At 70.1% G+C, this 112,667-nt stretch carries 109 protein-coding genes, 2 tRNA genes and 2 pseudogenes; 42 read left to right on the forward strand and 71 right to left on the reverse strand.

The window, feature by feature from the left end:
• Positions 1-1,053: 1,053 nt before the first annotated feature.
• Entirely contained in the window at positions 1,054-3,048 is a 1,995-nt protein-coding gene (locus H293_RS0127910) for a glycosyltransferase family 2 protein (protein ID WP_020121122.1), read from the forward strand.
• Positions 3,045-4,982, forward strand: a complete 1,938-nt coding sequence (glxA, locus tag H293_RS0127915) for a radical copper oxidase GlxA (protein WP_020121123.1) — start codon at positions 3,045-3,047, stop codon at positions 4,980-4,982. The genes H293_RS0127910 and glxA overlap by 4 nt, the downstream gene beginning before the upstream one ends.
• A gap of 100 nt (positions 4,983-5,082) precedes the next feature.
• Here the strand turns inward: glxA and H293_RS0127920 are convergent, their stop codons facing one another.
• Positions 5,083-6,123 (reverse strand): glycoside hydrolase family 6 protein, encoded by a 1,041-nt coding sequence (locus H293_RS0127920; protein ID WP_028808257.1) that lies wholly within the window; start codon positions 6,121-6,123, stop codon positions 5,083-5,085.
• Between the two features lie 163 nt (positions 6,124-6,286).
• Between H293_RS0127920 and H293_RS0127925 the strand changes: the two genes are divergently transcribed.
• Positions 6,287-7,066, forward strand: coding sequence for a GAF and ANTAR domain-containing protein (locus H293_RS0127925; RefSeq protein ID WP_020121125.1), 780 nt, complete (start codon positions 6,287-6,289; stop codon positions 7,064-7,066).
• A 280-nt stretch (positions 7,067-7,346) separates the two neighbouring features.
• Here the strand turns inward: H293_RS0127925 and H293_RS0127930 are convergent, their stop codons facing one another.
• The 5 genes from H293_RS0127930 to H293_RS0127950 form a co-directional block, all read right to left on the reverse strand.
• Positions 7,347-8,048, reverse strand: coding sequence for a class F sortase (locus H293_RS0127930; RefSeq protein ID WP_020121126.1), 702 nt, complete (start codon positions 8,046-8,048; stop codon positions 7,347-7,349).
• A gap of 6 nt (positions 8,049-8,054) precedes the next feature.
• A complete protein-coding gene (locus H293_RS0127935) occupies positions 8,055-8,600 on the reverse strand; it encodes a hypothetical protein (protein WP_020121127.1) in 546 nt (181 codons plus the stop codon).
• Positions 8,601-8,717: 117 nt separating this feature from the next.
• Positions 8,718-9,497, reverse strand: coding sequence for an HAD-IIA family hydrolase (locus H293_RS0127940; RefSeq protein WP_020121128.1), 780 nt, complete (start codon positions 9,495-9,497; stop codon positions 8,718-8,720).
• 113 nt (positions 9,498-9,610) lie between these two features.
• Positions 9,611-10,369: a hypothetical protein gene (locus tag H293_RS0127945; protein WP_020121129.1), complete on the reverse strand. Its 759-nt coding sequence runs from the start codon at positions 10,367-10,369 to the stop codon at positions 9,611-9,613.
• A gap of 338 nt (positions 10,370-10,707) precedes the next feature.
• Entirely contained in the window at positions 10,708-11,892 is a 1,185-nt protein-coding gene (locus H293_RS0127950) for an ROK family transcriptional regulator (RefSeq protein ID WP_033415733.1), read from the reverse strand.
• A gap of 48 nt (positions 11,893-11,940) precedes the next feature.
• On the opposite strand from H293_RS0127950, the gene H293_RS0127955 reads away from it, so the two are divergent.
• From H293_RS0127955 to H293_RS0127965, 3 genes are all read left to right on the forward strand, one after another.
• Positions 11,941-13,014 carry a Gfo/Idh/MocA family protein gene (locus H293_RS0127955; protein ID WP_033415735.1) on the forward strand — a complete coding sequence of 358 codons (1,074 nt, stop codon included), beginning with the start codon at positions 11,941-11,943 and terminating at the stop codon, positions 13,012-13,014.
• Positions 13,011-13,520, forward strand: a complete 510-nt coding sequence (locus tag H293_RS0127960; RefSeq protein WP_020121132.1) for a heme-degrading domain-containing protein — start codon at positions 13,011-13,013, stop codon at positions 13,518-13,520. Before H293_RS0127955 ends, H293_RS0127960 begins: the two co-directional genes overlap by 4 nt.
• Before the next feature lie 86 nt (positions 13,521-13,606).
• A complete protein-coding gene (locus tag H293_RS0127965) occupies positions 13,607-14,464 on the forward strand; it encodes an LLM class F420-dependent oxidoreductase (RefSeq protein ID WP_020121133.1) in 858 nt (285 codons plus the stop codon).
• An 84-nt stretch (positions 14,465-14,548) separates the two neighbouring features.
• Here the strand turns inward: H293_RS0127965 and H293_RS0127970 are convergent, their stop codons facing one another.
• From H293_RS0127970 to H293_RS0127985, 4 genes are all read right to left on the reverse strand, one after another.
• The gene (locus H293_RS0127970; protein ID WP_020121134.1) at positions 14,549-15,406 is read right to left on the reverse strand and encodes a fumarylacetoacetate hydrolase family protein; all 858 of its coding nucleotides are present in this window, start codon (positions 15,404-15,406) and stop codon (positions 14,549-14,551) included.
• Positions 15,407-15,532: 126 nt separating this feature from the next.
• Positions 15,533-16,246, reverse strand: coding sequence for a YidC/Oxa1 family membrane protein insertase (locus H293_RS0127975; RefSeq protein ID WP_020121135.1), 714 nt, complete (start codon positions 16,244-16,246; stop codon positions 15,533-15,535).
• An 87-nt stretch (positions 16,247-16,333) separates the two neighbouring features.
• Positions 16,334-16,645 carry a DUF6412 domain-containing protein gene (locus H293_RS0127980; protein WP_020121136.1) on the reverse strand — a complete coding sequence of 104 codons (312 nt, stop codon included), beginning with the start codon at positions 16,643-16,645 and terminating at the stop codon, positions 16,334-16,336.
• Between the two features lie 35 nt (positions 16,646-16,680).
• Positions 16,681-17,208 carry a winged helix-turn-helix transcriptional regulator gene (locus H293_RS0127985; protein ID WP_033415745.1) on the reverse strand — a complete coding sequence of 176 codons (528 nt, stop codon included), beginning with the start codon at positions 17,206-17,208 and terminating at the stop codon, positions 16,681-16,683.
• A gap of 68 nt (positions 17,209-17,276) precedes the next feature.
• On the opposite strand from H293_RS0127985, the gene H293_RS0127990 reads away from it, so the two are divergent.
• Positions 17,277-18,677, forward strand: coding sequence for an MFS transporter (locus H293_RS0127990; protein ID WP_028808260.1), 1,401 nt, complete (start codon positions 17,277-17,279; stop codon positions 18,675-18,677).
• 5 nt (positions 18,678-18,682) lie between these two features.
• Here H293_RS0127990 and H293_RS0127995 read toward each other — a convergent pair whose 3' ends face one another.
• Positions 18,683-19,495, reverse strand: a complete 813-nt coding sequence (locus H293_RS0127995) for a class E sortase (protein WP_020121139.1) — start codon at positions 19,493-19,495, stop codon at positions 18,683-18,685.
• Between the two features lie 286 nt (positions 19,496-19,781).
• On the opposite strand from H293_RS0127995, the gene H293_RS0128000 reads away from it, so the two are divergent.
• The 3 genes from H293_RS0128000 (at position 19,782) to H293_RS0128010 (ending at position 23,411) form a co-directional block, all read left to right on the forward strand.
• Positions 19,782-21,254, forward strand: a complete 1,473-nt coding sequence (locus H293_RS0128000; protein ID WP_028808261.1) for a glycoside hydrolase — start codon at positions 19,782-19,784, stop codon at positions 21,252-21,254.
• 100 nt (positions 21,255-21,354) lie between these two features.
• Positions 21,355-22,365 (forward strand): SEC-C domain-containing protein, encoded by a 1,011-nt coding sequence (locus H293_RS0128005; protein WP_020121141.1) that lies wholly within the window; start codon positions 21,355-21,357, stop codon positions 22,363-22,365.
• Between the two features lie 197 nt (positions 22,366-22,562).
• The gene (locus H293_RS0128010; RefSeq protein ID WP_028808262.1) at positions 22,563-23,411 is read left to right on the forward strand and encodes a hypothetical protein; all 849 of its coding nucleotides are present in this window, start codon (positions 22,563-22,565) and stop codon (positions 23,409-23,411) included.
• 538 nt (positions 23,412-23,949) lie between these two features.
• On the opposite strand, the gene H293_RS0128015 is transcribed toward H293_RS0128010, so the two are convergent.
• Positions 23,950-24,429 carry a hypothetical protein gene (locus tag H293_RS0128015; RefSeq protein WP_078612683.1) on the reverse strand — a complete coding sequence of 160 codons (480 nt, stop codon included), beginning with the start codon at positions 24,427-24,429 and terminating at the stop codon, positions 23,950-23,952.
• Positions 24,430-24,647: 218 nt separating this feature from the next.
• The gene (locus H293_RS0128020) at positions 24,648-25,412 is read right to left on the reverse strand and encodes an SDR family NAD(P)-dependent oxidoreductase (protein ID WP_028808263.1); all 765 of its coding nucleotides are present in this window, start codon (positions 25,410-25,412) and stop codon (positions 24,648-24,650) included.
• 290 nt (positions 25,413-25,702) lie between these two features.
• Between H293_RS0128020 and H293_RS0128025 the strand changes: the two genes are divergently transcribed.
• Positions 25,703-28,849: a DEAD/DEAH box helicase gene (locus H293_RS0128025; protein WP_051138167.1), complete on the forward strand. Its 3,147-nt coding sequence runs from the start codon at positions 25,703-25,705 to the stop codon at positions 28,847-28,849.
• Between the two features lie 79 nt (positions 28,850-28,928).
• On the opposite strand, the gene H293_RS0128030 is transcribed toward H293_RS0128025, so the two are convergent.
• A complete protein-coding gene (locus tag H293_RS0128030) occupies positions 28,929-29,591 on the reverse strand; it encodes an ATP-binding protein (protein ID WP_020121146.1) in 663 nt (220 codons plus the stop codon).
• Between the two features lie 203 nt (positions 29,592-29,794).
• On the opposite strand from H293_RS0128030, the gene H293_RS0128035 reads away from it, so the two are divergent.
• The 5 genes from H293_RS0128035 to H293_RS0128060 all read left to right on the forward strand — a co-directional run bounded on the left by H293_RS0128035 (position 29,795) and on the right by H293_RS0128060 (position 32,589).
• Positions 29,795-30,640: a helix-turn-helix domain-containing protein gene (locus tag H293_RS0128035; RefSeq protein ID WP_020121147.1), complete on the forward strand. Its 846-nt coding sequence runs from the start codon at positions 29,795-29,797 to the stop codon at positions 30,638-30,640.
• Entirely contained in the window at positions 30,640-30,843 is a 204-nt protein-coding gene (locus tag H293_RS0128040) for a DUF397 domain-containing protein (RefSeq protein ID WP_020121148.1), read from the forward strand. Before H293_RS0128035 ends, H293_RS0128040 begins: the two co-directional genes overlap by 1 nt.
• Positions 30,844-30,855: 12 nt before the next feature.
• Entirely contained in the window at positions 30,856-31,074 is a 219-nt protein-coding gene (locus H293_RS50095; protein ID WP_063746939.1) for a hypothetical protein, read from the forward strand.
• A complete protein-coding gene (locus H293_RS0128050) occupies positions 31,071-32,060 on the forward strand; it encodes a BtrH N-terminal domain-containing protein (protein WP_020121150.1) in 990 nt (329 codons plus the stop codon). The genes H293_RS50095 and H293_RS0128050 overlap by 4 nt, the downstream gene beginning before the upstream one ends.
• 226 nt (positions 32,061-32,286) lie before the next feature.
• A complete protein-coding gene (locus H293_RS0128060; RefSeq protein ID WP_020121152.1) occupies positions 32,287-32,589 on the forward strand; it encodes a zinc-ribbon domain-containing protein in 303 nt (100 codons plus the stop codon).
• 40 nt (positions 32,590-32,629) lie between these two features.
• Here the strand turns inward: H293_RS0128060 and H293_RS0128065 are convergent, their stop codons facing one another.
• Positions 32,630-34,165, reverse strand: coding sequence for a sigma-70 family RNA polymerase sigma factor (locus H293_RS0128065; RefSeq protein WP_106968423.1), 1,536 nt, complete (start codon positions 34,163-34,165; stop codon positions 32,630-32,632).
• A gap of 204 nt (positions 34,166-34,369) precedes the next feature.
• On the opposite strand from H293_RS0128065, the gene H293_RS0128070 reads away from it, so the two are divergent.
• Positions 34,370-34,786, forward strand: a complete 417-nt coding sequence (locus tag H293_RS0128070) for an SsgA family sporulation/cell division regulator (RefSeq protein WP_020121154.1) — start codon at positions 34,370-34,372, stop codon at positions 34,784-34,786.
• 7 nt (positions 34,787-34,793) lie between these two features.
• Here H293_RS0128070 and H293_RS0128075 read toward each other — a convergent pair whose 3' ends face one another.
• Complete coding sequence (locus tag H293_RS0128075) at positions 34,794-35,366, reverse strand: HAD domain-containing protein (protein ID WP_020121155.1); 573 nt, start codon at positions 35,364-35,366, stop codon at positions 34,794-34,796.
• A 240-nt stretch (positions 35,367-35,606) separates the two neighbouring features.
• Here H293_RS0128075 and H293_RS0128080 point away from each other — a divergent pair, with 240 nt between their 5' ends.
• The gene (locus H293_RS0128080) at positions 35,607-35,987 is read left to right on the forward strand and encodes a hypothetical protein (RefSeq protein ID WP_020121156.1); all 381 of its coding nucleotides are present in this window, start codon (positions 35,607-35,609) and stop codon (positions 35,985-35,987) included.
• 13 nt (positions 35,988-36,000) lie between these two features.
• On the opposite strand, the gene H293_RS0128085 is transcribed toward H293_RS0128080, so the two are convergent.
• Both H293_RS0128085 and H293_RS0128090 read right to left on the reverse strand, forming a co-directional pair.
• Positions 36,001-36,435, reverse strand: coding sequence for a DUF2267 domain-containing protein (locus H293_RS0128085; RefSeq protein ID WP_020121157.1), 435 nt, complete (start codon positions 36,433-36,435; stop codon positions 36,001-36,003).
• A 90-nt stretch (positions 36,436-36,525) separates the two neighbouring features.
• The gene (locus tag H293_RS0128090; RefSeq protein ID WP_020121158.1) at positions 36,526-36,951 is read right to left on the reverse strand and encodes an Hsp20/alpha crystallin family protein; all 426 of its coding nucleotides are present in this window, start codon (positions 36,949-36,951) and stop codon (positions 36,526-36,528) included.
• 153 nt (positions 36,952-37,104) lie between these two features.
• On the opposite strand from H293_RS0128090, the gene H293_RS0128095 reads away from it, so the two are divergent.
• Complete coding sequence (locus H293_RS0128095) at positions 37,105-37,404, forward strand: hypothetical protein (protein WP_020121159.1); 300 nt, start codon at positions 37,105-37,107, stop codon at positions 37,402-37,404.
• 447 nt (positions 37,405-37,851) lie between these two features.
• Here H293_RS0128095 and H293_RS0128100 read toward each other — a convergent pair whose 3' ends face one another.
• Together H293_RS0128100 and H293_RS0128105 are read right to left on the reverse strand one after the other, a co-directional pair.
• A complete protein-coding gene (locus tag H293_RS0128100) occupies positions 37,852-39,303 on the reverse strand; it encodes an MFS transporter (RefSeq protein WP_020121160.1) in 1,452 nt (483 codons plus the stop codon).
• Positions 39,304-39,378: 75 nt separating this feature from the next.
• The gene (locus tag H293_RS0128105; protein ID WP_020121161.1) at positions 39,379-40,641 is read right to left on the reverse strand and encodes a DUF445 domain-containing protein; all 1,263 of its coding nucleotides are present in this window, start codon (positions 40,639-40,641) and stop codon (positions 39,379-39,381) included.
• A 308-nt stretch (positions 40,642-40,949) separates the two neighbouring features.
• On the opposite strand from H293_RS0128105, the gene H293_RS0128110 reads away from it, so the two are divergent.
• Positions 40,950-42,284: an SGNH/GDSL hydrolase family protein gene (locus H293_RS0128110; RefSeq protein ID WP_020121162.1), complete on the forward strand. Its 1,335-nt coding sequence runs from the start codon at positions 40,950-40,952 to the stop codon at positions 42,282-42,284.
• 127 nt (positions 42,285-42,411) lie between these two features.
• Here the strand turns inward: H293_RS0128110 and H293_RS0128115 are convergent.
• From H293_RS0128115 to H293_RS0128130, 4 genes and pseudogenes are all read right to left on the reverse strand, one after another.
• Positions 42,412-43,110 (reverse strand): annotated as a pseudogene (locus tag H293_RS0128115) (DUF1707 SHOCT-like domain-containing protein); the annotation flags it as partial.
• Positions 43,111-43,143: 33 nt separating this feature from the next.
• A complete protein-coding gene (locus tag H293_RS0128120; RefSeq protein WP_033415752.1) occupies positions 43,144-44,115 on the reverse strand; it encodes an ABC transporter ATP-binding protein in 972 nt (323 codons plus the stop codon).
• 14 nt (positions 44,116-44,129) lie between these two features.
• Complete coding sequence (locus tag H293_RS0128125) at positions 44,130-44,951, reverse strand: ABC transporter permease (RefSeq protein ID WP_020121165.1); 822 nt, start codon at positions 44,949-44,951, stop codon at positions 44,130-44,132.
• Positions 44,944-45,744, reverse strand: a complete 801-nt coding sequence (locus H293_RS0128130) for an ABC transporter permease (protein ID WP_020121166.1) — start codon at positions 45,742-45,744, stop codon at positions 44,944-44,946. The genes H293_RS0128125 and H293_RS0128130 overlap by 8 nt, the downstream gene beginning before the upstream one ends.
• A 203-nt stretch (positions 45,745-45,947) precedes the next feature.
• Between H293_RS0128130 and H293_RS0128135 the strand changes: the two genes are divergently transcribed.
• A complete protein-coding gene (locus H293_RS0128135; protein ID WP_020121167.1) occupies positions 45,948-48,365 on the forward strand; it encodes a transglycosylase domain-containing protein in 2,418 nt (805 codons plus the stop codon).
• A gap of 74 nt (positions 48,366-48,439) precedes the next feature.
• Here the strand turns inward: H293_RS0128135 and H293_RS0128140 are convergent, their stop codons facing one another.
• Both H293_RS0128140 and H293_RS0128145 read right to left on the reverse strand, forming a co-directional pair.
• Positions 48,440-48,790 (reverse strand): GroES family chaperonin, encoded by a 351-nt coding sequence (locus tag H293_RS0128140; protein ID WP_020121168.1) that lies wholly within the window; start codon positions 48,788-48,790, stop codon positions 48,440-48,442.
• A gap of 44 nt (positions 48,791-48,834) precedes the next feature.
• Positions 48,835-49,164 (reverse strand): DUF3618 domain-containing protein, encoded by a 330-nt coding sequence (locus H293_RS0128145; protein WP_020121169.1) that lies wholly within the window; start codon positions 49,162-49,164, stop codon positions 48,835-48,837.
• A 93-nt stretch (positions 49,165-49,257) separates the two neighbouring features.
• On the opposite strand from H293_RS0128145, the gene bcp reads away from it, so the two are divergent.
• From bcp to H293_RS0128160, 3 genes are all read left to right on the forward strand, one after another.
• The gene (gene bcp / locus H293_RS0128150; RefSeq protein WP_020121170.1) at positions 49,258-49,725 is read left to right on the forward strand and encodes a thioredoxin-dependent thiol peroxidase; all 468 of its coding nucleotides are present in this window, start codon (positions 49,258-49,260) and stop codon (positions 49,723-49,725) included.
• Between the two features lie 142 nt (positions 49,726-49,867).
• Entirely contained in the window at positions 49,868-50,866 is a 999-nt protein-coding gene (locus H293_RS54305; RefSeq protein WP_063746937.1) for an HNH endonuclease family protein, read from the forward strand.
• Between the two features lie 53 nt (positions 50,867-50,919).
• A tRNA-Leu gene (locus H293_RS0128160) sits at positions 50,920-51,004 on the forward strand.
• A gap of 43 nt (positions 51,005-51,047) precedes the next feature.
• On the opposite strand, the gene rdgB is transcribed toward H293_RS0128160, so the two are convergent.
• From rdgB to H293_RS0128180, 4 genes are all read right to left on the reverse strand, one after another.
• Positions 51,048-51,650, reverse strand: coding sequence for an RdgB/HAM1 family non-canonical purine NTP pyrophosphatase (gene rdgB, locus H293_RS0128165; RefSeq protein WP_020121172.1), 603 nt, complete (start codon positions 51,648-51,650; stop codon positions 51,048-51,050).
• A gap of 11 nt (positions 51,651-51,661) precedes the next feature.
• Positions 51,662-52,066 (reverse strand): hypothetical protein, encoded by a 405-nt coding sequence (locus H293_RS0128170; protein ID WP_020121173.1) that lies wholly within the window; start codon positions 52,064-52,066, stop codon positions 51,662-51,664.
• 145 nt (positions 52,067-52,211) lie between these two features.
• Positions 52,212-52,949 (reverse strand): ribonuclease PH, encoded by a 738-nt coding sequence (rph, locus tag H293_RS0128175; protein WP_020121174.1) that lies wholly within the window; start codon positions 52,947-52,949, stop codon positions 52,212-52,214.
• Positions 52,950-52,996: 47 nt separating this feature from the next.
• Complete coding sequence (locus tag H293_RS0128180; protein WP_007382349.1) at positions 52,997-53,230, reverse strand: PTS sugar transporter subunit IIB; 234 nt, start codon at positions 53,228-53,230, stop codon at positions 52,997-52,999.
• Positions 53,231-53,356: 126 nt separating this feature from the next.
• Between H293_RS0128180 and H293_RS0128185 the strand changes: the two genes are divergently transcribed.
• Positions 53,357-54,649 carry a PTS transporter subunit EIIC gene (locus H293_RS0128185; RefSeq protein ID WP_020121175.1) on the forward strand — a complete coding sequence of 431 codons (1,293 nt, stop codon included), beginning with the start codon at positions 53,357-53,359 and terminating at the stop codon, positions 54,647-54,649.
• A gap of 103 nt (positions 54,650-54,752) precedes the next feature.
• Complete coding sequence (locus H293_RS0128190; RefSeq protein WP_020121176.1) at positions 54,753-56,006, forward strand: PTS transporter subunit EIIC; 1,254 nt, start codon at positions 54,753-54,755, stop codon at positions 56,004-56,006.
• Positions 56,007-56,077: 71 nt separating this feature from the next.
• Here the strand turns inward: H293_RS0128190 and H293_RS0128195 are convergent, their stop codons facing one another.
• The gene (locus H293_RS0128195; protein ID WP_020121177.1) at positions 56,078-56,830 is read right to left on the reverse strand and encodes an MBL fold metallo-hydrolase; all 753 of its coding nucleotides are present in this window, start codon (positions 56,828-56,830) and stop codon (positions 56,078-56,080) included.
• Between the two features lie 235 nt (positions 56,831-57,065).
• Here H293_RS0128195 and H293_RS0128200 point away from each other — a divergent pair, with 235 nt between their 5' ends.
• On the forward strand, positions 57,066-57,518 hold the full coding sequence (locus H293_RS0128200) for a type II toxin-antitoxin system PemK/MazF family toxin (protein ID WP_020121178.1): 453 nt from the start codon (positions 57,066-57,068) through the stop codon (positions 57,516-57,518).
• Positions 57,519-57,546: 28 nt separating this feature from the next.
• On the opposite strand, the gene H293_RS0128205 is transcribed toward H293_RS0128200, so the two are convergent.
• The 8 genes from H293_RS0128205 to clpS form a co-directional block, all read right to left on the reverse strand.
• Positions 57,547-58,497 (reverse strand): PLP-dependent cysteine synthase family protein, encoded by a 951-nt coding sequence (locus H293_RS0128205; RefSeq protein ID WP_020121179.1) that lies wholly within the window; start codon positions 58,495-58,497, stop codon positions 57,547-57,549.
• A 5-nt stretch (positions 58,498-58,502) separates the two neighbouring features.
• Positions 58,503-58,781 carry a MoaD/ThiS family protein gene (locus tag H293_RS0128210; RefSeq protein WP_007382355.1) on the reverse strand — a complete coding sequence of 93 codons (279 nt, stop codon included), beginning with the start codon at positions 58,779-58,781 and terminating at the stop codon, positions 58,503-58,505.
• 151 nt (positions 58,782-58,932) lie between these two features.
• Positions 58,933-59,028 carry a putative leader peptide gene (locus tag H293_RS61455; RefSeq protein WP_020121180.1) on the reverse strand — a complete coding sequence of 32 codons (96 nt, stop codon included), beginning with the start codon at positions 59,026-59,028 and terminating at the stop codon, positions 58,933-58,935.
• An 88-nt stretch (positions 59,029-59,116) separates the two neighbouring features.
• Positions 59,117-60,139 (reverse strand): LacI family DNA-binding transcriptional regulator, encoded by a 1,023-nt coding sequence (locus H293_RS0128220; RefSeq protein WP_028808265.1) that lies wholly within the window; start codon positions 60,137-60,139, stop codon positions 59,117-59,119.
• Between the two features lie 40 nt (positions 60,140-60,179).
• The gene (locus H293_RS0128225; RefSeq protein ID WP_007382357.1) at positions 60,180-60,602 is read right to left on the reverse strand and encodes a M67 family metallopeptidase; all 423 of its coding nucleotides are present in this window, start codon (positions 60,600-60,602) and stop codon (positions 60,180-60,182) included.
• Between the two features lie 75 nt (positions 60,603-60,677).
• Complete coding sequence (locus H293_RS0128230) at positions 60,678-62,123, reverse strand: amino acid permease (RefSeq protein WP_020121182.1); 1,446 nt, start codon at positions 62,121-62,123, stop codon at positions 60,678-60,680.
• Positions 62,124-62,444: 321 nt separating this feature from the next.
• Positions 62,445-63,047, reverse strand: a complete 603-nt coding sequence (locus H293_RS0128235; protein WP_020121183.1) for a DUF2017 domain-containing protein — start codon at positions 63,045-63,047, stop codon at positions 62,445-62,447.
• Positions 63,048-63,088: 41 nt separating this feature from the next.
• Positions 63,089-63,406: an ATP-dependent Clp protease adapter ClpS gene (gene clpS / locus H293_RS0128240; RefSeq protein WP_007382360.1), complete on the reverse strand. Its 318-nt coding sequence runs from the start codon at positions 63,404-63,406 to the stop codon at positions 63,089-63,091.
• A 58-nt stretch (positions 63,407-63,464) separates the two neighbouring features.
• Between clpS and H293_RS0128245 the strand changes: the two genes are divergently transcribed.
• Entirely contained in the window at positions 63,465-64,811 is a 1,347-nt protein-coding gene (locus H293_RS0128245; protein ID WP_020121184.1) for a nicotinate phosphoribosyltransferase, read from the forward strand.
• A gap of 97 nt (positions 64,812-64,908) precedes the next feature.
• Positions 64,909-65,496 (forward strand): isochorismatase family protein, encoded by a 588-nt coding sequence (locus H293_RS0128250; protein WP_020121185.1) that lies wholly within the window; start codon positions 64,909-64,911, stop codon positions 65,494-65,496.
• Between the two features lie 15 nt (positions 65,497-65,511).
• On the opposite strand, the gene H293_RS0128255 is transcribed toward H293_RS0128250, so the two are convergent.
• Positions 65,512-65,856 (reverse strand): hypothetical protein, encoded by a 345-nt coding sequence (locus tag H293_RS0128255; RefSeq protein WP_028808266.1) that lies wholly within the window; start codon positions 65,854-65,856, stop codon positions 65,512-65,514.
• A gap of 112 nt (positions 65,857-65,968) precedes the next feature.
• Positions 65,969-68,323, reverse strand: a complete 2,355-nt coding sequence (locus tag H293_RS0128260; protein WP_020121187.1) for an immune inhibitor A domain-containing protein — start codon at positions 68,321-68,323, stop codon at positions 65,969-65,971.
• A 337-nt stretch (positions 68,324-68,660) separates the two neighbouring features.
• Between H293_RS0128260 and H293_RS0128265 the strand changes: the two genes are divergently transcribed.
• Positions 68,661-68,921 (forward strand): hypothetical protein, encoded by a 261-nt coding sequence (locus H293_RS0128265; protein ID WP_020121188.1) that lies wholly within the window; start codon positions 68,661-68,663, stop codon positions 68,919-68,921.
• A 703-nt stretch (positions 68,922-69,624) separates the two neighbouring features.
• Here H293_RS0128265 and H293_RS0128270 read toward each other — a convergent pair.
• Complete coding sequence (locus H293_RS0128270; protein ID WP_020121189.1) at positions 69,625-70,254, reverse strand: RDD family protein; 630 nt, start codon at positions 70,252-70,254, stop codon at positions 69,625-69,627.
• A gap of 89 nt (positions 70,255-70,343) precedes the next feature.
• A complete protein-coding gene (locus tag H293_RS0128275; RefSeq protein WP_078612685.1) occupies positions 70,344-71,984 on the reverse strand; it encodes an RDD family protein in 1,641 nt (546 codons plus the stop codon).
• A gap of 286 nt (positions 71,985-72,270) precedes the next feature.
• Between H293_RS0128275 and H293_RS0128280 the strand changes: the two genes are divergently transcribed.
• Positions 72,271-72,747 (forward strand): SsgA family sporulation/cell division regulator, encoded by a 477-nt coding sequence (locus tag H293_RS0128280; RefSeq protein WP_020121191.1) that lies wholly within the window; start codon positions 72,271-72,273, stop codon positions 72,745-72,747.
• A gap of 16 nt (positions 72,748-72,763) precedes the next feature.
• On the opposite strand, the gene H293_RS0128285 is transcribed toward H293_RS0128280, so the two are convergent.
• The gene (locus H293_RS0128285) at positions 72,764-74,179 is read right to left on the reverse strand and encodes an FAD-binding oxidoreductase (protein WP_020121192.1); all 1,416 of its coding nucleotides are present in this window, start codon (positions 74,177-74,179) and stop codon (positions 72,764-72,766) included.
• 92 nt (positions 74,180-74,271) lie between these two features.
• Between H293_RS0128285 and H293_RS50105 the strand changes: the two genes are divergently transcribed.
• Entirely contained in the window at positions 74,272-75,759 is a 1,488-nt protein-coding gene (locus H293_RS50105) for a tetratricopeptide repeat protein (protein ID WP_020121193.1), read from the forward strand.
• Here H293_RS50105 and nthA read toward each other — a convergent pair.
• The 4 genes from nthA to hppD all read right to left on the reverse strand — a co-directional run bounded on the left by nthA (position 75,737) and on the right by hppD (position 78,280).
• On the reverse strand, positions 75,737-76,324 hold the full coding sequence (gene nthA, locus H293_RS0128295) for a nitrile hydratase subunit alpha (protein WP_020121194.1): 588 nt from the start codon (positions 76,322-76,324) through the stop codon (positions 75,737-75,739). The genes H293_RS50105 and nthA overlap by 23 nt on opposite strands.
• A complete protein-coding gene (locus H293_RS0128300) occupies positions 76,311-76,610 on the reverse strand; it encodes an SH3-like domain-containing protein (RefSeq protein ID WP_020121195.1) in 300 nt (99 codons plus the stop codon). The genes nthA and H293_RS0128300 overlap by 14 nt, the downstream gene beginning before the upstream one ends.
• Positions 76,603-76,884 carry an SH3-like domain-containing protein gene (locus tag H293_RS0128305; protein ID WP_028808267.1) on the reverse strand — a complete coding sequence of 94 codons (282 nt, stop codon included), beginning with the start codon at positions 76,882-76,884 and terminating at the stop codon, positions 76,603-76,605. Before H293_RS0128305 ends, H293_RS0128300 begins: the two co-directional genes overlap by 8 nt.
• Positions 76,885-77,134: 250 nt before the next feature.
• Positions 77,135-78,280, reverse strand: a complete 1,146-nt coding sequence (gene hppD / locus H293_RS0128310; RefSeq protein WP_020121197.1) for a 4-hydroxyphenylpyruvate dioxygenase — start codon at positions 78,278-78,280, stop codon at positions 77,135-77,137.
• 126 nt (positions 78,281-78,406) lie between these two features.
• Between hppD and H293_RS0128315 the strand changes: the two genes are divergently transcribed.
• The 7 genes from H293_RS0128315 to H293_RS0128345 all read left to right on the forward strand — a co-directional run bounded on the left by H293_RS0128315 (position 78,407) and on the right by H293_RS0128345 (position 84,135).
• A complete protein-coding gene (locus H293_RS0128315; RefSeq protein ID WP_020121198.1) occupies positions 78,407-78,889 on the forward strand; it encodes an Lrp/AsnC family transcriptional regulator in 483 nt (160 codons plus the stop codon).
• A gap of 23 nt (positions 78,890-78,912) precedes the next feature.
• Entirely contained in the window at positions 78,913-79,560 is a 648-nt protein-coding gene (locus H293_RS0128320) for an ABC transporter permease (protein ID WP_020121199.1), read from the forward strand.
• On the forward strand, positions 79,553-80,797 hold the full coding sequence (locus H293_RS0128325) for a betaine/proline/choline family ABC transporter ATP-binding protein (protein WP_020121200.1): 1,245 nt from the start codon (positions 79,553-79,555) through the stop codon (positions 80,795-80,797). The genes H293_RS0128320 and H293_RS0128325 overlap by 8 nt, the downstream gene beginning before the upstream one ends.
• Positions 80,794-81,597 carry an ABC transporter permease gene (locus H293_RS0128330; RefSeq protein ID WP_020121201.1) on the forward strand — a complete coding sequence of 268 codons (804 nt, stop codon included), beginning with the start codon at positions 80,794-80,796 and terminating at the stop codon, positions 81,595-81,597. The genes H293_RS0128325 and H293_RS0128330 overlap by 4 nt, the downstream gene beginning before the upstream one ends.
• A 740-nt stretch (positions 81,598-82,337) precedes the next feature.
• Positions 82,338-83,294 carry a glycine betaine ABC transporter substrate-binding protein gene (locus H293_RS0128335; RefSeq protein WP_020121202.1) on the forward strand — a complete coding sequence of 319 codons (957 nt, stop codon included), beginning with the start codon at positions 82,338-82,340 and terminating at the stop codon, positions 83,292-83,294.
• A 73-nt stretch (positions 83,295-83,367) separates the two neighbouring features.
• Entirely contained in the window at positions 83,368-83,940 is a 573-nt protein-coding gene (locus H293_RS0128340) for an ArsR/SmtB family transcription factor (protein WP_020121203.1), read from the forward strand.
• Between the two features lie 12 nt (positions 83,941-83,952).
• Positions 83,953-84,135, forward strand: a complete 183-nt coding sequence (locus H293_RS0128345) for a hypothetical protein (RefSeq protein WP_020121204.1) — start codon at positions 83,953-83,955, stop codon at positions 84,133-84,135.
• A gap of 14 nt (positions 84,136-84,149) precedes the next feature.
• On the opposite strand, the gene H293_RS0128350 is transcribed toward H293_RS0128345, so the two are convergent.
• The 5 genes and pseudogenes from H293_RS0128350 to H293_RS0128370 all read right to left on the reverse strand — a co-directional run bounded on the left by H293_RS0128350 (position 84,150) and on the right by H293_RS0128370 (position 89,756).
• The gene (locus H293_RS0128350) at positions 84,150-84,941 is read right to left on the reverse strand and encodes a S16 family serine protease (protein ID WP_020121205.1); all 792 of its coding nucleotides are present in this window, start codon (positions 84,939-84,941) and stop codon (positions 84,150-84,152) included.
• A 42-nt stretch (positions 84,942-84,983) separates the two neighbouring features.
• A pseudogene (locus H293_RS0128355) lies at positions 84,984-85,259 on the reverse strand (enolase C-terminal domain-like protein); the annotation flags it as partial.
• Between the two features lie 46 nt (positions 85,260-85,305).
• Positions 85,306-85,947: an IclR family transcriptional regulator gene (locus H293_RS0128360; RefSeq protein ID WP_020121207.1), complete on the reverse strand. Its 642-nt coding sequence runs from the start codon at positions 85,945-85,947 to the stop codon at positions 85,306-85,308.
• Positions 85,948-86,254: 307 nt separating this feature from the next.
• Complete coding sequence (locus tag H293_RS0128365; protein WP_020121208.1) at positions 86,255-88,045, reverse strand: DEAD/DEAH box helicase; 1,791 nt, start codon at positions 88,043-88,045, stop codon at positions 86,255-86,257.
• Between the two features lie 241 nt (positions 88,046-88,286).
• Positions 88,287-89,756, reverse strand: a complete 1,470-nt coding sequence (locus tag H293_RS0128370) for an MFS transporter (RefSeq protein WP_020121209.1) — start codon at positions 89,754-89,756, stop codon at positions 88,287-88,289.
• Positions 89,757-89,967: 211 nt separating this feature from the next.
• Here H293_RS0128370 and H293_RS0128375 point away from each other — a divergent pair.
• A tRNA-Cys gene (locus H293_RS0128375) sits at positions 89,968-90,039 on the forward strand.
• A 108-nt stretch (positions 90,040-90,147) separates the two neighbouring features.
• On the forward strand, positions 90,148-90,759 hold the full coding sequence (locus H293_RS0128380) for a heme-binding beta-barrel domain-containing protein (protein ID WP_051138170.1): 612 nt from the start codon (positions 90,148-90,150) through the stop codon (positions 90,757-90,759).
• Here the strand turns inward: H293_RS0128380 and H293_RS0128385 are convergent.
• The 12 genes from H293_RS0128385 to H293_RS0128440 form a co-directional block, all read right to left on the reverse strand.
• On the reverse strand, positions 90,714-91,871 hold the full coding sequence (locus H293_RS0128385; RefSeq protein ID WP_020121211.1) for an SUKH-4 family immunity protein: 1,158 nt from the start codon (positions 91,869-91,871) through the stop codon (positions 90,714-90,716). The genes H293_RS0128380 and H293_RS0128385 overlap by 46 nt on opposite strands.
• A 132-nt stretch (positions 91,872-92,003) precedes the next feature.
• Positions 92,004-92,534: an AAA family ATPase gene (locus tag H293_RS0128390; RefSeq protein ID WP_020121212.1), complete on the reverse strand. Its 531-nt coding sequence runs from the start codon at positions 92,532-92,534 to the stop codon at positions 92,004-92,006.
• Between the two features lie 34 nt (positions 92,535-92,568).
• On the reverse strand, positions 92,569-92,697 hold the full coding sequence (locus tag H293_RS60295; RefSeq protein ID WP_020121213.1) for a hypothetical protein: 129 nt from the start codon (positions 92,695-92,697) through the stop codon (positions 92,569-92,571).
• On the reverse strand, positions 92,694-95,006 hold the full coding sequence (locus H293_RS0128400) for a xanthine dehydrogenase family protein molybdopterin-binding subunit (protein WP_020121214.1): 2,313 nt from the start codon (positions 95,004-95,006) through the stop codon (positions 92,694-92,696). Before H293_RS0128400 ends, H293_RS60295 begins: the two co-directional genes overlap by 4 nt.
• On the reverse strand, positions 95,003-96,832 hold the full coding sequence (locus tag H293_RS0128405; protein WP_020121215.1) for a 2Fe-2S iron-sulfur cluster-binding protein: 1,830 nt from the start codon (positions 96,830-96,832) through the stop codon (positions 95,003-95,005). Before H293_RS0128405 ends, H293_RS0128400 begins: the two co-directional genes overlap by 4 nt.
• Positions 96,829-97,722: an FAD binding domain-containing protein gene (locus tag H293_RS0128410; protein WP_020121216.1), complete on the reverse strand. Its 894-nt coding sequence runs from the start codon at positions 97,720-97,722 to the stop codon at positions 96,829-96,831. Before H293_RS0128410 ends, H293_RS0128405 begins: the two co-directional genes overlap by 4 nt.
• A gap of 235 nt (positions 97,723-97,957) precedes the next feature.
• Positions 97,958-99,589 (reverse strand): beta-N-acetylhexosaminidase, encoded by a 1,632-nt coding sequence (locus tag H293_RS0128415; protein WP_020121217.1) that lies wholly within the window; start codon positions 99,587-99,589, stop codon positions 97,958-97,960.
• 1 nt (position 99,590) lies between these two features.
• Positions 99,591-100,454, reverse strand: coding sequence for a carbohydrate ABC transporter permease (locus tag H293_RS0128420; protein ID WP_020121218.1), 864 nt, complete (start codon positions 100,452-100,454; stop codon positions 99,591-99,593).
• The gene (locus H293_RS0128425; RefSeq protein ID WP_020121219.1) at positions 100,451-101,341 is read right to left on the reverse strand and encodes a carbohydrate ABC transporter permease; all 891 of its coding nucleotides are present in this window, start codon (positions 101,339-101,341) and stop codon (positions 100,451-100,453) included. Before H293_RS0128425 ends, H293_RS0128420 begins: the two co-directional genes overlap by 4 nt.
• On the reverse strand, positions 101,338-102,633 hold the full coding sequence (locus tag H293_RS0128430) for an extracellular solute-binding protein (RefSeq protein ID WP_020121220.1): 1,296 nt from the start codon (positions 102,631-102,633) through the stop codon (positions 101,338-101,340). The genes H293_RS0128425 and H293_RS0128430 overlap by 4 nt, the downstream gene beginning before the upstream one ends.
• A 184-nt stretch (positions 102,634-102,817) precedes the next feature.
• Positions 102,818-103,096, reverse strand: a complete 279-nt coding sequence (locus H293_RS0128435; RefSeq protein WP_020121221.1) for a DUF3039 domain-containing protein — start codon at positions 103,094-103,096, stop codon at positions 102,818-102,820.
• A 29-nt stretch (positions 103,097-103,125) separates the two neighbouring features.
• Positions 103,126-103,698, reverse strand: a complete 573-nt coding sequence (locus tag H293_RS0128440) for a YqgE/AlgH family protein (RefSeq protein WP_020121222.1) — start codon at positions 103,696-103,698, stop codon at positions 103,126-103,128.
• Positions 103,699-103,952: 254 nt separating this feature from the next.
• On the opposite strand from H293_RS0128440, the gene murA reads away from it, so the two are divergent.
• Positions 103,953-105,299 carry a UDP-N-acetylglucosamine 1-carboxyvinyltransferase gene (murA, locus tag H293_RS0128445; RefSeq protein WP_020121223.1) on the forward strand — a complete coding sequence of 449 codons (1,347 nt, stop codon included), beginning with the start codon at positions 103,953-103,955 and terminating at the stop codon, positions 105,297-105,299.
• A 100-nt stretch (positions 105,300-105,399) separates the two neighbouring features.
• On the opposite strand, the gene H293_RS0128450 is transcribed toward murA, so the two are convergent.
• From H293_RS0128450 to H293_RS0128475, 6 genes are all read right to left on the reverse strand, one after another.
• On the reverse strand, positions 105,400-105,681 hold the full coding sequence (locus tag H293_RS0128450) for an HU family DNA-binding protein (RefSeq protein ID WP_007382399.1): 282 nt from the start codon (positions 105,679-105,681) through the stop codon (positions 105,400-105,402).
• 327 nt (positions 105,682-106,008) lie between these two features.
• On the reverse strand, positions 106,009-107,424 hold the full coding sequence (locus H293_RS0128455) for an NAD-dependent malic enzyme (RefSeq protein ID WP_020121224.1): 1,416 nt from the start codon (positions 107,422-107,424) through the stop codon (positions 106,009-106,011).
• 300 nt (positions 107,425-107,724) lie between these two features.
• The gene (locus tag H293_RS0128460; protein WP_020121225.1) at positions 107,725-110,190 is read right to left on the reverse strand and encodes a HelD family protein; all 2,466 of its coding nucleotides are present in this window, start codon (positions 110,188-110,190) and stop codon (positions 107,725-107,727) included.
• A 63-nt stretch (positions 110,191-110,253) separates the two neighbouring features.
• On the reverse strand, positions 110,254-111,021 hold the full coding sequence (locus H293_RS0128465) for an anti-sigma factor family protein (RefSeq protein WP_158694446.1): 768 nt from the start codon (positions 111,019-111,021) through the stop codon (positions 110,254-110,256).
• 59 nt (positions 111,022-111,080) lie between these two features.
• Complete coding sequence (locus H293_RS0128470; protein WP_010039908.1) at positions 111,081-111,602, reverse strand: sigma-70 family RNA polymerase sigma factor; 522 nt, start codon at positions 111,600-111,602, stop codon at positions 111,081-111,083.
• A gap of 319 nt (positions 111,603-111,921) precedes the next feature.
• A complete protein-coding gene (locus tag H293_RS0128475) occupies positions 111,922-112,500 on the reverse strand; it encodes a CGNR zinc finger domain-containing protein (RefSeq protein WP_020121228.1) in 579 nt (192 codons plus the stop codon).
• Positions 112,501-112,667: the final 167 nt, after the last annotated feature.

Genomic DNA, 112,667 nt, shown 5'->3' on the forward strand with positions numbered 1-112,667 from the left:
CACAGACAAGGACAGGCCTCCCGTGAAACCGGGGGGCCTGTCGCGATTCGGACACGTCGCCTCGGCGCACCGGAGCGACCCGGGAGCAGGACAGAGCCGGCTGGGGGTCGGGGGGTTCATCCCCCCGGAAGACACCGCATCAGCCGGTCCAGGGTTCGAGTTCCCGGCGGCGCACGACACGACAGACCTCTCGTGAAAGCGGGGGCCCGGCATGTTTACCGCGCCACTCCGGCACATTGGGGCGGCGAGGGTTCGGCGGAGGCGGCTGGGGGTCTGGGGGTTATCCCCCAGCGGATGCAGCATCAGCGGGTCCGGGGTTCGAGTCCCCGGCGGCGCACAGACAATGACAGGCCCCCCGGTGAAAAGCGGGGGGCCCGCCATGATTTTGGACGCGTTGCCGGAGCGACCCGGGGCAGGGCAGAAGCGGCTGGGGGGCCGGGGTTCGAGTCCCTGGCGGGGCACGACAATGGCAGGCCTCCCGTGAAAGCGGGGCCCGACGCGTTTACCGCATCGCTCCAGGACATCGGGACGACGAGGGTTCGGTGGAGGCGGCTGACGGCCTGGAGGTATCCACAGCGGATGGAGCATCTGTTCGAGTCCCTGGCGGCGCACGGACACGGAAGGCCCCTCGCCCAGGCGGGGGCCTTTCGGCATGAAGGGGGCGTGAACCGGATCGAGGCGGCGGGCGTACGGATGTCCGCAACGACTCCACAAGGCCCCCACAGGAGCCACAATGAACGCGTATGACCGGTAAACACCGCGTTTCGCATCTTGCGATCATGATGAGCACCGTAGAACCCTGTTTTTCAAGATGCTGCGTATACGCAGCAGTTGGGGGGCATGGAGCCGGTTGCCGGTGTTGCGGGGAAAGGGGCCCCGCTTCGGAGGATGCCGAGGGGGGCGTCTGCAACCGGAAGGTCGCTGTTACGTGTCTATTGTGACGATTGTGGTGACTGCGACCCACCACTGATGCGTCTGTGATGGTCGAGGGGGACCGGAGCAGCCGTAAGGAAACGACAACACGCGGTTCGTTCGCGTGTGGGGGGATGACTCATGACGTCGACGCCGACGGGCGCCCGGCAGAACTTCGACCCGTCCGACACCACTCAGCTCAGGCCGGCTTCGCTTGGGACCGGCACACTGCGCCGGATAAAGAAGACCCTTCCGAAGTACGACTACGAGCACTACAGCAGACTGGCCGGTCCCCTCACCCAGCCCGACCCGGGCCGGCCCTACAAGGTGCAGTACCGCTCGCTGATCTCGCAGGAACCGCACCGCATCCGGGTCGCCCTGATGCTCGCCGCGGCCCCGCTGCTCTCGCTGGTCCTGCTGGCCTGGCTGCTCCAGCCGGAGCACTGGACCGAGCGCGACTACCCGGCCTTCTCGTGGCTGCCGGCCCTGGACATCGTCATGCTCGTCTCGATCGGTCTGATCGAGTTCTTCCGCTGCATGAACGTCCTGTCCAACGCGCACGCCACCCTGGTCGCCCGGGACCCCATCCCGGTCGTGCCCGAGACCGGCACCAGAGTCGCCTTCCTCACCTCCTTCGTGCCCGGCAAGGAGCCACTGGAGATGGTGACGAAGACCCTGGAAGCCGCGGTGCGGATCCGCCACCGCGGCCTCCTGCACGTCTGGCTCCTGGACGAGGGCGACGACCCGGCGGTCAAGGAGGTGTGCGCCCGGCTCGGTGTGCACCACTTCTCCCGCAAGGGCGTCGCGAAGTGGAACCAGCCCAAGGGCCCGCACCGCGCCAAGACCAAGCACGGTAACTACAACGCCTGGCTGGACGCGCACGGCGACCAGTACGACTTCTTCGCCTCCGTGGACACCGACCACGTACCGCTGCCCAACTACCTGGAGCGGATGCTCGGCTTCTTCCGCGACCCGGACATCGGCTTCGTGATCGGCCCGCAGGTCTACGGCAACTACGACAACTTCGTCACCAAGGCCGCCGAGTCCCAGCAGTTCCTCTTCCACGCGCTGATCCAGCGCGCCGGCAACAAGTACGGCGCCCCGATGTTCGTGGGCACCTCCAACGCCGTACGGATCAAGGCGCTGAAGCAGATCGGCGGCCTGTACGACTCGATCACCGAGGACATGGCCACCGGCTTCGAGATCCACCGCCACAAGAACCCGGCGACGGGTCGCAAGTGGCGCTCGGTCTACACCCCGGACGTGCTCGCGGTCGGTGAGGGCCCGAGCGCCTGGACGGACTTCTTCACCCAGCAGATGCGCTGGTCGCGAGGGACGTACGAGACGATCCTCAAGCAGTACTGGAAGGGCTGGTACTCGCTGCCGCCGAGCAAGCTCTTCAACTACACGATGATGATCATCTTCTACCCGATGTCCGCCCTCAACTGGATCCTCGCGGCCCTGAGCTGCACGCTGTTCCTGGGCCTGGGCGCCTCGGGTGTGAACATCGACCCGACCGTGTGGCTGATGCTCTACGGCAACGCCTCCGCGCTCCAGATCGGCCTGTACATCTGGAACCGCCGCCACAACGTCTCCCCGCACGAGCCCGAGGGCTCCGGCGGTGTCGCGGGCATGGTGATGTCGGCGCTGTCCGCCCCGCTGTACGCGAAGGCGCTGGTCGACGCGCTGCTGCGGCGCAAGAGCAAGTTCGTGGTCACGCCCAAGGGCGACTCGGCCAGCCCGGACCGGTGGTTCGCGACCTTCCGCTACCACTGGTACTTCATCGCGATCTTCGGCGGCTCGATCGGTGCCGGTATCGCCCTCGGGCACTCGCACCCCGCGATGATCATCTGGGCGACCTTCGCCATGCTGATCACCGCGACACCGATCTTCACCTGGCGGCACATGTTGCGACAGGCGAAGAAGAACCCTGCCGACGCACCGCCGGAGGCAGTCGTTCCGGCTCAGGTTCCGGCACAGGCGTCGGCGCGGACGCAGTACCAGCCGCAGCCGCTGCCCACCGCCCCGCACGCTCCGGCCCAGAAGCCGAGCTGGGCGGACTCGCACACGCACGACGAGGGCAACGACCAGACCATGCAGATCGCCCTCGGTGGACTTGGGGGACGTAAGGAATGAACGACCGTGCAGGCCGCCGCCGCGCCCGTCGGCTCGCGATCGGTACGGCGGTGGTGCTCGCGCTGGCCGGGATGAACGGCCCGTGGCTGTACCGCTTCGGGACGGCGAAATTCCACCAGTACCAGATCAACAAACCCGAGTACAAAGCCGAGAACGGCAAGTGGGAGATCGTCCAGTTCCCCGAGAAGTACCGGCAGAACACCATCCACGCGGCGCTGCTGCGCACCGGGAAGGTGCTGCTGGTGGCGGGTTCGGGCAACAACCAGGACAACTTCGACGCGAAGAAGTTCGACACCCGGATCTGGGACCCGGTCAAGGGCACCATCAAGAAGGTGCCCACGCCCAAGGACCTGTTCTGCACCGGGCACACGCAGCTCGCGAACGGCAATCTGCTGATCGCCGGTGGCACCAAGCGCTACGAGAAGCTCAAGGGGGACGTCACCAAGGCCGGCGGCCTGATGATCGTCCACAACGAGAACCCGGACCAGCCGATCACCCTTCCGGCGGGCACCAAGTTCACCGGCAAGGAGAACGGCAAGACCTTCGTGTCCAGGGACCCGGTCGTCGTGGAGCGGGCCACGAAGGTCTTCGACAAGCGGACCGGGAAGTTCCTGCGCAACGACCCCGGGCTCGGGCGGATCTACGTCGAGGCGCAGAAGAGCGGCGCCAAGTACGAGACGGGTACCCAGGACAACTACCGGATCCAGGGTCTGACCGGGACCGATGCCCGTAACACCTACGGCATCGCGCAGAAGCTGGCGCTAGACAAGAAGGACTTCCAGGGGATCCGGGACGCCTTCGAGTTCGATCCGGTCGCCGAGAAGTACATCAAGGTCGACCCGATGAAGGAGGCCCGCTGGTATCCGACGCTCACGACGCTGAGCGACGGGAAGGTCCTCAGTGTCTCCGGGCTGGACGACATCGGGCAGCTGGTGCCGGGCAAGAACGAGGTGTTCGACCCCAAGACCAAGAAGTGGACGTACCTGCCGAAGGTCCGTCAGTTCCCGACCTATCCGGGGCTGTTCCTCATGCAGAACGGCAAGGTCTTCTACTCGGGGTCGAACGCGGGGTACGGGCCGGACAACGTGGGGCGTGACCCGGGCGTCTGGGACGTGGACAGCAACAAGTTCACGAAGATCCCCGGGCTCAGCGACCCGAACAGGATGGAGACCTCCGGAACCGTGCTGCTGCCTCCGGCGCAGGACGAGAAGTTCATGGTGATCGGGGGCGGCGGGGTCGGCGAGTCCAAGCTGTCCAGCAACCGGACACGGATCGTGGACATGAAGGCGGGCAGCCCGAAGTTCGTGGACGGGCCGACGCTGGAGAAGGGGACGCGGTATCCGCAGGCGTCGATCCTTCCCGACGACACCGTGCTGGTGTCCGGCGGGTCGGAGGACTATCGCGGACGCGGTGACTCCAACATCCTCCAGGCCCGGCTGTACCACCCGGACACCAACACGTTCGAGTCGGTGGCCGATCCGCTGGTGGGGCGCAACTACCACTCCGGGTCCCTGCTGCTGCCGGACGGGCGGGTGATGTTCTTCGGGTCGGACTCCCTGTACGGGGACAAGGCCAACACCAAGCCGGGTACGTTCGAGCAGCGGATCGAGATCTACACGCCGCCCTATCTGTACCGGGACTCCCGGCCCTCGCTGTCCGGGGGGCCGCTGACGATCGCCCGGGGGGCCTCGGGGACGTTCACGTCTCCGCAGGCTTCCGTGATCAAGAAGGTGCGGTTGATCCGGCCCAGTGCGTCCACTCATGTGACCGATGTGGATCAGCGGTCCGTCGAGCTGAAGTTCACGGTGTCCGGGGACAAGGTGAGGGTGACGGTGCCGAGGAACAAGAACCTGGTGCAGTCGGGGTGGTACATGCTGTTCGTCGATGACGATCAGGGGACGCCGTCGAAGGCTCAGTGGGTTCGAGTGCCGTAGCAGCGAAAAACGCTCCCGCACCTTTGCTTTTTGGGTGCGGGAGCGTTGTGGCTGGTCGCGCCCACGCGGCGGAGCCGCACATCGATACAGCCCCGCGCCCCTAAGGGGTTGACGCCTTGGCCAGCTTCAATGCATAGGTCGGCCACCACTCGCCCGCCTTGGGGCCGCCCTTGCACTCGCCGTCTGATTCACCGGGCCTCTTGACCCACAAGTACGCGTCCACCAGCGGGTCCGCCGTCTTGATCGTCGGCGTCTCCCCCAGGGCCCGGCCAGGCGGGTTGCACCAGCGTTCGTTCTCGTCGCCGTCCTTGTACGGGCCGTTGCCGTTGCGGCTGGTGTCGATGACGAAGTGCTTGTTGCCGACCTTGGCGGAGAGCTGCTTGCCGTAGGTGATGGAGTCCTTGGTGGAGTAGAAGTTGGAGACGTTCACCGAGAAGCCGTCGGCCTTGGCGATGCCGGCCCACTGGAGGGGTTCGAAGATCTGGTCGGGGTGGCCCCAGCCCGCGTTGCCCGCGTCCAGGTAGACCTTCGTGTTCTTCAGGGACTTGAGCTTCTCGACGGCGCCGGTGAGCAGGTCGTAGCGCTCCTCGTGGAACTCGTCCTTGGTGCAGCCGTCGACGAGGTGCAGGATGGCGTCCGGTTCGAGGATCACCGTCGCCGAGCGGTCGCCGATGCCCGCGGCCACGCCGTCGATCCAGGTCCGGTAGGCGTTGCCGTCGGCGGCGCCGCCCTGGGAGTACTGGCCGCAGTCGCGGTGCGGGATGTTGTAGAGGACGAGAAGGGCCGTACGGCCGGCCTTGTCCGCGGCCTCGGTGAAGCCGCGCGCCTCCTGCTCCGGGTTCTCCGGGCCGATCCACTCACCGGTCGGCTGCTGGGCGATCTTGCGGATCTGTTCGGCCCCGTCGTCCTCGCCGCTCTTCCGGTACGCCGCGACCTGCTTGGCCGCGTTGCCGTCCGGGTTGACCCAGAACGGGTCGGCCTCCTTGGGCTGCTGGGTGATCCCGGCGCCGGCCTTGTCGCCGTCACCCTCCTGCTTCGGATCGTCCGACGACGAACACGCGGCGAGCAGCAGTGCCGCCCCCAGCACCGCCGCGGACGCCCGTGCACGGGCCGCCCTCCTGGCCCCCCTGCTGACGTACATCCAATTCCCCCCTGGGTGCACTGTGGCAAGTCTCAATCGTGACACACCGGTCGCGCCGCCCACGAGCTCGCCGGAGCCTTGTCCAGGAGCTGTTACAGCCCCGAAGGTCGGGGTAGGTACGCGCCGTACGGGGGCGCTCGTCGATGAAGGGGAGTGCTCAGCGATGCGGTACGCCACCAGGGAGATCCGGCTGGCCTCGGCACTGGTGGAGGCGGCGGACACCCTCGTCGAGGGCTTCGAGGCCACCCGGTACTTACAACGGGTCTCCGACCACTGCGTGGAACTGCTCGACGCGCGGGCGGCCGGGGTGATGCTCATCGACGACGGCCGGTCGGTGTCGCTGGCCGCCAGCAGCCGGTACGAACAGGTGGCGCTGGATCTGCTGGAGGCGCAGCACGGCGGCGGGCCCTGCCTGGACAGTTACGGCTCTGGACAGCCCGTACCGCCGGTGTCCATACAGGTCGCCCACGCGGCCGACCGCTGGCCCGACTTCACCGAACGGGCCCTGCGGCACGACATCGTGACCACGTTCGCGGTCCCGCTGCGCCGCAGCGAGAACCTGCTGGGCGCCCTCAACGTCTTCGCGCCCACGCTGCCCGACACCTCCCCGGCCGACGACGTCACCTCCGAGCTCCATGTCGCCCAGGCCCTCGCCGACGCCGCCGCCCTCGGTCTGCACAACCGTGACACCTACGCCCGGTACCGCACCCTGTCCGGCCAGTTGCAGGAGGCCCTGTCCAGCAGGGTCCGCATCGAGCAGGCCAAGGGGATGCTCGCCGAGCGCTGGAACGTCCCCGCCGACCAGGCGTTCATGGCGCTACGGCAGTACGCGCGACGCCACCGGCTGCCCCTGGACCAGGTGGCGAGCGTGGTCATCGAGGGCGTCGCGGACGACGCCGAACTGCGCCGGCAGATCGACCGGAGCACCGACGGACCCGCGTAGAACCCCGGACCACCAGGGCGTATGACGGAGAGCCACGGCACGGGACTTGGCGCCCGACAGCTCCAACAGCCTCTAGGCCCGGGCGCTCATCCGTTCTAGAGTCTTCTCATAGGTTACGGCCCCAGCCCCTGGCCGCAGTGATCACCACCGAGCCTCCAGGCCTCCCGTGCCGTCGCCGGGTTACTCCCGCAACCCGAGCACGCGCGGTCGAGGACCAGCCCGGTCGGCGGCTTCGGGGGGAGCGGGTCGCCGACCGGGCCAGGTAACGGCCACGGGAGTCCTACAGGCCGGTGCCGGTCAGGTACGCGGAGACGACCACGTTCGCCGTGTAGCTGCGGCTCGCCCGGTCGAAGGTGCCGCCGCAGGTGATGAGGCGCAGTTCGGCGCGGCCCGACCGGCGCGGGCCGTATGCCTGGTGGGCGTCGAAGCCCTCGCGGGTGAGGACACGCACGTCGTCGACGGTGAACTCGGCGACCCTGCCGTCGTCACGGATCACCCGGATCGTCTCGCCCCGCTTCAGGGCGCCGATCCTGTGAAAGACGGCGGGCCGGGTCTCGGTGTCGAGGTGTCCCACCATCAGCGCGGTCCCGGCGGCCCCGGGTTTCGCGCCGGCCGCGTACCAGCCGACGACGCCTGGCTGATCGAAGGGCGGCGGGTCGAGGGCGCCCCGGGCGTCCAGACCGCGGGCCACCACGGGCGCCTGCACCCCGAGGTCCGGGATGTCGAGGCGCTGCGGCCGCGCTCCCGTCAGGGGCCGTGCGGCGGGCGGCAGTTCGGCGGCCGCGGGCAAGCGCCCGACCGCGGCCATGTCACCGGTGGCCGGTGCGGACATGCCGTGCCGTACGTCCGTGACCTCGGCCCCCCACAGCCACAGCCCGAGCAGCAGCACCGCCCAGGTCAGGCCGGTCAGCAGCCGTCCGGTCCCCAGGACGGGTCCGCGGTGGGCGGGGCCGCCTTCCTGGTCGAGGAAACGGTCGGACATCGCGGGTCAGTCCGTCCCGCAACTCCGGCGGCTGCGGCGCAGCACGACGGCCACCGCCGCGACGCCGGCGAGCACCAGGCCCGTCACCGCGTGCCCGGCGCCGGGCGTGACGGCGTGCGGCTCCATGGCTGAGAGGTGGGTGGCGGTCCAGCCGCCGCCTGCGTCGACGGGGGCGGCCGGGGTCGCCGGGGCCGCCGGGGCGGTGCCGCCCGTCGCCGCCGCGACGGTGATCCTGCCCTTCACCTCAAGGTCGGCGCAGGTGATCCGCACGTCGTAGGGGCCGGGCTGGGCAGAGGAGCGGACGCGGGTCTCGCCGGTGAGGCTGCCGTCGGCGCCGGTCAGCCGGGCGTCCGCCACGAACGCGGCCGAGGAGGCGGTGGCCGTCCTGCCCGCGCAGCCGGTCACCCGGAGTGTGAGGTCGGCGCCGGGGGCGGGGGTCGACGGGGTCACCGAGACGCCGCCGCCGTCCGCCGCCTGGGCCGCCTGCGCGGCCGGGGCGAAGGCGGCGACGGCCAGGACCGCGGTACAGAGAGTGAGACGTAGTGAACCCATCGTGAACCTCCAGATATCTGGAGAGTCCCCCGGCGGCCTCGGGCCCGCATCCCGAGGGGGTGCCGCGTTGCTCCGTTCGGGTCAGACCAGGTCTCGGATCAGAGGTCGGACGAGGTCTCAGATGCGGTCGACGAGGTCCGCGATCGAGTCCACGACCTTCGAGGGCCGGTACGGGAAGTCCTCGACCTGCTCGGGCCGGGTCAGTCCGGTGAGCACCAGGAAGGTCTGCATGCCGGCCTCCATGCCGGCCAGGACGTCGGTGTCCATGCGGTCGCCGATCATCGCGCTGGTCTCGGAGTGCGCGCCGATGGTGTTGAGTCCGGTGCGCATCATCAGCGGGTTGGGCTTGCCCGCGAAGTACGGCTGCTTGCCGGTCGCCTTGGTGATCAGGGCGGCGACGGCGCCGGTGGCCGGCAGCGGCCCTTCCGCGGAGGGGCCGGTCTCGTCGGGGTTGGTGCAGATGAAACGGGCGCCGTCGTTGATGAGCCGGACCGCCTTGGTCATGGCCTCGAAGGAGTAGGTACGGGTCTCACCGAGGACGACGTAGTCCGGCTCGTGGTCGGTGAGGATGTAGCCGATGTCGTGCAGGGCGGTGGTCAGACCCGCCTCGCCGATGACGTACGCCGAGCCCTCGGGCCGCTGGTCGTCCAGGAACTGCGCGGTGGCCAGGGCGGAGGTCCAGATGTTCTCGATCGGGACGTCCAGACCCATGCGGCGCAGACGGGCGTGCAGGTCGCGGGGGGTGTAGATGGAGTTGTTGGTCAGCACCAGGAAGGGCTTGCCGGACTCACGGAGCTTCTTGAGGAAGGCGTCGGCGCCGGGGATCGGTACGCCCTCGTGGATGAGTACACCGTCCATGTCGGTGAGCCACGAGTCGATGGGCTTGCGGTCTGCCATGTGCGGGATCTCCTGCCGTACGCGTGTACGCCGTGCTGCGTCGGCCCCAGCCTAGACAGTGGCCGGATCTTGGGGGAGTGGCCGGCTGGGGACAGGTCCCGGAAGGTCTGGGGTCAGCGGCGGCCGCGGGCCCGGAGGATCGCGCCCGCCGTGACCAGGAGGACGGCGAGAGTCGCGAGGGCGGCGGCGGCCACGGCGGGGCCGGTGCTGGCGAGTTCCTCGGCCGCGTCCGCGAAGGGAAGGCCGTCCCGGGTGGGGGTGGTGGCGGTGGTGGGGGTGGTGGGGGTGTCGGACGGGGTGTCCGCGGCGGAGCCGATGCCGAAGCGGTAGTCGTTGGACTGCCCCACCCAGTCGCCGTCGTCGCCGTGCCGCTGGACGACGGCCGCATTGGCGGTGACGTTGTTCGGTACGGCGTCCGCGGCGAGCGCGAGCCGCACCTTCACGGTGAGGGTCTTGCCGGGGCCGACGGTGAGCCCGGCGCCGCCGAACGCCCCGACGAGTTCGTCCTCGTCGGTGGACTCGAACCGGACGGCGCGGGTGCGGGGGCCGTCGTAGAACTCCAGGCGGGGCTGCGAGGGCTTCAGGGCGTGCCGCTCGTCGACGAGGACGACGACGGGGTGGATGCCGGCGCAGGTGTGCCGGGTCGTGTTGACGAGATCCAGATACCAGGTGCCGAAGCCACCACCGGGCTCGTAGGCGGCGGGGCCGCCGTGGATACGGGTGGTGAGCGGGAAGGCCCGGTCGGCGGGGGCGCAGGACTGGCCGACGGGGGTTGGGGATGGGTCCGCTGCGGCCGGGGCCGCAGACACCAGGGCGGCTGCCGCCGCGAGGCCGAGAAGGGCGGGCGCATGACCGTGCACATACCGTCGCATAAACACATGACCATGCCGGTCGGGATCGGCCACCGCGGGATGCCGCACCGCCCGACCCACGAAGTCCCCTCGATCAGCGGACGCGGGCCGCACGGTTGGGGGTGTCTGGGGCCCGTCTCGCGGGTGCGGCGGCTTGGCGAGGCTGAGCGCGCGGTACGGCGTCCGGCACCCGGCACCCGGCACCCGGCACCCGGCGTGGATCGCCCCACGCGCGCGAAGCGGGGCCTGGAGCGCCGCCCGCCGTGCCGACTCGGGCGCGCGGGCAGGATGCGGACCGGGCGGGTCAGGTCGGCTCGGCGTGGGTGGCTGGCCGGGCCGCGGCCCGCCGGTTCCGGTCGTCACGCGTCGGCCCGGCCGAAGAGTGGGGCCAGGACGAGTTGTGCCGCGCCCTCGGCGACCTCGTCGGGTGCGGTGCGGACGGGGACCGGTTTCTCGCCGGTGCGCCGGGCGCGTGCGTCGAGGACGGCGTCGACGCCTCGTAGGAACGGGTCGGGGGTGCTGGTGACGGTACGGCCGCCCAGCAGGACCAGGTCGATGTCGAGCAGGGCGACGAGGTTGCCGGCCGCGATGCCGAGGACCCGGGCCGCTTCGGCGAGGTCGCCGCGGGTCACCGCCGCCAGGCACAGCGCCTCGACGCAGCCCCGGTCACCGCAGTCGCAGGGCGGGCCGTCGAGCTGGACGACCTGGTGTCCGAACTCCCCGGCCCCGGTCCGCGCACCCCGGTGCACGGTCCCGCCGATGACGAGCCCGGCACCGAGGCCCGTACCGAGATGCAGATACGCGAACGACCCGCGCTCCCCCGCGACCGCGAGCCCGAGCGCGGCCGCGTTGGTGTCCTTGTCGACCGCGACGGGCACCCCGAGCCGCCGCGCGAGCGCGTCCCGCAGGGGGAAGCCGTCCCACTCGGGGAAACCGGTGACGCGGTGCAGCACGCCCCGGGTGTGGTCGAGGGGGCCGGGGAGAGCGACGCCGACACCGAGGAGGGCGGGGAGGGAGCCGGCGGCGGCACGCGAGAAACCCGACCGCGCGGCGACACCCTTGGCATCGGACCCGAGCGCAGTTGCACCCGCGTCCGCCTCGCCCTCTCCCCCCACCCCCGTCACCAGCGCCTCGACCTCCCCCGCGACCGCCCTCACGACGGCCTCCGCCCCCGCCCCCAGATCCACCGCGGCGCACCGTTCCCCGACCACCGTCCCCGCGAGATCCACCCGCACCGCCCGCAGCGCGTCCCGGTCCAGATGGATGCCGACCGCGTGGCCCGCCCCCGGCACCAGCCGCAGGAGGGTCCGCGGCTTGCCGCCTGTCGAGGCCCGGTGTCCCGCCTCCACCGCGAGGCCCGCCTCCCGCAGCCGTCCGGTGATCTTGCTGACGGCCTGCGGGGTCAGCCCGGTCCGCTCGGCGAGTTCCAGCCGGCTGATTCCCCCGGCGCCCGCGCCCCGCAGCAGGTCGAGCACGAGCGCGGTGTTGTGGCTGCGCAGGGCCGGGAGGTTGACGCCGCCGTTCGTCCTGTTCACGCCTGCCATTCTCCGTCACGCTTGCACTTTGGCAACACCGTTGCGAAAGTGGAGGGCATGACTGCTGCTGACCTCCGCGTGGGCCTCGTCGGCTACGGCCTCGCGGGCTCCGTCTTCCACGCCCCACTGATCGCGGCCACCGAGGGCCTCACCCTCGACACGGTGGTGACCTCGAACCCCGAGCGGCAGGAACAGGCGCGCGCCGAGTTCCCGGACGTCCGTACCGTCGCCGGCGCCGACGAGCTGTTCGCCCGCGCCGCCGAGCTGGACCTGCTCGTCATCGCGTCCCCCAACAAGACGCACGTCCCGCTCGCCACCGCCGCCCTGGAGGCCGGTCTCCCGGTCGTGGTCGACAAGCCGATCGCCGGTACGGCGGCCGAGGCGCGCGAGCTCGCCGCCCGCGCCGAGGAGCGCGGCCTGCTCCTGTCCGTCTTCCAGAACCGGCGGTGGGACAACGACTTCCTGACCCTGCGCCGCCTCCTCGACGAGGGCGAACTGGGCGACGTCTGGCGCTTCGAGTCCCGTTTCGAGCGGTGGCGGCCGCAGCCCAAGGGCGGCTGGCGCGAGTCCGGCGACCCGACAGAGATCGGAGGTCTGCTCTACGACCTCGGCAGCCACGTCGTCGACCAGGCCCTGACCCTCTTCGGGCCCGCCGCCTCCGTGTACGCCGAGGCGGACGTCCGCCGCCCGGGCGCGGAGATCGACGACGACACGTTCATCGCGATCACGCACGCGAGCGGCGTCCGCTCCCACCTCTACGTCTCCGCCACCACCGCCCAACTCGGCCCCCGCTTCCGGGTGCTGGGCTCCAAGGCGGGCTATGTGAAGTACGGCCTGGACCCGCAGGAGGCGGCCCTGCGGGAGGGCGAGCGCCCCGGCACCGCGGCCGGCTGGGGCCGGGAGCCCGAGTCGTTGTGGGGCCGGCTGGGCGCGGGAGAGTCCCCCGTGACGGGCGGTGGCAGCCCCGTCCCCACCCTCCCGGGTGACTACCCCGCTTACTATGCGGCCGTGGCCAGGGCCCTCACCGAGGGCGGCACCAACCCGGTGACCGCGCTGGAGGCGGCCGCCGCCCTCGACGTACTGGAGGCGGCACGCCGTTCGGCCCACGACGGAGTGGCGGTGCAGCTGTGACGCACAACACCGGGCTGACCCCGAAGTTCCAGCCGGAACTCACCCCGCCCCTGGAGGAGCTGGAGGCGCAGGAACGCCGCCTGGTCTTCCGGCAGTTCACGTACGAGGACGCGTGGGCGCTGGGCTCGCTGCTGGTGGAGATGGCCCGGGAGCGGCAGGCCCCGGTGGCCGTCGACATCCGCCGCGGCGGCCAGCAGCTCTTCCACGCGGCCCTGCCCGGCTCCACCCCGGACAACGACGCCTGGATCGACCGCAAGCGCCGGGTCGTGGAGCGCTACGGCTCCGCCTCCTACCTGGTCGGCGCCCGTTTCCGCGCCAAGGGCAGCACCTTCGAGGAGTCCTCGCGGCTTGACCCGGACGAGTACGCGGCGCACGGCGGCTCCTTCCCGATCACGGTGGAGGGCGTGGGCGTCGTCGGCACGGTGACGGTCTCGGGCCTGCCCCAGCTCCAGGACCACCGTTTCGTGGTCGAGACGCTGGAGGAGTTCCTGAGCAAGGACCGTTAGCGGAAGTCCGTCGGCGGAAGTCCGTCGGCGGAAGTCCGTCGGCGGAACAGGAATGTTCGCCGGGTTCTCCCGCGTTGGCACCTGCCATGAAGCGGAGCATCGGAAAGTACGGCATCTGGAACGGCGGCGGTCTGCGCGGCGAGGACCCGTCCCTGCGGGGCGAACGCGCCGAGGCCGCCGCCGAGTTGGAGGAACTCGGGTTCGGCGCGATCTGGCTGGGCGGCAGCAGTTCGGCCGCCAACGCCGCCCCGCTGCTCGACGCGACGTCCCGGATCGTCGTCGGCACCAGCATCCAGAGCATCTGGGACCACGAACCCGAGACCGCCGCCGCGAGCTTCACCGACCTGAACGCCGCCCACTCCGGCCGCTTCCTCCTTGGCCTGGGCGTCAGCCACGCCAAGCTCGCCGAGCAGTACCGGCGCCCGTACTCGGCCCTGGTGGCCTACCTGGACGCCCTGGACAAGGCGGGAGTCCCGGCGGAGGGCCGCGCCCTGGCCGCGCTGGGCCCGAGGACCATCGAGCTGGCCCGGGACCGCGCGGCCGGCTCGATCCCGTACCTGATCACGGCGGAGCAGACGGCGGCGTCCCGCGAACTCCTGGGTGAGGCACCCCTGTTGGCGCCTGAACTGAAGGTCGTCCTGGAGACCGACCCGGCACGCGCCCGCACCCTCGCCCGCGACTCCCTGGCCGTTTACCTCGGCCTGCCCAACTACACCAACAACTTCCTCCGCAACGGCTTCACCGAGGACGATCTGAAGGACGGCGGCAGCGACCGCCTGGTCGACGCGGTCTACGCCTGGGGCACGGACGACAGGATCCGCGCCCGCATCGACGAGTTCACCGAGGCGGGCGCGGACCACGTGGCCCTGCAGATCGTGGACGGCGGCCCGCGCTCCAGCCTCCCGAGGCAGGCCTGGCGCAAGCTCGCGTCGCTACTGGCGTGAAGATGAGCTACCAGGGACGCGACCAGCCGAAGACGGCCCGCAGTCGCAAGGCAACGTGCGTCCCCGGCTCACCCAGCGGAGCGTCTACGCGTCCTTGAACTCCTGCCGTTGCCGCCCGAGCCCTGAGATCTCCAGCTCCACCACATCCCCGGCCCGCAGATACGGCTTGGGCTCGGGCTCCCCCATCGCGACCCCGGCGGGCGTGCCCGTGTTGATCACGTCACCGGGGTACAGCGTCATGAACTGGCTGACGTACCGCACCACTTCACCGACGGGGAAGATCTGCTCGGCGGTCGTGCCGTTCTGCTTCGGCTCGCCGTTGACCCACAGCTTCAGGGACAGGCTCTGCGGATCCGGAACCTCGTCCGCGGTCACCAGCCACGGTCCCAGGGGGTTGAAGGTCTCGCAGTTCTTCCCCTTGTCCCAGGTCCCGCCGCGCTCGATCTGGAACTCCCGTTCGGACACGTCGTGCGCCACCGCGTATCCGGCGACATGGGCGAGCCCCTCCTCGGGGGACGACAGGTACCGGGCCGTGCGCCCGATCACGACCGCCAGCTCGACCTCCCAGTCGGTCTTCACCGACCCACGGGGGACCAGGACCGTGTCGTACGGTCCCACCACGGTGTCCGCGGCCTTGAAGAAGATCACCGGCTCGGCGGGCGGCTCGGCCCCCGTCTCGCGCGCGTGGTCGTGGTAGTTCAGGCCGATGCACACGATCTTCCCGATCCGCCCGAGCGGCGGCCCGACCCGCAGGCCCGTGGCGTCCAGCGCGGGCAGGTCCCCGGCCTCCGCGGCCGCGCGGACCCGGCCGAGTGCCGCGTCGTCGGCGAGCAGCGTCCCGTCGATGTCGTCCACGACACCCGACAGGTCCCGCAGGACCCCGTCGGCGTCGAGCAGCGCGGGCGTCTCCGTTCCCGCCGTACCGACTCGCAGCAACTTCATGATCACAATCTCCCTCGATCGCGGGGCGCCCCCCGACGGGTGCAGCCATCGGATGACTGGTCGATCCTCCAAGCTGAGCGTCCGGTCCGCAATACCCGGTTCACGTACTGGACCGTCACACACCGGTCAGCGATAGAGGGCGGCCCTCTCGACCGCGGCCCACGTCGAGCTGGTCACCACGTACAGCGCGGCGGCCAGGGGCACCACCGCCACGGTGAAGAGCGTGAAGAAGGACATGAAGGGCATGAGCCTGGTCATCGCGCCCGCCCCGGGCACCGGCTGCCCGTCCGTCACCGGCATGACCGGGTTCGTGGCCATCATCCGCTTCGTGCGGCGGTAGTTGAACGTCGCCACCACTACTACGAACGCGAAGAGGCAGACGTACACGAGGCCCTCTGCCCCGAACACCCCGCCATGACCGAGCGCGTCCGCCCAGCGGCCGCCGAGCGGCGCGGCGAACAGCTCGTGGCCGAGCAGTTCGTTCGCCTTGCCGCCGATCGTCGTGTTGGAGAAGAGGTGGTAGAGCAGGAAGAACGCGGGGAGCTGGAACAGCCCGGGCAGACAGCCGGACAGCGGTGAGACCTTCTCCTCGGCGTGCAGGGCCAGCACCGCCTTCTGGAGCTTCTCGGGCTGGTCCTTGTGCCGCTTCCGCAGCTCGGCGATCTTCGGCTGGAGCTTGGTGCGGGCCTTCTGGCCGCGGGCGGCGGCGCGGGACAGGGGGTGCACGAGCAGTCGTACGAAAGCGGTGAACAGGACGATCGCGGCGGCGGCCGCGGTGGCGCCGAACAGAGGGTGCAGCAGGTCGGCGAGGTGTTGGACCAGATCAGCGAAGACGGACATGGGTGAGCCCTCCGGGGGTCTCGTCGTGCCGGAAGTGAGGAAGGCGGCATGACGACCCGCGCGGGGTGTCCCTGAAGGAGTGAGCCCCTACGCGGCGGTCGCCGGGAGGGCGTGACCGGGCGCTCGGGGGCGGGGGCGGCCCTTGGCGTCGGGGTCGCGTTGCGAGAGGAAGGCCGTACGGCGCGCGCGGTCGCGGATGGCGGTGCGGACCCGGGTGGGCGGTACGGCGGGCGCGCAGCGCGAGGCGATCAGCGAGCAGGCGGCGAGCGCGGAGCCGGCCGCCGCGGTGGCGGCGAGCGCGACGGCGGCGGAGAGGCTGCCGGCATCGAGCAGGACGAGGTCGAGGACGAGGAGCAGCAGCACGGCGGCGGGGCGCGGTGTCGTCCAGTTGCGCGTCATGGCCACCTCCCCTCTCGCCGCGAGTCCTCCCCCGGTTATACCTGATCGACCGCGATCGGCTGCAGGAGCCTCTTCGGCCGGAGCAGGGCCCGGCTGACCGGATTCGCCGGGTCCGGGTCGAGTCCGGGGCCCGGCACCATGAGGACGTCCTCGACCGGTACGACGATCCCGCAGGCGGGGCATTCGCCGTAGGAGCCGAGTTCGGTGCCGCACTCGGCGTGCTGGAAGAGGCGCAGCACGGTTTCGGCGTAGTGCTCGCGGCCCCAGCGGCCGAGGGCGCGCAGGGCGGGCCACAGGGCGATGCCGCGGTCGGTGACGACGTACTCGTCGCGCGGCGGGGACTCCTGGTACCGGCGCTTCTCAAGGATTCCCTCCTCGGTGAGCATCTGGAGGCGGGCGGCGAGGACCGCGCGCGGGATGCCGAGGTGGACGAGGAAGTCGTTGTAGCGCCTGACGCCGTAGAGGGCGTCGCGGACGACGAGCAGGGTCCAGCGCTCGCCGACGATCTCCAGCGCGCGGGCGATCGAGCATTCCTGTGTCGCGTAGTCCTTGCCCAGTGCCATGACGCCCACTGTAACCATTTTCCGGTCATGGGTTCAATGACCGAACCTAGCCTGCTACGGTTCTCGGCATGACTAGGTTCAATGAACGAACCCTCACTGCCCTCACTGGGGTGAAGCCGCCGCCGACCGACCCGGCGACGCCCGCCCGCCCCGGGGCCACCCTCGCCCTGACCAGCGCCGCCACCGCCGTGGCCCTCATGACGTACACCGCGCCGATGGTCACGCTCCCCGACGTCGCCGCCGACCTGCACACCCCGCTGTCCGCCCAGGCCTGGCTCCTGAACGGCACCCCGCTCGGCCTCGCCGCCCTCCTCCTGGTCGCCGGCAGCCTCGCCGACGACTACGGCCGCCGCCGGATCTTCGTCGCCGGCACCCTTGCCCTCGGCCTCACCACGGCCCTGGGCGCGCTCACCTCGTCCACCTGGCTGTTCACGCTGGCCCGGATCGCCCAGGGCGCGGCCAGCGCGGCCCTCCTCGCGAGCAGCCTGGGTCTGATCGTGCACGCCTTCCCCTCCCCCAGAGGCCGCCTGCACGCGACGGGCGTGTGGGGTGCGTTCGTGAGCGGCGGCATCGCGGTCGGCCCCCTGCTGAGCGGGGCGATGCCGAACTGGAGAGTGTCCTACGGCGTCCTCGGCTTCGCCACCGTGCTCGTGGCCGCCCTGTCCGCACGGCTCCTGACCGAGTCCCGGGCCCCGCGCGGCGGCCGCCCGGACCTCGCCGGCGCGGTGGCCTTCGGGCTCGCCCTGGTCGCCCTGGTGGCGGCGCTGACCCTGGGCCGGGACGGCTGGCTGCGGGCGCCGGTCGGCCTGTTGCTGCTGGCGTTCGTCGTCCTGCTCGCCGTGTTCGCCGCGGTGGAACGCCGCTCGGCAACCCCGATGATCGACCTGGGCCTGCTGCGCCACCGCCGTTTCCTCGCGTCGTCCTCCGGCGGACTGTTCACGGGTCTCGCGGTGATCGGCCTGTTCAGCTTCCTCCCGGCCCTCCTCCAGCAGACCGTCGGCCTGTCCGCGATGGACACGGCCTGGCTCTTCCTCCTCTGGTCCGGCCTGTCCTTCGTGGTCGCCCTCCAGGTCCGGCGGCTGGCCGGCCGGGTGCCGCCGCGCTGGCAGCTCGCGATCGGCTTCCTGCTGCACGCGGCGGGCGTGCTGACCATGCTGGGCTCGCTCGACGAGGGTTCCTGGGTACGGCTGCTGCCGGGCCTGGTGGTCGCCGGCGTCGGCAGCGGCCTGCTGAACGCGGCGCTCCCGCTGCTCGCCGTGGAGTCCGTCCCGGCCGCGCGGGCGGCGATGGGCTCGGGCGCCCAGCAGACCTTCCGCTACATCGGCTCCTGCGCCGGAGTCGCCCTGACGATCGCGCTCGCCACCTCCTCCGGCGGCGGCCTCGCCCACGGCGCGGACATCGCGATGCTGGTGTCGGCGGGACTGGCGCTGGTGGCGGCCGCGAGCGTGGTGGGACTGCGGGAGCAGTGACGCCGTCAACGCGGGCGCGTCGAGACGAGCGTGCCCCACACCACCAGCCGGTACCGGGACGTGTACTCCGGGGTGCAGGTGGTGAGGGTGATGTAGTGACCGGGCTCGGTGTAGCCGTGGGCGGGATGGACCGTCGAGCGCGGAATCGGGCCGATCACTCCCGAGTCGCGGGCCGAGGTCTGGCGCAGGGTTTTGTCCACGGCGTACGAGTAGACCGCGCTCCGCGTCTCCACCTGGACGGTGTCCCCGGGCGCGAGCCGGTTGACATACCGGAAGGGCTCGCCGTGGGTGTTGCGGTGCCCGGCGAGCGCGAAGTTCCCGGCGCCGCCCGGCTGCCCGGTACCGGGGTAGTGGCCGACGTACCCCTTGTTGAGGACGCTCCGCTTGCCGACGCCCTCGGCGACGGGGACGCGGAGGTGCAGGCGGGGGATGCTGAGGACGGCGTACGCCTGGGACAGGTCCGGCGTGACGGCGGAGTGGTCCGGGGCGCCGTCGCGGAGTTGCCGCTCGGCCCGGGAGCCCGGAGACGCCGTAGCAGAGGACGGGGACCCGGATCCGGAATCCGACCCGGACGCGGACCCGGATTCGGCGGCCGTACCGGCATCGGTCCGCCCGCCCCGTCCCCACTCCCGCTCCAGCGCCTCGACCCTGCGCTGAGCGCCCTCCCGGGCCTCCCGGTTGGTCCACCACAGCTGGTGCACGACGAGCAGCAGCAGGACGACGCCCACGGTGACGAGCAGTTCGCCGCCGGTCCACACCGCACGCCTGCGACGCTCGCGCCGACGCCGGGCTCCGTGGTGCATGATGCGCTGCCGCATGGGTCACGCCTCCTCGGACGGGGCCGCCCGCACGATAAGGGCGAGACCTTCAAGTCACCAGTGCCGGGGGCCTCGTAAACCTGAGGGGCGGTCTACGGGACGGCGGTGCGGGGACAGGCGCGTCCGGTATACCCACTTCCTCCACTGGTTTTAGGAAGGGCTGTCAGAACTTGCTGTCACACCTCTCGACAAGCCCACTGGCCACACCCGATGCTTCGTCTGCATGAACGGGGGCAACGACGCCGGCCAGAAGGCGCGCGTCGACCCATCGGAGTTCGGAGTAGCCATGATCCGACGCAGAACGCTGCTGACAGCCGCAGGAGGCACCCTCCTCGGCAGCGCCCTGGCCACCGGTACCGCCCGCGCGGACGCCACGATCGCGGTGAGCCCGGGAACGTCGTACGGCACCTGGGAGGGCTGGGGCACCTCGCTGGCCTGGTGGGCCAACGTGTTCGGCGCCCGGGACGACTTCGCCGACATCTTCTTCACCACCAAGTCGACGTCCTACAACGGCACTTCGCTCCCCGGCCTCGGCCTGAACATCGCCCGCTACAACCTGGGCGCGTGCAGCTGGAACACCGTGAACGGCGAGTCGATGGTCGCCTCCGCCAACATCCCCGCCTTCAAGCAGATCGAGGGCTACTGGCAGGACTGGAACAACGAGGACCCGACGTCCTCGGCGTGGGACTGGACGGCGGACGCCAACCAGCGGGCGATGCTGGTGAAGGCCACGTCCAGGGGCGCGACCTCGGAGCTCTTCGCGAACTCCCCGATGTGGTGGATGTGCCAGAACCACAACCCCTCCGGTGCCTCCGGCGGCGGCAACAACCTCCAGACCTGGAACTACCGCCAGCACGCCTCCCACCTCGCCGCGACCGCCCTGTACGCCAAGAACAACTGGGGGGTGAACTTCTCGACGGTCGACGCCTTCAACGAGCCCTCCTCGTCCTGGTGGACGGCGACCGGCACGCAGGAGGGCTGCCACATGGACGCGTCGGTCCAGTCGGCCGTACTGCCGTATCTGCGCAGCGAGTTGAACAACCGCGGCCTGACCGGCGTGAAGATCTCGGCCTCGGACGAGACCAGCTACGACCTCGCCCGCACCACCTGGAACTCCTTCAGCTCGACGACGAAGGGGTACGTCAACCAGGTCAACGTGCACGGCTACCAGGGCTCGAACGGCCGTAGGGACTTGTTGTACACGGACGTCGTCACGACGGCCGGCAAGAAGCTGTGGAACTCCGAGACCGGCGACGGCGACGGCACCGGTTACACCACGGCCTTCAACCTCCTCTACGACTTCCGCTGGCTGCACCCCACTGCCTGGGTCTACTGGCAGGTCATGGACCCGACGGCGGGCTGGGGAGTGATCAAGTACGACGCCGGCACCCTTCAGGCCGGCGCGATCGAGACGAAGTACTACGTGCTCGCCCAGTTCAGCCGTCACATCCGCCCCGGCATGAAGATCATCGACACGGGCGTGAGCAACGCGGTCGCGGCCTACGACTCCTCGGCCAAGCGCCTGGTCATCGTGGCCCTGAACACCTCCACCTCGGCCCAGACCCTGACCTTCGACCTGTCCCGCTTCACGACGGTGACGGGCGGCTCCGGCGGCCTGGTCCCGCGCTGGAACACGGTGACGACGGGCGGCGACAAGTACGCGTCGTACTCCAACACCTTCCTGAGCGGAAAGTCGGTGGCGGTGCCGTTCGCGGCGAAGGCGGTGCAGACGCTGCAGATCGACGGCGTGACGATCTGAGGCGGGGGTGCGGGCCGGACCCTGACCTCTTCTCCTGTTAACCGGGCCCTGGCCTGCACCTCCCTCTTCTTTGCCACTGATCGGCAGTACGGTGTCACCCATGCGCCCCGACACGCCTGCCGAGAACGTCGACCACAACGCCGAAGCGGCGCGCCTGGAGCGGACCGCCGACCGGTATCCCGAGGACGCCGAAGCCCTGCTCCTGCAGGCAGCGGCCCATCTGGAACTGGCCGGCGACCGCCCCGCCGCGTCCTCCCTCTACGACCGCCTGCTGGCCGCGCAGGACGGTTTGGAGAACCCGTTTCTCGTCCGTGCCCTGAAGGCCGCGAACCTCTGGGAGTACGGTCACGAGGCCGAGGCCCGCGCGATCATCGAGGGCGTCCGCGGGGCGGCCCCCCGGGACCCGGCCCCCTGGGTGATCGTCGCCGAGGCTCTGGAGTCCCACGACGAGCTGGAGCAGGCGCAGGAGACGTTCACGGAGGGCGCCCGGGTCCTCCTGACGGACGTGGCGGAACCCCCGTACTCCACCCATCCCCTGCTGTTCGGCCGCCACCGCGTCCGCCGCATGCTGGGCCTGGCCCACGACGACTGGGACGTCCTGGCGGACACCCTCCACTCCTCCCCGGTCTCCCTGGACGAACTGCACGACCCGAAGCGCGTCTGGTCGCTCGGCTCGGAGAACCCAGCGGAGCTGGAGGCGGAGATCTCCCGCCTGCGCGCCGAACTCGGCACGTTCCGGGCGGCGTTGTCCCGCCCCTTCCCGGTGGCGGTCCTGCACTGGTCTGCGGGGGAGCTGGCGGAACTGGTGGCCGGATACCCCTCCCTCTCCTCGGAGTACCCCTCCCACGAGGAGCACCTGGCGACGATAGAGGCATCCCTGCGCGAGCTCGCCGCCTCCGGCACCCCGAACCTGGGCATCGTGTCGGGCACGGTCCCGTCGTACGAGGCCTTCGCAGCCTCGGAGGGCACGTCCCCGGCAGAGGTCTCCCTGCTCCCCCAGTACGCGACGACCCTGGCGGCCCGGGGCCGCGCGGTGGAGTGGCCGCCGCAGCGGGGGGCGGCTTGCTGGTGCGGGTCGGGGCGGGGGTATGGGGAGTGCCACGGGGAGTGACACGGGAGTGACACTGGTGGACTGGGGCCGGGGGATGTGTTCCCCGGCCCTCTCCCTTTCCCTCAAGTGCCGGAAAAGACGCACTATTTACCCAAAGGATCTTCACTGACTGTGAAGCATGTCCCTAAGATGCGGAGATCAACAGGCCTGACCAAGAGGGGACTTGGACGGGCCTCTCAATTTCCCGTGGGGGATTCATGCGTATACGCGTTGCGGCCGCCGTCGTTTCCGGTGCAGCCGTTCTGTCCGCGCTCGCTCTTCCGGTGACCGCCCAGGCGGCGGTACGGACGGGTGCGGAGGCGAAGCTCAGTTCCTTCACCTCGCGCTCCGTTCAGCCGAGGGACTCGTTGGGGAACATGAAGTTCTCGCACGCGGTCATCAACGGGGGCAAGGACATCGTCCTCGGAACCACCGGCACGAAGACCGTCAACGTCACCTACACCGCCAAGGACGAGAGCGGCGTCGCCGTCACCGAGGCCTTCCTGTGGCAGGGCACCGACAGTTCGACCACGGACGGCATCACCGGCGGCCTGGGGACGGACGACGACCCCGACTGCACGGAGACGGCGACCCAGGGCACGTACACCTGCAAGGCCGTCTTCAACATCCACCCCGCCACCGACATGAAGGACAACGGCGTGGCAGGGACCTGGAAGCTGTTCCTGGGTGGCTGGGACCTGTACGCGAACGCCAGCTACGACGACGACGTCGCCACCGCCTCGATCAAGAAGGCCTCCACGCTGACCGCCAACGCCACGCCGGAGCCGGTCAAGAAGGGCAAGACCATCACGGTCACGGGCAAGCTCGCCCGCGCGAACTGGCAGACGGGCAAGTTCGCGGGCTACGTGTCCCAGCCCGCGAAGCTCCAGTTCCGCAAGAAGGGCAGCAACACCTACACCACACTCAAGACGGTCAAGACGAACAGCACGGGCGTCCTGACGACCACCACCAAGGCCACGGTGGACGGTTACTACCGCTACGTCTTCGCGGGCACCGCCACCACCGCCGCAGCGACGGCGCCCGGCGACTTCGTCGACGTCAGGTAACCAGTCCGACAGCACCGCGCGTCGACCATCCGGTGCCGGGCCGCCATGCAGCATGGCGGCCCGGCATCACACCATTGGGGCGCTGGCGGCGTGCGGTGCGAGAGCCGGCGAATCCCGTCTTGCTTCGTGGGTCACGACCGCAGACGTCCCCGCTCGGTGGACGCGGTCGCGGTCGTCGGGGCGGACAACCTGTGCCGGGGCGCGCCTGTGCCGGTTCAGCGGATCCATGTCCGGGCGGTTCTCCCTCGTGGGCGGTCCGTGGACATGGCACTCCTGGTACCGACGGACCGGGCCACGGCCGCACCCGCCCGGCTCCCGCGCGCCGACGACCAGCTCCCTGCTATAGCAACCTAGTTCGGATGGGGCGGAACGGCTATGGCGGGGTGGCCCCCTGCCGCCGCACCTCCATCCCCCTGCGTTTCGTGCCCGGCGGGCGATGCGTCGACGATCAGCGCAACCCGGACATCGTCCCCAACCCCGCCGGACAGTTGTGTGCGCTGCCGACCGCCGCCACCACCCGCAACACCTGCACAGGCGATCAGCCGCACCGGATGTCCGGGGTGCTGAGGGTGTACTTCACACCGCCCCGGCTCAGTGACCCGCTCAGGTGGATGCACTCGTTGGTCGCGTCGAACCAGGTGTAGACCGGCCCGGCGTAGTAGTGGTAGTTCACCGGGTGCTCCGGCGGCGGGTCGGCGGTGTAGTCGCCGCTCTCGTCGTGGAGATACAGCGTGATGTTGGATGCCAGTCCGTCGTACGGGCTGGAGAAGAACTTCGCGCAGTTCCGCTTGGTCGAGGCGTTCCAGTAGGTGCGCGCGTAGCCACCCCCGCTGCTCCCCGAAGGGCTCTTGGCCCAGTAGTTCTTGCCGTCCCAGGTACCGCTGCACTCAACGGCCGTCGGAGCGGCAGCAGTTGTCTCCCCGCTCGGTGCCGCCTGCGCGGTCGGAGCGGCGACCAGTCCGAGCATCAGCGCCATGACGCCGAGGCCGAGCAGCTGTGTTCTCCGTAAACGCCTCATCCGCAACTCCCGTGGTGCGATGCCGTTAAGCCGGTACATGACACGAGCACTCCAAATGCTCTGCTCGCCCCAGAACGGGCATCCCCCTTTTCACGAAATCGCTACCTGATGACGACATACGAGGCGCCCTCGGCTCTCGGCATCGGGACACAGGCCAGAAGTGCTTCACCCCTGCGCGCGAACCCGCCACATCGCGTGGGCGGTTGCAGAGCTGCTGCTCAACCGGCTCTCATCGCATCCGAGATGGACTTGACCCCACCGTGCGCGGTAAGCCCCCCGTCCACGGGAATCTCCGCCCCCGTGATGAACGAGGACTCGTCGCTCAGCAGAAACACCACAAGCGGAGCGATGTCATCAACGGTCCCGCTCCGCCCCAACGGCGTCTCCCCGATCGTCGCGTCCCGGAAAGCCTCTGTGGCCCCGGCAGTCATCTCGGTCTCGATGTACCCGGGATGCACGGTATTGACCCGAATCCCCCGAGGCCCCAACTCCATGGCGGCAACCTTGGACACCCCGCGCAGAGCCCACTTGCTGGCGGTATAGGCGACGGGGTAGTACCCGGTGAGCGCGGCCGACGACCCGACGTTCACGATGGACGAGCAGGGCGGCATGAGCGGGGCGAGGTACTGAATCCCCAGCAACGGCCCAACGGTATTCACGGCCTGCACCCGCGCGAAGTCCTCGGCCCGCACACTGTCGATCCGATCCCGCTGAATGATCCCGGCGTTGTTGACCAGCCCGTGCACCTGGCCGTACGCCTCCTTCAGCTCAGCAGCGAACTCAGCCCAGTCGGCCTCACTACTGACATCAAGCCGCCGGCACTCACCGCCCTCCGGCCGCACATCAGCACCCACCACCGTGGCCCCGGCCTCCTGCAAGGCGGCAGCCTCGGCGGCGCCCTGCCCGCGAGCTGCGCCGGCGACGATCACGACCTTGCCGGCCAGCCGCCGGGTCTGCTGATCACTTTCGGAGATCCGAATCATGGCGGAAAACATAGCCGTAGTGGGTAAGCAACCCTCTTGCCCCTACTCGGCGATCTCCCCAAACCGTTCGGCATGCGTCGGCACCGACGCCACCAGGCGATCCACGACCCGTCCGCGAACTCCAGGTCGTGGTGCCGCCCGCAGCAGGTCGTACGCCGTTGTGGCCTGGCAGGCGTGGCGCGATCTCACCGTCGACTGCCTGAAAATGATCACTTTTCTGTGCGGCGCCTCGAATGTCAGTGGTTGCTGTTAGAACTGATCCCCATCGGTGGGAGATCGAAGGAGCAGTCGTGGCGGATGCGGGGGACCCGACGCAATTGAGCGAGGGCGTCTACGAAAAGCTCGTCACTCAGGATCTTCACGATCAGATGGCGGGCCTCGAAGCCGCAGGATGGAAGGCCATCGACGCGGAGGTGAGCAAGGAATCCACGCCCTACGTACTGGCCCGACACATCGGTGAGGCGGTGGGACGCAGGTTGGCACAACTCCCCCAGAGGGAGCAGGTGGCCGTCGCCAACCACATCATGCAGTCGTTGGCGGCCAGCGCGCCCGACCCGGACGAGGACGGGATCAGCAACACCATCGCCGATGGTCCTCGTCAGTTGCTGGCCGTCGCCGAACCAGAGGCCCCTGGCGTATACGCGATCCGTCCACTAACGCCCCTCTCCGAGACGGCTCTGATCACCAACGCTCCAGACGACCCCAATCTGGGCGCCGAACTGCGTGCGGAACTTGCAACGGCCAACCGCATCGACCTGCTGTGCGCATTCGTCAAGTGGCACGGCATAAGGGTGCTTGAAGATTCACTCCGCGCGGCGACGGAGCGGGGAGCCAAAATCCGGGTCATCACGACCACCTACATCGGAGCCACGGACCGCCACGCCGTGGACCGTCTGGTCCGAGAATTCGGCGCCGAGGTCAAGATCAATTACGAGATCCGCTCGACGCGCCTTCACGCGAAGGCCTGGTTGTTCCATCGCAATACCGGCTTCAATACGGCCTATGTCGGCAGCTCCAACCTGTCCAAGGCCGCACTGCTGGACGGTCTGGAATGGAACGTAAGGCTGTCGTCGGTCGCCACGCCCCGAGTACTCGACAAGTTCGAGGCGACATTCGACGCGTACTGGAATGACTCCTCCTTCGAGTCGTACGACCCCGATGAGGACGGCGAGCGACTCACCGATGCCCTGGCCCGCGCGGGCGGAGGCGGGTCAGGTGAAGACCTCAAGATCAACCTTTCCGGACTTGAAGTACAGCCGTTCCCTCACCAGCGGGACATGCTGGAACGGCTTCGCGTGGAACGCTTGATCCGCGGCCACCACGAGAACCTCCTGGTCGCGGCGACCGGCACCGGCAAGACCGTCATGGCGGCTTTGGACTACCGCACTATGCGTGACCAGCAGGCGGGACAGCTCCCCCGGCTACTTTTCGTCGCACATCGCAAGGAGATCCTTAAGCAGTCTCTGCGCACCTACCAAGAGGTACTCGCCAACGCTTCCTTCGGCGAGTTGCTCTTCAACGGCCAGGAGCCCAGCGAATGGACTCACGTGTTCGCCAGCGTCCAGTCCCTCAACCTCCAGCGCCTGGAACAGCTCGCACCGGACCACTTCGACGTGATCGTCATCGATGAGTTCCACCACGCCACGGCGGGCACATACCGTCGCGTCCTGGACCACTTCAAGCCGACGGAGCTGCTCGGTCTCACCGCGACGCCGGAGAGGATGGACGGGATCAACGTCCAAGACGAATTCTTCGAAGGCCGGATCGCTGCCGAAATGCGACTGTGGGAGGCGCTCGAAGCCGACCTGCTGTGCCCCTTCCACTACTTCGGAATCCCGGATGGCACGGACCTGACTCAGCTGAACTGGCGTGCGGGTTCCTACGATCGGGACGAGCTCGGCAATGTCTACACGGCCAGTGACGCTCGGGCTCTCATCGTCATCAAGCAGGTAAAAGACAAGATCGCCAACCCTGCGGCCATGCGGGCCCTGGGTTTCTGCGTGACCAAGGCGCACGCACACTTCATGGCGAGGCAGTTCGACAAGGTCGGCTTCCAGGCTGCGGCTCTCGACAGTGACTCGACTGCCGCAGAGCGCGAGCGGACACTGAAAGATCTCAAAGACGGCAAGATCCAAGTCATTTTCTCAGTGGACTTGTTCAACGAGGGTCTGGACATCCCCGACGTCGACACCCTCCTTCTTCTGCGCCCCACGAACAGCGCGACCGTCTTCTTGCAGCAGCTGGGGCGCGGTCTTCGCCGTACGCCGAACAAACCGGTGCTGACGGTTCTTGACTTCATCGGCCAGCACCGGGCTGAGTTCCGCTTCGAGGAGCAGTTCCGCGCGCTGACGAACCTGTCTCGCAACCGACTGGTCGACGGCATCGAGCGCGACTTCCCCCACCTCCCCTCCGGCTGCCAGATCATCTTGGAGGGGAAGTCCAAGAAACTCGTGCTCGACAACATTCGCACACAGCTCAACGCCACTATCAACACGCTCGCCAAGGAAGTCAGGGACTACAGCACGCCCACTCTCGATGCCTATCTGCGCGAGAGCAGGCGCGACATCAAGGAGCTCTACAAGAGCGACAACTCGTGGACCAAGGTCCTGCGTAAAGCGGGCGTCGTGAAGGAGGCCCCGCTTCCCGGCGAAGAGGACCTCCTCAAGCGCGTCCACGCTTTCCTCCACGTCGACGATCCTGAACGGGCCCAGATGTATCTGCGCCTGCTCGCCGACGACTCCCCCGATTACGACTCCCTCAGCCACGCCGAACAGGCATACGCCCGCATGCTCTTCTTCAACCTGTGGGACAAGGCGGGCGGCTTCTCCGGCTACCGGGAGGGCCTGGAATCCTTGCGAGCTCAGCGCCTGCTCCGGGACGAACTCCAGCAGGTGCTGTCGTATGTTCTCGACCGCACCGACCATTTTCCCATCGCCCTTGAAGGACCGCTCAGCCACCTCCCCCTGAAGATCCACAGCGCGTACAACCGTTCCGAGGTCTTGGCCGCGTTGGGGGTTGCACGGCTGGGTGGACAGATGCCCGGAGTCTTCAGCCAAGGCGTGAGCTGGATCGAAGAGATCAAAACAGACGCCCTGCTGATCACCCTGGAGAAGAACGAGCGGGACTTCTCTCCCAGCGTCCGATACAAGGACTACGCGATCAGCCCCACGCGCTTCCACTGGGAATCGCAGGGCAACACACCGGAAAGTTCCCCGACAGGTCTGCGCTATCAGCAACACGAGCAGCAGGGGAGCCACATCCTGCTCTTCCTCCGCCGCTACAAGCGCAACGCCATCGGCAAGTCGGAGCCGTGGGTGTTCCTGGGCCCGGCCACCTACGTGGATCACGCCGGCAGCAAGCCGATGGCGATCACGTGGGATCTCCGTCACGAGCTCCCGGCCGATGTCTGGACGTACTCGACCATTGCAGCCGGATAGCCACGGAGGACTAAGCCGCTATCGGCAGACGCGGTCAGGCTTTTCACCGCCGCCCACGGCCCGAGTCCTCCTCATCCCCTCAGGTGGCGAGGACTTCAGTGTCTTCAGCCTCTACCTCGAAGCGTGTCTGTGCGCGGTCCAGGGCCTCATCGGCGTCGCGTCCGTGAGCCCTCAACCAGTGAAGGACGTCGACCATCACATCGATCGCCGCTTCTTCAACCACCGCCACCGCTCCGGCCCCCGCCAGCCATAGGCGTTCCTGTTTGCCGCCGTAGCCGCCCAGCAATGCCTCCACTCTGCTCACACGGGCGCCCCCGGTGTGCCCCTCGGCTGAGAGCAACCCTGTCGGCAGCTCACACCACGTCACCTTCTGGTCGGCCCGAAGCTGAACGCCCCAGCGGTCAGTCACGGCACTGACCAGCGACATGCCCCTACCGGCCTCAGCATCCAGTCCGGCATCAAGGAGCACCGGCAGGGCGCGAGTGTCGGAGTCGTGGACCTCAATCCGTAGACGGGGTCCGCTCATGGACACCACGAGAGTGGCGGGGGTACCGGCGCCCACGTGCCTGATGACGTTCGATACGAGCTCGCTAACGCAGAGCTGAGCGGCATCGACGACACCATGAAGGCCCCACAACCCCAAGTGAAGCCGCATGATTCGCCGGAGCGCCGCGGCCTCCTGCGGTTCCGCGGTGAAGGGAAGGCTCCAGGGCTTCCTCGGGACACCAGCGATGCAGTCCATCCATCAACACCTCATTGCTCTCGTCGAGTTGCCGGGTGCAACTACCCGCCTACAGAGAGTTGCACTGCAACTCTCAAAATGGAACTCTCATCTCTTACCTCTGGTGGTGCGGCCAGACAACGAGCGCCCCCGGCGCGCGCCACCTTGCCGTCTCCTTGGGACAACCAGGACGATCTGCTAGATCGACACGAAGGGCCGCAGGAATGGCAGTTGGACCCACGACACGAAGGCGCCAGCTCGGCGCCGACCTCCGCCGTCTCCGCGAGCGAAAGGGGTTGACCCTCGAAGAGGCAGGCACCCGCGTCGGCATCTCGAAGGCGACCCTGAGCCGCTACGAGACGAAGGAAGGGACCGTCAAGTGGCCTGCCGTCGACGCCCTCTGCCGCGAGTACGACGCCTCCGACGAGGAACGCCTCGCCCTCGTAGAGCTTGCGAAGGGCGCCAAGATCCAGGGCTGGTGGCGCTCCCTCGACGACCCCATCCCCGAGTCGATGAACCTCATGCTCACGCTTGAGGACGAGGTCGTACGCGAAGACCACTACGCCTGCATGTACATCCCCGGTCTCCTGCAGACCCGCGGCTACGCGGAAGCCGTCCACCGTGCTTCGGAAGTGCAGTGTCCCGAACGCGAAGTTCAGCACATGGTCGACATCCGCATGAAAAGGCAAGAGCTCCTCGAACGCCAGGAACCCCCGCTGCTGTGGTGCGTTATCGATGAGGCGGCACTGCGGCGCAGAGTGGGCGGCTCCGAGGTCATGCAGGACCAGCTCCAGCACCTACTCACCGTGGCGCAACGACCGCATGTCACCGTCCAGGTGCTCCCCTTCTCGTCAGGTGCGCACGCGGCTTCCGTGGGCAGCTTTGCCGTCCTGAGGGGGCCGACGCCTGAACTGGACGTGGTGTACGTGGACTTGCTCGGCGGTGGCCTCTTCATGGAGAAGCAACGAGAACTGGAGCGTTATAGATTGGCGTTCGAGTACCTCAGCGCACAGGCGCTCGACCTTGAGTCCTCGGCGGCGGTCATCCGCCGTATAAGCAAGGAGCTTTGATGACGAAGGCACCGACGCACGAGTGGTTCAAGTCCTCCTACAGCGGAGGCAGCGGAACCGAATGCGTGGAGGCCGCCGTCGTTCAGCCCGAGATCCTCGTACGGGATTCCAAGGCACCTGAGCGCCCGTACCTCGTCATATCAGCGGGAGCCTGGTGCAACTTCCTGTCCGTTGTGCGTCGTACACCCCCCGGGCACTTCTAGGAGCAGATGACCGTGCGCGGACCGCACCTGGGTACTCCCCTGCCCGCGCCGCTGCCGTTGCGGACCGTCGGCGATCTCCGTGCCGCCGAGGTTTCGTCGGAGGCGGATCTGAGCTCGGTCGCGTCGGTGATCGTCGACTACCGGGGCAGGATCCGTCTCTGCCAAGACCCTGACTTCGGCACAGCGGTACATGGCCAGGCCGATCACCCCCACCAGGAGCGCACCGCGTGACCACCCTGACCGGCATCGACCCCCGCGGCCTGCACCACTGCGAAACCACCACCCTCGGCGTGCTCCTCCGCCACCAAGGCATCGACCTCTCCGAACCCATGCTCTTCGGCCTGGGCCGCGGGCTGTCCTTCATCTACTGGGACAGTAAGAGCATGGGTTTCCCTTTCCTCGGGGGGCGGGTCAAGCCGTTCGAGTTGACCAGGAACCTGGCCGGCACGCTCGGGTTGGAGCTCGTGGTTCGGGAGACCGGCTCGGCGCGCAAGGGGTGGGCCAACGTGGTGGAGGCCATTGATGGCGGTCGGCCCGTGGGGTTGCAGCTCGACAGCTATCACTTGGACTACTTCGGGACGAAGGTGCACTTCGGGGGGCATGTCGTCGCGATGTACGGCTACGACGACCGGCTCGCCCACCTCGTGGACACCGAGCAGCAGGGCGGAGCGGTGTCGACCGGGCTGGAGAGTCTCGCGCGGGCCAGGGCCGCGCGGGGGCCGATGACCGCCAGGCACCGGTCGTTCACCCTCACCGCTCCCCAGGACCTGCCCCCTCCCCGTCACAGCGTCGTTTCCGCCATCACCGGCTGCGCCCACGCCTTCCTCAACCCGCCCATCGCCAACCTGGGTCACCGTGGCATCGAGAAGAGCGGCAAGCTCGTACGCACCTGGCTGCGGCGGAGCGACGATCCTCGGCAGGATCTGCCGCAGGCCGCCCTGCTGATGGAGAAGGCCGGTACGGGCGGTGCCCTGTTCCGCAACCTCTACCGTGACTTCCTCGCGGAGTCTGGCGAGTTCGTCGACAGTGATCATCTGCGCACCGGACAGCGGCTGTACGCCGAGGCCGCCGCCCTGTGGACGGAGGTCGCCGCGCAGATCACCGAAGCCGGTGAGTCGGGGGACGAACAGTTCCTCGTACAGGCGGGCACCGCCCTCCTCGAACTGTCACGCATCGAGCGCGAGGCCATGGAGGCGCTGAGCCGCCTGGAGGGCTGAACCGAGTCCCGGTCCGGGCAGATGAGGCCGGGTGAGGCCTCATGAAGGTCGCCGACAGACGTGCCGTGCCGTGCGCTGGATCACAGCAGAGGAGTTCGCCGGGCTGCATCCTGTCTCCGAGGAGGACCTGGTCTTCCTCGACGGCGTACTGCCGCGGCTCTGAGCGGTCGGACGTCGGCTGCGGGGATACTGCCTCTCAAGCACCGACCCGGAAGGCGACGACACCATGCTCATCCTCTTTGGCACCAAGGGCTACCTGTACCAGCTCGCGATACTCACCCTGGTGTGCGGGCGGTGCGGGAACCCGGCCGCGCACACCCTGCGCAAGCGCGTCACGAAGTTCACGCTGTTCTTCGTGCCGCTGTTCCCGATCTCCACCAAGTACGCGACGCAGTGCACCTTCTGCGGTGCGGAGAACAAGGTGAGCGCGCAGGAGGCGGAGCAGTTGGAGGCGCAGGCCGCCGCCGGTGGCGGGCAGAGCGGTCAGGTGTACGGCGGTCAGGCTCCGCAGCAGCCGCACCAGCACTGAGGTCTCAGCCGGACTTGCGGGCCACCTCGCCGTAGAAGCCTCAGGCGGCTCCCATCGCCTGACTGGGGACGGGATCGCGTCCGTGTCCGTGTCCGTGTCCGCAGTCGTCACCGGTGGTCGGGGGTTCCGAGTACGTCGGCGGGTCAGGCGTCTCCTCGACCGGCGGAGGATCAGCGGGCGTTGGGGTGCCGGGCTCCGGTACGGGCGTCTCGTCCCCCGGCGCGCCGGGCTTCGGCTTCCTGGGCTCGGGCTTGGGCTTGGGCCGCTGTTTCTTCGGCGGAACCGGCGTCGGCTTCACGGGCGGCTGCGGCGGCTGCGGCGACTGCGGCGGCTCATCCCCCGGTGAGGGCTCCGCAGGGCCGGGCCCGGGGTTCGGCACCTCCGGCGTCCCCGGCGCAGGCTGCTCCGGCTCCGGCGTCCATGGGTCGCCGATGGCACTCCCGCCCTCACCCTCAGAACCGCCCGAACCGTACCCGGCATCCCCGGTGACGACCGCCCCCGCGGACGGCCCGGCAGCCGGATCCCGCACCACAGGACTCTGCGCCACCGGCCCCTGTGCCACCGGCCCCCGTCCCGGCGAAGTCGCCGTCGCTGGGGACTCGTTCAGGCCGAGGGTCAGTACGACCGCGACGGCCGCCGCGACCGCCGTACCGGAGGCGAGGGCGGCCTTGGTCTTCGGACCCGCCGCACGGGCCGTACGAAGAAGACCCGGCCCGGTCACAGAAACAGAACCACCAGCCCCCGCCGAACCCACCGAACCCGCCATCAGCGACGCCAGGAACTTCCCCGTGCCGCCGCCGCCCACCACGAAGACCAGCAGCGCGGGGCCGACGAGCGCGGGCAGCCTGTTGTTGGCGCGGATCAGGACGGCTTGGCGGCCACGGCACCCGTCGCAGGCGTCGACGTGGGCGAGGAGGCGCTCGGACTGACGCGGGGTCGCGTTGCCGCGGACGTAGGCCGGCATCCGGACCCAGTGGACCTCGCACGCGGGATCGTCGGGGGCCTCGGTCTGCGAGCGCAGGAACGCCTGGCGCATGCCCTCGCGGGCCCGGTGCAGCAGTACGGCCGTGGCGCCCTGCTTGGCGCCGATCTGCCGGCCGACGGTCTCCAGGGGCTGGCCCTCGGCGTCGGCGAGCCACAGGGCCCGCACCCAGCGTTCGGGGAGTTCGCCGAGGACACGCACCAACAGGTCGGTGGCGGAGACCTGTTCGGCCGGGTCCGCCGCATGTCCGGCCGACGCCTGCTCAGGGACCTGTGGGAACTGCGGGACCTGCGGGTCGCGCGGGGTCTCCTGCGTGGCGCTCGCGACGGAGGACGCGAGGTGCCGGACGGTCGTCATGAGGTACGCCGGGACGTTGTCGATCTCGTGTCCCGCGGACAGTCGCCGCCACACCCGGAAGTGCGCCTCGGCGACGAGGTCTTCGGCCGCCCAGGTGTTACGGGTGAGCGAGCGGGCATACGCGACGAGGCGCGGCTGCTCCTGCTCGTAGATCCGCACGTACGCGGCGGTCACGGCGGTCTCGGCGGTCGTGGAGGGGGACGTCCGGGCGGGCACTCGGGCCGGTCGATCGGTCATGCAGGAACGCTCCAGTTCCCGGCGGTCGGGGCGCGGAAGGGTTTGTCGGCGTAGATGACAAAACTTTCAATGATTCAGTTCCGGCCGTGATTCAGATCACACGAACGAACTCCGGCCCCGCGTAATCGATCGGTACTTCTGGGGCTCGACAAGGCAATTGACCCTCACACCCTCACCGCACATCCGAGACGGAGACCGCCGCTCATGCGCCCCACCACCCTGAGACAGACCGTCCGCGCCCGCCTGATCACCTCCGGCCACCCGGAACTCCCGGTGCGCCCCACGCTGCGCTACAGCTCCGCCGAGCCGTTCGCCGTGCACATCGACTTCCCCGCCCAGGTCTCGGCCGACGGCGAGGGCCTGACGTGGATGTTCGGACGGGCGCTGCTGGAGGAGGGACTCGGGACACCGGCCGGGGAGGGGGACGTACGCATACGGCCGTACGGATGGGCCCGGACCGTCATCGAGTTCCACTCCCCGCTGGGCCTCGCCGTGATCCGCTTCGGTACGGCCGGCCTCCGCCGCTTCCTGCTGCGCTCCTACGACGTCGTCGAACCCGGTGCCGAGGACCTGGGCCCGGACCTCGACCACGGCCTCGCCTCACTGCTCGACGAGGTGTGAGACACCCTCACAGGCCCCGTGCGAAGGCGGCGAGTTCGGCGAAGTCCGCTTCCCGGAGCCCGAGTCGGGGGTCGACCCGGTGCAGCAGGGCCGGGCCGTCATGGTGTGCGGCCACGAACTGCCGGTCCCTGTCGTCGAGTTCGTCGTCGAGCCAGGCGAAGGGGCGGCCGTCGGCGTGGGTGACGAGGTGGCGGGTCTTCCAGAAGGTGCCGTTCGGGCCGGGGGTGAGGGTCGTGGGCCAGTCGACGACGGGGAGGGCCGGGAGGCCGAGGACGGGGGCGATGTAGGTGTTCGCCTCCTGGCGCCACGTGGTCGCCCAGACGAGGTCGTAGCGGTCGGCGAGGGCCAGCAGCGCGGGTCCGTGGTCGGGGTTGAGCCAGACCCGCAGCGGTTTGACGGCGGACGGGGGCAGGCCGGGGTGCTGGGCGATCCAGCCGTCGGGCTTCATGCGGTGGGTGGTGTAGCCCTCGGGCCGATGCTCGGGCCGGGCGGCATAGGGGTTGAGGGGCCCGTCGACGTCGAGGTAGAGCAGGGCACGGCCCGTGCCGCCACCGCCACCGCCACCGCCACCGCCGCTCATGATTCCTCGCGCCGGCGTTGTTCCCGTTCCGTCCGAGTGAGTGCGTACTTCACGTTGCCGCCTTCTCCCCTCGGTTGCGTGCGTGAGGGAAGACTCGCCCGAACCGTGCCCTTCGCGCCAGCCGTTTCCACGTCCCGTCTGTGACAGCCCTGTTGCCGGAAGTGTGGGCTCCGCCACAGCCGTACGCCTCCCCTCCTGCTGAACTCTGCGGACGCGGAAACGAGCAGTGAGGGGGCCGGGATGTCGTCGTTGATTCCGCGTCTGCGCGGTACCGCCACGCTCGCGGGGGCCGGGGCGCTCGCCGTGTACGTGTGGGGGCTGCTGCATCTCGTCGGCGCGGTCCTGGAGGCGGAGGACGGCGGCACGGGCTCCGCGCCGCTGCCCCCGTGCCGCGGGAACGAGCAGGTCGCCCAGGTCATCGACTACTCGGTCGGCTACCTCCCCCTCTCCTTCGACTGCGAGACGACGGGCGGCGGCAGCTACACCGCCGACGTGATCCCCGCGTACGTCAATCCGGCCGCCGTGGGCCTCGCCCTCGCCGCCGTCGGCTGTGCCGTTTCCTCCGCGTATGTGTCGGAACTGCGGCTGCGCGCGGAGGCGCGCGAGGGCGGGGCCGGGTGAGCGGGCGGGTGCGTCAGGCTGCTCGGGCCAGTTCCGCCTTGCCGAACAACAGGGCGTAGCCGGACGGCAGTTGGGCCAGAACGCGATCGACGAGCTCGTCGCCCACCAGCTCCGGCAGCACGCTCAGGACCGAGCTGACGTGCCAGCGGGCCGTCGCCGGAGTCGCGCCCTCGATGCGGCCGGCCACCGCGTCCACGAACTCCGGTGCGGCCAACGGCCTGGTGAGCGGAATCCGGGAGGCGACAAGCCTGGCGGCCTCCTCGGGCAGGGCCCGGGCGAGGTCGACACGTTCGTCGCCGGTGACATGGCCGCCGAGGGCGGACAGGACGACGCGGACGACCTGTTCCGCCTCCGCCGCGGTCGGGTACTGCCCGGCATCCCGCACGGCGTCGACGAGGTCGCTCCACCGTGTCGTTCTGGTCGCTCGTTCCGCGCTGAGTGCGCTCATGTACGGGTCTCCTGGGGGTCGTTGCGCCCCGCGGGCGGTTCGGCCGGCCCGCGGGGCACGACTGCCTGGTTCGTTCTTCGGCCGCCGCGGTCAGCGGCTGATCTCCTTGCGGCCGCTGTCGCCGCCCGAGATCTGGATGCGGCGCGGCTTGGCCTGCTCGGCCACCGGGATGCGCAGGGTGAGGACGCCGGCGTCGTACGAGGCGTCGATGCGTTCCGTGTCGAGGGTGTCGCCGAGGAAGAGCTGACGGGTGAAGGAGCCCGTGGGGCGCTCGGCGACGATCATCTCCGCGCCCTCGGGGGCGGGGCGACGGCGCTCGGCGCGGACGTTCAGGACGTTGCGCTCGACGTCCAGGTCGATCGTCTCGGGGTCGACACCGGGGAGGTCGAAGTGGACGACGAAGTCGTCACCCGACCGATACGCGTCCATCGCCATCGCGGCGGGACGAGCGTTGGAACCGAATACCTGCTGCGTGAGCCGGTCGAACTCACGGAAGGGGTCGGTACGCATGAGCATCACGGTCCATCTCCTTTCCACAGACTCTGCGGTGCGATGCCCTACGCCTTCTTATATAGCTCGAAGCCAGGAAACTTGACAAGCTCCGACTCAGGTTCGCCCGTCGGATCCGGTCCGGAGTTAGCCTCGGGGCACATCGACGAGGAGGCAGACATGGCGAAGGTTCCCAGCTCGGTGGTCGCGGCGGGCGGCCTCCTCGGCGGGTACGGCGTGGCCCGCTGGACGAGGAAGCGCCAGCTGGGCGGGGCGGTACTGGCCGTCGCCGGGGCCGCGGCGGCCCAGCAGTGGCGGGCACGGGCCGGCGGGAAGGCGGCCGGGGCACTGACGGCCGCGTACGTGGCCGCCTTCGCCGGGTCCCACCCACTGGCCAAGAAGGTCGGCGCGTGGCCGGCGGTGTTCGGGGCGGCGGGGGCGGTGGCCCTGGCGTCGTGGGCGGTGGCCGATCGCAAGTAAGCGGGGCGCCTAACAGGGTGCCTCGCGATGTCGTCGGGCGGGTGCGGGTGCGTTGTGGCTGGTCGCGCAGTTCCCCGCGCCCCTGGGTAAGTGCAGTCACGCCGACCAGGACGGGACCGTTCGACACCTTCCCCCGCCACGACCGCGCGCCACGACGGGCCGGTAGCCGCGTACGGCGGCAAGGGGACGGGGTGGGGGGTGTCCGCCCGCAGCGGCCGGCGTCCGTCACCGAGCACAGCTAAAGCAGCAGAACCGCCGGACCGAGGACGGATACCCCCCACCCCGGCCCCGACCCCAACCACACCGCACGCGCTACACAAGCCCCCACCGAGGCCGCAGCTGCGCCGCAGGCATCCAGGGGCGCGGGGAACTGCGCAAAAACGCCCGCCCCCACCGAACCCGCACCCAAACCCGCACCCAAACCCAAACCCGCACCCGCACCCCACATCACGTAGCCGTCAGCGGCTTAGCGATGTCCTCCAGCGACCGCCCCTCCGCCCGCACAGCCAAGAACGCCGCCACCAACCCCGCCGCACACATCAACCCCGCCCCGATCTGGAACGCCAGCACCGTGTCCCCGACCTGCCCCGTACTCGTCAGGTCGGCGAACAGCAGCGGTCCGCTGATGCCGCCCGCCGCCGTACCCAGCGCGTAGAAGAACGCGATCGACATGGCCCGCGTCTCCATCGGGAACACCTCGGACACCGTGAGGTAGGCACTCGACGCCCCCGCCGACGCGAAGAACAGCACCGCACACCAGCACGCCGTCAACGTGGCCGCACTCAGCGAGCCCCGGTCGAACAGCCACGCCGTCCCGAACAGCAGCAGCCCCGACAGCAGATACGTGGACGAGATCATCACCCGCCGCCCCACCGTGTCGAACAGCTTCCCCAGCAGCAGCGGCCCGCAGAAGTTGCCGATCGCGATGACCGCGAAGTAGTACCCGGTGTCCCCCGTCGGCACGTCGAAGAAGGTCGTGAGGATCGCCCCGAAGCCGAACGTGATCGCGTTGTAGAGGAAGGCCTGGCCGATGAACAGGGAGAACCCCAGCACCGACCGGCGCCGGTAGTCCGAGAACACCGTCCGAGCGATCTCCACGAACGTCACGCTCCGCCGCTGACGGATCGTGAGCTCGCCTTCGGGCCGCGGCAGATCGGCCCCCCGCTCCGCCTCCACCCGCTCCTCGATCGACGAGACGATCCGCTCGGCCTCCTCGTCCCGCCCGTGGATCAGCAGCCACCGCGGACTCTCCGGCACATGCCGCCGCACCAGCAGAATCACGAACGCCAGCACCGCCCCCAGCGCGAACGTCAGCCGCCACCCCACGTCCTTCGCGAAGAAGTCCGTGTTCAGCGCGACGATCGACAGCAGGGAGCCGCCCACCGCCCCCAGCCAGAAACTCCCGTTGATCATCAGGTCGACCCGGCCCCGGTACTGCGCCGGGATCAGCTCGTCGATCGCGGAGTTGATCGCCGCGTACTCCCCGCCGATCCCGAACCCGGTCAGAAAGCGGAACGCGAAGAACCACCACGACTCGAAGGACACCGCCGTCAGCGCCGTGGCCGCCAGATACACCGCCAGCGTGATCATGAACAGCTTCTTGCGGCCCCACTTGTCCGTCAGCCGCCCCCAGAACAGCGCCCCCACGCACGCCCCCGCCACGTACAGCGCCGCCGCGATGCCGGTGACCTGCCCGGAGGTGATCGACAGGCCGCTTCCCGGTTCCGACAGCCGGCTCGCGATGTTGCCGACGACCGTGACCTCCAGGCCGTCGAGGATCCACACGGTGCCGAGTCCGATGACGATCGTCCAGTGCCAGCGTGACCAAGGAAGCCGGTCGAGTCTGGCGGGGATGTTGGTCGTCACGGTGCGGCCGGTATCTGCGTGGGCGGTGGTCACGGACGGGCTCCCTCCTCGTCGAGTCGTCGAGCGATCCTCGAACGAACCCCACCCGGGTGCCCCCCACCTCCCCGGCTACGCCCCCAGCGCCCGCGACACCGTGTAGATCAACAATCCGACGAGCGATCCGACCACCGTGCCGTTGATCCGGATGAACTGCAGGTCGCGGCCGATGTGCGCCTCGATCTTCCTGGTGGTGTGCTCGGCGTCCCAGCCGGCCACCGTGTCCGTGATCAGGGAGGTGATCTCCCGCCGGTAGGTGGTGACCACGTAGACCGCGGCTCCCTCCACCCAGCGGTCGACCTTCGCCTGCACCTTCGGGTCGACGGCCATCCGCGCGCCCAGCGACAGCAGCGACGCCCTGACCCGCAGCCGCAGCTCGCTGCGCTCGTCCTCGGCGGCGGAGACGATCATCGAGCGTACGGCGGTCCAGGCGGACGCGATCAGGTCCTGCACCTCGCCGCGCCCCAGCACCTCGCCCTTGAGCCGCTCGACCCGCGCGCGGGTGTCGGTGTCGGACTGGAGGTCGGAGGCGAAGTCCGTCAGGAACCGGTCAAGGGCGCCGCGCGCCGGATGGGACGGCATGTCCCGCATCTCGGTCACGAACCGCAGCAACTCCTTGTAGACCCGCTCGCCGACCTTCTTGTCGACGAACCGCGGGGTCCAGCCGGGCGCGCCCCCCTGCACCGCGTCCATGACCTGCTCGTCATGGAGCACGAGCCAGTCGTGGGCGCGGGCCACGACCAGGTCGACGACCCGCCGGTGCCCGCCGTCGGCGACGACCTTGTCCAGCATCTTCCCGATGCCGGGCGCGATCTCCTGGGCGTCGGCCCGCCGGGTGATCGCCTCGCCGACCACGGCCTGGACGTCGGAGTCCCGCAGCACGGTCAGGGCGCCCCTGAGCGCGGCCGACAGCTCCGCCGTGACCCGGTCGGCGTGCTCGGGATCGGCCAGCCAGGCGCCCAGCCGGCTGCCGATCCCCACGGCCCGCAGCCGCTGTCGTACGACGTCCTCCGAGAGGAAGTTCTCGCCGACGAACTCGCCGAGCGACACCCCCAGCTGGTCCTTCTTGGTGGGGATGATCGCGGTGTGCGGGATGGGCAGGCCGAGGGGGTGGCGGAAGAGGGCGGTGACCGCGAACCAGTCGGCCATCGCGCCGACCATGCCGGCCTCGGCGGCCGCGGCGACATAGCCGGCCCAGGGACCGGCCCCGGAGTTGTCCGCCCACTTGGCGAGGACGTACACCACGGCCACGAACAGCAGCAGCCCGGTCGCGGTGAGCTTCATGCGCCGCACGCCGCGCTGTTTCTCCAGGTCGGCCTCGCTGAAGGTGTTCATCGCTCGTACGGGCGAGGCGGGGGCGGCGCGGCTCGTGGACGTCACGGCCCTCTCGCTCCGGACTTGCGGCTCCACGTCGGCCGGTGCCGTTTCCTCAGGTTTCGTGCGTTCCATCCGCTCCACCCGTTCGGTGATCCCTCACACATTGTCCCTTCCTGACCGACTCCCGGAACAGAACAAGAGTTCCCGGTGTCGATCCGGACGAGGGAACCGGAGGGGTCTCGTCACGTCTCCTCGGGTTCATGCCCCATCATGGGTTCATCAGATCGGAGCCTCGGGCTCCCATCGCCCTAGGAGAACAGCACCACATGACTCGGCGTCATGGTTACGCCCTGCTCGCCTCGATCGTCGCTCTGATCGTGGCCCTGTCCACCGCCCTCTACGTCTCAGTGGCGGCCGGCACCGGCACCGCGGACCGGACCTCGCTGTCCGGTTCCGGGCCCGTACGCCCCTCCGCCGCTCCAGCCTCCGCCGGAGTCTGGGTCGCCACCTGGTCCGCCTCCCCGGTCGGCGCCGAACCCGGCACCGGGACCGAGGGCATGACCGGCCGCTCCGTCCGCAACGTCGTCCACGCCGGCGTCGGCGGTACGAGTGCCCGTATCACGCTGTCCAATCTCTACGGCCGGACCGCGCTGACCATCACGCACGCGTCCCTCGCCCTCGCTTCCGGTCCGGGGACCCCCTCGGCGCAGGCGGGCACCACGCGGCGGCTGACGTTCGCCGGCAGCACCACGGTCGTCGTCGCGGCGGGCGGGCAGGTGCTCAGCGACGCCGTCGCCCTGGCCGTCCCGGCGGGCGCCGACGTCCTCGTCACCACCTACTCCCCCACCCTGTCCGGCCCGGTCACCTACCACCCGACGGCACGGCAGACCTCGTACGCCGGCCCCGGCGACCTCACCGCCGACGAGACCGGCACGGGGTACACCGAGCAGGTCGACCACTGGCGGTATCTCACCGCGCTGGACGTGCTCAGCGACGAGGCCGACGGCACGGTGGTCGCCTTCGGCGACTCGCTGACCGACGGCAAGAACTCCACCGCGAACGCGAACGCCCGCTGGCCGGACTTCCTGAACCGGCGCCTGCGCACCGCGCTCGCCACCGGCCGGGACCTGCCCCGCTACAGCGTCGTCAACGAGGGGATCGGCGGCAACCGGGTCCTCGCGGACGCCAAGGGCCGCCCCCTGGAGAACCAGGCCGGCATCCGCCGCTTCCGGCGGGACGTGCTCGACCGCCCCAACGTCAGGATCGTGGTCATCGACCTCGGCATCAACGACATCCTGCGCACGCCGGGCACCGTCGATCCCCAGAAGCTCCTCACCGGCCTGCGCGACCTGGTCCGCCAGGCGCACGCGCACGGCATCAAGGTCGTCGGCGCGACCCTCATGCCCGTAGGCAAGCGCACCACCTGGACCGAGGCCCGCGAGGGCGTCCGCCAGACCGTCAACGCGGAGATCCGTGCGGGCAGGGTCTACGACGCGGTGATCGACTTCGACAAGGCACTGAGGGATCCCTACGACCCCCGCAGCCTCCGCGCGATGTACGACTCGGGGGACCGGCTCCACCCCAACGACAAGGGGTACGAGCGGATGGCGGACGCGTTCGACCTGCGGTTCCTGAAGGGGTCGACGGCGGCACGCTTGTGAGCGCGGGCCGGTGGGGGCTGTCGCGCAGTTCCCCGCGCCCCTGAAGGGGCGATCAGGTGAGGGCTTTTAGGGGCGCGGGGAACTGCGCGACAGCCACAACGGTCGTGCACCCGCCCCCGACCGCTCAGCGATCCCCCCGCCGGAGCTCCCGCGCAGCGGATCGGCGCTCCAGCCGCTCCTGCCGCCGCTCCTCCCGCAGCCGCTGCCGGTCGGCCTTCCTGAGCTTGCGCTCGACCCCGACACCGCCCCAGAACGCGAACCCGGTCACGACCACCCGCGGAGCACCCGGCTCCCCCGGCACACCCTCCTCGCGGTGGTCGAAGCCGCCCATGATCCCGATCCCGCGCACCACGACCTCGACCCCCGGCGGCACGATCACCTGCATCCCGCCCATGATCGCGACACAGTTGATCTCGACCTCGCCGGCGGCGAAGTTCGCGTCCCGCAGGTCGAGCTCCCCGCCGCCCCAGAAGGCGAAGCAGTTGAACCGCCGGGGCACCGTCCAGCGCCCCCTGCGCTGGAACCCGGACATCACGGCGACGGCCCACGTCGAGGAGCCCTCGCCGCCGACGATCCGGGATGCCCAACTCCCGTCCTGCTCGGGCCGCTTCTGCATGTCGACCTTGGGAACGGCCACCTGGCCGACCGGCAGGTCCCGGGTGATCGGCGCGAGTTCGCCGTACGTCCGCGCCTGATAGGTGGCGTCCAGCCGCTCCTCGAACTCCTCCATGTCGAGACGTCCCTCCGCGAGGGCGTCCCGCAGGACCTCGGCGACTCGCTCACGATCGGCGTCGGCAGCCCGGAGTTCCGGGAGTTCGTCGGTCATACGCATCAGCCTACGAGCTACCTCACCCCACGGCTACGACACCGCTTTCTCCGCTTCTCCCGCGTACATCTTGGCGATCACCGCCTCGATGTCCGGCTCCCGCACCGACAGATCCACCAGCGGGTACTCCGCCGCGACCCGCGCCACCAGCGCCGCCGCCGACTCGGACGCCGGGAACGCCAGCCACTGCCGCGGCCCCTCCACCCTCACCACGCGCGCGGGCGCCGCCACGATCGGCGGCAACTCCCGCTCCAGGTCCACCACCAGGGTGCGCTCACTCTCGCCCACCTCGTGGAGGCCGGCGAGCGGACCGTCGTACATCAGGCGCCCGTGGTCGATGACCATCACGCGGGAGCAGAGCTGCTCGATGTCCTGGAGGTCGTGGGTGGTCAGCAGGACCGTCGTGCCCCGCTCGGTGTTCAACTCCCGCAGGAATCCCCGCACCTTGGCCTTGGAGATGACGTCCAGCCCGATGGTGGGCTCGTCCAGGTACAGCACCTCGGGGTCGTGCAGCAGGGCCGCCGCGATGTCGCCCCGCATGCGCTGCCCCAGGGACAGCTGCCGTACCGGGACGTCCAACAGGTCGACCAGTTCGAGGAGTTCGACGCAGCGGTCGAGGTTCTCGCGGTAACGGGCGTCCGGGATGCGGTACATGCGGTGCATCAGCCGGTAGGAGTCGATCAGCGGGAGGTCCCACCAGAGCGTGGTCCGCTGTCCGAAGACGACCCCGATCCGGTGGGCCAGGCGGGTGCGTTCGCGGGACGGGTCGATGCCCGCCACCCGCAGCCGGCCACCGCTCGGGGTCAGGATGCCCGTCAGCATCTTGATCGTCGTCGACTTGCCGGCGCCGTTCGGGCCGATGTACCCGACCATCTCGCCGCGCGCCACGGTGAAGGAGATCGAGTCGACCGCCCGCACCTGGCGCCGCTCCCGTTTGAGGAAACCGGTCTTCTTGCGGACGTCGAAGACCTTCTCGACGCGGTCCAGTTCAATGAAGGCGTCCATCGCCACGTCCACTTCTAACTCCCCGTACTCCGATACGACCCGAGCCCCGCCCGCCACGCGAGCCCCGCCAGCGCGGCGCACGCCACCGCCACCAGCGGCGGGGTGAAGGCCGCCCACCCCGGCAGTTCCAGCGGGTACGGCCTGCCCAACACATAAGAGGCCGGCACCCAGTTGACGAAGGCGAGGGGCAGCACGAACGTCACCCCGCGCACGAAGTCCTTCCCGAACACCGTCGGCGGGTACTGAAGCAGGGTCGTACCGCCGTACGTGAACGCGTTCTGCACCTCGGAGGCGTCCTGCGCGAAGATCTGGAAGGCCGCCCCCGCCACGAACACCGCGCAGAAGATCGCCGCGCTGCTGACCACCATCAACGGCACCAGCAGCACCTTCGCCGCACTCCAGTCGACCTCCACCGAGGTCAGCGCCCACCCCAGCACCACCGTGCCCTGGGTGATCCGGCCCAGGCGGCGCACCGCGAAACGGTCCGCGCCGATCTGCGCGAGCACCGGTGCCGGCCGCACCAGCAGGATGTCGAAGGAGCCGTCACGGATCCGCGAGCCCAGCACGTCCATCGAACCGAGCACCAGGTCGGCGATCCCGAAGGCCGTCACCGAGAGGCCGTAGAGGAAGGCGATCTCGGGCAGCCCCCAGCCGCCCAGCGAGTCGACCTGCGAGAACATCAGCAGGATCCCGACGAAGTCCAGGCCGGTCATCACCAGGTTGGCGCACATCGTGACGACGAAGGAGGTGCGGTAGGTCATGGCCGACCGGATCCACATGCCGGCGATCAGCCGGTAGGCGCGCACCCCCTCGCCCAGGCGGGACGTCTCAGCCACCCTGCACCACCACCCGCCGGGTCGCCGCCGACTGCAGCAGCCGCCCGGCCGCCAGCAGCACCACCGCCCAGGTCGCCTGGAAGGCGTACGCGCCGAGCGGGTCGGTCTCCCCCATCAGCACGTCCGCCGGCATCTGGAGCTGCGCCGCCCACGGCAGCGCCCGCACGATGTCGCCCAGGACGCCCGGGAAGGCGTTGAGCGGGAACACTATGCCCGAGCAGAAGACGCCCGTGATCATCACGGCCTGCATGATGCCCATCCCGTCCATCAGCCAGAACACGCTCAGGGCCGCGAGATAGCGGATCCCGAAACTGACGACCATCGCGAGCAGCAGCGCCACGAGCAGGGCCAGCCACGAGGTGGCGTCCGTGGGCAGCGCCATCGGGAAGAACAGGGCGCCGAACGCGAAGGGGATCACGCCCCGCCCGATCAGCTGGAACAGCGAACGACCCAAGTCGCTCGCCAGCCACCACAGTTGGAGGTCGGCCGGACGGTACAGGTCCACCGCGATCTCACCCGTGCGAATGCGCTCGATCACGTCCTTCTCGGCACCGCCGCCCTGGATGGCCAGCGTCGAGTAGAGACACTGCCCCAGCCAGACGTAGGTCACCGCCTGCGCCTGGTCGTAGCCCCCCAGGTGGGGCTTCTCGTCCCACAGCGCGAGATACGTGTAGACGAGGATCACACCGAAGACGGTGTTGGTGAACACCCCCGCGAACGTGGCCGCGCGATATGTCGCGTATCGTCTGAATCCCCCTGCCGCGACGGCCGCGTACAACCGCCAGGAACCCACATCAACAGCCCTCCTCGGCCCGCGGACACCGAAGCGCAGGAGCGTACTGCGCAGGTGACGGGGCGGGCCAGCCATTTTCCCGGGCGAGACGCGCGCCATATCCGGGAACGGAACGCAGGGTGCGAGAGTCTTCAACAGGGGACGCAGAAGGCGTACGAGGTCGTACGGGAACGTACGACGCGAAACAGGAGTCCGTGCACGAGATGAGCGACCAGCCGCAGCAGCCGACGACCGAGGGCTGGGCACCGAAAGACCCACAGGCGCCCGCAGAGCCCGACGGGAAGAAGAAGGCCAAGCGGCCCAAGCGCACCGGCTGGCGACGGGTGATCCCGACCTGGCGGATGGTGCTTGGGACCTTCGTCCTCGGCCTGATCGCCCTGGCCGGCCTGTTCTTCCTCGGCTACTCCATGGTCAACATCCCGCCGGCCAACGCCCTCGCCACCAAGCAGACCAACGTCTACCTCTACGCCGACGGCAGCCAGCTCGCCCGCGACGGCGAGGTCAACCGCGAGAACGTCTCCCTCGCACAGGTCTCCAAGGACGCCCAGCACGCCGTACTCGCCGCCGAGGACCGCGACTTCTACACCGAGTCCGCGATCGACCCGAAGGCCATACTCCGCGCCGGCTGGAACACCGCCACCGGCAAGGGCAAGCAGTCCGGCTCGACGATCACCCAGCAGTACGTGAAGAACTACTACCTGGCCCAGGAGCAGACCGTCACCCGCAAGGTGAAGGAGTTCTTCATCTCGATCAAGCTGGACCGCACCCAGCCCAAGGACCGGATCCTCGAGGGCTACCTCAACACCAGCTACTTCGGCCGCAACGCCTACGGCATCCAGGCCGCCGCCCAGGCCTACTACGGCAAGGACGCCGTCGACCTCGACCCGGCCCACGCCGCCTACCTCGCCGCGCTGGTCAACGCGCCGAGCGAGTACGACGTCGTCGCGCACCCCGAGAACAAGGCGGCGGCCCAGGCCCGCTGGAACTACGTCCTGGACGGCATGGTCAAGAAGGGCTGGCTCGCCCAGTCCGAGCGCACCGGGCTGAAGTTCCCGATGCCGAAGGAGCAGACCGTCTCCACCGGCCTGTCCGGGCAGCGCGGCTACATCAAGGACGCGGTCGAGGACTACATCATCAAGAACAAGATCCTCACCAAGGACCAGTTGGCAGCCGGCGGCTACCGCATCACCACCACCCTGCAGAAGAGCAAGCAGGACGCCTTCGTGAAGGCGGTGAACGACCAGGTGATGAAGAAGCTCGACAAGAAGAACAACAAGGCCGACAACTACGTCCGCGCGGGCGGCGCCTCCATCGACCCGAAGACCGGCAAGGTCGTCGCCATGTACGGCGGCATCGACTACGTCAAGCAGTACACGAACGGCGCGACCCGAGGCGACTTCCAGGTCGGCTCCATCTTCAAGCCCATCGTGTTCGCCTCCGCCGTCCAGAACCACTCCGAGACCCAGGACGGCGAGCTCATCACCCCCAACACCTACTACGACGGCACCAACAGGCGGCCCGTCGTCGGGTGGAACGGCGGCACCTACGCCCCCGAGAACGAGGACCAGGGCTCCTACGGCGACATCACCGTCCGCGCGGCCACCGACAAGTCCGTCAACTCGGTGTACGCGCAGATGGCCGTCGACGTCGGCTCCGACAAGGTCAAGCAGACCGCGATCGACCTGGGCATCCCCTCCGACACCCCCGACCTGACGGCGTCCCCGTCCATCGCGCTCGGCGTGAACACCGCGAGCGTCCTCGACATGGCGGAGGCCTACGCCACCCTCGCCAACCACGGCCGGCACGGCACGTACACGATGATCGACAAGATCACCAAGGACAACGCGGAGACCGTCGAGCTGCCCCGGCAGAAGACCGAGCAGGCCGTCAGCCGCGAGGCCGCCGACACCACCACCTCGATCCTCCAGAGCGTCGTCGAGAACGGCACCGCCACCGCCGCCCAGGGCGCGGACCGCCCCGCCGCGGGCAAGACCGGCACCGCCGAGGAGGACACCGCGGCCTGGTTCGCCGGCTACACCCCCGAACTCGCCACGGTCGTCTCCGTCATGGGCCAGGACCCGGTGACCGCCGCGCACAAGTCGCTGTACGGCGCGCTGGGCCTGCAGCGCGTCAACGGCGGCGGACCGCCCGCCGAGATCTGGGCGCAGTACACCAAGTCCGCCCTCAAGGGGAAGCCGGCCGGCGAGTTCGACCTCGAACTCCAGCCGGGCGCCGAGACCCAGGCGCCGAGCAGCCAGGCCCCCGTCGACCCGACCACGGGCGGCGAGGACGACGGCGGCACCACGGGCGACACCACCGGCGGCCAGGACACCGGGGGCCAGACCCAGGGGCAGACCCGGGGCCAGGACAACGGCGGCACGACGGGCGAGACGAACGGCGGCACCACCGCGACGGGCGGCACCACCGGGGGCACGACCGACGGCGGCACGGCCACCGGCGGGACCACGGGGGGCACCACGAACGGCGGCACCACGACCGACGGCGGCACCACCGACGGCGGCACGACGGGCGAGACGAACGGCGGCACCACCGGAGACACACCGAGCGGCGGGGCGACCACGGAAGGCGCGGGCCTGGTGAGCACGACCAGACGGGACTGAACGTCCCACGGCACGGCGAGGGGCCGGTGACTGCTGTCACCGGCCCCTCTCGCGTCGATCCACAAATAGTCGGTCTACAGGTACAGGCCCGTCGAGTCCTCGGAGCCCTCGAACCGGTCGGCCGCCACCGCGTGCAGATCACGCTCACGCATGAGGACATAACCGGTCCCGCGCACCTCGACCTCGGCCCGGTCCTCGGGGTCGTACAGCACCCGGTCACCCGGCTCCACGGTCCGTACGTTCTGCCCCACGGCGACGACCTCGGCCCACGCCAGCCGGCGTCCGACGGCCGCGGTGGCGGGAATCAGGATGCCGCCTCCCGACCGCCGCTCGCCCTCACCGTTCTCCTGCCGCACGAGTACGCGGTCGTGCAGCATCCGGATGGGCAGCTTGTCCTGTGGGATGTCGTTTCTCTTGGCGCTCACGCCACTGAACCTACCTGTCCTCGACGCCCGTGTACGCGGCCGGGTCAGCCCTTGCGGCGCCGGGTTCCCAGGGCGAGCAGCCCCACGAGTCCCACGGCGACGAGGGCGACGGGCAGGACGCGCTCCAGACGAGGAGCGCCCCCCTCGTCCACGAACTGGGCCTTCACGTCCGTGACCGCCTTGTTGACGGAGACGTACGCCCGCCCGAGCGTGTGGTCGATGTTGGAGACGACTTTGGCCTTGGCGTCGCCGACGATCGTCTTCGGGTGCACCCGCACCCCGATCTCGTCGAGCGTGTCTGCCAGCACCTCGCGGCGGCGCTTGATGTCCGCCTCGATCTGCGCCGGGGTTCTGATGTCCGACGTGTCCGCCACGGTAGAGCCTCCGGGGTCGCTGCTACTTGTCCTGGACAGTCTGTCAGTTCCGGCCGCGCCCGCACTGTCAGGACCCCCGGTTACGCTGACCCAATGAGCGAGCGACTCCAGCCCGGGGACGTGGCCCCCGCCTTCACCCTCCCCGACGCCGACGGCAACGACGTATCCCTCTCCGCCCACAAGGGCCGCAAGGTCATCGTCTACTTCTACCCGGCCGCCCTGACCCCCGGCTGCACGAAGCAGGCCTGCGACTTCACCGACAACCTGGAGGTGCTGGCCGGCGCGGGCTACGACGTCCTCGGCATCTCCCCGGACGCCCCGGAGAAGCTGGCGAAATTCCGCGAGAAGGAATCCCTCAAGGTCACCCTCCTCGCCGACCCGGAGAAGACCGTCACCGAGGCCTACGGCGCCTACGGCGAGAAGAAGAACTACGGCAAGACCTACATGGGCGTCATCCGCTCCACGATCGTCGTGGACGAGGACGGCAAGGTCGAGCGGGCCCTGTACAACGTCCGGGCGACCGGCCACGTGGCGAAGATCATCAAGGACCTGGGCATCTGAGCCTGCCCGTTTCCCCTGCCGAGCGGCTCGCACCGGAATGCCGGGTGCGGGCCGCTTTACGTTTCGGGCGTGACTGTCGAATAAGCGGTTCGTTACTCCGTACGAGGTCGCGAACGTGTGGCCGACATCAGGAGGATCGGACGTGCAGAACCCGTACGGCAAGGAACAACTCACACCAGTCGTAGCCGAGGCGCGCAACTGGACGGATCTCATGCGGCGGCTCGGCCTCAGGACCAGCGGAGGGCAACGGCGTGTGCTGCAGGAGAAGGTTGCGGAGCACGGCCTCGACACGAGCCACTTCGTCAAGCGCAGCCCTTGGCGCAAGTACCCAGACGCCGCTATCGCTGAAGCCGCCGCCTCCTCATCCTCATTGCGCGAGGTCGCATTGAAGCTGGGAGCCACCCCAGCCACTGGCACCCTGTCCCACATTCGCCGCCGTATTCATGCCGCGGGCATCGACATCAGCCACTTCCCGGGCATCAACCGACCTGAATTGGACCTCCCTTTCACCACCAAACAACTCAGGGCGGCTGCAGCAACGGCGGCCAGTGTGCGCGGCGTGGCTCGCGCCCTGGGTGTGCCGGACGACAGCCGCTCGCGCGCGACGCTCAGCCGCATGCTGCATGCCGAGGGCATCGACATGCGGCACTTCGCGCATCAGCGCGTTTCGATCCCCGACGACTTGCTCCGCGCCCTCGTGCCGCGTTCCACCAGCTACGCCGACGTAGTGCGAGGCCTCGGCCTGGAGGTCAACGACACCAATCATCGACGAGTCCGGCGCGCGACAACCCGGCTCGGTCTCGACACGGGCCACTTCAAGCGCCGGACGTGGGCACACCCGGATCGGCCGGCGCCCCAGCCCATCGCGCAGCGAGTACTTGTCGTCCTGCCCTCCGACGCGGGGCGAACCAACAGATCCCAGCTTCACCGGGCACTGACCGAGGTCGGAGTGCCGTATTCCTGCGAGACCTGCGGCAACACGGGTGAGTGGCTGGGGCAGTCGATCACGCTGCAGATCGACCACGTCAACGGAGACTGGCGGGACAATCGCCGGGAGAATCTCCGGTATCTGTGCCCCAACTGTCATGCGCTGACGGAGACGTGGTGTCGCCAGAAGGTCAGGGCTTCACTCGTCGCGTAACTTGCTCAACCCTTACACTGAACGCTGCGGTCAAGCTTGATGACCGTTTTTGAGCGGCCGTGATGGAATTTGGCAGTCATGCTGGGTTTAGGTCCCAGTGGGTTAACACCCGTGTGGGTTCGAGTCCCACCGGCCGCACGAACCAGAGGGGCCGTCCTGCGGGACGGCCCCTCTGGCCTCCTCAGCCCAACAACTCCCGCACCACCGGCACCAGCGCCCGAAACGCCTCCCCCCGGTGGCTGATCGCGTTCTTCTCCTCTGCCGACATCTCGGCGCACGTCCGTGTCTCGCCGTGCGGCTGGAGGATCGGGTCGTAGCCGAAGCCGTTCGTGCCGACGGGGGTGTGGCGGAGGGTGCCCTTCAGTCGGCCCTCGACCACCCGCTCCGTGCCGTCCGGCAGGGCCAGGGCCGCCGCGCAGGCGAAGTGGGCGCCCCGGTGTTCGTCGGCGATGTCCGAGAGCTGGGCCAGCAGCAACTCCAGGTTCGCGCGGTCGTCTCCGTGCCTCCCCGACCAGCGGGCCGAGAAGATGCCCGGGGCGCCGTTGAGGACGTCCACGCAGAGGCCCGAGTCGTCGGCGACGGCGGGCAGGCCCGTGGCCTGGGCCAACGCGTGGGCCTTGAGCAGGGCGTTCTCGGCGAAGGTGACGCCGGTTTCCTTGACGTCGGGGATCTCGGGGTACGCGTCCGCGCCGACGAGGTCGAAGGGCAGACCTGCGTCGGCGAGGATCGCGTGGAGCTCGGTGATTTTGCCGGCGTTGCGGGTGGCGAGGATCAGGCGGGTCATGCCCACCAGTATTACGGCGTGCAGACCTTGGTCAGTTCGCCGGCCGCGTCGGTGACGGGGCTCAGGTCCGGGGTCTCGTCGCCGTTCTTGACGGCCGTGCGGACATTGGTCACGGCCGTGCTGAGGTCGTCGACCGCCTTGTTGACGTCGGCGTTGTCCGTCTTGTCGCCGATCTCGTCGAGGTTCTGGTCGATGGCGGCGAGGGACTCGTCGATCTGGGTCGGGTCGTTCGACGCGTTCTCCACGGCCTGCTGGAGGTCCGTGACGCTGTCGGCGACGGCCTCGGCGGTCTGGACGCAGTCCAGGGCCTTGCTGACGGCGTCGCAGCCGGTGGTGAGGCCGGCCGTGAGTGCTACGGCGGCCACCGCGGCGGCGATGGTGATACGGCGACTGCGGCGGCGTCGGCTCGCGGCCATGGATCTGTTCCTCCCTGTGGCAGGCCTCGGGAGGCCCCCGTTGACTGGCCGGGCGCCCGTTGTGCACAGCGGGCGCCCGTACTCCCGAAGACGCCGGGACGGCGGGGCGGGTTGCGCGCGCCGGCCACCGTTCTTGGCGGTCCCTTTACCTTTCGAGGACTGTGTCGAGCGCCTTGCTCTGCACGGCGGTGAGTTCCGAGCAGCCCAGGACCGCGAGGTCGAGGAGGGAGTTGAGCTCGTCGCGGGCGAAGGGCTCGGCCTCGGCGGTGCCCTGGACCTCGACGAAGCGGCCGTCGCCGGTGCAGACGACGTTCATGTCGGTCTCGGCGCGGACGTCCTCCTCGTAGCAGAGGTCGAGGAGAGGTACGCCGCCGACGATGCCGACGGAGACCGCGCTCACGGTTCCGGTCAGCGGGCGGCGGCCGGCCTTGATCAGCTTCTTGCCCTGGGCCCAGGCGACGGCGTCGGCCAGGGCGACGTAGGCGCCGGTGATGGCGGCCGTGCGGGTGCCGCCGTCGGCCTGGAGGACGTCGCAGTCGAGGACGATGGTGTTCTCGCCGAGCGCCTTGTAGTCGATGACCGCGCGCAGGGAGCGGCCGATGAGGCGGCTGATCTCGTGCGTGCGGCCGCCGATCTTGCCGCGGACGGACTCGCGGTCGCCGCGGGTGTTGGTGGCGCGGGGCAGCATGGAGTACTCGGCGGTCACCCAGCCCTCGCCGCTGCCCTTGCGCCAGCGGGGGACGCCTTCGGTGACGGAGGCGGTGCAGAGGACCTTCGTGTCGCCGAAGGAGACGAGGACGGAGCCCTCGGCGTGCTTGCTCCAGCCGCGTTCGATGGTGACCGGGCGGAGTTGTTCGGGGGTGCGGCCGTCGATTCGAGACATGGCGTCGAGCCTATCGGCCTCCCGGGTGGGCGTTCGGCGCCCTCAGCTCACATCATGTCCTCGATCTCGGCGGCGATCGGGTCGGCGTCGGTGCCGATGACGACCTGGATCGCGGTGCCCATCTTGACGACGCCGTGGGCGCCGGCGGCCTTGAGGGCGGCTTCGTCGACGAGGGCCGCGTCGTGGACCTCGGTCCGCAGGCGCGTGATGCAGCCCTCGATCTCGTCGATGTTGCCGATGCCGCCGAGCCCGGCGACGATCTTCTCTGCCTTGGTGGCCATGTCGTTCTCCTCATGCACAGGTGGCCCAGCTTCGCGGGCGATCGCGCTGTTCGTACCGAAAGATGACGGCACAGCGACCAATCGTCCGTGACTGGTCTACACCACCCGACAGGCGGTCGCCAACTGATGAGTTCGGAAACGGAGATCTCACCCGCACGCAGGCGCTGGCAGTCGGCGTTCCGGGGACTGCAGAAGATGGGCCGCAGTCTTCAGTTGCCCATCGCCGTGCTGCCGGCCGCGGGCATCCTCAACCGGCTCGGCCAGCCGGACGTGTTCGGGGACGACGGGCTGGGGTGGACGAACGTCTCCAAGGTGATGGCGGGTGCGGGCGGGGCGCTGCTCGACGGTCAGTTGGGGCTGCCGTTGCTGTTCTGCGTGGGTGTGTCGATCGGGATGGCGAAGAAGTCGGACGGGTCGACGGCGCTGGCGGCGGTCGCCGGATTCCTCGTCTACTTCTCGGTGTTGAGGCAGTTTCCGGAGGACTGTCCGAGCGGGGCGAAGGCCGTGCAGGGCATCGGGTGCCAGGCGACGGTGGACCAGACGGTGGTGGCGTTCACCTATCAGAACCCGGGGGTGTTCGGCGGCATCGTGATGGGGCTGCTGACGGCGTTCTTCTGGCAGCGGTACCACCGCACGAAGCTGGTGGACTGGCTCGGTTTCTTCAACGGGCGGCGGCTGGTGCCGATCATCATGGCGTTCGTGGCGATCGCGTTCGCCGCGCTGTGTCTGTGGGTGTGGCCGCCGATCGGTGACGGTCTGGAGAGCTTCAGCGACTGGCTGAAGGGCGCGGGGGCGTGGGGTTCGGGGCTGTTCGGTGTGGCGAACCGGGCGTTGCTGGTGATCGGGCTGCACCAGTTCCTGAACGTGCCCATCTGGTTCCAGTTCGGGACGTACACCAAGCCGGACGGTACCGAAGTGCACGGTGACATCAACATGTTCCTGGCGGGTGATCCGAACGCGGGGCAGTTCACCTCGGGGTTCTTCCCGATCATGATGTTCGCGCTGCCGGCGGCGGCGCTGGCGATCACGCACTGCGCGAAGCCGGCCCGGCGCAAGGAGATCGCCGGTCTGATGCTCTCGGTGGCCCTGACCTCCTTTGTGACGGGCATCACCGAGCCGATCGAGTACTCGTTCCTGTTCATCGCGCCGCTGCTGTATGTGGTGCACGCGGTGCTGACGGGGGTGTCGATGGCGGTGACGTGGGGTCTCGGGGTGCACGACGGCTTCAGCTTCTCGGCCGGTCTCATCGACTACGTCATCAACTGGAATCTGGCGACGAAGCCGTGGGCGATCATCCCGATCGGCCTGTGTTTCGCGGCCGTCTACTACGTGATCTTCCGGTTCGCGATCACGCGGTTCGACCTGAAGACGCCGGGCAGGGAGCCGGAGGAGGAGGTCGAGGACGTCACCAAAATGTAGTCCTCCGGTTGCAGAACTGACGGGTTCCTTATAACGCCCCCATCGTGTACAACAGGTCTACACCACTGAGTGGTGTAGACCACCACCCGATGGAGGAAGCGTTATGAGCACCGCCACCGAGACGACGGCGGCCCCCGCCAAGAAGCGGGGAGCCGGTCTTATTCAGGGCCTGCAGAAGGTCGGCCGAAGCCTGCAGCTCCCGATCGCCGTGTTGCCGGCGGCGGGGATCCTGCTCCGTTTCGGCCAGCCCGATGTGTTCGGCAAGGACGGCTTCGGCTGGGACAAGGTCGCGTCCGTGTTCGCCACCGCCGGTGGCGCCATCTTCGACAACCTGCCGCTGCTGTTCTGTATCGGTGTCGCCATCGGCTTCGCCAAGAAGTCCGACGGCTCCACCGCGCTGGCCGCCGTGGTCGGCTTCCTGGTCTACAGCAACGTGCTGAAGGCCTTCCCGGTGACCGAGGCGAAGGTCCAGGCCGGTGCGGACATAGCCGCGACCTACAACAACCCCGGTGTCCTCGGCGGCATCATCATGGGTCTGCTGTCGGCCGTGCTGTGGCAGCGCTTCCACCGCACCAAGCTGGTGGACTGGCTCGGCTTCTTCAACGGCCGCCGCCTGGTGCCGATCATCATGGCCTTCGTCGGCACCCTGATGGGCGTCTTCTTCGGTCTCGTCTGGGAGCCGATCGGTGAGGTGATCTCCAACTTCGGTGAGTGGATGACCGGACTCGGCGCCTTCGGTGCGGGACTGTTCGGTCTGATCAACCGCGCGCTGATCCCCATCGGCATGCACCAGTTCGTGAACTCCGTCGCCTGGTTCCAGATCGGCGACTTCAAGGACGCCACGGGCGCCGTCGTCCACGGCGACCTGACCCGCTTCTTCGCCGGTGACCCGACAGCCGGTCAGTTCATGGCGGGCTTCTTCCCGATCATGATGTTCGGTCTGCCGGCCGCCGCGATCGCGATCGCCCACTCCGCCCGCCCCGAGCGCCGCAAGGCCGTGATGGGCATGATGATCTCGCTCGCGCTGACCTCCTTCGTGACGGGTGTGACCGAGCCGATCGAGTTCTCGTTCATGTTCATCGCGCCGGTGCTCTACGCGATCCACGCGGTCCTGACCGCCGTCTCCATGGCGGTGACCTGGGCACTGGGCGTCCACGCGGGCTTCACCTTCTCCGCGGGCGTCATCGACTACGGGCTGAACTGGAACCTGGCCACGAAGCCCTGGCTGATCATCCCGATCGGCCTGGTCTTCGGCGCCATCTACTACGCCGTCTTCCGCTTCGCCATCGTCAAGTTCAACCTCCCCACCCCGGGCCGCGAGCCCGAGGAGGAGATCGAGGACCTCACCAAGGCGTGAGAACCCGCTGACGCACGCCGAGGCCCCCGGAGCCCTGAACCGCTCCGGGGGCCTCTGCCATGTCGTAGGGGCTAGATCTCGTACGACTGCCTCGGCGCCGCCAGGGACACCGTGCCGTCGAAGACCGCGCGCGCGTCGGCGAGGTTGACCTGGGGGTCGGTCCACGGGGGAATGTGGGTGAGGACCAGGCGGCGGGCGCCTGCCCGGGTCGCGGTCTCACCCGCCTCGCGGCCGTTGAGGTGCAGGTCGGGGATGTTCTCCTTGCCGTGCGTGAAGGCGGCCTCGCACAGGAACAGGTCGGTGTCGCGCGCGAGTTCGGTCAGGGCGGGGCTGAGACCCGTGTCGCCGGAGTACGTCAGGGACTTCCCGCCGTGCTCGACGCGGATGCCGTACGCCTCCACCGGGTGCGCCACTCGCTCCGTGTGGACCGTGAAGGGGCCGATGTCGAAGGTGGACGGCTTGACCGTGTGGAAGTCGAAGACCTCGCTCATGGAGGAGGCGGTGGGGGTGTCGGCGTAGGCCGTGGTCAGACGGTGTTCGGTGCCTTCGGGGCCGTAGACCGGGATGGGGTCGCAGCGGCCGCCGTCGTGGCGGTAGTAGCGCGCGACGAAGTACGCGCACATGTCGATGCAGTGGTCGGCGTGCAGATGGCTGAGGAAGATCGCGTCGAGGTCGTAGAGACCGCAGTGGCGCTGCAGCTCGCCAAGGGCACCGTTGCCCATGTCGAGAAGCAGCCGGAAGCCGTCGGCCTCGACGAGGTAGCTCGAGCAGGCCGATTCCGCGGACGGGAACGACCCCGAGCAGCCGACGACGGTGAGCTTCATAAAAAAGAAACCTCCGCTGGCGGGAACTTTTCTGGGAAAGAGACGGGGGTCGTGCGGTTCGTCGAGCGTAAGGCGCAAAACCTCCGGTCGCTCCTCCACCAAGGGCTGTTGTGGGCGAACTCACCTGTGGTGTCACCGGTTCGGCTGGACCAAGGGCGTGTGAGGAGTGAGAGAGGGATCATGGGTTCCGCAGAGGGCGCGCGGGGTAGATCGCGCGCCGGGTAACGTCGTCCTCATGGACATGTCCTGGTGGCTCGCGCTCGCTGCGGTGGTGCTGCTCGCGCTGGTCGCCACGCTTGTGGACGGGTGGGGGCGGGGGCGTCGGCCCCGGGGACGCGCGGACCGTACGACTGGGCCGTCCGGGCGTACGACGGACGGGCGGCCGCAGCCTGCGGAGATCTGGTGGGCGGTGGTGCCCTACGAGGACGGGCCGGGAGCCAAGGACCGGCCGTGTCTCGTGCTGGCGGTACACGGCCGGCGGGTCACGGTCGCGAAGATCACCAGTAAGTACCACGACGAGCGGGCCGGGGTGATCCCGCTGCCTCCGGGCTCGGTGGGCGACGCTCAAGGGCGCGCGAGCTTCCTGGAGACGGACGAGCTGCGGCAGGTGCCGGTGGGGGACTTCCGGCGCAAGGCGGGGGTGGTGGACCCGGTCCTGTGGGATCAGGTCCGTCACCTGGCGACGTAGCACAAGGCGTGGAACGAGGCGCGGAACCTCACGCCCAGAGCTGGCCCTGCAGCGTCTCGATCGCTTCCTCCGTGGTCGCCGCGGTGTAGACGCCCGTCGAGAGGTACTTCCAGCCGCCGTCGGCCACGACGAACGCGATGTCGGCGGACTCCCCCGCCTTCAGCGCCTTGTTGCCGACGCCGATCGCCGCGTGCAGGGCGGCGCCGGTGGAGACGCCCGCGAAGATGCCCTCCTGCTGGAGGAGCTCGCGGGTGCGGGTGACCGCGTCCGCGGAGCCGACGGAGAAGCGGGTGGTCAGCACCGAGGCGTCGTACAGCTCCGGTACGAAGCCCTCGTCCAGGTTCCTGAGCCCGTACACCAGGTCGTCGTAGCGGGGTTCGGCGGCGACGATCTTCACGTCCGGCTTGTGCTCGCGCAGGTAGCGGCCGACGCCCATCAGGGTGCCGGTGGTGCCGAGGCCCGCGACGAAGTGGGTGACCGAGGGAAGGTCGGCGAGGATCTCCGGGCCGGTGGTCGCGTAGTGCGCGCCCGCGTTGTCGGGGTTGCCGTACTGGTAGAGCATCACCCAGTCGGGGTGCTCGGCGGAGAGCTCCTTGGCGACCCGTACGGCGGTGTTGGAGCCGCCCGCGGCGGGGGACGGGATGATCTCGGCGCCCCACATCCCGAGCAGCTCGCGGCGCTCCTGGGAGGTGTTCTCGGGCATCACGCAGACCATGCGGTAGCCCTTGAGCTTGGCCGCCATGGCCAGGGAGATGCCGGTGTTGCCGGAGGTGGGCTCCAGGATGGTGCAGCCCGGGGTCAGGCGGCCGTCCTTCTCCGCCTGCTCGATCATGTGCAGGGCGGGGCGGTCCTTGACCGAGCCGGTCGGGTTGCGGTCCTCCAGCTTCGCCCAGATGCGGACGTCGGCGGACGGCGAGAGCCGCGGCAGGCGCACCAGAGGGGTGTTGCCCACCGCGGCCAGCGGGGAGTCGTAACGCACGACGATCAGGCCATGCCGCCGGCCACGGCCGGCAGGATCGTGACGTTGTCGCCGTCGGTGAGCTTGGTGTTGATGCCGTCGAGGAAGCGGACGTCCTCGTCGTTGAGGTAGACGTTGACGAAGCGGCGCAGCTCACCACCATCCACGATGCGGGCCTGGACGCCCGCATGCCGGGTCTCGAGGTCGGCGAAGAGCTCGGCGAGGGTGTTCCCGTTGCCCTCCACCGCCTTCTGGCCGTCGGTGTAGGTGCGGAGGATGGTCGGGATGCGGACCTCGATGGCCATGGCTCAGGGCTCCTGTCGGATGGTGTCTGGTCGGTGGCGCGCGGCAGCGCTGATACAGCAGGTCGTGCGTGTGAGGCTCCCCCACGCTCGGCTTCGCTCGCGCGGGCGGTACCCCCACCGGCCCACGGCCGTACGGCGGCAGGGGGCAGCGTCAACAGATGGCGCTGGCGAGCCTGCACAGGTCGACGTGCAGCCGCGCCACGAGCAGGGTGCCCGGCGTCTTCTCGCTCACGTCGTAAGAAACCATGGGGTCATCGTATCGATTCCCGGTCCGGGTCCCGGAGTGTGATCCCACCATGCGGACGGAATCCGCCCGCTCGCTGAGATACGGCAGCTCAGGCGGAGGCCCTGACCACCAGTCGGGTCGGCACGACCACCGAGGGCGGCGGTGCGGGCCGGTCGAAGAGGAGGCGGGCCATGAGCCGTCCCATCCGCTCCACGTCCTGGTGCACGGTGGTCAGCTGCGGGTCCGTCGCCTCGCTGATCTCGGTCAGGTCGTCGAAGCCGACGATCGCGACGTCCTCGGGGACCCGGCGGCCGCACTCGCGCAGGGTGCGCAGCGCGCCCGCGGCCATGAGGTCGGAGGCGACGAAGACGGCGTCCAGGCCGGGGCTCCGGTCGAGGAGGGCGGCCATGGCCTCGGCGCCGCCCTGCTCGGTGTAGTCGGCGCGCTCGGTCAGCTCGGTCGGGGCGTCCGGGAGGACGTCCCGGTAGCCGGCGAGCCGTTCGGCGGCGGAGTCCTCCTGGTCGTAGGGCCCGGTGACGGTCGCGATCCTCGTGCGGCCCAGGGAGACGAGGTGCTGGACGGCCTGCCGGGCTCCCCCGCGGTTGTCTCCGTCGACGTAGGCGTGGGGGCGCACGGTGTCGCCGTCGCGCGGCAGGGGGCGGCCGCCGAAGACGACCGGGATGTCGAGCCGGTCGGCCATCTCGTGGAGCCGGTCGCCGGGGCGCAGGGAGAACAGCACGGCGCCGTCGACATGGCCGCCGCCGAGGTAGTCGGCGACGCGGGTGTGGTCGTCGGGGTCGTCCAGGAACAGCAGGACGGCCTGGGCGCCGTGCCCGGCGAGTTCGCGGCGGACTCCGCGCAGCAGGCAGTCGAAGAACGGGTCGAGGAAGAGCCGGTTCTGCGGCTGGCTGGCGACCACGGCGACGGCGCCGGTGCGGCGGGTGACGAGTTGGCGGGCGGCCTGGTTGGGCACGTAGCCGAGTTCGGCGATGACCCGGCGGACCTGTTCGACGACCTCCGCGCTCACTCTCGGCTCGTCGTTGATCACCCGTGACACCGTGGACCTCGACACCCCCGAACGTCGTGCGACATCCTCAAGGGTGGGCCGTCGTCCGTGCGTGTGCGGTGTCAACACCTTCTCCAGTACGGGAAGTCGGTCCGTATCCGCGAGCCTAGTACGCCGCGACGATCTTCACGTCCTCCTCGGTGACCTCGCCGTCGACGATCCGGTAGGAGCGGAACTGGAAGTCGCCCAGGCCGTCGGTGTCGGCGGTGGAGACGAGGACGTAGTGGGCGCCGGGCTCGTTGGCGTAGGAGATGTCCGTGCGGGACGGGTAGGCCTCGGTCGCGGTGTGGGAGTGGTAGATGACCACCGGCTCCTCGTCGCGGTCGTCCATCTCGCGGTACAGCTTGAGCAGGTCGCCGGAGTCGAACTCGTAGAACGTGGGCGACATGGCGGCGTTGAGCATGGGGATGAAGCGCTCGGGGCGGTCCGACCCGGCCGGCCCCGCGACGACTCCGCACGCCTCGTCGGGGTGGTCCTTGCGCGCGTGCGCGACGATCTGGTCGACGAGGGCCTGGGTGATGGTCAGCATGCCGAAAGGATAAGCAGAGGGCCGTCCCGTACCGGGGATCGGTACGGGACGGCCCACATGCCGGACTTACCGGCTTCAGACCTTCTCGAACTCGGGGTCGCGCCGGTCCGCGATCTCCGGGTTGCGGGTCTTCAGGACGGCCCAGCCGATGCCCAGCGCGGCGGCCCATCCGGCCATGACGTACAGACACACGCGCGAGTCGGCGTCGTACGCGATCAGGCCGGTCACGAAGAGCAGGAACACGATCGCGATCCAGCTGCCGACCGAGCCGCCCGGTGCCGGGAACGAGGAGGCGGGCAGGCGGCCCGCCACGACCTCGCGGCGGTAGCGCACATGGCTGACCAGGATCATCAGCCAGGTCCAGATGCCCGCCGCGGTCGCGACCGAGACGACGTATCCGAAGGCCTTCTCCGGCACCACGTAGTTCAGCAGCACGCCGATGCCCATGAAGAGCACGGAGACGGTGATGGCCAGTGCCGGCGTGCGCGTCACCGAGAGCTTGTTGAAGGCCTGCGGGGCCTCTCCGCTGTCGGCGAGGGTGCGCAGCATGCGGCCCGTGGAGTACATGCCGGAGTTGCAGGAGGACAGGGCCGCGGTGAGGACGACGAAGTTCACGATGCCGGCGCCCGCCGGGATGCCGATCACGGCGAAGGCCTTCACGAAGGGGCTGACGCCCGCCGCGAACTCGGTCCACTTCACCACGCACAGGATGACGGTGAGGGCACCGACGTAGAAGAGGCCGATGCGCCAGGGCAGGGTGTTGATCGCCTTGGGGAGGGTCTTCTCGGGGTTCTCGGACTCACCGGCGGTGACGCCGACGAGCTCGACGGCGAGGTAGGCGAACATCACGCCCTGGAGGGTCATCAGGGACGAGCCGACACCCTTGGGGAAGAAGCCGTCGAAGGCCCACAGGTTGGAGACCGCGGCGGTGTCGCCGGCCGCGCTGAAGCCGAAGGTGAGGACGCCGAGGCCGATCACGATCATGCCGATGAGGGCGGTGACCTTGATCATCGAGAACCAGAACTCGATCTCGCCGAACAGCTTCACCGAGATCAGGTTGGCCACGAACAGGACGACCAGGAAGACCAGGGCAGTCACCCACCGGGGGACGGCGGGGAACCAGTAGTTGACGTAGATCGCGGCGGCGGTGAGTTCCGCCATTCCGGTGACGACCCACAGGAGCCAGTACGTCCAGCCGGTGAAGTAGCCGAAGAACGGGCCGAGGAACTCGCGGGAGTACTCCGCGAAGGATCCGGAGACCGGGCGGTAGAGCAGCAGCTCGCCGAGGGCCCGCATGATGAAGAAGATGATCACGCCGGCGACGGCGTACATCAGGATGAGGCTCGGACCGGCCTTGGCGATGTTCGCGCCGGCGTTGAGGAAGAGGCCGACGCCGATGGCGCCGCCGATCGCGATCATCTGGACCTGGCGGCTGCCGAGTCCGCGCTCGTACCCCTCTTCGGACGCGTTCGGGGCCTTCTCCGAGCCTGAGCCTTTGTCTTCGACCTGAGCGGAGGTCATGTGTGTGGTGCGCCTTTCTCCATGCCGAACCGGGCCTCTCGTCGGCCTCGGATCGGTTTCGATCCCCCCGGATTGATGGAGTCGTGCCTGGCCGGCGGTTACCGGCTCGGTGGCGCACCCGGCCGAACATACGGGTGGTGTTCGCCGGGCGGTCGTGAAGATTTATCACGGCCGCAGCATTGATCACCCGTGCCGGATATGGCACAGGTCACAGGAAGAAGGGGACAAAGGGCGCCCGGAACACGCGAATGCCGTCAGTGCGGTGACGTGATCGTTATCCGGATTTGAGCGTCCTCTGAGCGAACACAGAACCGTCACATCTCACGGCATAAGGGTGGTCACGAGGGTCTCCTGGAGGCCGCCGAGCCACAGGTACGCCATCACCATCGGCTTACGGGGGTCCTCGTCCGGGAGCCGGTAGAGGAGGTCGGTGTCCTCCTCGTCGGTGATGTCGAGGCGGGAGCCGATCGCGAGCCGCAGGTCGTTGAGGGCGCCGAGCCACTGCTGGGACTCGGCCGTCGACAGCTTGAGGACCGCCCCGCCGTCGCCGCCGGAGTGCAGCGCGTCAAGGGAGCGGACCACCGCGAGGGCGTTCTCGCGCTTGCCGGTGCGCAGGTCGTTCTCGGTGTAGCGGCGGAACTCCGAGGAGTACGCCCGCTGCTCCTCGGCCTGCTCGGCCTGGGGAGTGCCCTCGGGGTCGCTGTAGGCGTCCGGGAAGAGCCGCTTGAGCACCGGGTCGGACGGCGGCTCGCTCGGGCCGTCCGCGAAGAGCTCGGCGAGCGGGTCGTCGGAGGCGTCCTCGGCGGGTCCCGGGCCGATGAGTTCCAGGAGCTGGACGGCCAGCGACCGGATGATGGAGATCTCGACGTCGTCGAGGGCGACGGCCGCGCCGCCGCCGGGGAGCGGTTCGAAGGTTCCGGGCATCAGGGATTGTCGCTACTTCCGGTCCTGCGGGCGGGGTCGGGTCATTTCCGGTCCTGCTGGAGCGTGGCCCACAGACCGTAGCCGTGCATGGCCTGCACGTCGCGTTCCATCTCCTCGCGGGATCCGCTGGAGACGACCGCCCGGCCCTTGTGGTGGACGTCGAGCATCAGCTTGGTGGCCTTGTCCTTCGAGTAGCCGAAGTACGTCTGGAAGACGTAGGTCACGTAGCTCATGAGGTTGACCGGGTCGTTGTGGACGATCGTGACCCAGGGGACGTCCGGCTCGGGTACGGCGAAGACCTCCTCCGCCGACTCGGTGCGTTCGATCTCTACGGGAGCGGGTGACGTCACACGGCCCATGCTGCCACGCGCTCCACAAATCGTCACACTGACGCGAAGTGGGGTAGCATCCGTTGTTATGAACACAGCGGACCTTGGGCTGCCGGTGGACGTTCCCTCGACGGCGCTCTTCACGGACCAGTACGAGCTGACCATGCTGCAGGCCGCCCTGAAGGCGGGTACCGCCGAACGGCGCAGCGTGTTCGAGGTCTTCACCCGGCGGCTGCCGGAAGGGCGGCGCTACGGCGTCGTCGCGGGCACCGGCCGGGTCCTGGACGCGGTGGAGAACTTCCGCTTCGACGGGAACGTCCTCACCTTCCTGCGCGAGCGCTCCATCGTCGACGAGGAGACCCTGGACTGGCTCGCCTCCTACCGCTTCGGCGGCGACATCTGGGGCTACCCGGAGGGCGAGGTCTACTTCCCGGGCTCGCCGATCATGCGGGTGGAGGGCTCCTTCGCCGAGTGCGTGCTCCTGGAGACCGTGATCCTGTCGATCCTCAACCACGACTCCGCGATAGCCGCGGCCGCCTCCCGGATGTCCTCGGCCGCGGGCGACCGGCCGCTCATCGAGATGGGCGCCCGCCGCACCCACGAGCTGTCCGCCGTGGCCGCCGCCCGCGCCGCCTACGTCGGCGGCTTCGCCACCACCTCCGACCTCGCGGCCGGTTTCCGCTACGGCATCCCGACGGTGGGCACCTCCGCCCACGCCTTCACCCTCCTGCACGACCAGGAGCGGGACGCCTTCCAGGCCCAGGTGGAGTCACTGGGCCGGGGCACGACCCTGCTGGTGGACACCTACGACGTCACCGAGGCCGTCCGTACGGCCGTCGAGGTCGCCGGGCCCGAGCTGGGGGCCGTGCGCATCGACTCCGGCGACCTGCTGCTGGTCGCCCACCGGGTGCGGCAGCAGCTCGACGAGCTGGGCGCCAAGGGGACGCGGATCATCGTCACCTCCGACCTCGACGAGTACGCCATCGCGTCGCTGGCCGCGGCCCCGGTGGACGCGTACGGCGTCGGCACCCAGCTGGTGACGGGGTCCGGGCACCCGACCGCCTCGATGGTCTACAAGCTGGTCGCGCGGGCCGAGTCCGACGACCCGAAGGCGCCGCTGATCCCGGTCGCGAAGAAGTCGTCCGGGGGCAAGACCTCGGTCGGCGGCCGCAAGTGGGCGGCCCGGCGGCTGGACGCGGAGGGGTTCGCGGAGGCCGAGGTGGTGGGCACCGGGCCGGTCCCGGCGGGGCTCACGGACCGGCAGCTGCTGGTGGAGCTGGTCAAGGGCGGCGAGGTCGTCGCCCGCGAGCCGCTGGACGTCGTACGGGACCGGCATGCCGCCGCCCGGGCCAATCTGCCGCTGTCGGCGACCCAGCTCTCGCGCGGGGAGCCGGTCATTCCGACGGAGTACGTCAACGGGCGCACGGGTAGCTAGGGGCTGTCGCCCCGAACGCGCCCGCCCCTGCCCCCTCCCGCACGGTCCCCGAAGTCTCTAGGCTCGTAAGTTCACTCTTAGTCGAAGGACACCCACCATGCGCCGCGCCTTGATCGTCGTCGACGTGCAGAACGACTTCTGCGAGGGAGGCAGCCTCGCGGTGGCCGGAGGCGCCGATGTGGCCGCCGCCGTCACCGAGCTGATCGGGCAGGCGGCGGGCTCCGGCTACCAGCACGTGGTGGCCACCCGCGACCACCACATCGCCCCCGGCGGCCACTTCGCCGACAACCCCGACTTCGTGCACTCCTGGCCCGCGCACTGCGTCGCCGGGACCGAGGGCGTGGGGTTCCACCCGAACTTCGCGCCGGCCGTCGCCTCCGGGGCGATCGACGCGGTCTTCGACAAGGGGGCGTACGCGGCGGCGTACAGCGGGTTCGAGGGCGCCGACGAGAACGGCGTGACGCTGGGCGACTGGCTGCGGGCGCGGGAGGTGACGGAGGTGGACGTGGTCGGGATCGCCACGGACCACTGCGTACGGGCCACCGCGCTGGACGCGGCCCGGGAGGGCTTCCGCACGCAGGTCCTCCTCGACCTCACCGCCGGGGTCGCCGAGGCGACGACCGAGCGGGCGATCGAGGAGCTGCGGGAGGCGGGCGTGGAGCTGTCCGGGAAGCCGGTCGTCTAGGGCGGTGGGCGGTGCTCAGGCCGACGCCGCCGGGGTCCTGAACAGTGACCTGATCGGATGCCACAGCTCCTGCGCCAGCTCAGGCCCGCCCGCGACAGCGTTGTCAGGGGCCGTACGCCATATCAGCCCGTCCGGGTGGTGGAGTACGGCCGTGATCTCGTCGGGGGTCGGGGGCGCGCCGTTGCCGCGCAGGTACACCGCCCGTAGCCCCAGGTTGCGCAGCCTGGTCAGGGCGCGCGCCCGGTTCTGGGCGTGGACCAGTACCCGCACGCTGCCGTAGCCGTCGGCGGGCGGGCGGGGCAGGTTCAGCGCCACCACCACCCTGCCGTTCGGCAACTTGCAGAAACCTCCTGCGGCCATGCGTCACATCCCCGTGAGCGTCGGTGTCAATAAGGAAGCCACAGGACGCACCTAAACACGATCGGCGGCAACCCGCCAGGGGTTGCCGCCGATACGCTTCTGACCTGCGGCTTTACTTCTTCTTGGCCGAAGGTCCGACCTGGAGCGTGATCGTCGAGCCGTTCAGGGGCTCCTTGACGATCTTGATCCGGGTGTCGGTGTCAGTGATGTTGACGCCGGCGAGCGGGTTCGTCGGGTCGTAGTAGCTCGACGTGCCGTCGTCGAAGACCGGGACGCCCGGCTTGGACTTGATCTTCGTCGGGACGTCGGCGTTGTGCAGCGTGATCGAGTCCGTCGGGTACCAGCTGAAGGTGGAGTCGTAGGCCTGGATGCGGTTGCGCATCAGCGTGCCGTCGGACCACTTCAGCGCGGTCGGGTGGGAGTCGACCGGGAGGATCAGACCCTCGCCCGGGTGCTGGCTGGTGTTGTCGTCCGCCTGGGAGGTGTCCCACTTCCAGATCAACAGGCCGTTCTGGTAGGCGTAGTGCTCCACCCAGTCCGGACGGGTCTTCGAGAAGCCGTAGTTGTACGGGCCGACCTTCAACACCTTGTCGTACGACACGTATTGGCGGTTCTCGGCGAGGTAGTACTGCGCGTAGTCGTCCGTGATGGAGGCGCCTATGCGCGAGAAGCCGTTCGCGGTCCAGGCGGCGTCCGCCGTCTCGGCGTTGTCGGAGAACAGGGGTGCGCCGTCGGCGGTCACCGTGATCTCGTCGGCCGCGAAGCCCTTCTGGGCGACTCCGCCATCGGTCTGGTAGCGGAAGCGCAGCTGGATCTTCTGGCCCGCGTAGGCGTTCAGCGGGAAGGTCAACTTCTGGTACGCCTCGACCGTGCCGGTGAGTGCGGGCTTGCCGCTGCCGTCACGCGGGATCGCGGTGCCGTCGGCCAGAGTGCCGTCGATCGGCGTCCAGTTGGCGCCGGCGTCGGTGGAGACCTCGGCGTAGACGTAGTCGTAGTCCTGCTCGGTGTCCCACCAGGCGTCGAGGGTCAGCGCCGCCGAGGACTTGCCGGTCAGGTCGACCGGGCGGGTCAGGGTGTTGCGCAGATCGTTGCCACTGCCGCTCCACCACTGGGTCGCGCCCTGCGCCGGGGTGACCACCGGGGTGGTGACCTTCTTCCTCGGCAGCTGGACGACGAGCGCCTGCGGGTTCTTGGTGTTGTACTCCGCGACGCCCAGCTTGTGGCTGGAGCGCTTGCCTGCCGTGGCCACGTCGTAGTCGAGCCAGCCCAGTTGGAGCTTGTCCCAGGCGTTCATGTCGCCGGGCAGGTCGCCGATGGAGTCCTTGCCGGTGCCGAGCCAGGAGCCGGAGGACATCAGGGTCCAGAAGCCGGTGGAGTTCTCGCCCCCGCCCGAGGTGTCGTACTCGTCGGGCAGGCCGAGGTCGTGGCCGTACTCGTGGGCGAAGACGCCCAGGCCGCCGTTCTCCGGCTGGATGGTGTAGTCGCCGACCCAGACGCCGGTGTCGCCGATCTGGGTGCCGCCGAGCTTGTTGGTGTCCGGGCCGGTGGAACCGGCGTCGGTGCCGAAGGCGTACCAGCGGTGCGCCCAGATCGCGTCCTCGCCCTGGGCGCCGCCGCCCGCGGACTCGTCCTCGCCGGCGTGCACGATCTGGAAGTGGTCGATGTAGCCGTCGGGCTCGTTGAAGTTGCCGTCGCCGTCGAAGTCGTAGCGGTCCCACTGGTCGAACTCGGCCAGTTCCGCCTTGATCTCGGCGGCGGTGTCGCCGGCCGCCTCGCGCTGGGCGACCCAGGCGTTGACGCCGTCCTGGACCGCGTACCAGGCGCCGGTGGAGGCCTTGTTGGAGCCGTAACGGGCCTCGTTGTAGGGGACCTTGACCCAGTCGGTGACCTCGCCGTCGACCGAGTAGCGGCCCGAGGACTGCTTCTCGTAGTACTTCTTCAGCGACTCGGTCTTCTTGCCGGTGCCGAAGTAGAGGTCCCGGAAGTGCGCCTGGTTGTAGTCCGCCTGCCAGGCCGTGCTGTTGTTCTGCTTGCGGTCCGGCTGGGCGATCTTGTTGTGCAGCGGGCCGGCCGTGCCGCCGTAGCGGGGGTCGACCTGGTCGCCGAACTCCACGAGGATCGTGAAGATCTTGTCGGTCTTCTCGCGGCCGAGTTCGACGTACTTGCTGTCGCCCTTGCGGCTCTTGAGCTCGACCACCTGGGAGCCGTTGCGGTTCTTGACCGCCGCGTCCCCGGATATGACCTGGTCGAGCGCCTCCTTTCGCTGCGCCTGCTGGGTCTTGGTCAGCGGGCCGTCGAAGTCGTGCTCCCTGGCCTTGGCCGGCTGCGGGTCGCGCCGGTCGGCCGCGGAAGTCTTCGTGGAGCTGTCCGCGGCCTGCGCCACGGCGAACGTGGAGAACGTGGCCGAGGCCGCGGCTATCGCCACGACCGTCGCTGCCGTCCTGAACGTCCAGGATCTGTCCGTCACTTGTACCTCTCCCCTATCAGGCAAGTGACCGGTATTTGACTAAAGGTTGGGGAGAAAAGACAGATCTTGACTTGGACCCGTCAATTGCATTATTAGGAGCCGGTGTTCGCATTGCGGACACGTGACGGCAACACGACAGGCGCGCACGACCGTCCACTTGATGGATGTCATGACTCCGTGCGCCCCCTGTGCTCCGGCACTGTTGGTTAGGTCACGCTTACTGTTCGTTCCAGTCGGGCACACAGGCGATTAGAGTCGATTGGCGGAACGCCCGGATGTCGGCGGAATGCCAGGCCGACGTCCCCCGTGGACCCCCGATTCCGAGGACACGATTGCCATGCCTCGTCCGACCGCCGCACAGATCGCCTACGGTTCGATCACCGTCATCTTCTCGACGCTCGCCATGCTGCTGCTGTCACAGACGAGTTCGGCCGTGGGGACCGCGGTCATCGCGGTCTCGGCGCTCGTCCTCGGCCTGCTGGTCGCCATGACGGTGCCGCAACCGAAGTCCCGCGTCGTCGCGCTGAGCAGGCCCGTCGAACGCCGCGCGGAGGAGCCCGTCCCGGCCGCGGCCACCCACTCCAAGACCGCCGCGTGAGCACTGCGTTCGCTTAGGCGGGGGCTGTGGGTCGTCCCGGGTTCGTCGGGGCACCCGTCGGGTTCGCACCGCCGGGTTCGCGCCCAGGCCGAGGAGCCCGTACCGGATACTCCGGATCGTCCCCGGGTTCGCCGGGGCACGCCAAGGCGGCCGTCGCGTTCGCCACATGGTTGCCGACGGCTCGGCACTCCCGGCCGGGCCGGTCCCGAGGACGCCGTCACGGGTCCGACCGCGTCGACCCATGCGCTCCGCGGGCCGAAGAGTCCGGGCCCACCGCGGCACCACGAGCCCCAAGACCACCGCGGCCGCACCACGTTCGCCGGGCCGGCCGTCGCCTTCGCTCGGCTGCCGACGGCTCGGCATCGCCGCACCGGTCCCAGGGACGCGCCTCAAGCCCCGCCGTCACAGCCCCGGCCACACCGACCCACGCGCTCACCAAGCCAACGAGCCCAGGCCCACCACGGCGCCGCAAGCCCCAAGACCACCGCCCGAGCACCACGTTCGCCGAGCCGGGCGCCTGCGCGGTCCCGGGTTCGCCCAGGCGGCCAGGGCTCCGACCGCACAGAGCCATGCGCCCGGGCCCGCCGTAGGCACACGGCCCCCCAAGACCGCCGCACCGGTCCCGGGGACGCGCCTCGGGCCCCGCCGTCACCGGCCCGGCCGGGCCGGTGACGAAGACAGCCCACGGAACCCGCCGTCGGAGTCAGCCCGCGCTGACCACCACCGTCTTCGCCGCCTTGTCGTGCAGGCCCTGTTTGTAGGGCTTGTCGAAGTAGCTCCAGCCGCCCGAGATGGCGGTCCAGATGCAGGCGCAGCAGAAGGCGAAGGGGATCCACAGCACCGCCGAGCGGATCAGCGTGGTCTGTGCGGAGGGTGTGGAGCCGTTGTCGAGGTTGGCCACCCGCATGCCGAGCCACTTCTTGCCGAGGGTCTGCCCGGACCGGGTGATCATGATGGTGTCGTAGGCGATGTAGAGCACCGCGGCGACGAGTGACTGCGCGAGCGACTTGCCGTACTGCACGTTGTCGCCGTTCACGTCGTACTCGTTCACCCCGAAGCCCCAGGTGACCAGCCCGACGACGATGGCCACCAGGATCATGTCGATGATGCGGGCCAGCGTGCGTCGGCCGCTGGGCGCCAGCGGCGGCATGCCGGACAGCGGGTCGGTGGGGTAGGAGCCGCCGCCGTACGGGTCGCCGCCGGGGGCGTCCCCGTAGGGCGGGGGCGGTGCGCTGTACGGCGATCCCGAGCCCTCGGCCGGCGGGGGCTGTTTCCTGAACGGGTCGTCATCCGGCGGCTGCTGGCCGGAGCCGGGGGGCGGTTCACTGCTCATGGCCCGAGTCGACCGCGAACCCCGCGCCTCCGCATCCGGCGAGCGGCCGTCCGGAGTACCGAATCCCGTACGCCGTTCGCAGGACCCGCTCAGCCCGCCACGAACGTATGCGCCGCCTTGTCGTGCCAGCACTGGCGCCACGGCCGGTCGAACAGGCACCACGCGACGCCCACGAGGCCGATGCCGAGCAGGCCCGGGACGCTGTAGACCAGCCAGCGGCGCAGGGACGCGCCGAACGCCGGAGGCTCGTGGCCCTCGATGTCCCGCACCTCCAGGCCGAGCAGCTTCTTGCCGAGGGTGCGGCCCCACTTGGCGGTGGGCATCGCCTCGTACAGAACCCCGGCCACCAGGAGCACGGCGACCACGACGGCGAGGTACACCGACGTGGTGCCGTCCAGCAGCCAGACCGTCACGGTCTCGCCGGAGAGCTTGGCCGCGTCGACCTTCTCGTTGATGTGGTCGGCCGCCTTGGCACCGAGCGGAACGGCGGCCACGGCCGTCACGGCGCCCACCACGAGCGTGTCGAGGAGACGCGCGGCCAGGCGCTTGCCGAGGCCGGCGGGCCTGGCCGCGGCCTGACGCCGTGCGGCCGCCTGGAAGATGTCCTCGACCGGCGGCTTCCAGGGAGCGGGCTGCTCCTCGTCCGGCCCGGCGAGCCGGTGCACCTGCTGGGCCCAGGACGGCTGACCGCCACCGGGACCCGCGCTCATGGGGGTGGCGGCGGCCGGGACGCCAACGGCCTGCTGGGGAACGCCCTGGTGCGGCACGCCCGGAGGGGCCGTCTGCGGGCCGGGGACGGGGGCGGACTGCTGGGGGCCGTGCAGGGGTGCGGCAGCGGCGGAGGCGGGACCCTGCGGGCCCGCGCCACCGGCCGCCGCGGCGCGCTCGGCGGCCGCCTTGCCGGCACCGAAGCCCGGGGCCTCGGAGGACTGCGCGCCGGCCGTCGGGCCGCCCTGTGCGGTGGGACCGGCATACGCGGGTCCGGGTGTGCTTCCGCTCTGCGCCCCGGGCCCCGGGCCCTGCTGCGCCGTGCGCGGGGAGAGCGCGCGGAACTTCATGGTGCCGTCGTCGGACTGCGGGGCCGCCGCCGCTCCCTGGGACCCGGCCGTGGGTCTGCGGAAGACGCGCGTGCCGCCGTCCTCGTCCGGCTCGGCGGGCGGAATCGTCGCGGTGCCGTCGGTACGGGCCGCGTGCCCGTCCGGCTGGACCGGCGCGGAACCCTCGGCGGGCCGCCCCGGCCCTGGCACCCTCGGGTCGGCGCCCTGCGGAGTCCGCGGTACGCCGTGCTGAGCTCCCTGCGGCCCCTGCTGACCCCCTTGGTGCGGAACCCCCTGGGGAGCCCCCTGCTGAGCCTGCGCGGCCGCCTGCGGGGACCCCCACGACACCCGGCGGTCCTGGTCGCCGCCGAAGCCCGCCTGGTGGGCCCGGTCGGCGGCCCACGCGGACGCGGGTTCGGGACGGCTGCCGTGCTGGCTGTCGGGGTGCGGGGGTGCCTCGGCCGGGTCCTCGTCGAAGAAGTGCGGGCCCGTCTCCTCCACCGGCGACGGGGCCGGCTCGGAGCCCGCGCCGGACGGCGGCGCGAGCGGTTCGCCGGCCGCCGGGGCGGGACGGCTGGTGCCCGGCACCCAGGAGGCACCGTTCCAGTAACGGACGTATCCAGGAATGGACGGGTCCGGGTAGTAGCCCTCGCGGGGCCTGTCGTCACCGGGTGCCGGGGTTGGGGCGCTCATGTCCGTCGTCCCGTATCTGCTCGGGGGTCAATAGAGGGGGCTCCACATCTATCAGACCGGCGCAAGACCCACCGCCAGTCCCACCGGACCCACCCCTTTTGAGCACGACCTGACACCGGGCGTGATACCGGCCGTCGTACCGGCCGCGACAGCGGCCCCGCCGCCTGCCGCCGTACGCCCGGAAAAAAGTTCGCCGAACCCGCGTAATGATCCCGCCCCCTGCCCCCTCTCCCCTCGTACGGGCCCACCGCGGGACCGGACGAGAGCCGAGAGAGGAACGATCGACATGCATCACACGGTGGTGGAGCGCGAACTGGAGCTCCAACTCATCCTGTCGCCCGAGCGCAGCATCCCGGTCCCGGCCCGGCTGGGCTACCGCAGCGACGACCCCTTCGCCGTCCACGTCACCTTCCACATCGGCTCGGACCACCCCGTCCACTGGACCTTCGCCCGCGAACTCCTCGTGGAGGGGGTGTTCCGCCCGTGCGGGCACGGGGACGTGCGGGTGTGGCCGACGAAGGTCGAAGGCCGCGGCGTCGTGCTGATGGCGCTGAGCTCCCCGGACGGCGACGCCCTCCTGGAGGCCCCGGCCGCGCAGGTCTCGGCCTGGCTCGAGCGCACGCTGCGGGCGGTCCCCCCGGGCACCGAGGGGGAGCAGCTCGGTATCGACGACGGCCTCGCCGAGCTGCTGGCTCCCACTCCTGCCGACGATCTGTGGCTGTGCGACCCCTGGCCGAGCGACGAGTCCAAGGACGGGGAGTGAGCCGTACCGCGAGGCCTCAGAACAGCTTGCCCGGGTTCAGGATCCCCAGCGGGTCGAAGACCCCCTTCACCGCGCGCTGCATCTCCACCCCCACCGGCCCGATCTCGCGCGCCAGCCACTCCTTCTTCAGTACGCCCACCCCGTGCTCCCCGGTGATCGTGCCGCCGAGCTCCAGGCCGAGCGCCATGATCTCGTCGAAGGACTCGCGGGCCCGGCCGGCCTCGTCGGGGTCGGCGGCGTCGAAGCAGACCGTGGGGTGGGTGTTGCCGTCGCCCGCGTGGGCGACGACGCCGATGGTGAGCCGGTGCTTCTCGGCGATCCGCTCGGTGCCTTCGAGCAGCTCGCCGAGCCGGGAGCGGGGCACGCACACGTCGTCGATCATCGTGGTGCCCTTGACGGCTTCGAGGGCGGTGAGGGAGAGCCTTCGGGCCTGGAGCAGCAGTTCCGACTCGGCCGCGTCCTCGGCCGGGACGACCTGGGTGGCACCGGCCGCCTCGCACAGCGCGCCGACGGCGGTGAGGTCCGCGGCCGGATCCGTGGTGTCGAAGGCCGCGAGGAGCAGGGCCTCGGTGGTCTCCGGGAGTCCCATGTGCGCGAGTTCGTTGATGGCCTTGACGGTTGTACGGTCCATCAGTTCGAGGAGGGACGGCACGTGCCCGCCCTCCATGATCCGGCACACGGCGTCGCAGGCGGCGGCCCCGGAGGAGAACTCGGCGGCCAGCACCAGCTGTTCGGGCGGCTGCGGCCTGAGGGCCAGGGTCGCCCGTACGACGATCCCGAGCGAGCCTTCGGAGCCGACGAACAGCCGGGTCAGGTCGTACCCCGCGACCCCCTTGGCGGTACGGCGGCCGGTGGACATGAGCCGCCCGTCGGCGAGGACGACGTCCAGTCCGAGGACGTACTCCGCCGTGACCCCGTACTTCACACAGCACAGTCCGCCGGACGCGGTGCCGATGTTGCCGCCGATCGTGCACATCTCCCAGCTGGAGGGGTCCGGCGGGTAGTAGAGGCCGAGTTCGTTCACCGCGCGGGAGAGGGTCGCGTTGACGACGCCGGGTTCGACGACGGCGATGCGGTCGACCGGGCTGATCTCCAGGATCCGGTCCATCTTCGTCAGGGACAGCACGATGCAGCCGTCGGAGGCGTTGGCCGCGCCCGACAGGCCCGTGCGGGCGCCTTGGGGGACGACCGGGACGCGCAGTTCGGTGGCGACGCGCATGACGTGCTGGACCTGTTCGACCGTGCGCGGCAGGACGACCACGGCGGGGGTGCCGGCCGGGCAGAAGCTCGCCATGTCGTTGGCGTAGGAGACCGTGACGTCCGGGTCGGTGAGCACGGCGTCGGCGGGCAGACCGGTGAGCAGGCGGTCCACCAGGTTGCCGGTGACCGCTGTGTCTTCATCGCGACGGGCTTCGATACGGCTCATGATCACAGCGTCGCACCGGGGGCCATCGGTGTGAACCCCACCAGCGGCAGCCGCCGTATGCCGGAGTGCGGTCGTCGCACTGGCGCACAGTGAGCGCCATGGAGAACCAAGCCACCAGGAACCGGCAGCCGGAGCGGCGGGCCCGGCTGCACGGGCGTCTGGTGATCGCCGCGGTCGCCGGCTGCGCGGTGCTCGGTACGGTGCTGATGCTGCTGCCCGCTGAGCGCCCTGCGACCCGGGCGCCCGCCCCGGCCTCTGGCGCGCAGGCGCTGACGGCGGTCGCCGCCGGGGTACCGGCCGCGCTGCCCGACCTGGCGGCCCTGATCGGTGAGCGGGAGAGCCATCTGCGCCGGCATCCCGGGGACGCCCAGTCGTGGGCGGTGCTCGGGACGGCGTACGTCGAACAGGGGCGGCGGACCGCCGACACGACGTTCTACGCGAAGGCCGAGGACAGCCTGCGGACGTCCTTGAAGGTGCGCAGGAGCGCGGAGGCCCTCGGGGGTCTGGCCGCCCTCGCGAACGCGCGCCGGGACTTCCGGACCGCGCGGACCTGGGGCGAGGAGGCGCGGCAGCTGGAGCCGAAACGGTGGACGACGTATCCGGCGCTGATCGACGCGTACACGGGGCTCGGCGACTACAAGGCGGCCCATAGGGCGCTGGAGCGCCTGACGGAGCTGCGGTCGGGACCGGCGGTGATGGCCCGGGCGGCGGCCGTGTACCGGGACCGGGGCTGGCGGGAGGACGCGGCGGCCCAGCTCGTCGACGCGGCGGCCGGCGCGCGGGGCCCGGCCGAGCGGGCCGCGTATCTGGAGCGGGCCGGGCAGCTCGCCTGGGAGCGCGGTGACCGCGAGGACGCGCTGCGGCACTTCCAGGAGGCCGTCCGGATCGACCCCGACCAGCGGGCGGCGCAGGCCGGTCAGGGCCGGGCCCTCGCGGCGCTCGGCCGCACGACGGAGGCCCTGAACGCCTACCGGACGGCCCTCGCGAAGCAGCCGCTGCCGCAGTACGCCCTGGAGCTGGGCGAGTTGTACGAGTCGCTGGGGCTGGGACAGGCCGCCCGGGTGCAGTACGACCTGCTGCGGGCGGCGGTGGAACGCGCGGCGGCGGGCGGGGCGGACGAGGAGCTGGTGCTCGGGCAGTTCGAGGCGGACCACGGCGACCCGGCGTCCGCGGTGCGGCGGTTGCGGGCCGAGTGGCTGCGGCAGCCGGGGATCGCGGTGGCCGACGCGCTGGGGTGGGCGCTGCACCGGGCCGGCCAGGACCGGGAGGCCCTGCGGTACGCCCGGATCGCGACGGACAAGGTGCACGGGGGCGGGGTGCGCAGCGCGCTGTACGCGTACCACCTCGGCATGATCGAGCAGGCGTCGCAGCAGTACGCCCCCGCGCGCCGGCATCTGCGGGAGGCCCTGCAGATCAACCCCTACTTCTCGCTTTCGGGGGTGCGGGCGGCGCGGGAGGCGTTGGCGGCGCTGGGGGACGTGCCGGACGAGGGCCTGCCGGAGGAGGACGCGGCGGACGAGGGCGGGGCGGACGAGGGCGGAACAGCGACGGACGCGAAGGCGGTCACACCGCGGCCGTACCGATGAGGGCGTTCCTCGTCACCAGCGCCGCCAGCTCCTCCTCGCCGAGCCCTTCCGTGCCGTCCGGCCTGCGGGGCAGCACCAGGTAGCGGGTTTCCGCGCTGGAGTCCCACACCGTGATGTCCACGGATCCGGGAAGGGAGAGGCCGAACTCCCGCAGTACCTCCCGTGGTTCGCGGACCACGCGGGAGCGGTAGGCCTCGGACTTGTACCAGCTGGGGGACGGTCCGAGCAGGCGCAGCGGGTAGCAGGAGCACAGGGTGCAGACGATGACGTTGTGGTGGGACGCGGTGTTCTCCACGACCCGCAGGCGCTGGTACGAGCCGTCCATGTACCCGAGTTCCCGCACGGCGGCGGTGCCGTCCGCGAGCAGCCGGGCCCGGTAGGCGTCGTCGGTCCAGGCGCGGGCCACGACCCGGGCGCCGTTGGCCGGTGAGGACTCCGCGAGGAACGCGTCGATCGACTCGTCCAGGCGCTCGCCGGTGATCAGCCCCTTCTCCTCCAGGAGGGTTTCCAGCCGCCGTACCCGCCGGGCGATCGTGGCGTCGGTGTGGTGGTCACCGCTCGTCATCGGGGTCCTCCTCCAAGTAGCTCTCCCACAGGTCCAGTACGACGTGGTGGTCGCCCTCGCCCCAGAGGTCGCGGGCCTCGAAGCGGACCGCGTAGATCTGCTCGACGGGCGCGTCCCCGCGGCCCTGCGCGCTGAGGTCGGCCAGTTCGTCGGGGCCCTCCGGCTCGACGACCACGCCCCTCTTGCCGCGCGCGTACCGCGGCAGGCGGGTGTGGTGCGGCGGGTCGTGCCGGTAGGTGCGGACCCGGGTGCCCGGCGGGAAACGGTCCGGGGCCGCGTCAGTCATCGAGCTCACCCGGCTCGATCACGCCCTTGCGTTCGAGCAGGGCGCAGATCGCGGTGAACCAGCGCTCGTAGTACGACGCCGCCAGGTACTCCCCCGGCGGCATCGACTCGATCGCGTCCCGGAACTCGTTCGTGTTGAAGACCCCTTGCGCGCGCAGGGTGTTGAAGAGACCGACGACCCGCGCCTCCCAGTCCGCGTGGAAGGGCTCGGTGTCGTCGGTGGTGTCGATCGCGCCGAATCCCTGCGTGCCGCCCACGTCGTTGATCCTGGCCATGGGGCCAGCCTACGAGGCTTGTGCGGTGGAGGCCGGTCCGGACGAGGTCGCCGATCGGGTCCGGGGGCGGGGCCGAAGGGGCGGAAGGGGCGGAAGCGGGTGGCGATGGCGCCCGGCCGTTGCCGTTCTTCACGGCGGCCTCGGTCCAGATCCGCACGTGGCCGCACGTGGCCCGGCCAGCCGGTTCGGGCACAGGTCGCCCGACTCGCCGCCGGCGAGTCGGGGGACGCGGCGAGTCGAGGGACGCGGGCTAGAGGTTGCCCCGCTTCTCCTGCTCCCTTTCGATGGCCTCGAACAGTGCCTTGAAGTTGCCCTTGCCGAAGCCCATCGAGCCGTGCCGTTCGATGAGTTCGAAGAACACGGTCGGCTTGTCCTGGACCGGCTTGGTGAAGATCTGCAGCAGATAGCCGTCCTCGTCGCGGTCGGCGAGGATCTTCAGCTCCCGCAGCGTGTCGACCGGCACCCGGGTGTCGCCGACCCACTCGCCGAGGGTGTCGTAGTAGGAGTCGGGGGTGTCGAGGAACTGGACTCCGGCCGCGCGCATGGTCCGCACGGTCTGCACGATGTCGTTGGTGTTCAGCGCGATGTGCTGGACGCCCGCGCCGCCGTAGAACTCCAGGTACTCGTCGATCTGGGACTTCTTCTTGGCGATGGCGGGCTCGTTGATCGGGAACTTCACCTTGAGCGTGCCGTCGGCCACGACCTTCGACATCAGCGCGCTGTACTCGGTGGCGATGTCGTCGCCCACGAACTCCTTCATGTTCGTGAAGCCCATGACCTTGTTGTAGAAGCCGACCCACTCGTTCATCCGGCCGAGTTCGACGTTGCCGACGCAGTGGTCGACGGCCTGGAAGGTGCGGTGGGCGGGCGGCTCGACGATCGGGGCGGCCGCGGCGAAGCCGGGCAGGTACGGGCCGTCGTAGCCGGTGCGCTCGACCAGGGTGTGTCGGGTCTCGCCGTAGGTGGCGATCGCGGCGAGGACGACCGTGCCGTGCTCGTCCTTCAGCTCGTACGGCTCGGCCACCGAGCGGGCGCCGTGTTCGAGGGCGTAGTCGTAGGCGCGGCGGGCGTCCGGGACCTCGATGGCGAGGTCGATCACGCCGTCGCCGTGCTCGGCCACGTGCTGGGCGAGGAAGTGGCCCCAGGGGGTGGCGGGCTTGATGACCGAGGTGAACACGAAACGGGCGGAGCCGTTCTCCAGCACGTAGCTCGCGGTCTCGCGGCTGCCGTTCTCCGGTCCGGAGTAGGCCACGAGCCGCATGCCGAAGGCGGTCGAGTAGTAGTGCGCCGCCTGCTTGGCGTTGCCGACGGCGAAGACGACCGCGTCCATTCCCTTGACCGGGAAGGGGTCGGCCTGCCGGGCGGTGTCGGGAGTGTGGTGTGTGGTCTGCGTCATGTGCGAAGCCTGGCTCCGCTCTGCAAGGTGCGCAATAGTTCGCGTATCCACTGGACAATATGTTCAGCGATACGGCCGTATCGGCGGCCTTTCTGTGCATGATGACCATCTCTTCGGGAGGCCGCTGTGGGGATCGACGCACTGGACGGGCGGATCATCGTGCTCCTCGCGCGCGAGCCGCGGATCGGGGTCCTTGAGATGTCCCGGCGGCTGGGGGTGGCCCGGGGCACCGTGCAGGCGCGGCTGGACCGCCTTCAGTCGAACGGAGTCATCCGGGGATTCGGTCCGCAGGTCGATCCGGCGGCGCTCGGCTACCCGGTGACCGCGTTCGCCACGCTGCAGATCCGGCAGGGGCAAGGGGCCGACGTCCGGGCGCACTTGGCGACCGTGCCGGAGGTCCTTGAGCTGCACACCACCACCGGCAGCGGGGACATGCTGTGCCGGCTGGTGGCCCGCTCCAACGCCGATCTCCAACGTGTGATCGACCGGGTTGTCGGTTTCGATGGGATCGTCCGGGCCGCCACCGCGATCGTCATGGAGAACCCCGTTCCGCTGCGGATCATCCCGCTGGTGGAGCAGGCGGCGGGGGATCCGGCCCTTCGGGAGTGACCGAGCCACTGGGGTGAGCGGGTGTGACCTTCTGGGAGTACCTCGGCAGCCGCCACCAGCAGCTGCTCGCGGACGCCTACCAGCACGCGAGCGTCGTCTTCCAGTGCATGGTCGTGGCGACGGTGATCGGGGTGCTGATCGGGGTCGTGACCTATCGCAGCGAGTGGGCCGGCAACCTCGCCACGACGGCCACCTCGACGATCCTGACCATTCCCTCGCTCGCCATGATCGGTCTGCTCATCCCGGCCGTGGGGCTCGGGGTGCCGCCCACGGTGATCGCCCTGACGCTGTACGGGCTGCTGCCGATCGTGCGGAACGCGATCGTGGGCCTGCGCGGGGTCGACCCGTCCCAGGTGGACGCGGCCACGGGCATCGGGATGTCCCGGGTCATGCGCCTGGCGCGGGTCGAGCTGCCGCTCGCCTGGCCGCCGATCCTGACCGGGATCCGGGTCTCGACCCAGATGCTGATGGGCATCGCCGCGATCGCCGCCTACGCCTCCGGGCCCGGCCTCGGCAACGAGATCTTCCGCGGCATCGCCTCCCTGGGCAGCAAGAACGCGCTCAACCAGGTGCTCGCCGGCACGCTCGGGATCATCGTCCTCGCCCTGCTGTTCGACGCCGCGTACGTCCTGATCGGACGGCTGACCATTCCGAGGGGGATCCGTGGCTGAGACGTCCGGCACCTCAGGTGCGTCCATCGAGTTGGAGCACCTGACCAAGAGGTACCCCGGCGCCGCGGAGCCCGCCGTGGACGGCGTCAGCATGGAGATCAAGGCGGGCGAGACCGTCATCTTCGTGGGTCCGTCCGGATGCGGTAAGTCGACCACCCTCAAGATGATCAACAGGTTGATCGAGCCGACCGGCGGCCGCATCCGGATCAACGGTGAGGACGTGACCGACATCGATCCGGTCAAGCTGCGCCGCAAGGTGGGTTACGCCATCCAGTCGGCCGGGCTCTTCCCGCACATGACGGTCGCGCAGAACATCGCCCTCGTGCCGAGGATGATCGGCTGGGGGAAGGCCCGGATCGACGACCGTGTGGAGGAACTGCTCGACCTCGTCGGGCTCGACCCCGGCGAGTTCCACGGCCGCTATCCGCGTCAGCTCTCCGGCGGCCAGCAGCAGCGGGTGGGCGTGGCGCGGGCGCTCGCGGCCGATCCGCCCGTCCTGCTGATGGACGAGCCGTTCGGGGCGGTCGACCCGATCACCCGTGACCATCTCCAGGACGAGCTGATCCGGCTCCAGCGCGAGCTGCACAAGACGATCGTCTTCGTCACCCATGACTTCGACGAGGCGATCAAGCTCGGCGACCGGATCGCCGTACTGCGCGAGCGCTCCCACATCGCCCAGTTCGACACCCCGGAGGCGATCCTGACCAACCCGGCCGACGACTTCGTGTCCGGGTTCGTCGGCGCGGGGGCGGCGCTGAAGCGGCTGAACCTCACCCGGGTACGGGATGTGGAGATCACCGACTATCCGACGGCGACGGTCGACGACCCCCTCCAGGAGATCTTCAACAGACTCCGGGGCAGCGGGACGAACGAGGTCCTGCTGCTCGACAGGCGCGGACGGCCCTACAAGTGGCTCAGGCGCGGCGACATGATGCGCGCCAAGGGGTCGCTTGCGCGGGCCGGAACGCTGGTGAGCGACACGGTGACCAGGGACGCGACCCTGCGGGACGCGCTGGAGGCGGTGCTGACCGACAGCGCGGGGCGGGTCGCGGTGACCGGGCGGCGCGGGGAGTACACGGGTGTCGTCGACATGGAGACGCTCATGAACTCCGTGCACGAGCTCCTGGAGGCCGACCGGTTCGAGGCCATGGAGCACCAGCACCAGCTGGAGGAGATCCGGGCCGACCGGACGCACGCCGAGCAGGAGGGTGCCGGCGCAGGGGGGCGGAAGGCGTGACGGCTGCCGAGATCCCGGAGCTGGAGGAGACGGCCGCTCCTCGCCCGCCGGCCGCGCCCGGAAGACGCGTGACCTGGCGGAAGCTGACCTTCCTGCCCGCGTTCCTGATCGCCGTGCTGCTCGCGACCTGGCTGTGGTTCGCGCAGGCCGACCTGGACCCGCTCACCGAGAACGCGCTGTCGAACGGGCAGGTGTCCAAGGCCCTGTGGCAGCAGGTGCAGCTGACGGTGATCTCGACGTTCTTCGTGCTGATCATCGCGATCCCGCTGGGCATCGTGCTGACCCGCCGCGCCTTCCGGAAGGTGAGCCCGGTGGCGATCGCGGTCGCCAACATGGGTCAGGCGACCCCGGCGATCGGTCTGCTCGCCCTGCTGGTGATCTGGCTGGGCACGGGCACGAAGGCGGCCCTGATCGGCATCGTCGCCTACGCCGTCCTGCCGGTCCTGTCCAACACCATCGCGGGCCTGAAGGCGAACGACCCGATGCTGCTGGAGGCGGCACGCGGCATCGGCATGTCCCCCCTGGGCGTACTGCGCCGCGTCGAACTGCCGCTGGCCGTCCCCCTGATCCTCGCGGGCGTCCGTACGGCCCTGGTCCTCAACGTCGGTACGGCGACCCTGGCGACCTTCGGCGGAGGCGGCGGCCTCGGCGTCCTGATCACGACCGGCATCACCAACCAGCGGATGCCGGTCCTGATCCTGGGCTCCATCCTCACGGTGACCCTCGCCCTGCTGGTCGACTGGCTGGCCTCACTGGCGGAACTGCTGCTCAGGCCGAGGGGGTTGGAGGTGGGGACATGAGACGCAGGTTCCCGACACCGGCCCGGACAGGCGGTCCTCCCGCCCAGGTCCCCAACGTCGATACGGCGACCCCGGCGACCTTCGGCGGAGCGGGGTGCTCGCCCCGCTGGTCGACCGCACTGCTGCCCAGGCCACGAGGTGTGGAGGCGGGACATGAGGCGAAGGCGCCGGGCGCCGACCCCACCCACCTCCTGCGGGCTGCGCCCCCGCACGGCCGACGACCTCACGTCCCGGCCCACCCCGCCCCACCCACCGGCCTCACCGACCACGGCCCTGGGCGGCGACGACGTGAGACGAACCCGTCTGACGCTCACCGGGGCGCTCGTCGTGCTGTCCGGCTGTGGGCTGACCAGCGGCTCCCCGATGGCCGACGATGTGAAGCCCCGCCCCGGCCACCCGCCGATCCCACCGACCCGACCACCCCACACACCACGGCTCTTGGAGGCGGCAAGGTGAGACGAACCCGTCTGACGCTCGCCGGGGCGCTCGTCGTGCTGCCCGGCTCCGGACTGCCCAACGGCTCCCCCACCGTCGACCACCCAAAGCCCCGCCCCACCCCCACCCACCCGCCGACCCCACACACCACGGCCCGGGGGGGGCGACCACGTGAGACCGACCCGTCTGACACCCGCCCGACCCCTGCCCCTGCCGTCCCGCCGCAGGCTCACCAACGCCACCCCCACCCCGGCCAACCCAACCGCCCGACCACCCCACACACCACGACCCCGGGAGGCGACCACGTGAGACGAACCCGTCTGGCGCTCGCCGGGGCGCTCGTCGTACTGTCCGGCTGTGGGCTGACCAGCGGCTCCCCGATGGTCGATGATGTGAAGCCGGGGTCGATCGGCCGGGGTGAGCCGCTCAAGGGTGCGGAGCTGACGGTCACGTCGAAGGAGTTCACCGAGCAGCTGATCCTCGGCGCGATCATGGGCATCGCCTTCGAGGCGGCCGGGGCGGACGTGCTCGACCGCACGGGGATCCAGGGATCGGTCGGGGCCCGGGAGGCGGTCAAGTCCGGGGACGCGGACGGGATGTACGAGTACACGGGCACGGCGTGGATCACCTACCAGGGCCACAGCGAGCCGATCGCCGACCCGCAGGAGCAGTGGGCCGCGGTACGGAAGGCCGACCTGGACAACGGGCTGACGTGGCTGCCGAAAGCGCCCCTGAACAACACCTACGCGCTGGCCATGAACCAGTCCGACTTCAGGAAGTACGGCACGAAGACGCTCTCCGACGTGGCCGCGCTGGCCAAGAAGGACCCCGGCGCGGTGACGCTGTGCGTGGAGAGCGAGTTCGCCAACCGCGCCGACGGACTGCCGGGCATGGAGAAGGCGTACGGGATGAGCGTCCCGGCGAAGAACCTCACCCAGATGGACACCGGGATCATCTACACCCAGGTGGCGAAGGGCAGTTGCCGGTACGGGGAGGTCTTCACGACCGACGGCCGCATCAAGTCCATGAACCTCGCGGTGATGCGGGACGACCGGAAGTTCTTCCCCAACTACAACGCGGCGCCCGAGATCAACTCCAAGTCCCTGAAGAAGTGGCCGGCCATCGCGGAGGTACTGGCCCCGGTCACGAGGAGGCTGGACAACACGGTGGCACGGGAGCTCAACGCGAAGGTGGACGTGGCCGGGGAGGACCCGCACCAGGTGGCGCTGGACTGGATGAAGGCGGAGGGGTTCGTGAAGTAGGAGCCGATCTTCGTCAGGCAGAGTTACAAAGAACCTGTTGCAAAGGAGCCTTTGCATAGATACCTTTGTACTCATGCCGGAAGAGCCCAACGTACGGAAACTCGACGCCCGTTCACTGCGCGGGCTGGCCCACCCCCTGCGAATGCAGTTGCTGGACGCCCTGCGCCACGGCGGCCCCGCCACCGCATCCCAACTCGCCGAGAAACTCGGCGAGTCGAGTGGCGCCACCAGCTACCACCTGCGCCAGCTGGCCACGCACGGCTTCGTAGAGGACGCCCCGGAGCGCGGCAAGGGCCGGGAGCGCTGGTGGAAGGCGGTCCACAAGGGGCTGAGCTTCGACGACACCCTGCTCACGGACAGCGACCCGGCCGTGCGGGGAGCCGCCGACATGTACCTCCACGAGGTCGCCACCGCCCAGATCCAGAACCTCTCCAACTGGCTGGGCGACCGCGCCACCTGGCCCGAGGCATGGAATCGCGTCTGGGACATGAGCAGTGCGACGCTACGGCTGACCCCGGAGCTGACCAGGGAACTCATCGAGAAGATGCACGCCCTCGTCGACACCTACCGCGATCTGCCCACCACCGGGGACGACACGGCCCAGGTACGCATCCACACGCACGCCTTCCCCGTCTCCACGGACTGAGAGGACCCCGCCATGCACCCCGAGACCCACCTCACCCAGCACACCTTCCGCGCCGCCGACCTCCGCGCCGAGGCCGACGCCTACCGCCTGGCCGCGCAGGCCAAGCGGCCGTACGCCCTCAGGACCCGGATCGGCTGGACCCTCGTGGAGGTCGGCCTCCGCCTGGCCTCCCCCAGGCCGGCCTTCGCGCACTAGGAGCACTACAAGCACTAGCAGGCGGGGACGGACCCCTTGCCCGACTCCAGCGCGGTCAGCGCGCCGACCGCTCCCTTCAGGGAGGTCACCGGGATCAGCCGCAGCCCCTTCGGCAGCTCCGCCCTCGCGTCGGCGCACTCGTCCTTCGGGACCAGGAACACCGTCGCCCCGTCCCGCTTCGCGGCCTGCGTCTTCAATGCCACGCCGCCCACCGCGCCGACCGTGCCGTCCGCGTCGATCGTGCCCGTCCCGGCGATGACGCGGCCGCCCGTGAGGTCGCCCCCGGCGCCGTCACCGTCGAGCTTGTCGATGATCCCCAGGGTGAACAGCAGCCCCGCGCTCGGTCCCCCGACGTCCGCGAGCTTCAGCGTGACCTTGACCTTGTCGTCGCTGAGCCTGAGGTAGCCGAGGGCCGCCTCGGTCGCCGCGTCCTGGGACTCCTTCATCTGGGCGGTGTTGTGCTTCTCGATCTCCTTGACGCTCTGCCCGCTCGGGTAGACCGCGTCGTGGGGCATGACCGCCCGGTCGGTGTGGAACCAGCTGTCGAAGAGGTCGCCGAGCGAGACACGCGTGTCGGGCCCGGTCGCCTCGATGGTCGTCATCCGCAGCTGCCCGCTCGTCGTACGGGTCTTCGCCCCGGAGACCGTGATCACCGCCGCGCCCTCGTTCTTGCCGAGGACGTTCGCCGTCATCCCGGGCTGCGCCAGGGCGAACGGCAGCGGCGCGAAGAGGGCCGTGGCGACCAGTGCCACGGCGGGCAGGGCGCAGACGGCGACGGCCTGGGGGCGCGTGAGGCGAGAGAGCACGGGATCAATCTAACGCGGCGGTCACTTCCGGCCACGAGCCGGTCAGGCCGCGTACAGATCCCGTCTTGCGCGCGTGAAACGCCGTAGGACGTCGGGGAGCGGTTCGACGCCGATACCCGGTGCGCGCGGGACCGGCAGGTGGCCGTCCGCGAGGACGAACGCCTCGGTGATGTCCTCGGCGAAGTAACGGGAGGAGGCCGAGGTGTCGCCGGGGAGCGTGAAGCCGGGCAGGGCGGCCAGGGCGAGGTTCGCGGCGCGGCCGATTCCCGTCTCCGGCATGCCGCCGCACCACACCGGCACGCCGTGCGCGCGGGCCACGTAGCGGGGCGATGCGCGGCCGCCGGCCGACAGCCGCCGACCGCGCTCAGCGCAGTGCCTCCGCGACCTCCCGTGCCGCGTCCACCACCCGCGGGCCCACCCGCTCCGGCACCGCGTCCGCCAGCATCACGACCCCGACACTGCCCTCGACCCCGGTGACCCCCAGCAGCGGAGCGGCCGCCCCGCTGGCGCCGGCCTCCAGCTCCCCGTGCGTCAGCATGTACCCCGGCTCCCCGAACCCCTGCTGCCGGGCCGCGAGAATCGCCCGGCCCGCGGCGCCCCGGTCCAGCGGATGCCGGAACCCGGCCCGATAGGCCACGTGATATTCCGTCCACGTGGGCTCCACGACGGCCACGGCCAGCGCCTCGGCGCCGTCCACCAACGTGAGGTGGGCCGTCGCCCCGATGTCCTCGGCGAGCGACCGCAGCGCGGGCAGCGCTGCCTCCCGTACCAGCGGATGCACCTGCCGTCCGAGGCGCAGCACTCCCAGCCCCACCCGGGCACGCCCGCCGAGATCACGCCGTACGAGGGCGTGCTGCTCCAGCGTGGCCAGCAACCGGTACACCACGGTCCGGTTCACCCCCAGTTTGCTGGAAAGCTCGGTGACGGTGAGCCCGTGGTCCGTGTCGGCCAGGAGCTTGAGGACACGCAGTCCCCGGTCAAGCGTCTGAGAGGTCTCCGCGGTCACGACGCCCACTCCTCCAAGTGGTGAGGTCGGCAGCCCCCTCGCGGCGGGTGCGTCACCGAGTCCCGTCAGTGACGCGCTTCAGAGGCCGCCGATCGGCCGGCGGCCCGGTCTCTTACCGGGCCGCGTCGCTTCACGGCTGCGCTCCGCGGCGGCGCTGCCACGGGGCGTGTGCGTAGCGGGACAGTAGCGAAGCGGGTTCGCTCAGCGGAAGCCTCCGTCCAGAATCCGGGCAGCTCCCGGTACGGACCACTCCATATGTCCTGATACGTACGGTGTGACAGCCGCCGAGCACGAGCGGGCGCGGTCGTCACCGCATCCGGGTGGCCCACTCCTGCACCTTGGCGATCCGCTGCCGCAACTGCCCGGCCGTGGCCTCGGCGCTCGGCGGCCCGCCGCACACCCGGCGCAGCTCGGTGTGGATCACGCCGTGCGGCTTGCCGCTCTGATGGACGTACGCGCTGACCATGGTGTTGAGCTGCTTGCGCAGCTCCATCATCTCCTTGTGCGAGACGACGGGCCGCCGTTCGGCGGGCAGCTCCAGCAGGTCCGCCTCGCTGTCCGGCTTCTTGCGGCTGTGCGCGATCTGCCGGGCCTGCCGCTTCTGGAGCAGGAGCTGCACCTGGTCCGGCTCCAGCAGGCCCGGAATCCCGAGGTAGTCCTGCTCCTCCTCGCTCCCCGGGTGGGCCTGCATGCCGAATTCAGCACCGTCGTAGAGCACGCGGTCGAAGACGGCCTCGGACTCCAGCGCCTCGAAGGCGAACTGCTCCTGCTCGCCGGTGTCCTCGTCCTCCTCCTTGTTCGCCTCCTCCATCTCCTTCTCGGACTCGGCGTACGGGTCCTCCTCGCCCTCCTTCTTCGGCTTGTCGAGGGCGTGGTCCCGTTCCACCTCCATCTCGTTGGCGAAGGTGAGGAGGTCCGGCACGGTCGGCAGGAACACGGAGGCGGTCTCACCGCGCCGCCGGGACCGTACGAAACGGCCGACGGCCTGGGCGAAGAAGAGGGGCGTGGAGATGGTGGTGGCGTACACCCCGACCGCCAGCCGGGGGACGTCGACGCCCTCCGAGACCATGCGCACGGCGACCATCCACCGGTCGTTGCTCTCGCTGAAGTCGTCGATCCTCTTGGAGGCCCCGGCGTCGTCGGACAGGACGAGGGTCGCCTTGCTGCCGGTGATCTCGCGGATCAGCTTGGCGTAGGCGCGCGCGGAGTCCTGATCGGAGGCGATGACGAGGGCGCCGGCGTCCGGGATCGCCTTCCTGACCTCGGTGAGCCGCTGGTCGGCGGCGCGCAGCACGCTCGGCATCCATTCACCGCGCGGGTCGAGCGCCGTACGCCACGCCTGGCTGATCGCGTCCTTGGTCATCGGCTCGCCGAGCCGGGCGGCGATCTCGTCGCCCGCCTTCGTCCGCCAGCGCATCTGCCCGCTGTAGGACAGGAAGATGACGGGCCGCACCACATGGTCGGCCAGCGCGTTCCCGTACCCGTAGGTGTAGTCGGCGGCGGACCTGCGAATCCCGTCGTTGCCCTCCTCGTACGTCACGAAGGGGATCGGGTTGGTGTCGGACCGGAAGGGCGTACCGGTGAGCGCGAGCCGGCGGGTGGCCGGCTCGAAGGCCTCCAGGCACGCCTCGCCCCAGGACTTGGAGTCACCGGCGTGGTGGATCTCGTCGAGGATCACGAGGGTCTTGCGCTGCTCGACCCGGTTGCGGTGGAGCATCGGCCGTACGCCCACACCCGCGTAGGTGACGGCGACTCCGTGGTAGTCCTTGCCGAGCGGCCCTGCGCTGTACTCCGGATCCAGCTTGATCCCTATCCGCGCCGCCGCCTCGGCCCACTGCTTCTTCAGATGCTCGGTCGGCGCGACGACCGTCACCTGCTGCACGACATGGTGGTGCAGCAGCCAGGAGGCGAGGGTGAGGGCGAAGGTCGTCTTGCCCGCGCCCGGGGTCGCGACGGCCAGGAAGTCGCGCGGCTGCTCCTGGACGTACTTCTCCATCGCCCCTTGCTGCCACGCGCGCAGCTTGTTGGCGGTACCCCAGGGGGCCCGGCCGGGAAAGGCGGGGGAAAGGTGATGGGAGGAGGCGGCGGTGGTAGTCACGGTCTCCGTCGGGGTCGAATGGGAGGTGCCGCGCGGAGCGCGTCGAGCAGGGTGGTGGCGGGCGACGGGCGGGCGGCTCGGCGGTGTCTTCGGCGGTTGATTCGGCTGTGTATGACGACCGGGTCACCTTACCGGCGGGCCGATGGTGTCAACGCGCGGACGGGGCCGCGGCGGACGTGGGTGGGACCGAGGTCACAGTCAGCGGGCGAAGCGCGGCAGGTGGGCCGCGATCTTGAGCCGTTCATATACAGGAAGAGCCAGTTCTGGCATGCAGCCGGGTCGTCACCCACGCCCCCAACAGCGCCACTCCCGCCATCGGCAGGAACACCGCCGCGAAGGCCACGGGATGCTGCGAGCCGGACGCCTCGCTCACCGTATGACTCACCGTTCCGCCGCCCAGCGCCGCGAACGCCGCGCCTCCCCCCGCCAGCAGCACCGCGTTCGACAGGCCGTCGGAGATCTGGAGGGCGGCGGAGTTGGTGCCGGCCTCCTCCGGGGCGGACAGCTGGAGCAGGAGCACGCTGGAGGAGGAGATCACCAGCCCCATCCCGAAGCAGCCGAAGCCCCAGGCGACGGCGACGGTCCAGACGGGCACGGAGTCGATCAGCACACTCGGCGCGGCGGCGATCGCGGCCGCGACCAGCACCATGCCGCCGGTCATCAGCCGTTCCCGGTACGGCTCCGCCCGCGCCCGCGACTGCACCCACGACCCCAGCGCCCACGTGCCCCCGCCCGCCGCGAGCGAGAACCCGGCCAGCGTCGGCGACAGCCCCCGCTGGGTGACCAGCATCAACGGCACGAAGGACTCGGCGGCCACGAAGGACCCCGCCGCGACCCCGCGCAACAGCACGACGGAGGGCAGCCCCCGCGCCGCCCGGTAGGTCCCGCGCGGGAGCAGCCCGAGCACGGCCGGCACGAGCAGCGCCACGCCCGCGAGTCCGGGGAGCAGGGAGAGGGGGCGCAGGTCCTGGGCGGCGTACTGGAGGAGCCCGGCGCCGAGGGAGATCCCGAGGGCGAGCCGGATGCGGCGCCGGTCGAAGGAGGCACGCCCGGCGATGGCATGGACCGGCCCTCCGGCCCGCCGCCGTATCTGCGGAAGCGCGAGCACCAGCGGGAAGACCACGAGTACCGGAATCCCGACGAACACCCACCGCCACCCGAGGTGTTCGGTGACCGCCCCGGCCGCGAGCGGCCCCACGATCGACGGCACAACCCACCCGGCCGCGAACGCGGCCATGATGGCGGGCCGCAGCCGCTCCGGATAGGCCCGCCCGACGACGACGTACAGCGCCACGATGACCAGCCCGCCGCCGAACCCCTGCACGGCCCGCCCGAGAATGAACAGCCACATCGCGCCGGCCGTCCCCGACAGCAACAGCCCGGCGCCGAAGCCGGCGATCCCGGCGGTCAGCGCCCCGAGCGGCCCCCGCCGATCCGCCCACTGCCCGGCCAGCACCATCCCGAACAGGCTGGTGGTGAAGTACCCGGAGAACGCGAACGCGTAGAGCGCGACCCCGTCCAACTCCCGCGCCGCGACCGGCATCGCGGTCCCCACGGCGGTCGCCTCGAACGCGATCAGCAGCACGACGGACACGATGCCGATGCTCAGCGCCCGGTACGAACGCCCCAGCACCCCCTCCTCCACCTCGCCGACGGACGGGACCTCAGGGTCATCGGTGACACCGGTGTCACGCGGTTCCAGGACAGCCATGCCCGCCAGAGTAAGGGCCACAGCCTTTGTTTACCCCTGTCGAAAGCAGGCCTCGCCCTGAGACCTTGGTCGTACGACCAAGGCCGATCCCCGCCGGCCCCCACCGATCCCGTCCCGTTCATGAACGGCGTATGGCAGTCCCGTTGCAGCCCCCACGACTCCCTTGAACCACCCCCCACAGCCCCCTACGGTCAAGTCACCGGGTTACCCCGGCCGTGTGCCCGAGTGGTTCAGGGACTCGCCTGCAAAGCGAGTTACGCGGGTTCGATTCCCGCCACGGCCTCTGTTGTGGACAAGGGGCGGCATCTCCTTCGAGGTGCCGCCCCTTCCCCTGTGCGGCGGCGCCCTACGCTTGCGGCGGTAGTGGTCGTGAGTGAGGAGGCGGGTGGGCGTGGTCGACGGTGTGGTGGAGCCTCCTTTTCCCGATGCCCTGGGGGTGGAGCAGGCGCCTGTTCCGCACGCACTGCTCGGGCCCGTGCTCGGGTTTCTGGGGGTGTGGCGGGGGCGGGGGCAAGGTGGGTATCCGACGCTCGACGGCGACTTCGCGTACGCGCAGGAGGTCCGGTTCAGTCATGACGGGCGGCCCTTTCTGCGGTACGAGGCCCGGGCCTGGCTGCTCGACGGTGACGGGGCGCCGTTGCGGCCCGCGGCGCGGGAGAGCGGGTGGTGGCGGCTGCAGGCGGACGGACGGGTGGAGGCGCTGGTAACCCAGCCCACCGGTATCACCGAGATCCTGGTCGGGCATGCGGGAGAGGGTGTGGTCGATCTCGCCACGCATACCGTCGCGCTGACACCGACCGCCAAGGACGTGACCGCCACCCGCCGCCGCTACACCCTGGCCGACGGCGACGGCGACGGCGACGGCGACGGCGACACCTTCACGTTCGTCCACGAGCTCGCGGCGGTCGGGCAGCCCCTCCAGCACCACCTCTCGGCCACTCTGCGGCGTGAGGTCGGTCAGAGCACCCCGCCCACCTCGTCCTGGAACAGCTCCGTCCAGTAGTGCCAGTCCGCGTCCGTCGTCGTGCCCGTGGGGTCGATGGTGGACAGGGCACGGATCATCGTCTTGGCGACCTGGACGTACAGCGTGTTGGTCAGCTCGTGGGCGAGGGACTCGTCTATCCGGCGCTCCCGGTGCAGCAGCCAGAGGGTGAAGGCGAGGGTGGAGATGTCGGTGTTCAGGGGGTGGAGCGTGCCTTCGCGTTCGCTCCAGTTCAGGACCCCGCCCGTCTCACCGTCGACGACCAGGGTGTTGTCCTCGATCAGATGGCCGAGGACGATCAGGTGGCCGGCGCGCGGCGGGAGGGCGGTCAGATGGTCGGCCCGGTGCTCCGCGAGGGTCGGGAGCGGGGCGTCCGGGTCGGTGTGGAAGAGGACGCCGTCCTCGGGCAGGCCCGTCTCCGCCAGGAAGCGGCGGGTCGGGGCGTGCGTGAGCGTGGACGGGAAGTCGATGTCCTCGAAGCGGACGACATGGCTGCGGCCGAACTCCTGGTCCAGCAGGCGCGGCGGGAGGTCCAGGGCGAGGCCGGAGTCCGTGCCGGGACCCGCCACCAGGGTCAGGGGGCGGATCAGGGCAGCGATCTTCCAGAACGTCGGGACATCGCCTCCCGTGCCCTCCTCGAACACCGTCAGCAGCTGGCGCGTCGCGTCCTCCACGGCGGTCGGACCGAAGCGGCCGGCGTACGCGGCGAACTGGCCGCGCACCTCCGTCAGTTCGTCCGTGGCCGTCGCGAAGCGGACCAGAGTGGGCAGGGACGGGGCCAGGGGGGTGCGGTCCATCAGGTCGGGGCGGGCGGGGAAGAACGCCGTCGTCGAGACCTCGCCGGTGACCCCGTCGAGCAGGACCGACTCCCGCTCCCTGCCGTGCAGGTCCGTGAGTCCGCCTATCACCAGCTGGTCGCGCAGCTCCTCGCTGAGCAGGCCGGCCGGGTCGCCGGTGGCGTCCGCCACCGTCCGCAGGCCCTGACTGCGCAGCTCCTCGAAGGTGAACAGGTCGCTGTCGACGGGCAGTCCGGGGCCGCTGAGCCAGCGGCGGGTCGACACATGCGAGATGTAGGGCTGCAGTTCGTCCTCGGTCAGTCTGATCGCCGCTACGGCGGCATCGGTCGTGCTCATGGCTCCCCCGTGTGCTTCGTACGCAGTCCCCTGGCCGGGCACGGCACGGCGAACCCATCGGGCCTGCGCTCGTCCCCCACTGCTCGAAACACTACGCGCCACCACTGACAACGCCCCCGTACCAAGGAGACGTCAGGACACCCTCGCGCGTTCCCGCCCCGAGAGAATCGCCTCCACCGTCTGCACGGGGGTCTGCGCGGAGGTGTCCAGCCACAGCCCGATCGGCGGGGTCGACTCCCGCAGCGCCTCGGCCAGCGCGGCGACCGTCCAGGCCGGCCCGTAACCCGTCTTCGTCCGGCCCGTCTCCCGGGCGGCCACCGTCCCGGCGTCCGGTGCCAGGACCACGACGTACAGCGGCCGGGTCCGGACCAGTCCGACGTACGCCGTCAGGTCCTCACCCAGGACGACGTCCTGCACGACCGCCGTGAACCCGGCCTCGGCGTACGCGTCCGCCGCCGCGGCCGACAGCCGGTACCGCAGCCGGAGTTGAGCGACGGCCTCTCCGGTGGCGCCGGGTCCGTACTCCTCGCGCCCCGACACGATCATCCGCCGGAACACGTCCCCGCGGACATGCGCCGCCCGCGGCAACCGTTCCGCGAGCGCCTGCGCGACCGTCGACTTCCCGGCCGCCATCACACCGGTGACCAGGACGACCCCGCGCATCACGGGTACTCCCCGACGGTCGGCGGCACCTCGCTCACGCGAAGTACACGCCGCCCACCACGACCACGATCGCCGCCACCACGAACAGCAGGATCCACAGCGCCAACTTGCCGAGACCGGGCGGCGGTTCGTACTCGCGGGGCTCCTGCCCCGGCGTGGTCACCGGTCCGTCACCACCGCGGCCTGCGGGCGGATCGGGAGCCGGTTCACCGGACGGCCCGTGGCCGCGCGCACGGCGGATGCGACGGCCGCCGGTGACGTGACCACCGGTACCGCGCTGGCCGCCTTCGCGCCGAACGGGGCGACCACGTCCCGCTCCTCGACGAGCTTGACGATCCGGATCTCCGGCGCGTCCAGGGCCGTCGGCAGGGCGTACCCCGTCAGGTCCGGGTGGCGGATCAGCCCGCGCGCGCTGCGCAGGTTCTCCGTCAGCGCTATCCCGACGCCCTGGGTGACGCCCGCTTCGATACGGGCCTCCAGCTGGGCCGGGTTGAGGATCCGGCCCACGTCCTGGGCGAGCGCCAGCTCGACCACGCGCACCGAGCCGAGTTCGATGTCGACGTCGACCACCGCGCGGATCGCGCAGAACGCCATGCCGACGAAGGCGTCGCCCTGGCCGATCTCGTTGAGGGGCTCGGTCGGGTGCGGGCGGCACTGGGCGGTGGCCCACAGTTCCTTGCCGTCCATGGCCTCGGTGACGGTCGTCGACAGGACGCCGTCGTACGAGGTGATCTTGCCGTCGGTGATCTGGAGCAGTTCGGTGGACATGCCGAACTTGTGCGCCAGGGGCTGAAGGAGCTGGGTGCGGACCATCTTGGCCGCGCGTTCCACGGCGCCGCCCGAGACCCAGGTGTGGCGGCCGCGGCAGCCCGGGCCTGCGGGGGGCTGGTCGGTGTCGACGGGCGCCACGTGGACCTCGTCGATGCCGAGCGTCTCCTGGACGATCTGGCGGGCCAGCGTGGTGAAGCCCTGGCCGGTCTCGACGGCCGCGCAGAGCACCGTCGCCACGCCGTCCTGGACGCGTACGGTCGCCGTGGAGACCTCGTCCGCGCCCTCGGCGCCGAGCATGTGCACCATGCCGAGGCCGTAGCCGACGCCCCGGCGGATCGCGCCCGGTTCGCCCGCGCCCTCGGGGCCGCCGGGCAGCAGCCACTCGTCCTCGGGGGTGTCCTTGGGCAGCTCGGGCAGCGGGAAGTCCCGTACGGCCTGGAGCAGTTCGGCGACCGGGGCCGGGCAGGTCACGGTCTGGCCGGTCGGGAGTACGTCCCCGGTGGCGAGGGCGTTGCGCAGGCGCAGTTCCGCCGGGTCGACGCCCAGCTTCTTGGCCAGCTTGTCCATCTGCGCCTCGTAGGCGGCGCACACCTGCATCGCGCCCTCGCCGCGGACGTGGCCGGAGGGCGGGTTGTTGGTGCGGACGGCCCAGCCCTCGATGAAGGCGTTCGGGACGACGTAGGGCCCGCAGGCGAAGCCCACGGCGGCGGCCAGGGCCTCCGAGGAGGTGTCGGCGTAGGCGCCCGCGTCGAGCAGGATCTGCGCCTCGACCTTCACCAGTTTGCCGTCGGCGTCGGCGTGGTGGCGGTATCTCAGCAGCGTGGGATGCCGGTGGACGTGGCCGAGGAAGGACTCCTCGCGCGTGGCCGTCAGTTTGACCGGGCAGCCGGTCTTGAGCGCGAGCAGGCCGAGCGGGAGCTGGAAGCCCTGGTCCTCGCGGTCGGCGGTGGCGCCGGGGACGCCGGTGACGACGACCTTGACGCGCTCGGGCTCCAGGCCGTAGCAGGCGGCGGCCGTGTCCCGGTCGCCGTGCGGGTCGGTGGAGGCGAGGTAGAGCTCGACGCCGCCGTCGGGGCGGGGCACGGCGAGTCCTGCCTCGGCGCCGATGGGGGCGGGGTCCTGGCGGCCGATGCGGTACTGGCCCTCGACGACGATCTCGCCGGTCGCGGAGGGGTCGCCGTGCTGGAGCGGGATGTGCCGGACCAGGTTGCCGTCGGGGTGCAGCGGCTCCGCCTCGAAGGCCTGTTCCGGGTCGGTGACCGGGTCGAGCACCTCGTACTCGACGATGACGGCGGCGGCGGCCATGCGCGCGGTGTCGGGGTGGTCGGCGGCGACGGCCGCGATGGGCTCGCCGTGGTGGCGGACGACCTCGGAGGCGAAGACCGGGCGGTCGGCACGGCCGCGGCCGTGAACCGGGCTGCCGGGCACGTCCTCGTGGGTGACGACCGCGCGGACTCCGGGCATCTCACGCGCGTGGGAGGTGTCGATGGACACGATGCGCGCGTGCGCGTGCGGGGAGCGCAGGACGGCCGCCCACAGCAGGCCCTCGGCCCACAGGTCGGCCGCGTAGGGGAAGGTGCCCTCGGTCTTCGCGCGCGCGTCCGCGGCCGGCAGGGAGACGCCGATGCCGTGCGGAATCGGCTCGGGGGCGGGTGCTGCTGCCTCCGCGGCGGTGGTCGCGGTGGCGGCTTCGTTGCTCACGCCTGGCCTCCGTCCTGTCCCTGTCCGTACGCCTGCTCATGTGATCCGGCGGCGCCCGGGAACCCCGGCGAGTCGAACGCCGAGAGGTGGACACCTCCGGCGCCGGGGCCCGCCTGGTGCGGAATACGTGCCTCGTCGCCGTCCGTCTCAGCGTCGCCCTTCGCGTGGGCATCGCGCTCGGCGACGACCTCCTTGACGGCGTCGACGACGCCCCGGTAGCCGGAGCAGCGGCAGAGGTTGCCGCACAGCGCCTGGCGGGTCTCCAGCTCGGTGGGCGCGGGGTTGCCCTCCAGGAGGTCGTGCACGGTCATCGCCATGCCGGGCACGCAGAAGCCGCACTGCACGGCGCCGCACCGGGCGAGCGCCCGCTGCACGTCCGAGGGCCGGCCGTCCTCGGCGAGTCCTTCGACGGTACGGACCTCGCTGCCGGCGGCGGTCACGGCGGGCACCAGGCAGGAGGCGACGAGCCGTCCGTCGACCTGGACGTTGCACGCCCCGCACTCGCCCTGCGAGCAGCCGTCCTTGGCGCCGGCGAGTCCGAGCCGCTCGCGCAGCACGTAGAGCAGCGACTCGCCGATCCAGGCGTCGGTGACGGGGCGGTCGACGCCGTTGACGCGCAGGACGTAGGAGGCGAGGGGGTGTTCCTCACCGGGGAGCGAGGTGGCCGGCTCGTCCTGGTTCTCGTCGGAGCCGCTCGCGTGCTCCTCGGCCGCTTCCGGCGCCGGTTCGTCGTCGCCCGCGGCCGGGGCGTGCTCGGAACCGGGCTCGTCGGGGCCGTCAGCGGCTTCTACGGCCTCTTCGGCGTCCTCGGGGGCCCTGAGGGCCGCCGATGCCTCATCAGGGCCGGGTGAGGGCTGTGAGGCGGTCGCGGAGGGGCCGTCCCGGTAGGGCTCGGCGAGAGCGGTGCCGTGGCCGTCGGTGTCGGTGTGCGGCTGCGTGCGGTCCTGGGCCGCCTCGGGTGCCACCTCGTCCGGCTCGGGCCGCTGCGGGGCGTCGACGACCGCGTGGCTTCCGGGATGCGCGGCGGAGGGCACGTGCGCGTCACCGGCCGGGCCACCGTGCGGGGCGTCGGCCTCGCCGCCCGGTACCTCACCGGCGGGCACGTGCGCGTGGCCGTCGCCGACCGGGCCGTTGTGACCGTCGCCGACCGGACCGCCGTAGCCGCCGTCGAGGCCGCCGTCGAAGCCGCCGGAGTGCCCGTCGCCGTCCGGCAGGTGCGGGTGCCGTTCCCCGGCCGGTCCGCCGTGTTCGGGTCCCGCTCCCGGGCCGTCCTGGGGCTGGTCCCCCCACGGCTGCGCCGGCTGGGTCGCCCAGGGCGCGGACGCACCGCCCGGCAGGGTCGCCGGCGGGGTGCCGCCCCACTGCTCGACCAGGGACGACGTGGTGAACTCGCCCGATTCGTCCGGGAGCTCGCCGCCCGCGACGGGGATCGACCACTGGCCGGTGACATCGTGGCCCGGCGCGGGCGCGGCCGCGGTGTCCTCGACGTGCCACTGCTGGGTGGTCGCGGGGTTGTACGTGAACTGCCCGGTCTGGCCCTGCGGCAGGGTGCTCGGGTCGGGCCACTGCGCGCCCTCGGCGGGTACGGCCCAGCCGCCCGTGCCCGCCGGGTCGGTCCCGTCGCCCGGCGCGGACGTTATCTGCGGCGGCACATAACCGTGGCCGGGTGCGGCCAGCGGGCTGTCGACGGAGGCCAGGAGGGCGTCGATGCCCCCTTCGGGGAGCTTCACGAAGGCGGTCGCGCCGTCGTCGTAGTCCCCCTGGGGCAGCGGGTCCCAGCGGCCGGCGGCCCGGGGCGTGCCCTCTCCATGCTGGTCGTCGGTCACGACAGTGCCCTCCCCAGTGCTCGTCGGGCCAGCGCGGCGACGGTGCGCCGCAGGTGCAGTACTGCGGGCGGATGCTGCGGCACGGAGCCGTCCGGGCCCGGTACCGGGTCGGGGATGCAGGCCGCGGCGACGTACTCGCCGAAGGCCTCCAGGGCCTCCGGGACGATCGCGCGGTTGTTGTCCCAGTCGATGAGCCGGGCGACCCACTGCTCGGCGTCCAGGGGGCGCAGCGGCATCGGCGCTATGGCACCGACGGCGCACCTGACCCCGCGCCGGGCCGGGTCGAGGACCAGCGCGACGGAGGCCATCGCGCGGCCCGGTCCGGTGCGTCCGGTGACCTTGAGGAAGACCTGCGGGGCGTGCAGCAGCGGCACGCGCACGAAGCCGATGAGTTCACCGGCGCGCAGCATCTCCATGCCGGCCAGCAGGTGCGAGACCGGCATCTCGCGGCGGGCTCCGTCGGGGCCCGCGATAATCAGCGTGGCTTCGAGGGCGGCGAGGACGGGCAGTGCGTCGCCCGTGGGGGCCGCCGAGGCGATGTTGCCGCCCAGGGTGCCCGCGTTGCGGATCTGCGGCGGCCCCGCGGCGCGGGCGGCGGCGGCGAGCGCGGGGATGAGGGCGGCGAAGTCGGGGCGGCCCATACGCGCGTGGGTGAGTCCGGCACCGAGCAGGGCGTGCCCGTCCTGGTACTGCCAGCCGCGGATCTCGCTGATGCGGCCGAGGCCGACGAGGGCGGCGGGCCTGAGCTGTCCGGAGTTGACGGCCGCCATCAGGTCGGTGCCGCCGGCGACGGGCACGGCGGCGGGCATGGCGGTGAGGGTCGCCACGGCCTCGTCCAGCGTCGTGGGCAGCGTGACGGCCTGCGCCGCCTGCGGTGTGTGCGTGGTCAAACCGGCTGCCCCTTCCCGCTGCCCCACCTGGCCCTGCCTGTTGCTGCCGTACGGTACGTGCTGACAGGGCGGACGTGGCAACTCTGGCACATCTTCGCAACACCCGAAGACAGGGGTCCGCTAGGAGGCGTTCGGCGGCATTCACCCACCCCACCAGGGGGATGGTCCGTTTTCATCCGGGATCGCCCGCACATGACGATTGACACTCTTCGGTGACACTTGAGGTCTTTTTCCCCTACCTGTTCGGGGGCGCCCCCTCGATGGGCCGGCCGAGCACACCGGGCCGTTTCTGCCACGGCAGCGGCCCCGTGGGCGGCCGGTAGCCGACGCCCAGGGCGTCGAGTCGCTCGTAGTGCGCGGCCATCCGCCGCTCGAAGTCGGCGAAGTCCCGTTCCGCGGGGGCGGGCAGAGGACTCCAGGCCACTTCGGCGAAGGCCGCCAGCCGGGGGAAGGTCTGGTAGTCGACGCGCCCCTGGTCCTCCATCACCTCGGTCCACACGTTGGCCTGCGCGCCGAGGACGTGCGCGGCCTCCTCGGGCGTCAACTCCGGTGGAACGGGCTCGAACCGATAGACGTCCTCCAGGGTGCGGACGTAGGCGATGGGGACCGGTTCGTCCGCGCCCGCGTCCTGCCGGTAGTCCAGGTACACCTGCTGCTCGGGGCACATGACGACGTCGTGGCCCGCGCGGGCGGCCGCGATGCCGGCCGCGTAGCCGCGCCAGGACGAGACCGCCGCGCCTTCGGCCAGCCCGCCCTCCAGGATCTCGTCCCAGCCGATGAGCCTGCGCCCGCGCGCGGTCAGCCACTTGTCGAAGTGCCCGATGAACCAGGACTGCAACTCGTCCTCGTCCGCGAGGCCGAGTTCCCCGATCCGGGTCTGGACGAGGGGCGACTCCCGCCACTGCTCCTTGGCGCATTCGTCGCCGCCGATGTGAATGAACTCGGAGGGGAACAGCTCCAGCAGTTCCTCGAACACGCCCTCGTAGAAGCGCAGGGTGTTGTCAGTGGGGGCGAGTACGTTCAGGGAGATGCCCCAGTTGTCCCAGACCGTGAGGGAGGACGTGTCGATGACGTCGGTGTTGCCGAGTTCCGGGTACGCGGCGATGGCGGCCTGCGAGTGTCCGGGCACGTCGATTTCGGGGACGACGGTGATATGCCGCTCGGCGGCGTAGGCGACGATCTCCCGGATGTCGTCCTGGGTGTAGAAGCCCCCGTGCGGCTTCTCCTCCCACAGCGGCGAGGCCCGGTGGCCGAATTTGGTACGCGCCCGCCATGAGCCCACCTCGGTGAGCCGGGGGTACCTCTTGATCTCGATCCGCCAGCCCTGGTCGTCCGTCAGGTGGAAGTGGAAGACGTTGAGTTTGTGCGCGGCCATGAGATCGAGGTAACGCAGGACTCCGTCCTTGGGCGTGAAGTGCCGGGCCACGTCGAGCATGAGGCCGCGCCAGCGGAACCGGGGAGCGTCGCCGATGGTGACCGGGGACACCTCCCAGGCGCGCTCGGAGGTGACGGGGGCCCGGCGGAAGGCGGCGGGGCCGAGCAGCTGACGGAAGGTCTGGGCGCCGTAGAACAGGCCCTCCCGGCCCGCCCCGTCGATGACGACGGCGTGCTCGTCCACGGTGAGGCGGTACGCCTCGGGGCTGCCGAGTTCGTCGGCGAGGGACGGCGTGATCCGCAGCAGGATGCGGAGTGCGCCGGAGGCGTGCGGATCCAGCGGCAGGCCGGTCGCCGCGCCGACCGTGGTGCGCAGCCAGCGGGCCACGCCCGCGGCGCCCGGGCCGGCCTCGATCTCGGTGTCCTCGTCGAGGACGAACGGCCGGCCGCCGGGGGCACCGACGCGCGACGGCGCCGGAATCAGTGAAGTCACGTCAGTCCTTAACCGCTCCGCCCAGCCCCGAGACCAGGCGTCGCTGTACGAGTACGAAGAACACCAGCACCGGAATCGTCATCACCGTCGACGCGGCCATGACCCCTCCCCAGTCCGGCTCGTCCGGCTTGAAGAAGACGAGCAGGGCCATGGGCAGAGTGGACTGCGAAGTGTCGCTGATGATGAACGACTTGGCGAAGAGGAAATCGTTCCAGGCCGAGATGAACGAGAACGCGCTCGTGGCCACCAGACCGGGAAGGACGAGCGGGAAGAGAATCTGCCACAGGAATCGCGAGCGGCTCGCCCCGTCGATGTACGCGGCCTCCTCCAATGCCTCCGGTACGCCCTTCACGAACCCCCTCAGCATCCAGATCGCGAAGGGCAGCGAGAAGGCGATGTGGGGCAGTACCAGCGAGCCCAGCGTGTTCAGCAGACCGAAGTCCCGCATCTGGAAGAACAAGGGGATCGTGAGGGCCTCCACGGGCACCATCTGGGCCACCAGAAACATGATCAGCAAGGTGGTCCGGAAGCGGAACCGGAATCGCGTCACCGCGGTCGCGGCGAGAAACGCGATCAGTGCCGAGACGATCACGACACTGCCCGCGACGACAAGGCTGTTGACGAAATACCGACCGAAATCCTGCTGCCCGAACACGCGCCGGAAGGAATCCAGCGAGGGCGCGAGCGTCCAGGGCCGGGGCTCGGTCGACTCGATCTCCCCGGCCGGTTTGAAGGCGCCGAGGACCATCCAGTAGAGGGGGAAGGCGACAACGACCGCGACGATCAGCGCCGAGGCCTCGGCTGCCGTGCGCCAGGGGTGCCGTAGCGGATTCAGCCGTGGACGATTCAGCCGTGGCGGATTCACAGGTCCTCCCCCTGACGGTGGAGCAGCCGCAGGTACACCAGCGTGACGGCGAGCAGGATCAGCAGCATCACGACGCCGATCGCGGAGCCGAGGCCGTACTGCGAGGAGGCGAACGCCTGCTGGTAGGCGTACACGTTCAGGACGAGGTTCTGGCCCGCGATGCCGCCGCCGTTCGTCATGACGTAGATCTGGGTGAAGACCTTGAAGTCCCAGATCACCGACTGGATGGTGACCACGGTCAGGATGGGCCGCAGCATCGGCGCGAGGACCGAGCGCCAGATCCGCCACTGCGAGGCCCCGTCCAGCGCGGCGGCCTCCAGCACCTCGGCCGGGACGGCCCTGATCCCGGCGTAGACCGTGACCATGACGAACGGGAAGGAGCACCAGACGACTTCGAGCAGGACGAGGAGGAAGGCGCTGAGCCGCCCGTACGTCCAGGAGTGGTCCCCGAGCCCCAGCAGCCGGTTCACCGGGCCGAAGTCGGGGTCGAAGAGGAACAGCCAGACCGTCGACCCGGTCACCGCCGGGGTCGCCCAGGCGCCGAGCGCGGCCAGCATCAGCGCCAGCCGCGGCACGGCACGCACGCGGGTGAGCAGCACGGCCAGCGCGCATCCGACGGCGAGCGTCGAGACGACACAGGCCGCCGCGAACAGCACGGTGGCGAGCAGGACCTGCCAGAACTGGGGGTCGGAGAAGAGCGCCGAGTAGTTCCCGAACCCCTGGAAGGTGGTCGGCTCACCGCCGCTGACCTGGGCCTGGGTGTAGCGGAAGAAGGAGATCAGGCCGAGTTGCCAGATGGGGTAGACGAGCAGCCCGCCGAGGACGAGGAGGGCGGGGGCGAGATAGAGCCAGGGGGTCCAGGTGGGGCGGTGGGTCACTGAGGTCACCCGGCGGAACCGAACGCGTCGTTCATCTTCGTGGCCGCTTCCTTCGAGGCCGCCGCCACGCTCTTCTTGCCGCTGATGACCTCCTGGAACATCGTCGGCAGCACCGACGAGGAGTCGATCTGCGACCACGCGGGGGACGCGGGCACGAACTTCGTCCCGGCCGCGAGGGTCCGCGCGAACGGCTTCACGTACGGCTGCTCCGCGGCGACCTGCTGCCGTACGTCCGGGAAGGTCGGCAGGAATCCCATCGCGTCGAACATCGCCGTCTGTGTCTTCTTCGACGTGAGCTGCTCCATCAGCTGAACGGCCATCGTCCGGTGCGAGGTGCTCTTGAGCACCCCGATGTTGTTGCCGCCGGCGAACGCGGGAGCGATCGACCCGGCGGAGACCCCGGGCAGCGGCACCACCGCGTACTCGCCCTTGACCTTCCCGGCCTCCACCGCCGTATGGCTGAAGTCGCCCCCGATCGCCATTGCGGCCTTGCCCGCCGCGAACGCGGTGATCGTGTCGTTGCCGCCCATTCCGGCGCACTTGGCGGCGGGGCAGTTGTCGTCGGTGAAGAGCGAGGTGTACTCCTTGATGCCCTTCTGCGCGGACCCGCCGGAGATCGCGGAGGCGTAGGAGCCGTCCTTGCCGGTGGCGAGTTCACCGCCGTTCGCCCAGATGAAGGGCATCGCGCCGTACGTGTAGGCGCCGCCGACGACAAGGCCGTACAACTCGGGCTTGGCGGCGCGGATCTTGCGGGCGGTCACCGCCAACTCGGTCATCGTCCTCGGTGCTTCGAGGCCGAGTTCCTTGAAGACGTCGGTCCGGTAGTAGAGGGCGCGGACGCCGACGTAGAACGGCGAGCCGTAGATCCTGCCGTCCACGGTGACCGAGGTCTTCGCGGTGGGGTCGGTGTCCTTGGCCTCGCTCCAGCCGGCGAACTCCTTGCTGACGTCGAGGAGTCCGCCGTCCTTCACATAGCCGGCGGTGTCGGTGTTGCCGTACTCCATCACGTCGGGCGCGGAGGACGGGTCGTTGAAGGCGGCCTTGACGCGCTGGGCCCGGGTCTCGACCGGGATGTACTCCACGTCGACATTGATGCCGCTGTGGGCCTTCTCGAAGGCGGCGACGACGGAGTCGACGACCTTCTGCTTCGGCTCGTTGCCGACCTCCTGGAAGAGCCAGACGCGCAGGGTGCCGGTCTTCTCGTCCTTGTCGGAGGAGGAGTTGGAGGAGGTCTGGGGCGCGCAGGCGGTGACGACCAGGGCGGTCAGGAGCAGAGCGGGGATGCGGGGGGAGAGGTTCATGGAGTGATTCCTCCGGAGCATGCGTTGCAACATATGCAATGGCAATTTCGCTCAACGCAACGGAGGTTATGGCTTGCATGAACACGCCCACAAGAGGTCTCAACCAATCCGTGACACGCGAGAGGCCCCCGGGGCGCACGAAACGCGCCTCGGGGGCCTCGCGAAGCTCAGCCGGTCGGCAGTCCTACTTGTCGCCGTCCTTGTCGTCGTCCCCGGAACCCATGGACTCGTAGATCTCCTTGCACATGGGACACACGGGGTACTTCTTGGGATCGCGGCCGGGCACCCACACCTTGCCGCACAGCGCCACGACGGGTGTGCCGTCGAGGGCGCTCGCCATGATCTTGTCCTTCTGGACGTAATGGGCGAAGCGCTCGTGGTCGCCGTCGCCGTGGGAAGTCTGCGGCGTGGGCTCGACGAGGGTCCCCGTACCAGTCCCGCGCTCGGGCTCGAGAGTGCTCATACGGCCAAGGGTACTGAAGCTCACATGGATCAGTTCAGCGAAGGGTCGTCCGGATACGTGGCCACCATCGCGAGCTCGTTGCGCTGGCGGCGCAGGACCTCGCGCCACAGTCTCTCCGGGGCCGGGGAGGACACGTCGCCCGGTTCCGACTCCACGACGTACCAGGCGCCCTCCACCAGCTCGTCCTCCAGCTGACCGGGGCCCCAGCCGGCGTAACCGGCGAAGATGCGCAGGCTGCCGAGCGCCGAGGCGAGCAGCTCCGGCGGGGCCTCCAGGTCGACCAGTCCGATCGCGCCGTGCACTCTGCGCCAGCCCAGTGGGGCCCCGTCGACGGCCCCGCCCCCGGGGATGACGGCGACCCCCAGCGCCGAGTCCAGGGAGACCGGGCCGCCCTGGAAGACGACGCCCGGTTCGCCCGTGAGGTCGGCCCAGCCCTCCAGGATGTCGCCGACGTCCACCGGGGTGGGCCGGTTGAGGACCACGCCGAGGGAGCCCTCCTCGTCGTGGTCGAGAAGGAGCACCACCGCTCGGTCGAAGTTCGGGTCCGCCAGGGCGGGCGTTGCCACGAGCAACCGCCCTGTGAGCGAGGACACCTCGGTCATGCCAGACATGATCCCGCATCTTCCCTCCGCGTGGGGAGGCAATGCCGCTACGGCAGTGGATGCAGCTCAGAGCGCAACGATGCGCCCCACGCGCACGCCCGGCGCCGGTGACCCCATGTGCCCGACAGGGGACGGCACGTGTTGTGACACAGCTATGACGTGACTGAGCGGCACTTGGGCTTACAGAAGGGGGGTAGGCGGCGATTACCCTTGTCCCTTCCGGCCCCTGCCCGACTCATCGGAACGCGAGATACATGACCGTCAACGGCTCTGACGACGTACTGCTTGTCCACGGCGGAACCCCGCTGGAGGGCGAGATCCGTGTCCGCGGTGCGAAGAACCTCGTACCGAAGGCCATGGTCGCCGCCCTTCTGGGCAGCGAGCCGAGTCGACTGCGCAACGTTCCGGACATCCGTGACGTGCGCGTCGTACGCGGTCTGCTGCAATTGCACGGGGTGACGGTCCGTCCGGGTGAGGAACCGGGCGAGCTGGTGATGGACCCGACGCATGTCGAGAGCGCCAACGTCGCTGACATCGATGCCCACGCGGGTTCCTCGCGGATCCCGATCCTCCTGTGCGGTCCCCTGCTGCACCGCCTGGGACACGCCTTCATCCCGGGTCTCGGCGGCTGCGACATCGGCGGCCGGCCCATCGACTTCCACTTCGAGGTGCTGCGGCAGTTCGGCGCGACGATCGAGAAGCGCGCGGACGGGCAGTTCCTGGAGGCGCCGCGGCGGCTTCGGGGCACGAAGATCACGCTGCCGTACCCGTCCGTCGGCGCGACCGAGCAGGTCCTGCTGACGGCCGTCCTCGCCGAAGGTGTCACCGAGCTCTCCAACGCCGCGGTCGAGCCGGAGATCGAGGACCTGATCTGCGTCCTGCAGAAGATGGGCGCCATCATCGCGATGGACACCGACCGGACCATCCGCGTCACGGGCGTGGACCGGCTCGGCGGCTACAACCACCGCGCCCTGCCGGACCGCCTGGAGGCCGCCTCCTGGGCGTCCGCCGCGCTGGCGACCGAGGGCAACATTTACGTCCACGGCGCCCAGCAGCGCTCGATGATGACGTTCCTGAACACCTACCGGAAGGTGGGCGGTGCCTTCGAGATCGACGACCAGGGCATCCGGTTCTGGCACCCCGGCGGCCAGTTGAAGTCCATCGCGCTCGAGACGGACGTGCACCCGGGCTTCCAGACGGACTGGCAGCAGCCGCTGGTGGTCGCCCTCACCCAGGCCACCGGCCTGTCGATCATCCACGAGACGGTGTACGAGTCCCGCCTGGGCTTCACCTCCGCGCTCAACCAGATGGGTGCTCACATCCAGCTCTACCGCGAGTGCCTGGGCGGCTCGAACTGCCGCTTCGGCCAGCGCAACTTCCTGCACTCGGCGGTCGTCTCGGGACCCACCAAGCTCCAGGGCGCCGACCTGGTCATCCCCGACCTCCGCGGCGGCTTCTCGTACCTGATCGCGGCGCTGGCGGCCCAGGGCACGTCCCGGGTCCACGGCATCGACCTCATCAACCGCGGCTACGAGAACTTCATGGAGAAGCTCGTCGAGCTGGGCGCGAAGGTGGAGCTGCCGGGCAAGGCACTCGGCTGACAGTTCCCGCACACGACGATGGGGCGGCCACCCGGTTCCGGGTGGCCGCCCCATTGACGTTACTGAGACGTGTACGTCGTCCCGAGACGTACCGTCGGACCTACTTGCCCTTGGCGGCTTCCTTGAGCTTGCTGCCCGCCGAAACCTTGACGCTGTAGCCGGCCGGGATCTGGATCGGGTCACCGGTCTGCGGGTTGCGCGCGGTGCGAGCGGCACGGTGCGTGCGCTCGAAGGTCAGGAAGCCGGGGATGGTGACCTTCTCGTCGCCCTTGGCGACGATCTCGCCGACGGTCTCGGCGAACGCGGCCAGAACGGCGTCGGCGTCCTTGCGGGTCACCTCGGCGCGGTCGGCCAGCGCGGCCACCAGCTCACTGCGGTTCATGTTGTTACTCCCGTGTTCTTCTTGCCGTTGGGGTGTGCCACGCGGCGGGGCCGCACACGAGGCACAGCGAAGCCGATGCGCTCGCGCCCAGGGACGCATCCTGCCCCTACCTGCTGCGGGAAAGCCAATCCGGCACCCGTAGGACTCGTACGACCACCCTAGGGGGTCACACGAACAGAGGCCTGGGCGTGGCGCCACCCTAGAGGGTGCCGTGAAGCGCCCGGTTCCGCGACGCGCCGGGCCGGAGGACCGCCGTGGCAATCCTCACAGCCGAACAAACATACGACGTCCACTGTAGACGCCGAACCGGAGCCGTGGACGGGGGCCCTACGCCGTCGCGCCCGCGGCCTTCGCCGCGTCCCGCACCGCACCCGCCACCGCGCCCGCGACCTTGTCGTTGAAGACGCTCGGGATGATGTAGTTCGGGTTCAGCTCGTCCTCGGTGACGACGTCCGCCAGAGCCTTCGCGGCCGCGAGCATCATCTCCGTGTTGACCGTGCGGGACTGGGCGTCCAGCAGACCGCGGAAGACACCCGGGAAGACCAGCACGTTGTTGATCTGGTTCGGGAAGTCGGACCGCCCGGTGGCCACGACGGCCGCCGTCTGACGGGCGATCGCCGGGTCGACCTCGGGGTCGGGATTCGCAAGCGCGAACACGATCGCGTCCTCGGCCATGGCGGCCACGTCGGTGCCGTCCAGGACGTTGGGAGCCGAGACACCGATGAAGACGTCGGCGCCGCGGACGGCCTCCTTCAGGGTCCCGGTCAGGTTCTCGGGGTTGGTGTTGTCGGCGATCCAGCGCAGCGCCGAGCCCTGGGCGGCGTCGACGAGGTCCTCGCGGCCGGCGTGCACGACGCCGTGGATGTCGGCGACGACGGCGTTCTTGACGCCCGCGGCGATCAGCAGCTTCAGGATGGCCGTACCGGCCGCGCCGGCACCGGACATGACGACCCGGATGTTCTCAATGGCCTTGCCAGCCACGCGAAGTGCGTTCGTCAGGGCGGCGAGGACGACGATCGCGGTGCCGTGCTGGTCGTCGTGGAAGACGGGGATGTCGAGGGCCTCGCGCAGCCGGGCCTCGATCTCGAAGCAGCGCGGCGCGGAGATGTCCTCGAGGTTGATGCCGGCGAACCCGGGGGCGATCGCCTTGACGATCTCGACGATCGCGTCGGTGTCCTGGGTGTCCAGGCACAGCGGCCAGGCGTCGATGCCGGCGAAGCGCTTGAAGAGGGCCGCCTTGCCCTCCATGACCGGGAGGGCGGCCTTGGGGCCGATGTTGCCCAGGCCCAGCACGGCCGAGCCGTCCGTCACGACCGCAACGGAGTTGCGCTTGATGGTGAGGCGGCGCGCGTCCTCGGGGTTCTCGGCGATCGCCATGCACACGCGGGCCACACCCGGCGTGTAGATCATCGAGAGGTCGTCACGGTTGCGGATGGGGTGCTTCGACGCCATCTCGATCTTGCCGCCGAGGTGCATCAGGAAGGTTCGGTCGGAGACCTTGCCGAGCGTGACGCCCTCGATGCCGCGCAGCTGCTGGACGATCTCGTCGGCGTGCGCGGTGGAGGACGCGGCGATGGTGACGTCGATACGGAGCTTCTCGTGGCCGGACGCGGTCACGTCGAGGCCGGTCACCGAGCCTCCGTGGGACTCTACGGCCGTGGTGATCTGGGAGACCGCGGTTCCGCTCGCGGGCACCTCCAGCCGGACCGTAATCGAGTAGGAGACGCTGGGCGCCGTTGCCATGGCCGACTTCCTCTGCTTTCACCTCTGGTGCTGATGCCGTCCGATGGTCGCACCTACTGATGAGTAGGCGTTAGCCGCACTGGATTGCGGACTTTTTGTTCACGGAGCGGTTCATGCGAAAGAGGCCCACATCACATGGATGTGGGCCTCTCACCAGGTCAATGACACCGACCCGCCATGCTCGCCTCGCGGCAAGTGGTCGCTCGTGGCGACGAAGGTTGGGCCCGGGGGCTTGGATCGGGCCGGTGTCACGTCCAGGCTAACAAACGGATCCCGAAAGACCATTCCCGTGCGGAGAGTTCAATCTCTCAGCAGATCCGGCACGCCCTCCCCGTCCGACTGGTCCCGGTCCGCCGAGACGACCGTGAGCTGCTGGGTGGCCCGGGTCAGGGCGACGTAGAGCACCCGCAGTCCGGCCGGCGACTCGTCGGCGATCTCGGCCGGGGAGACGACGACCGTCGCGTCGTACTCCAGTCCCTTGGCCTCCAGGCTGCCGAGCGCGACCACCCGGTCGCCGAGTCCGGTGAGCCAGCGGGCCGCCTCCTCGCGCCGGTTCATGGCGACGACGACGCCGACCGTGCCGTCGACGAGGCCGAGGAGCCGGGCGGCCTCCTCGCGGACGGTCTCGCCGAGCGACTTGCGTACGACGGTGAAGCGGGGCTCGACGCCCGTGGACCGTACGGCCGAGGGGGACGTGGCGCCGGGCATGGCCAGCGCCAGCACCTTCGCCGCGAGCTCGGCGATCTCGGAGGGGTTGCGGTAGTTCACCGTCAGCTCGAAGCGGCGGCGGGGCCGGGAGCCCAGGGCCTCGTCGCGGGCCTCGGCGGCCTCGTCGGGGTCGGACCAGGAGGACTGGGCGGGGTCTCCCACGACCGTCCAGGTGGCGTGCCGGCCGCGGCGGCCGACCATGCGCCACTGCATGGGCGTGAGGTCCTGGGCCTCGTCGACGATGACATGGGCGTACTCGACCCGCTCCTGGGCGAGCCGCTCGGCCCGCTCGCGCTGCGACTCCTCGCGGACCGGCATCAGCTCCTCCAGGCCGGTGAGCTGGTCGAGCGGGTCCAGTTCGCGCCTCTTGCGCGGGCGGGCTGGGGCGCCGAGGACCGCCTGGAGCTCGTCGAGCATGGCGATGTCGTGCACGGTCAGGCCGTCCCGCCTGAGCGAGCGGGCGACCCTGCGGACCTCGCCGGGGTTGAGGATCCGGCGGGCCCAGCGCCCCAGGCGACGCTCGTCGGCCATGGCGGCGAGAACGGTCTTCGGGGTGAGCTCGGGCCACCATGCGTCGAGGAACTCGATGAAGCCGTCCTCGGAGGTGATGTCCTCGTCGAACGACGACCGCAGCTCGGCGGCGAGCTCCGGATCGGTGTGCCGGCCCCCCGCCCCGGACCGCGCCCACAGCGCGTCCAGGAGCAGCTTGCGGGCCCGGGGCCGCAGCAGGTTCACCGGCGCGGTGCCGCTGAGGGCGTTGCGGCGGATGCGTTCCAGCTCGTCCGCCTCCAGTTCGAGCCGCCGCCCGAAGGCGACGACGCGCAGGCGGGTGGGGGGTCCGGACGGGGGCTGCGGGGATACGGCGGTGGCGGTGCCGTTCCCGTCTCCGGTACCGCCGTCGGAGGCATCGAAGTCCCCGAAGGCGAGTTGCCCGGAGTCGGGCCGGCCGGGGGCCCTGCCGGCACCGCGGGCCCTGGCGGAACCACCCGGGCCGGCCTCCGTACCCCCGGCGCCCAGTTCCAGCACTCCCCGTGCCGCCTTCCGCAGCACCTTCAGCATCCGGTACGAGCCCTTGGCGCGGGCCACCGCCGGGGAGTCGTACAGGGTGGCCTCGACGCCGTCGACCAGGGAGCCGATCGCCCGGATGGCGACCTGGCCCTCCTCACCGAGGGACGGCAGGACGCCCTCGGTGTAGGCGACCAGCAGGGGGGTGGGCGAGACGATGAGGATGCCGCCCGAGTACCGGCGGCGGTCCTGGTAGAGGAGGTACGCGGCGCGGTGCAGGGCCACGGCGGTCTTGCCGGTGCCGGGCCCGCCCTCGACGTAGGTCACGGACGCGGCGGGGGCGCGGATGACCAGGTCCTGCTCGGCCTGAATGGAGGCGACGATGTCCCGCATGGTGTGGCTGCGGGCCTGGCCGAGCGCGGCCATCAGGGCACCGTCGCCGATGACGGGCAGCTCGTGGCCGTCGAGGAAGGCCTTGAGCTCGGGGCGCATGAGGTCGTCCTCGACGCCGAGGACCCTGCGGCCCTTGGAACGGATGACCCGGCGTCGTACGACACGCCCGGGATCCACCGGAGTGGACCTGTAGAAGGGCGCTGCGGCCGGGGCCCGCCAGTCGATGACGAGCGGTGCGTACTCGGAGTCCAGGACCCCGATCCGGCCGATGTGCAGGGTCTCCGCGATGTCGGCGGTGCTGTCCTCGCGGACAGCGCCCTCGGCGGGCTCCACGGCGGTGTAGGCGCCGTCGGGCCCCTTCTTGCCGTCCTTGCCGGGGAGCAGGTCGATCCGGCCGAACAGGAAGTCCTCGAACTCGTTGTTGAGCCGGTTGAGGTGGACGCCGGCCCGGAAGACCTGGGCGTCCCGTTCGGCGAGCGCGCCGGGCGTGCCGACCTGGCCACGCTTGGCCGCGTCGTTCATCAGGAACTCCGCCTCGTGGATCTTCTCCTCAAGGCGCCGGTAGACCCGGTCCAGATGTTCCTGTTCTCCGCTGATCTCACGGTCCCGGACGGAGTCCTGAACCGAGCCGACCGCAGATGGTTGAGCCTGAGCGGCCACCGGGCCCCCTTCTGACGTGCTGGGCAGCCGTCAACCGTACGCGAAGGGGGCCCCGGCGGGAAGTTACGCGGCGACCTGGACGAGCTTGTTGCCGTCGGAGTCCACGACCTCGAAGTGGTCGATGTCGTTCTGGGCCGGGGCGACCGCGCCGCCGATGTAGAGCGGCTGCTTGGATTCCGCGGTCTTGCCGTTGGGAATGCCGTAGCCCCACTTGCCGACGGACCAGGTCGAGGCCGTCCAGCGCTCGCCGTTGGTGCCGACCGCGATCAGGGAGCACTTGAGCGGTCCCTTGACGCCCTTGAGCTCCAGACCCAGCGAGGTGCCCCAGTTCTTCTCCTGCATGGCGACGGTCGCGCTGACCCCGGTGGAGGAGTCGGTCGCGGACACCTTGTCGCTCATGGACTCGAAGAGTTCCTTGGGGGTGGCCGCGAGGACCTGCCCCTGCTTGGGCCCGCCGCCCGAGTCACCGCCGCTCGCCGCCATCGCGACGAACGGACCGCCGATGATCAGCGCGGCCGCGGCCGCGACCATGTAGAAACTGCGGCGCCGCTTCTGCGCACGGCGCTCGGCGACCTCGTCCACGAGCTTGTTCACGATCCGCGGACTGGGCTTGGCGGACAGCGACTCCCCGATCGCGGGGGTGCCGGAGCCCGGCAGGTCCGCGAGGGCGGCGAGCATCGGCTCCATGCCGGCGAGCTCGTCGAGCTGTTGCGCGCACCATTCGCAGGTCGCGAGATGGGCCTCGAAGGCGGTCGCCTCGGCGTCGTCGAGGATCCCGAGGGCGTAGGCGCCGACGGTCTCGTGCTCGTTCGGCACCGGAGATCCCATCATGGAGCCAGACATACCCGAACCACCTGTGCCGAATCCCTGGTTACCCCCGTAAACACCCATCACGCTGTCACCCCCCGCTCCTCCAGTGCGAGCTTCATCGACCGCAGGGCGTAGAAGACCCGCGAGCGGACGGTTCCGCTGGGGATGCCCAGTGTCTCGGCCGCCTCGTTGACGGTACGCCCCTTGAAGTACGTCTCGACCAGGACCTCCCGGTGGGCGGGGGTCAGGTCGTCCAACGCGTCCGACAGCGTCATCAACCACAGCGCCTTGTCGATCTCGTCCTCCGCGGGGATGACCTCCAGCGGCGACGGATCGACCTCCTGCGGCCGGGCCTGCCGGCTGCGGTGGCCGTCGATGACGATGCGCCGGGCGACCGTCACCAGCCAGGGGCGTACCGATCCGGTCGCTCGATTGAGCTGTCCGGCGTTCTTCCAGGCACGGATGAGCGTCTCCTGCACCACGTCCTCGGCTCTTTGGCGGTCACCCGCGACCAACCGGAGGACATACGCAAGGAGAGGCCCGGCGTGCTCCCTGTAAAGGGCACGCATCAGCTCCTCATCAGGTTCCGAGGGCTGGGACATGCGATGTCGGGCCCTCGATCCACGTTCATTGGCCACGACGGAATCCTTGCGCACGCCCACCTCCGATGTCCGGGGGTTCCCCCAGTCGGTCGCTCGACGAGGGGTACGGACGTGGGGTGCCGAGTGTTCAAAGTGCGACGACAGTTTTCTTCTGAGTGACGTGACGAGACAGGACATGCATGCACATTCCCGCCGCGCGATCTTCACATTTCCGCCACATGAGCGCGATCACGACTACGACCCGTGAGGTTGACCGGGTAAACGAGATGTAATCGAAATCACTTCGACAACCACTCCGCAGAAGGGACATAACGACCAGTCAGGTGCGCGAGAGTGCCGCACGCCGACGATGCCGGGCCACCCTTTCCCGGTTCCCGCAGACCTCACTGGAGCACCAGCGCCTCCTGCGTCCCCGTGATGTATCCAGGTACACGATGGGGCAGTTGTCCCCTTCGCACTCTCTGATCCCGGCCCGCGCGACCGGGTCCGTCAGCAGCTCCACGGCGTCCCTCGCGATGGCTCCGAGCAGGGCCGCGCAGCCGGGCGGACCGACCAATTCGCGCACCAGGGCGCCCTCCTGGTCCGGTACCGCGCGCGGGGCGGGTGGCGCGGCGCGGGCGGCGACGTTGACGTGGGCGAGCGCGAGGCCGTTGCCGGGGGCGCCCCGCACCAGCTGCCCGATACATCCCCGCAGTTCGCGGAAGCCGACCAGCCAGGAGAGATCCGCGTGGGTCAGGTCCGTCCCCTGCGGCACCAGTCCCGAACCGACGATCCAGGCGCCGAGCACCTCCGTCGAGTCGAGGCGTTCCTCGGGGTGGGTGGTCGCGAGGAGGTCGAGACAGATCCGTCCGGCGTCGAACCGCAGCTCGTACGCGACCGTGGCCGTACCCAGTGCCATGTGCCTGTCACCGCCTAGGGGTGCCCCGGTGGGAAGGGGTCGGTGAGGTGCTTCGAGGCTGTGGGGCTGTTCCGGGGCTCCCTCTAACAGTGCCCTCCCGCCCTCGCCGCCGGAACCCCTCGGACCGGGAGCGGTGGCTGGACGCGTACGTATGCGACAGCGCGTCT

This window comes from Streptomyces canus 299MFChir4.1, from assembly GCF_000383615.1.
In the GTDB taxonomy this organism is placed as follows: Bacteria; Actinomycetota; Actinomycetes; order Streptomycetales; family Streptomycetaceae; genus Streptomyces; species Streptomyces canus_C.

Coding starts and splice junctions, on each gene's coding strand:
- H293_RS0127910 (WP_020121122.1), top strand. CDS start 1,054: ATGACGTCGACGCCGACGGGCGCCCGGCAGAACTTCGACCCGTCCGAC.
- glxA (WP_020121123.1), top strand. CDS start 3,045: ATGAACGACCGTGCAGGCCGCCGCCGCGCCCGTCGGCTCGCGATCGGT.
- H293_RS0127920 (WP_028808257.1), bottom strand. CDS start 6,123: ATGTACGTCAGCAGGGGGGCCAGGAGGGCGGCCCGTGCACGGGCGTCC.
- H293_RS0127925 (WP_020121125.1), top strand. CDS start 6,287: ATGCGGTACGCCACCAGGGAGATCCGGCTGGCCTCGGCACTGGTGGAG.
- H293_RS0127930 (WP_020121126.1), bottom strand. CDS start 8,048: ATGTCCGACCGTTTCCTCGACCAGGAAGGCGGCCCCGCCCACCGCGGA.
- H293_RS0127935 (WP_020121127.1), bottom strand. CDS start 8,600: ATGGGTTCACTACGTCTCACTCTCTGTACCGCGGTCCTGGCCGTCGCC.
- H293_RS0127940 (WP_020121128.1), bottom strand. CDS start 9,497: ATGGCAGACCGCAAGCCCATCGACTCGTGGCTCACCGACATGGACGGT.
- H293_RS0127945 (WP_020121129.1), bottom strand. CDS start 10,369: ATGCGACGGTATGTGCACGGTCATGCGCCCGCCCTTCTCGGCCTCGCG.
- H293_RS0127950 (WP_033415733.1), bottom strand. CDS start 11,892: ATGGCAGGCGTGAACAGGACGAACGGCGGCGTCAACCTCCCGGCCCTG.
- H293_RS0127955 (WP_033415735.1), top strand. CDS start 11,941: ATGACTGCTGCTGACCTCCGCGTGGGCCTCGTCGGCTACGGCCTCGCG.
- H293_RS0127965 (WP_020121133.1), top strand. CDS start 13,607: ATGAAGCGGAGCATCGGAAAGTACGGCATCTGGAACGGCGGCGGTCTG.
- H293_RS0127970 (WP_020121134.1), bottom strand. CDS start 15,406: ATGAAGTTGCTGCGAGTCGGTACGGCGGGAACGGAGACGCCCGCGCTG.
- H293_RS0127975 (WP_020121135.1), bottom strand. CDS start 16,246: ATGTCCGTCTTCGCTGATCTGGTCCAACACCTCGCCGACCTGCTGCAC.
- H293_RS0127980 (WP_020121136.1), bottom strand. CDS start 16,645: ATGACGCGCAACTGGACGACACCGCGCCCCGCCGCCGTGCTGCTGCTC.
- H293_RS0127985 (WP_033415745.1), bottom strand. CDS start 17,208: ATGGCACTGGGCAAGGACTACGCGACACAGGAATGCTCGATCGCCCGC.
- H293_RS0127990 (WP_028808260.1), top strand. CDS start 17,277: ATGACTAGGTTCAATGAACGAACCCTCACTGCCCTCACTGGGGTGAAG.
- H293_RS0127995 (WP_020121139.1), bottom strand. CDS start 19,495: ATGCGGCAGCGCATCATGCACCACGGAGCCCGGCGTCGGCGCGAGCGT.
- H293_RS0128000 (WP_028808261.1), top strand. CDS start 19,782: ATGATCCGACGCAGAACGCTGCTGACAGCCGCAGGAGGCACCCTCCTC.
- H293_RS0128005 (WP_020121141.1), top strand. CDS start 21,355: ATGCGCCCCGACACGCCTGCCGAGAACGTCGACCACAACGCCGAAGCG.
- H293_RS0128010 (WP_028808262.1), top strand. CDS start 22,563: ATGCGTATACGCGTTGCGGCCGCCGTCGTTTCCGGTGCAGCCGTTCTG.
- H293_RS0128015 (WP_078612683.1), bottom strand. CDS start 24,429: ATGAGGCGTTTACGGAGAACACAGCTGCTCGGCCTCGGCGTCATGGCG.
- H293_RS0128020 (WP_028808263.1), bottom strand. CDS start 25,412: ATGATTCGGATCTCCGAAAGTGATCAGCAGACCCGGCGGCTGGCCGGC.
- H293_RS0128030 (WP_020121146.1), bottom strand. CDS start 29,591: ATGGACTGCATCGCTGGTGTCCCGAGGAAGCCCTGGAGCCTTCCCTTC.
- H293_RS0128035 (WP_020121147.1), top strand. CDS start 29,795: ATGGCAGTTGGACCCACGACACGAAGGCGCCAGCTCGGCGCCGACCTC.
- H293_RS0128040 (WP_020121148.1), top strand. CDS start 30,640: ATGACGAAGGCACCGACGCACGAGTGGTTCAAGTCCTCCTACAGCGGA.
- H293_RS0128060 (WP_020121152.1), top strand. CDS start 32,287: ATGCTCATCCTCTTTGGCACCAAGGGCTACCTGTACCAGCTCGCGATA.
- H293_RS0128065 (WP_106968423.1), bottom strand. CDS start 34,165: ATGACCGATCGACCGGCCCGAGTGCCCGCCCGGACGTCCCCCTCCACG.
- H293_RS0128070 (WP_020121154.1), top strand. CDS start 34,370: ATGCGCCCCACCACCCTGAGACAGACCGTCCGCGCCCGCCTGATCACC.
- H293_RS0128075 (WP_020121155.1), bottom strand. CDS start 35,366: ATGAGCGGCGGTGGCGGTGGCGGTGGCGGTGGCGGCACGGGCCGTGCC.
- H293_RS0128080 (WP_020121156.1), top strand. CDS start 35,607: ATGTCGTCGTTGATTCCGCGTCTGCGCGGTACCGCCACGCTCGCGGGG.
- H293_RS0128085 (WP_020121157.1), bottom strand. CDS start 36,435: ATGAGCGCACTCAGCGCGGAACGAGCGACCAGAACGACACGGTGGAGC.
- H293_RS0128090 (WP_020121158.1), bottom strand. CDS start 36,951: ATGCTCATGCGTACCGACCCCTTCCGTGAGTTCGACCGGCTCACGCAG.
- H293_RS0128095 (WP_020121159.1), top strand. CDS start 37,105: ATGGCGAAGGTTCCCAGCTCGGTGGTCGCGGCGGGCGGCCTCCTCGGC.
- H293_RS0128105 (WP_020121161.1), bottom strand. CDS start 40,641: ATGAACACCTTCAGCGAGGCCGACCTGGAGAAACAGCGCGGCGTGCGG.
- H293_RS0128110 (WP_020121162.1), top strand. CDS start 40,950: ATGACTCGGCGTCATGGTTACGCCCTGCTCGCCTCGATCGTCGCTCTG.
- H293_RS0128120 (WP_033415752.1), bottom strand. CDS start 44,115: ATGGACGCCTTCATTGAACTGGACCGCGTCGAGAAGGTCTTCGACGTC.
- H293_RS0128135 (WP_020121167.1), top strand. CDS start 45,948: ATGAGCGACCAGCCGCAGCAGCCGACGACCGAGGGCTGGGCACCGAAA.
- bcp (WP_020121170.1), top strand. CDS start 49,258: ATGAGCGAGCGACTCCAGCCCGGGGACGTGGCCCCCGCCTTCACCCTC.
- rdgB (WP_020121172.1), bottom strand. CDS start 51,650: ATGACCCGCCTGATCCTCGCCACCCGCAACGCCGGCAAAATCACCGAG.
- H293_RS0128170 (WP_020121173.1), bottom strand. CDS start 52,066: ATGGCCGCGAGCCGACGCCGCCGCAGTCGCCGTATCACCATCGCCGCC.
- rph (WP_020121174.1), bottom strand. CDS start 52,949: ATGTCTCGAATCGACGGCCGCACCCCCGAACAACTCCGCCCGGTCACC.
- H293_RS0128180 (WP_007382349.1), bottom strand. CDS start 53,230: ATGGCCACCAAGGCAGAGAAGATCGTCGCCGGGCTCGGCGGCATCGGC.
- H293_RS0128185 (WP_020121175.1), top strand. CDS start 53,357: ATGAGTTCGGAAACGGAGATCTCACCCGCACGCAGGCGCTGGCAGTCG.
- H293_RS0128190 (WP_020121176.1), top strand. CDS start 54,753: ATGAGCACCGCCACCGAGACGACGGCGGCCCCCGCCAAGAAGCGGGGA.
- H293_RS0128195 (WP_020121177.1), bottom strand. CDS start 56,830: ATGAAGCTCACCGTCGTCGGCTGCTCGGGGTCGTTCCCGTCCGCGGAA.
- H293_RS0128200 (WP_020121178.1), top strand. CDS start 57,066: ATGGACATGTCCTGGTGGCTCGCGCTCGCTGCGGTGGTGCTGCTCGCG.
- H293_RS0128210 (WP_007382355.1), bottom strand. CDS start 58,781: ATGGCCATCGAGGTCCGCATCCCGACCATCCTCCGCACCTACACCGAC.
- H293_RS61455 (WP_020121180.1), bottom strand. CDS start 59,028: ATGGTTTCTTACGACGTGAGCGAGAAGACGCCGGGCACCCTGCTCGTG.
- H293_RS0128225 (WP_007382357.1), bottom strand. CDS start 60,602: ATGCTGACCATCACCCAGGCCCTCGTCGACCAGATCGTCGCGCACGCG.
- H293_RS0128230 (WP_020121182.1), bottom strand. CDS start 62,123: ATGACCTCCGCTCAGGTCGAAGACAAAGGCTCAGGCTCGGAGAAGGCC.
- H293_RS0128235 (WP_020121183.1), bottom strand. CDS start 63,047: ATGCCCGGAACCTTCGAACCGCTCCCCGGCGGCGGCGCGGCCGTCGCC.
- clpS (WP_007382360.1), bottom strand. CDS start 63,406: ATGGGCCGTGTGACGTCACCCGCTCCCGTAGAGATCGAACGCACCGAG.
- H293_RS0128245 (WP_020121184.1), top strand. CDS start 63,465: ATGAACACAGCGGACCTTGGGCTGCCGGTGGACGTTCCCTCGACGGCG.
- H293_RS0128250 (WP_020121185.1), top strand. CDS start 64,909: ATGCGCCGCGCCTTGATCGTCGTCGACGTGCAGAACGACTTCTGCGAG.
- H293_RS0128255 (WP_028808266.1), bottom strand. CDS start 65,856: ATGGCCGCAGGAGGTTTCTGCAAGTTGCCGAACGGCAGGGTGGTGGTG.
- H293_RS0128265 (WP_020121188.1), top strand. CDS start 68,661: ATGCCTCGTCCGACCGCCGCACAGATCGCCTACGGTTCGATCACCGTC.
- H293_RS0128270 (WP_020121189.1), bottom strand. CDS start 70,254: ATGAGCAGTGAACCGCCCCCCGGCTCCGGCCAGCAGCCGCCGGATGAC.
- H293_RS0128275 (WP_078612685.1), bottom strand. CDS start 71,984: ATGAGCGCCCCAACCCCGGCACCCGGTGACGACAGGCCCCGCGAGGGC.
- H293_RS0128280 (WP_020121191.1), top strand. CDS start 72,271: ATGCATCACACGGTGGTGGAGCGCGAACTGGAGCTCCAACTCATCCTG.
- H293_RS50105 (WP_020121193.1), top strand. CDS start 74,272: ATGGAGAACCAAGCCACCAGGAACCGGCAGCCGGAGCGGCGGGCCCGG.
- nthA (WP_020121194.1), bottom strand. CDS start 76,324: ATGACGAGCGGTGACCACCACACCGACGCCACGATCGCCCGGCGGGTA.
- H293_RS0128300 (WP_020121195.1), bottom strand. CDS start 76,610: ATGACTGACGCGGCCCCGGACCGTTTCCCGCCGGGCACCCGGGTCCGC.
- H293_RS0128305 (WP_028808267.1), bottom strand. CDS start 76,884: ATGGCCAGGATCAACGACGTGGGCGGCACGCAGGGATTCGGCGCGATC.
- hppD (WP_020121197.1), bottom strand. CDS start 78,280: ATGACGCAGACCACACACCACACTCCCGACACCGCCCGGCAGGCCGAC.
- H293_RS0128340 (WP_020121203.1), top strand. CDS start 83,368: ATGCCGGAAGAGCCCAACGTACGGAAACTCGACGCCCGTTCACTGCGC.
- H293_RS0128345 (WP_020121204.1), top strand. CDS start 83,953: ATGCACCCCGAGACCCACCTCACCCAGCACACCTTCCGCGCCGCCGAC.
- H293_RS0128370 (WP_020121209.1), bottom strand. CDS start 89,756: ATGGCTGTCCTGGAACCGCGTGACACCGGTGTCACCGATGACCCTGAG.
- H293_RS0128385 (WP_020121211.1), bottom strand. CDS start 91,871: ATGAGCACGACCGATGCCGCCGTAGCGGCGATCAGACTGACCGAGGAC.
- H293_RS0128390 (WP_020121212.1), bottom strand. CDS start 92,534: ATGCGCGGGGTCGTCCTGGTCACCGGTGTGATGGCGGCCGGGAAGTCG.
- H293_RS0128430 (WP_020121220.1), bottom strand. CDS start 102,633: ATGAACCTCTCCCCCCGCATCCCCGCTCTGCTCCTGACCGCCCTGGTC.
- H293_RS0128435 (WP_020121221.1), bottom strand. CDS start 103,096: ATGAGCACTCTCGAGCCCGAGCGCGGGACTGGTACGGGGACCCTCGTC.
- H293_RS0128440 (WP_020121222.1), bottom strand. CDS start 103,698: ATGACCGAGGTGTCCTCGCTCACAGGGCGGTTGCTCGTGGCAACGCCC.
- murA (WP_020121223.1), top strand. CDS start 103,953: ATGACCGTCAACGGCTCTGACGACGTACTGCTTGTCCACGGCGGAACC.
- H293_RS0128450 (WP_007382399.1), bottom strand. CDS start 105,681: ATGAACCGCAGTGAGCTGGTGGCCGCGCTGGCCGACCGCGCCGAGGTG.
- H293_RS0128455 (WP_020121224.1), bottom strand. CDS start 107,424: ATGGCAACGGCGCCCAGCGTCTCCTACTCGATTACGGTCCGGCTGGAG.
- H293_RS0128465 (WP_158694446.1), bottom strand. CDS start 111,021: ATGATGGGATCTCCGGTGCCGAACGAGCACGAGACCGTCGGCGCCTAC.
- H293_RS0128470 (WP_010039908.1), bottom strand. CDS start 111,602: ATGTCCCAGCCCTCGGAACCTGATGAGGAGCTGATGCGTGCCCTTTAC.
- H293_RS0128475 (WP_020121228.1), bottom strand. CDS start 112,500: ATGGCACTGGGTACGGCCACGGTCGCGTACGAGCTGCGGTTCGACGCC.